We start from the raw sequence: 82,285 nt of genomic DNA, 5'->3' as shown, positions 1-82,285 counted from the left end.
CCGCCGAGGCGGTCCCCATGGCGGCCGGCACGGCCAGCAACGCGCCCGCGGCGGCCATCACCAGCGCGGAGCGAAGTCGAGTCATCAGGTGTCCTTTCCCCCAGTTCGCGACGGCGGCCCGATCCGCCGCCGCACGGCGACGACACTAAGCGTGATCGTGTGAACACGGAGAGCGTCCAAGGCGTATTTCATGCTCCGGGGTGAAATGTGCGCGTCAAACCCGCTCCGGCAGAACGTCCTGATTCATCCGACAGGCTATTCGGCCGTGGCCAACGCCCGTTCCACGCCCGGCTCTTGGGGCCCGAGGAACCGGGGATCCGGCCGGAACGCCGCGTCCAGCGCCGCCTTCCCGGCGGCGAAGATCTCCCGGGCGCCGCCGTAATACCAAGTGGCGTCATGCACCGCGTCCACCCCGACCCCGTACGACTCGACCCCCGCCGCCCGGCACAGCGCCACCGCCCGCCGGATGTGGAAGCCCTGGCTGATCAGCACGGCCTCGTCCACACCGAAGATCTTCTTCGCGCGCACGCAGGAGTCCCATGTGTCGAACCCGGCGTAGTCGCTGACGATCCGCCCGTCGGGCACCCCGTGCCGCGTCAGATACACGCGCATCGCGTCCGGCTCGTCGTAGTCCTCGCGGCTGTTGTCCCCCGTGACGAGCACCACCTCGACCCGCCCCTTCCGGTACAGCTCCGCCGCCGCGTCCAGCCGGTGCGCGAGGTACGGCGAGGGCTCCCCGTCCCACAGCCCCGCCCCGAACACCACGGCCACATCGGTACGGGGCACGTCCGCCGCCGTCCGCAGCCGGTCACCCGCCACCGTGTACATCCAGGTCGCCGGAAGCAGCCCGAGCACACACCCGGCCATCACGGCCTGCACCAGCCGTCGCTGCCCCCGGCGGGTACGCGGCAGCCTCGGTCTGCGGAACTTCGGAGCACGCATCGGACAGGTCCCTCCCCAGGTCGGTCTGACATTCGAGGACGTCCGATCGGCCCGTCCGGTTCACCGCGCGGCACGTGACCAGCTTCACGCGAAACCCCGAATCCCCAGGTCAAGGGCGCTCACACCGGCCATGACCCCCATGGTGAACCGCCGGAAAACACCCGTGACCCCCACGCAACGGGGAGGCAACGTGGTGCCGCGACCATCGGTACATGCCCAGCAAGCTCAGCCTCGTCCCGCCGACCGCGGCCCGCCGCCCGGTCCCGCCCGCCCTCGTCGTCGTGGCGCACGGCAGCCGCGACCCGCGCGCGCTGAGCACGGTCCGCGCCCTCCTCGACCGGGTCCGCGCCCTGCGCCCCGGTCTGCCGGTGCACCTCGGGCACATCGAACTGAACGCCCCCCTGCTCCCCGACACGCTCGCCGCCCTCGGGGACACGGAAGCGGTCCTCGTCCCCCTCCTCCTCAGCCGCGGCTACCACGTCAAGCAGGACATCCCCGAGATAGCCGCGGCGGCCCGGGCCCGCACCCGGTTGGCGGCCCCCCTGGGCCCGCACCCCCTCCTGGTGGACGCCCTCCAGTCCCGTCTGACGGAGGCCGGCTGGGGCCGGACGCCCCGCAGCGGCAGCGCGGTCGTCCTCGCGGCAGCGGGCTCCCGCGACCCGGACGCGAAGAGGGACACCGCCCGCACGGCCCACCTCCTGGCGGCCCGCCTGGGCGTCCCCGTCCTCCCCGCCTACGCCTCGGCCGCGACCCCCACGGTCCACTCGGCCGTCCGCACCCTCCTCGCCAGGGGCCGCCGCCACATAGCCCTCTCCTCCTACTTCACGGCCCCCGGCCGCTTCGCCACGGAGACCACCCAAGCGGCCCCCTGGATCGCGGCATCCCCCCTGGGCACCCACCCGTCCATGGCCGACCTCCTCCTCCACCGCTACGACGAGGCGCTGGCAGCCTCGCCCGCCGTACCGGAACTGGCCTCGGCCTGAGACGTCGGTGTGTACTGGTGTCCTGCCCTGGCGGGGGGCCAGGAGAGGGGCGTGCGAGGGCGCGTCGAGCGGGCGAGGAGAAGCGTGCTGATCGAGACGGTGTTCCGGAGTGAGGACCTGCCGGCGGTGGACCGGTTCGACTGCTGGCGCGAATTAGTCGGCCAGACGCATGCTCCGCTGGAATTGCGCAGTGACCACCGGGCGGATTTCCGGGCTTCACAACGTGTGCTGGACCTCGGTGTCGTACTGGTGTGGCCGACACGTTTCCAGCCGGTGTGCTTCCGGCGGACGCCGAAGCTGATCCGGCAGTCCGATCCCGAGGGACTGCACGTCTCGCTGCCGCTGAGCGGGGCGCTGCGTACGGTCCGGGGCGAGGAGGAGACGGTGTACGGCCCGGACGACCTGTGCGTCGTCGACACCTCGCGACCCGTCGACGTTCATGGGGGTGACGACTCACAACCCCACACCGGGGTGGGAGTGGAGGTCCCCAAAGCGCTGCTGTCGCTGCCCCACCGCACACTCGACCGGGTGGCCGGGCTGCGGCTGTCGGCGAGCGAGGGGTTCGGTTCCCTGCTGGCACAGTTGCTCACCCAATTGGCGGAACGCACTGATTCCTATCGGCCCGCCGACGCGCCACGGCTCGGGGCCGTGGTGGTGGACCTGCTGTCCGCGCTGTTCGCCCACGCCCTCGAAGCGGAGGACTCGCTCTCACCGGAAACGCGCAGGCAGTCCCTCGTCCTCCGTATCCGGGCCTTCGTCCAGCAGCGCCTGCACGACCCGCGGCTGACACCGAGCGCCGTCGCCGCCGCGCACCACATCTCCACCAGCTACCTGCACCGCCTCTTCCAGCAGGAAGGCGAAACGGTCGCGGCCTGGATCCGCGGCCAGCGCCTGGAACGTGCGCGCCGCGCCCTCGCGGATCCCGCGATGAACGCCACCCCCATCCAGACCATCGGCGCCCGCTGCGGCTTCCCCCGCGCATCCGACTTCACCCGCGCTTTCCGCACCGCCTACGGAATCCCGCCCAGGGAGTACCGCCACCAGTGCCTCGCGAGTAGGCGCATCGCCAAGTAAGTGTGCACTCAGCGCTAATGAAACCCATACTGCCGACGCCTATCGTGAAACGCATACGCCAGTGAGCGATGTATCGCGAAAGGAAATCGGATTCAGCATGGTAAGTCGCAACCGAACGGTCATGGGCGTCCTCGCTTCGAGCGCCCTGCTGATTCTGGCGTTCGCTCCTCCAGCGCAGGCGGACGGCTCGGTAAAGACCCTTGCGTGGGGTGATCTGAAAGCGGGTGCCGGGCGTGCGCTCTTCAAGAGCAAGGGTGACCGTCTCACCGTCATCGACTATGCGGACGACGGTCGTAGTGTCTCGGTGTCCATCGGCGGCAAGGATTTTGCGTACTACGATCCGGATGGACTGTCGGGCCGTGAATTCAACCTCGACTTTCCAGAAGGCAAAAAGCTGGTGCTCGGCATCTGCCTGAAACACGGCAATCATTACGAGGACGGTACCTGCACCCGCACCACGGTCAGGGCATAGTCCGACGGTGGAACAGCCGCGCGCGGCACCTCAGATGTGCGGGGGTGTATCGATGCGCGGCTCTGCCGCGCTTACTGTCGTCACATGGACGGCACCGCACAACACCCCCCGGCCTACGACCCGACGTCAGTCGACCGCTGGGCCCAAGAGCCAGACAAACGCCCCGGCCGCACCGCCTTCCAACGCGACCGCGCCCGAGTCCTCCACTCCGCCGCCCTGCGACGCCTCGCCGGCAAAACCCAGGTCGTGACGCCCGGCACCATGGGCCCGGCCTGGGACGCCAGCCCCCGCACCCGCCTCACCCACTCCCTCGAATGCGCCCAGGTCGGCCGAGAGCTCGGCGCGGCCCTCGGCTGCGACCCGGACCTCGTGGAAGCCGCCTGCCTCTCCCATGACCTGGGCCACCCGCCCTTCGGGCACAACGGCGAACAGGCCCTCAACGAGTTCGCGGCCGACTGCGGCGGCTTCGAGGGCAACGCCCAGTCCCTCAGACTCCTCACCCGCATCGAGCCCAAACGGTTCACCCCGGACGGCTCCGTCGGCCTCAACCTCACCCGCGCCACCCTGGACGCCGCCACCAAGTACCCCTGGCCCCGAGGCGCCCACCCCACCGACCCGGACTCCCCGAAGTTCGGTGTCTACGAGGACGACCGCCCCGTCTTCGACTGGCTCCGCAAGGACGCCCCCGGCACCCGCACCTGCTTTGAGGCGCAGGTCATGGACTGGTCCGACGACGTGGCCTACTCGGTGCACGACGTGGAGGACGGCCTGCACGCCGGTCACATCGACCCGAACTGCCTGCACGCCGACCCCGAACGCCAGGACGTCTTCGAGGTCGCCTGCGGCCGCTACGTACCGTCCGACACCGATCCCGCGGAGCTCGCCGAGGCCCTGGACGGGCTCCTCGCCCAGGAGTGGTGGCCGCACGGCTACGACGGCACCGCCGTGGCGCAGGCCCGGCTGAAGGACGCCACCAGCCAGCTCATCGGCCGCTTCTGCCTGGCCGCCGAGGCCGCGACCCGCGCCGCGTACGGCGGCGGACGGCTCACCCGGTACGCCGCCGAGCTGGTCGTGCCGCGCCAGGCCCGTATGGAGTGCGCCGTCCTCAAGGCCGTCGCCGATCTCTACGTCATGCAGCGCGCCGAGCAGGAACGCCTGCGCGCCGACCAGCGGATCGTCGTGGCCGAACTGGCCGAGGCGCTCACCGCCCGCGCCCCGGACGGCCTGGACCCGCAGTTCCGCGCGCTGTTCGACCAGGCGCCGGACGACCGTGCCCGCAAGCGGGTGATCGTCGACCAGATCGCCTCCCTCACCGACACGTCGGCGCGTTCGCTTCACGCCCGTCTGACGGGGCAGGCATGAGACTGACGCGACGCTCGGGACCTGAGCACCCCCGAATGTGACCCTCCGTGGCCTGATCGGGTCACTCCCTCTTCCCGCATCACGCTCCGTGCGGGACGCTCGCAAGTGGCGACACCGGCTGTGTTCACTGGGGAGACACCCCCCAGACCCCCGTAGGAGGCATCAAGTGGTCGACGCGGATCAGACATTCGTCATCGTCGGAGGCGGACTGGCAGGCGCCAAGGCAGCCGAGACGCTCCGCACGGAGGGCTTCACCGGCCGCGTGATACTGATCTGCGACGAACGTGACCACCCCTACGAGCGCCCGCCCCTGTCCAAGGGCTACCTCCTCGGCAAGGAGGAACGCGACAGCGTCTTCGTGCACGAGCCCGCCTGGTACGCGCGCAACGACATCGAGCTGCACCTGGGCCACACCGTCGACGCGATCGACCGCACCGCCAAGACGGTCCGCTTCGGCGAGGACGGCACCGTCGTCCGTTACGACAAGCTGCTCCTGGCGACCGGCGCGGAGCCTCGCCGCCTCGACATCCCGGGCACGGACCTGGCGGGCGTGCACCACCTGCGCCGCCTCGCCCACGCCGAACGGCTCAAACACGTCCTGACCAACCTAGGCCGCGACAACGGCCACCTCGTGATCGCGGGCGCCGGCTGGATCGGCCTGGAGGTCGCGGCGGCGGCCCGCGAGTACGGCGCGGAGGTCACGGTCATCGAGCGCGGGCCGACCCCGCTGCACGGCGTCCTGGGCCCGGAGCTCGGCGGGCTCTTCGCCGAGCTGCACCGAGAACACGGCGTCCGCTTCCACTTCGGCGCCCGGCTCACCGAGATCGTCGGCCAGGACGGCATGGTCCTCGCGGCCCGCACCGACGACGGCGAGGAGCACCCGGCGCACGACGTCCTGGCCGCGATCGGCGCGGCCCCCCGCACCCACCTCGCGGAGGCGGCCGGCCTGGAGATCGCCGACCGTGCCCGGGGCGGCGGCATCGTCGTCGACCAGCGGCTGCGCACCTCCGACCCGGACATCTACGCGGCCGGCGACGTGGCCTCCTTCCACCACGCCCTCTTCGAGACCAGCCTGCGGGTGGAGCACTGGGCCAACGCGCTGAACGGGGGACCGGCTGCCGCCCGCTGCATGCTCGACCGCGGGGTGACGTACGACCGCGTGCCCTACTTCTTCTCCGACCAGTACGACCTGGGCATGGAGTACTCCGGCTGGGCGCCTCCGGGCACCTACGACCAGGTGGTGATCCGCGGGGACGCCGGCAAGCGCGAGTTCATCGCCTTCTGGGTGAAGGAGGGCCGGGTGCTGGCCGGGATGAACGTCAACGTGTGGGACGTCACAGACAAGATCCAGCACCTGATCCGCACCAAGGCCCAGGTGGAAACGGATTCGCTGGCGGACCCGCACGTGCCGCTGGACAGCCTCGCCTCATAGCCCTCAGGGCTGTCAGGACTGTCGGTGGGCCCCCGTAGAATTCACGCGTGGCTGGACGGATCAACGACGAGGACGTGAAGGCGGTACGGGACGCGGTCCCGATCGACGCCGTGGTGTCCGAGTACCTCCAGCTCCGCAACGCGGGCGGCGGAAACCTGAAGGGTCTCTGCCCGTTCCACGACGAGAAGTCACCGTCCTTCCAGGTCAGCCCCAGCAAGGGTCTGTTCCACTGCTTCGGCTGCCAGGAGGGCGGCGACACCATCACGTTCGTGATGAAGATCGACCACCTCTCCTTCTCGGAGGTGGTCGAGCGCCTGGCAGGCCAGGCGGGCATCACCCTGCGCTACGAGGAGGGCGGCTACAACCCCTCCCACCAGCGCGGCGAACGGATCCGCCTGGTCGAGGCCCACAAGATCGCGGCGGAGTGGTACGCGGAACAGCTCGCGACGTCCCCCGAGGCCGACACCGGCCGGGTCTTCCTCGCCGAGCGCGGTTTCGACCAGGCCGCCGCCGTGCACTTCGGCGTCGGCTACAGCCCCCAGGGCTGGGACCACCTCACGCGCTTCCTGCGCGGCAAGGGCTTCACCGACAAGGAGCTCCTCCTCTCCGGGCTCGCCCAAGAGGGCCGCCGCGGCCCCATCGACCGCTTCCGCGGCCGCCTGATGTGGCCTATCCGGGACATCGGCGGCGAGGTCGTCGGCTTCGGCGCCCGCAAGCTCTACGAGGCCGACAACGGCCCCAAGTACCTCAACACGCCCGACACGGCGATCTACAAGAAGTCCCAGGTCCTCTACGGCATCGACCTGGCGAAGAAGGACATCGCGAAGTCCAGCCGCGCGGTGGTGGTCGAGGGCTACACGGACGTCATGGCCTGCCACCTGGCCGGCGTCACCACGGCCATCGCCACCTGCGGCACGGCCTTCGGCGGCGACCACATCAAGATCCTCCGCCGGCTCCTCATGGACAACGGCTCGGCCCGTGTCATCTTCACCTTCGACGGCGACGCGGCCGGCCAGAAGGCGGCCCTGCGCGCGTTCGAGGACGACCAGAAGTTCGCCGCCGAGACGTACATCGCCATCGCCCCGGACGGCATGGACCCCTGCGACCTGCGCCTCGCCAAGGGCGACGAGGCCGTGGCCGACCTGGTCGAACCCCGCACCCCGCTCTTCGAGTTCGCCCTCCGCCAGATCGTCGCCCGCTACGACCTCGACACCCCCGCGGGCCGCGCCGCCGCCCTGGACGAGGCGGCGCCCATCGTCGCCCGCATCAAGAACAGCGGCGCCCAGCACGAGGTCGCCGTCCAGCTCGCCGGCATGCTCGGCATCCTCGACACCCAGTTCGTGGTCAAGCGCGTGGCCCAGCTTGCCCGCTGGGCCCGCGACCGCGGCGGCAAGGGCCCGGCCCCGGACCGGCACCAGCAGGCGTCCCAGCAGTACGCCTCCGCCCAGCCGTCCGCCGGCCCCCGCGGCCCGGCCCTCAACCTCCGCAACCCCGTCTTCGCCACCGAACGCGAACTCCTCAAACTGGCCCTCCAGCGCCCGGAACTCGTCTCCCCGGCCTTCGACGCCTACGGAGCCGACGAGTTCACCGCCCCGCCCTACGCCGCCGTACGCATGGCCATCCTGGACGCGGGCGGCGCCGAACTGGGCGTCGAGGACCCCCAGGACTACCTGGTCAAAGTCCGCGAGGCCGCCCCCGACGACGCGGTCCGCGCGATGGTCACGGAACTGGCCGTCGAGGCGATCATGCTCCGCAGAGCGGTCGACGAGCCCTACGCCGGCGCCCAACTGGTCACCGTCCGCCGCCGCGCCGTAGAACGCCGCATCCGAGACATCACCAGCCAGCTCACCCGCCTCGGCACCCAAGCCGACCCGGCCCAGCTCGCCGCCGTACAGAACGAACTCTGGGTCCTCCAGCAGTACGACCAGACGTTGCGCGCACACGGCGCCGCCGCGCTGTAGACCGGGTCAGGCCCCGGTCCCCTCGAACGTCGGGGTCACGGCCCGCACCAACCGGTCGGCGAACGCCCGCTCGTCGTTCCTGAAGTGCGGATACTCCGTGACGAAGTGGTTCCACTCCACGTACCCGACCGCCTCCACCACGTCCTCCAGAAGGATCTCCTCGCGGTACGGGTACGGCCACTCGCCCGACAGCCGGAACACCTCGTGCAGCAGCTCGCGGCGCAGTGGATGCCGCTCGGCCAGGAGCACGGCGTCGTACAGGTCCTTGCCCTGCGCGTACATGTCGTTGATCACCCACATCAGCTTCCACGCCAGCGACAGCTCCGGCGTCGCCGCCTGCACGATCGCGCCGCCCGGCAGCTCGACCGGCTCGGGCTCCTCGGGCAGCCGCTCGTTGAAGACGAAGTCGAGCTGGACGTGCCCGCCGGGTAGCCCGGGCGCGCCCCAGGGCAGCAGCATCCGACGGCCCGGCACCCGCTCGTAGGTCCAGATGTCCTCGACCACCGCGCCCCGGGCCGAGATGCCGACCTCGCGCCCGCGGGCGTCGGCCAGTGTCTGCGCGGCCTCGGCGATCCCGGTCAGCATCCGGTCCGTACGCCCGTCGTCGATCCGCCAGGCCGGCGGTACGACGACGAAGTCCAGGTCCCCGGGCTCGCGGGCTGTGTCGCCGAACCACACCGACATCAGCACGCTGCCCCGCAGCACCAGCGAGTCCACCCACTCGGAGTCGGCGATCGCGGCCAGCACCAGGTGCAGGGCCTGGCGGCGGGCCGCCCGCCATGCCTTGCCCCGAGCCGGGTCGGCGAAGCGCGGGTCGGTGGCGCGGTAGGCGTTCTGGTAGTGCTTCAGGGCCGGGTCGAAGACCGGGAGCTGCACCACGTCGTCCCCCGGCACCGGCTGGAGCGACTTCGGTAGCTGCTCGGCCCTGCGGGTGGCGTCGTCCAGGGGCTCACGGGGAATCTCCGTGTTCGCCCAGCCGAAGCCCTGCCACGACTGTTTCATTGCGACACCCCCACCGGCTCTCCGAGCCATCCGTCGTCCACCGACACATCACTGTCGTGCAGCACGAACTCACGCTCCACTTGCAGCACTTCGAGGCCGGCGAGCGCAGACAGCAACGCCTCCAACGCCAGCCCGGCGCCCTCCGCGTCCACCCCGTGGCACCGCTGGGTCACGAACCGCTCGTGCCGGGCCGCGTCCCGCACCCGCCGGGCGTTCCACGACAGGTGGGCGCCGTGCGGCAGCACCCGGGCGGCGAGGCCCGCGAGGTCCGTGTCCGGGGCGAGCAGCAGCTTCACATGGTGCTCGAAGTACCGTCCGTCCGCGCACGGCCGGCGCGGCACCTCCGGCGCCCACGGCGACGACTCGATCTTCACCCGCACCGGCTCGAAGCCGTCCGCCCGCAGGCGCGCCGTCACGTCCCGCGCCCGCCGGGACTCCTCGGCGTACGACGCGGAACCGGACAGGGTGAGCATCGGCTGGTCGCGCATCCGGCCCCGGGCCAGCACGATGTGCGTCAGCTTGAGATCTGCCTCTGCCGCCCACCGGCCCAGCCGGTCCGTTGCGCCCGTACCGGAGCAGCGGACCGTCACATGCGTTTCGTACAAGGAAGCGGACACCCGCGGATCGTGCCAGATCAGTGGTGGCAGGGGCACCCGGGTTTCCCGGGAGGGTCACCACGCGGTCACGTCCCGAACGCAAAAAGTCATCGCACGCCCCTCGTGGCGACGATGTGTCTTCCCCCACACTGGGTTGCGGTGCCTGAGTCCTCGGAGCGCGGCCGATCCGTCACCGACGGGTCCCAGACCCCCGCGGTTCCGCTCATCGCGTACGGGACGGAAAGCGGCGAGGCCGTCGACTCCGCCCCCGAAGTACCGCTGCCGCACACCTTGGCAGCGATCATCCTGGAGGTCGCCCCCGTGCAGACCCAGACCCTCACCCAGACCGACGCCGACGCCGGTGACGCGCCGGACGCGGAGGCCGACACCCTCCCCGCGGTGCCGGCACAGAGCCTCGTCGTGCACCACCCCGAGACGGAACCGGAGCCGGAGGAGCCGCCCGCCGAGGCCCTCGAGACGGCCGAGGCTCCCCAAGCCGTCGTGAGGCCGCCGACCCGCACCGAGAGCGGCAGTCCCTCCTCGGACCTGTTCCGCCAGTACCTGCGGGAGATCGGCCGCATCCCGCTGCTGACCGCGGCCGAGGAGGTCGAACTCGCCCGCCGGGTCGAGGCCGGCCTGTTCGCCGAGGACAAGCTGAGCAACACGCCTGATCTGGACAGCCAGTTGGCGCTGGACCTCGACCGGCTCGTCGTCATGGGCAGGATGGCCAAGCGCCGGCTCATCGAGGCGAACCTGCGGCTCGTCGTGTCCGTGGCGAAGAGGTACGTCGGGCGCGGGCTGACCATGCTCGACCTCGTCCAGGAGGGCAACCTCGGCCTCATCCGGGCCGTCGAGAAGTTCGACTACGCCCGCGGCTACAAGTTCTCCACCTACGCCACCTGGTGGATCCGCCAGGCCATGTCCCGCGCCCTGGCCGACCAGGCCCGCACCATCCGGGTCCCCGTCCACGTCGTGGAGCTCATCAACCGGGTCGTACGGGTGCAGCGGCGGATGCTCCAGGAACGGGGGTACGAGCCGACGCCCGAGGAGGTCGCCGCGCACCTGGACCTGGCGCCGGAGCGGGTCAGCGAGGTCCTGCGTCTCGCCCAGGAGCCGGTGTCGTTGCACGCGCCCGTGGGCGAGGAGGACGACGTCGCCCTCGGCGACCTCATAGAGGACGGCGACGCCACCAGCCCCGTGGAGTCGGCCGCGTTCCTCCTCCTCAGGGAGCACCTGGAGGCGGTCCTGTCGACCCTGGGGGAGCGGGAACGCAAGGTCGTCCAGCTCCGCTACGGCCTCGCCGACGGCCGCCCCCGCACGCTGGAGGAGATAGGCCGCATCTTCGGCGTGACGCGGGAGCGGATACGGCAGATCGAGTCCAAGACCCTCAACAAGCTGAGGGACCACGCCTTCGCGGACCAGCTGAGGGGCTATCTGGACTGATGCCGTCCGCAGGCCGGTGGGGGCTGGTCGCGCAGTTCCCCGCGCCCCCAAGCGGGTCGCCCCCGTTGCGGGCATGCGTGCCGCTGGGGGCGGCACGGGTGGGCGCCGCGGCACCCCGCAACGCCGGGCTGCGCGCCCGCCCGAGCCCAGCCCCAGCGCCGAGCAGCGAACTCAGTCCACCTCGGCCACCGCCTGCGCGAACTGCGCCTTGTACAGCCGCGCGTAGGCCCCGTCGGACGCCAGCAACTCCCCGTGCGTCCCCTGCTCCACGATCGCCCCGTCCTCCATCACGAGAATCGCGTCCGCGTCCCGGATCGTCGACAGCCGGTGCGCGATGACGAACGACGTACGCCCGTGCGCCAGCTTCGCCATGGCCTTCTGGATCAGCACCTCGGTCCGGGTGTCGACCGAACTGGTCGCCTCGTCCAGCACCAGGATCACCGGGTCGGACAGGAACGCCCGGGCGATGGTGATGAGCTGCTTCTCGCCCGCGCTGACCCCGGTCCCCTCGTCGTCGATCACCGTGTCGTACCCGTCCGGCAGCGTACGGATGAACCGGTCCGCGTGCGCGGCCCGGGCCGCCTCCTCGATCTCCCCCCGGGTCACCTTCCGGGACGCCCCGTACGCGATGTTCTCCGCGATCGTGCCGCCGAACAGCCAGGTGTCCTGGAGCACCATGCCGATCCCGGCCCGCAGTTCGTCCCGGGACATCCGCGCGATGTCGACCCCGTCGAGGGTGATGCGCCCGCCGGTGACGTCGTAGAACCGCATCAGCAGATTCACGAGCGTCGTCTTGCCGGCCCCCGTCGGGCCGACGATGGCCACCGTCTGCCCGGGCTCGACCTTCAGCGACAGGTCCTCGATCAGCGGCGTGTCAGGGTCGTAGCGGAACGAGACGCGCTCCAGCGCCACCAGCCCGCGCAACTCCTCGGGCCGCACGCCCGGCACCGGATCGGCCCCCTGCTCCTCCGCGTCCAGCAGCTCGAAGACCCGCTCCGCCGAGGCGACACCCGACTGCACCAGGTTCGCCATGGACGCGACCTGCGTCAGCGGCATCGAGAACTGCCGCGAGTACTGGATGAAGGCCTGCACATCACCGATGGACAGCGAGCCCGAGGCCACCCGCAGCCCGCCGACGACCGCGACCAGCACATAGTTGAGGTTCGACACGAACATCATCAGCGGCTGCATGACCCCGCTGTTGAACTGCGCCCTGAACCCGGCCTCGTACAGCGCGTCGTTCTGCTCGGCGAACTGCCTGGCCGACTCCTCCTGCCGCCCGAACACCTTCACCAGGGTGTGCCCGGTGTACATCTCCTCGATGTGCGCGTTCAGCTTGCCCGTCGTACGCCACTGCTGCACGAAGTGCGGCTGCGACCGCTTGCCCACGCGCGTGGCGATGACGAACGACAGCGGCACGGTCACCAGCGCGACCAGCGCCAGGATCCAGGAGACCCAGAACATCATCGCGAGGACACCGATGATGGTCAGCACCGAGTTGATGAGCTGCCCCATCGACTGCTGGAGCGTCTGCCCGATGTTGTCGATGTCGTTCGTCGCCCGGGACAGCACCTCGCCGCGCTGACGCTTGTCGAAGTACGACAGCGGCAGCCGCGACAGCTTCGTCTGCACGTCCTCGCGCATCCGGAACATGGTCCGGTTCACGGCCCGGTTCACCAGCCGCGTCGCCACCGCCATCAGCAGCCCGGCCACCGCGAACACGCCCAGCGCGAGCAGCAGCACATGCCCCACGGCCGTGAAGTCGATGCCCTCGCCCGGGGTGAAGTCGGTGCTGCGCAGCATGTCGGCGACGTCACCGTCCCCGCGCTGCCGCATGGAGTCGAGGACCTGCTCCTTGCTCGCCCCCTCCGGCATGCCCCGTCCGACGATGCCCGCGAAGACCAGGTCCGTCGCCTTGCCGAGGATCTTCGGCCCGACGACGCTGAGGCCGACGCTCAGCACCACGCACAGCAGCAGCACATAGATGGTGAGCCGCTCCGGCCGGAACCGCGCGACCAGGCGTTTGCCCGACCCCTTGAAGTCCAGCGAGCGCTGGTCGGGGCCGCCCCCGGCCATCATCCGCCCCATCGGCCCGGCCATCAGGCAGCCTCCGCTTCCGTGAGCTGGGAGAGCACGATCTCCCGGTAGGTCTCGTTGTCCGCCATCAGCTCGTGGTGCCGGCCGGTGCCGACGACCCGGCCCTCGTCGAGGACGACGATCCGGTCGGCGTCCCGGATGGTCGCCACCCGCTGGGCGACGATCACGACGGTCGCCTCCGCGGTCTCCTGCCCGAGCGCGGCCCGCAGGGCGGCGTCCGTGGCGTAGTCGAGCGCGGAGAAGGAGTCGTCGAAGAGATAGATCTCGGGCCGCTGCACCAGCGTCCGGGCGATCGCGAGCCGCTGCCGCTGACCACCGGAGACATTCGTCCCGCCCTGTGAGATCGGCGCGTCGAGCCCGCCCTCGAGACGCTCGACGAAGTCCTTGCCCTGCGCCACCTCCAGCGCGTGCCACAGCTCCTCGTCGGTGGCGTCCGGATTGCCGTAGCGCAGATTCGTCGCCACCGTGCCCGCGAACAGATACGGCTTCTGCGGCACCAGCCCGACGGTCCGCGCGAGCAGCACCGGATCGATCTCCGCCACCTCGACACCGTCCACGAGCACCTGCCCGTCGGTCGCGTCGAACAGCCGCGGCACCAGCCCGAGCAGCGTGGACTTGCCGCTGCCGGTCGAGCCGATGACGGCGGTCGTCTCGCCCGGCCGGGCGAGCAGGTCCACGGTCCGCAGCACCGGCTCCTCGGCACCCGGATAGCGGAAGCCGGCCTCCCGGATCTCCAGATGCCCGTGCCGGCGCAGCTCCCGTACGGGCGCGGACGGCGGCACGACGCTGGAGGAGGTGTCCAGCACCTCCGAGATGCGCTCGGCGCACACCTCCGCCCGCGGCACCATCATGAACATGAAGGTGGCCATCATCACGGACATGACGATCTGCATCAGATAGGCGAGGAACGCCGTCAGATCGCCGATCTGCATCCCGCCGCTGTCGATGCGGTGCGCGCCGAACCACACCACGGCGATCGACGACAGGTTCACCACCGTCATGACGATCGGGAACATCAGCGCGAGCAGATTGCCCGTGCCCAGCGCGAAGTCCGTGAGATCGGTGTTGGCCTTCCGGAAGCGCTGCTGCTCGTACTCGTCCCGGACGAAGGCGCGGATCACCCGGTTGCCGGTGATCTGCTCGCGCAGCACCCGGTTCACCGTGTCCAGCCGCTCCTGCATCGCCCGGAACAGCGGCCGCAGCCGCCGCACGATCAGCGTCACGCAGATGCCCAGCACCGGCACGACCGCCACCAGCACGCCGGACAGCGGAACGTCCAGGCCGAGCGCCAGCACGATGCCGCCCACGCACATGATCGGCGCCGACACCAGCAGCGTGAACGTCATCAGCGCCAGCATCTGCACCTGCTGGACGTCGTTCGTCGTACGGGTGATCAGCGAAGGCGCCCCGAAGTGACCCAGCTCACGCGAGGAGAACGACTGCACCCGGTCGAACACGGACGCCCGCAGGTCCCGCCCGAGCGCCGAGGCCGTACGGGCGCCGTAGTACACGGCACCGATGTTGCACACGACCTGGACCAGCGAGATGCCGATCATCAGACCGCCGTAGCCCACGATGTAGCCGGTGTCGCCGTTCACGACGCCCTGGTCGATGATGTCCGCGTTCAGCGTGGGCAGGTAGAGCGTGGCGCAGGTCTGCAGGAACTGCAGCAGCACCAGCAGGGTGATGGGTCTCTTGTAGGGCCTGAGGTAGGTCCGCAGGAGTCGTATGAGCACGCTGCTTCTCTCGGAGTGGGCGACAGGGCGGTTGGTTGCCCCTGGCCCCTATCGTCGAACACTCCACCCGCGTTACCTCAACCGAATTAACCCAACAGGGCCTACTGGGCCTCCTACCGAAGCGCCCCGGGATGGGTCTGCTCCCGTACCGCCACGAACTGCTGACGCACCGCCTGGCCCACGGCCAGGTCCTCGCCGGGCTCCAGCACCTGGGCGACCGCGCCCTGCCAGGTCGGCGGGGTCCGCGCGTCGAGCGCGCCCTGTGACACGCCGAGGGCCCAGGCCGCCTGGCGGGCGGCGCCGATCGCGGCGTAGTCCGCCGGCTGCGGCACCACGACCTGCGTCCCGAACAGCGCGGGCGCGGCGGCCTGCACGGCGGGCAGTTCGGCGGCCGACCCGAGCAGGAAGACCCGCCGTACCTCCACGCCCCGGCCCCGCAGCACGTCCAGCGCGTCCGCGAGCCCGCACAGCATGCCCTCGAACGCGGCCCGCGCCAGATGCTCCGCCTTCATCGACTCACGCCGGAGCCCCGCCAGGGTCCCGGCGGTGTGCGGCAGGTTCGGCGTCCGCTCACCCTCCAGATAGGGCAGCAGCACCAGCCCGTGCGACCCCGGCGTGGACTTCATCGCCAGGTCGGACAGGCTCTCCAGATCGGGCAGCCCCAGCAGCTCGGCGGTCCCGCGCAGCGTCCGTACGGCGTTCAGCGTGGTGACGACCGGCAGGTGCATGCCCGTCGCGTCGGCCAGCGCGGTGATCATCCCGGACCCGTCGACCAGCGCCTCGGGGTGTACGGCCATCACGGACCCGGTCGCGCCCAGCGACACGACCGCGTCCCCGAGGCCGATGCCCAGCCCGAACGCCGCCGCCATGGTCTCGCCGGTCCCTACGGAAATCAGCAGCCCCTCCGGCGTCCTGCCCGCCGCGTCCGCCGGGCCGATCACCTCCGGCAGCATCACCTGCTGCCCGAGCGCCAGCTCGACGAGATCGGGCCGGTAGCCGCCGGTCGCCGCCGACCAGTACCCGGTGCCGGACGCCCCGCCCCGGTCGGTGGTTCTTCTGACCGGCCGGCCCAGCAACTGCCACACCAGCCAGTCGTGCGCCTGCAGGAGGATCGCGGTGCGCTGCGCGTTGTCGGGCTCGGTCCGGGCCAGCCAGCGCAGCTTCGTCACCGGCTGCGCGGCCTGCGGCACACAGCCCACCGCCTGCGCCCACGCCTCGCGCCCGCCGAGCGCGTCGACCAGATCGGCCGCCGCGACCTGCGTCCGCTTGTCGCTGCCGACCATCGCCGGCCGCACGGTGTTGCCCTGCGCGTCCAGCGGTACGACGGCGTTCTGCTGCGCCGACACGCCGATGGCCTGCACGCCCTCGAGGAGCCCGCCGCCCGCCGCCTCGCCCAGGGACAGCAGCCAGGCCTGTGGATCGACGTCGGACGGCCGGCCGCCGCCCTCGGGGCTCTCCACCGGATGCTGCGCATATCCCTGCCTGAGCACGGCTCCGGAGTCCGTGTCACAGACGACGATACGAGTGAAATCGGGTGAACTGTCCAACCCGGCGACTATCCCCATGGCCAAAATTCTGCCGTACCGATGCGCTGGCCGGGGCCTTGGGCGCGGTGGGGGTGTGTCGCCGGGCCTCGGATGCGGGCGCGTCGTGGCTGGTCGCGCAGCTCCCCGCCCCCCTCAGGGGGGCGGGTGCGTGCTCGGGCTCTGAAAAGGAACTGTTACGTGTTGCTTGTGCCCCAGTCGTCTTCGCCGCCGTTGTGAGTGGCCCGGTCGCGGAGGTGGCGGACCCGGTCGGCCACCGACTCGGGGACGCGGTCTCCGACCTTGTCGCTCACCACGTGGTACGCCTTGCCCGCGAACTCACGGCCCTGGTGGGCCGCCGACTCGGCGGTGTTGCGGACGGCCGGGTTCTGCGCGAACTGCTGGGCCGTCTTCTTGAGCTGCTCGTAGCGCTCGCGTCCGGCCCTCGTGCCCAGCACGTAACCCAGGACGACTCCGGCGACGAACGTGAGCCGGTAACGCATGGCGGCCACCCTTCCCTTGCGTAGGTCTCCTGTGCGGTGTTGGCGCCCCGCCGGGTACCGATTGGCGGAGCACCCCCCTGCTTGCGCTAATGTATGTGTCGCAGCGAGCGAGCGCCCCCTGGCGGATACCCAGGTAGGTACGTTCGATGCAACGAGGCATTCCTCGGTAGCTCAATTGGCAGAGCAGCCGGCTGTTAACCGGCAGGTTACTGGTTCGAGTCCAGTCGGGGGAGCATGGTGAACGAGGACCCCTCTCAGGGGTCCTTTTTCATGTCTGTTCCGATGTCCTGGGAACCGCGCGGAGCCCGGCGCGGTCCTCATGGTCACGAAGGCCGTGCGAAGCCGACCATCCGAAGCAGGAGATCGTATGAGCGGCTATGCTGCGGCAGACGGCGCGCACACATGTACGCGACACGCCGCTATGGGGCGGTAGCTCAGCCGGTTAGAGCAGCGGACTCATAATCCGTCGGCCGTGGGTTCGAGTCCCACCCGCCCCACCAAGCACCATCGGTGCAGGAACGATCTGACCTGGGGAAAAGTCAGAGCCCTGAGAATACCGTGGCGGCGTTCGCCACGCGGGCGCCACACCGTAGTCCCATACGATTTTTCTCCCGCACGATCAAGAAGTCAGCGCGTCGATGAGCTGCCGGGCGCGTGTCTCCTCGCTGAGGAGGGTCTCGACCAGAGGGCCGGTGCCCGGGTCGTCCGGCGACGCGCAACCGGAGTCGGCCGACCGCACCGCGCGTGGGCGTGCGGCCTCATCGAGGTACTTCTTGACGGGCCGGGCGTCGGCCGTCAGGCGGACGCGGTCACCGGTCAGGGCACTGTGAACCGAGGCGTAGTCGATGCCCAGGCGGGCCAGCCGCTCACCGCCCGCGTATCGGGTGTCGGGGGCGGGGGCGCTCGCTTTCGCCAGATGCGGGTACTGGAGCGCGACCTCGTGGGTGGCCAGAATCGCCAGCAGGACATGCTCGGTGCCCACCGCGCGGTTGCCGAGACGGCGTGCCTGGTCGTAGGTCTCCATACTGACCCACCAGGCAGGCCTCGAAGCCCAGTTGACCCCTGTGAACCTGAGTACCCACCGCTCCAGGAAGGGCCTGTGACGATAGTGGCTACGGCCGAGAAGAACGTCGCGGGTGGTGTGCAGCAGGGGGGCGAGGCTGTCCTGCCGGCTTCCGGATCCGCCGTCGAGTCGGGCGCGTACGGCCTGTGGTGTGACGCGGCATGCGCCCAGCAGTTCCACCGCGCGGTTGTCCTCCTCCTCCAGCAACGCCCGCAGCAGATGAACGGCGGTGAACTTCGCCGCGTCCTCCCGCTGTGCCTGCCCCATCGCCGCGGTCAGCGCCCTGGCCGCGGCACCGGTGAGACGGTTCCGGTCGCCGTCGTCCCCCAGCACGTCCTGCGCGGCAACACTTGCCTCGGCATCGTCGGCACCGCTCCACGCGGCGTCCCGGTCCATTCTGTCCCGCAGTACCGCCATCAGCGCGGTCTTGGTCGCTCCTTCATCGTCGAGTGCCTTGCGCGCCGGCCCCTTGGCCGTAGTGATGCCGGCCAGCAGATGCTCGGTGCCCATCGCTCCCTCGGCGGACCCCCGGGCGCCGCGGGCGGCCCCCAGGATTCCGATGACGTTCCAGTCGGGCTCCTTGATCGCTTCCATGCGGCCTTCCTCTCCCGTTCCGTTCAATGGCCCGCTGTCCTCATGTCTTTGACCCGGATGCCATGTCATCGTGACTGCAGGGCGTCCAGCGCCACGGCCTGTGCGATGGCGAGGCGGCGGTCGAGGTCGGGGGCGGCGATGTCGAGCACGTACCGGTCGCGCAGCCCGAACTTCTTGTCGACCGCCATCAACCGCTTGTCGCCCTCGGTGAAATCGAAGTGGTACGGCCATGCGAACGGCACGAAATCGGTGACCGGAAGAAACTCCCAGACTCGGCGCAGCACGGCCACCGACAGGTTCCGCTCGCGCCCGGTGAGCTCCAGCGTGCCGGGCTGCTCCAGGATCCACGTCGAGCGCAGCAAAGAGGCGACAGCCTTTTCGCGAAACGAGCCGATGGGGTTTCCCTCCTCGTCCCGCACGGTGTAGACGGCACCGATGTCGAGGACTTGGCCGGCCTCGAAGGTGCACAGGACGCGGTTCTTGGACTCGTCGGTGTAGATGGTCACCTGTTCCTTGAGCGCCATCCGTTTCTGCTGAGCGAAGGCGACGACCTCACCCTCCGAGCCGTCGGGACGGGCCACGGTCACCACGTACTGGTTGGCCATGAGGGTCATCTTCTGGAGAACGCTGAACCGATCGTGCGTCTGCAGCTGTGCGTTGTCCACGTGACGACTCCCGCCTTTTCATCTCTTGAGCGGCTCAGTGGTGAACTGCCCGCACCGCTTTTGTTCTGCTGAACCATCGTCACCGCGACGGGCGGCTCGAAGCAGTCCCCGGAAGTCGTGGCTCGCAGCGACCAACGGCGACGGGCGGGGCGCGCGTAACAGCGCCTGGCTCACCTGTGGTTGTCGACTTTCGTCGTTCGCCGTCACGACGCAGGGATGATGCTGTGCTCCCGGGCGCTGACTATCGTCGGCCCGTGGAACTGGACGAAGCACACACCGCCCGCACCGTACGGCCGCTCCGTGTCCGGCTTGCCGCCGCTTCACCCTGGAGCCGCAGAAGGATCGCCGGGGAGATCGTGCTCACCGCCGCCCTCGCCGGGTTCGCGGTGCTGCTCGAAGCGGTGAGGGCCGGTTTCGGTGTGCGAACCCTCGCTGTCGTGGCGGGTATCGCCGTGCTGTCGCTGACCAGGCGCGCGCTGCCGGCGACGGTGCTGGTCGTCTCCGCCTGCGCGGCGGCGGTACTGCCGTCCGCGGTGCCGCTGATGGTCTACGCGAGCTGGTCGGCGGGAAGCCGCATCGTCAGACCCGGGCGCGTGGTCGCCGCGTTCGCTGTCGCGCTCGTCCTCCATACCGTGCTCTCCGCCCACGAGGAGATCAGTGGCTCCGGCCTGTCGCTGCCGGTCACGGGCGCGCTGAGCGCGGCGGCGTTTCTCACGCTGGGGATCGTGCCGGGACTGGTGTCCCGCTACCGGGCGCAACGCCGCTCGCTGCTGGACGCACTGCAGCGGAACAACGCCCAGCTCATGCGCGAGCAGGCGATGGTGGCACGACAGGCGCGCCTGCTGGAGCGAGGCCGCATCGCCCAGGACATGCACGACAGCCTCGGCCACCAACTCGCCCTGATCTCCGTGCACGCGGGCGCCCTGCAGGTTGATCCGGACCTGACCGATCGCCAGCGGGAAGGGGTCCGGATCCTGCGCGACGCCTCCGTGGCCGCGATGGGGGAGCTGCGCGAGGCCGTCGGCATCCTCCACGAGGACCGGGACGACCGGAACCGGCCCGACGGCCACACCGAGCACGCCGGGCACTCTCCGGCCGCGGCCGGCGACGCGGGCGGCGGGCGTCCGCTCTCCCGGGCGGTGGCCTCCGTCGACGGCCTGGTCGCGGCGTCCCAGGCTGCGGGCGCGACCGTGGAACTGCACCGGTCCGGCGCCGCCCGGCCCCTGGCGCCCGCCGCCGACCACGCGGCGTACCGCATAGCCCAGGAGGGCCTGACCAACGCCCACAAGCACGCCCCGGGCGCCCCGATCACCCTCGCCCTGCGCTACGAGCCGGACAGCCTGGTGGTGGAGGTCGCCAACGGGCCCGCGCCGGCCGGGGTGCCGGACGCCCCCGCGGTGGTCAGCGGCGGTCAGGGACTGGCAGGCCTGCGCGAGCGGGCCCGGCTCATCGGCGGCATGGTGCACACCGGCCCCACCGCGGACGGCGGCTTCCGCATCGCGGGGATGCTTCCCTACGGCACCGGGCACGGCGAGCCCGGGCCCCGCCCGGACGAAGCGACCTCCGTCGGCCCGGACGACGACTTTGTGGGACAGCCAGGGGCGGGACCCGCGGGCAACGGTGGAGCGGTCATCAACCGTTCCGCCGACCAACGGGAGTTCGCCGCCATCATGAGCAGCAAGAAGAACGTGGCCATCGGCTGCGCCGTCACCGCCGTGGTCCTCGTCGTGAGCGTGATCACCCTGGGCGTCTGGGGGGTGAGCGCGCTGATGGACGAGCTGGACAAGTCCACGATCCCGGTGAGCGTGTACGAGTCGGTGAAGGACGGCGACCCCGAAGCCGACGTGCAGGCCAAGCTGCCCGACGAGGACTCCTTTCTGACGGCGGATCTGGAGGACCAGGGCCCGCGGATGCCCAAGGGCGCGACCTGCCGCCACTTCGCGTCCGACGACCCCGACGACACCTCGACCATCTTCCGGTTCTGCTTCCGCGACGGAAAGCTGGTCACGAAGCAGACCTTCAAGGACGAGAGCTGATCCGCACGGCCGGGAGATGACCCGGCCCGCGCTGTAGCGCCGTCTGTGCGATGCACCCGACCGGATCAAGGCATGATGGCGAGGCCATGCCATCCGCTTCACGACCGACACCGCCCAGGAGGCCGTGTGATCCGGGTCCTCGTCGCCGACGACGAGCCGCTCATCCGGGCCGGCATCAGGATGATCCTCAACTCGGCCGACGACATCGACGTGGTTGCCGAGGCCGGTGATGGCCGGGAGGCGGTGCAGAACGCCCGCGGCACCGCCGTCGATGTGGCCCTGCTGGACATCCAGATGCCGGTGATGGACGGGCTGACGGCCCTGGCGGAGTTGGGCCGGGCCGCGCCACAGGTACGGGTGCTGATCCTCACCACGTTCGGCGAGCGCGACAACGTACTGCGCGCGCTCGGCCACGGCGGCGCGGGCTTCCTGCTCAAGGACACCGCGCCCGATGAGCTGATCCACGCGGTGCGGGCGGCGGCGGCCGGGAACGCCTATCTCTCGCCGGCGGCCACCCGGCACGTGGCGGACGCCCTCGCCTCCCCCATGGCCACCGCCCGCGCGGAGGAGGCCAGGCGCCGCCTCGACGGGCTGACCGCACGGGAGCGCGACGTCCTCGCCCTGCTGGGCGAGGGCCTGTCCAACGCGGACACGGGCAGGCGGCTGCACATGAGCGAAGCCACCGTGAAGACCTACGTCAGCCGAATCCTGTCCAAGCTCGGGTGCGACAACCGGGTGCAGGCGGCGCTGCTCGCCCGCGACGCCGGACTGCACACGGGCGGGGTATGACCCGGCGGTAGGACGGGCCAGGAGCGCGGCTACGTCATGGATCCGGGCACCCTGTGCGCTTCGACGCCGACTGATACACCGGACGCCTGGACCCGGGCTGCTCCCGCCGCGCCCCGCCGCTGCCGGCGCCTGCTTCGCCGAGGTCGGCCTGTACGGATCGGAGACGCCGTTCGCCGAGTGGGCGACCACCGCTCGGCGAGCCCAGGCTGGTCCGCTCGGGTGATTCCCCGGACCCGTTCACCCTCGCCGCCCGTCCCCACGGGGTACCTCCTGGAGACGGGCTGTCACGCCGCAGCCTCGCTCACCGCACCCCGTCCCGAGGAGGCTCGGACAGACATGTCGGACCCCGCGCGCATCGACGTGCACCAGCACCTGATCCCACCGGACCTCAGCAGAGCGATGGCCGAGCGAGCCGTGGCCCTGGGCTGGCCCGCTCCCGCGTGGGACGTACAGAGCGCGATCGCGGTGATGGACGGCAGGTCGATCGCCACCGGCCTCTTGTCGTTTCCCGCCCCCCTCGCGGCCCCGGACGACCCCGCCGGAGCCCGCGCAGGCGCCCGGAGCGTGAACGAATACACCGCCGAAGTCGTCAAGGACCGGCCCGATCGCTTCGGTCACTTCGCCGTCCTTCCCCTGCCCGACGTGGACGCCGCGCTCGCCGAGGCCGCCCACGCACTGGACGAACTGAACGCCGACGGACTGATCGTCCTGTCCAACGTGCACGGCCGTTACCTCGGCGACCCGGCGTTCGAGCCGCTCTGGGCCGAGCTGGACGCCCGCGCCGCGGTCGTCCTCGTCCACCCCACCGCGCCGCCGGTCGCACCGATCCCCGGCCTGCCCGGCCCTCTGGTGGACTTCCCCTACGACACGGCCCGCACAGCCCTCCACCTGGCCATGAACGGTGTGCCAGGGCGGTACCCCCGGATCAGGACGATCCTCCCCCACGCCGGCGGCTTCCTGCCGTACGCCGCCGACCGCTTCGCGGTCGCCGCCCGGCTCCACCCCGGCTCCACACCCGAGGGCCTGCTGAGCGACCTCCGGCGCTTCTACTTCGACACCGCCATCTCCGCCGGCCCGGCCGCCCTGCCCTCACTGCTCGCCTTCGCCGCACCCGGACACGTCCTGTACGGCAGCGACTTCCCGATGCTTCCCGACGAGTGGGCCACCGGATTCGACAGCGGGCTGGACGAGTACCCGCACTGGGAACCCGAGCAGCTCCACGCCGTCAACCGTGGCAACGCCGAACTCCTCATCCCCCGGCTTGCCCGGGCCTGACACCGCCCTTCACCGTGGGACGGAGCCCTGCCATGCGCAGTGACGTGTTCGAGACCGACGGAGCGTGCCTGTACCACGAAGTGCGCGGCGGCGGGCCCGCCCTGCTGATGATCAGCGGGGCGGGAGGGGACGCCGGGTACTACTCGGGTGTCGCCGAGGAGCTGGCCGACGCCTTCACCGTGATCACCTACGACCGGCGAGGCAACTCCCGCAGCACCGGCCGCTCCGCCGAACCGATGGACCTCGCTCAGCAGGCGGCCGACGCTCGCCGGCTGATCGAGTCGGTGGCGGGCGGACGTGCTCTCGTGTTCGGCAACAGCGGAGGCGCGATCATCGGCCTCACGCTGGCCGCGCTGCACCCGCACGTGCTGACCGGTCTGGTCGCGCACGAGCCACCTGCCGTGAACGTCCTGCCCGACGACGATCCCGACCGCGGCTTCTTCGGCGACGTGGCCGCGCTGTACGCCGAGGGCGGCGCCCCGGCGGCGGGACGCCGGTTCGCGGAGACGACGCGCGGCGAGGGGACGTACCGCTGGCCCGACGACCTCTGGAAGCGGTTCCTGGGGAACCAGGACCACCTGTTCGGCACGGAGTGGCCCGGCTTCGCCGGCTTCCTTCCCGACAGGGCCGCGCTGAAGGCCGCGCCCTTCCCGATCGTGCTCGGCGCGGGCGCCGCCGACCGGGGTACGTACTACGCGCGGCCCTCCGCCGAGATCGCCCGCCGGATCCGTGTGCCGTGGGTGGAGTTCCCCGGCATCCACATGGAGTTCCTGCGCAATCCGGCTATCTTCGCGGCGGCCCTGCGGGCGCTGGCGACACAGATGCTGAGCCACGAGGGCCGGGTGCCCGCGGAGTGGGTGCGGTAGCGGGCGCACGCCGGCCCCCGCCGAGACGGTCCGTGACCGGCTGTCCGGGCGGGCCGGGTCATCCGGCGTGAGGTGACCGCGTGGGCAGCGGCCCCGCGGTGGCCGGAGTCGTGCCGTGGCGGCGTTGGCGGTGGGTGTAGGTGGTGACGGCCTGCCAGAGGTCGCGGCGGTCGGTGTCGGGCCAGAGGCGGGGGGTGAAGTGCAGTTCGGCGTAGGCCGTGTGCCAGGGCAGGAAGTTGGAGACGCGGTGTTCGCCGCCCGTGCGCCAGAGCAGGTCCACGTCCGGCAGGTCCGGGCGGGGCAGGTGCCGTGCGAAGTCGTCCTCGGTGATCAGGTCCGGGTCCAGGTGGCCGGCCCGGGTACGGCGGGCCAGGGCGGCGGCCGTTCGGGTGATCTCGTCCCGGCCGCCGTAGTCGATGCACATCGTCAGCGTCAGACCCGAGCGGGTGCGGGTGGTGCGCTCCCGTAGGTGGAGGAGGTCGACCAGGTCGGGCGGCAGGCGGCCCGCGCGGCCGTGCCAGCCCATCCGGACGTCGAGGTCGCGGAAGGGGTCGTCGACCAGTTCACTGCGCAGGAGGTCGAGGATCGCGTCGACCTCTTCGGTATCGCGGTGCCAGTTCTCGGTGGAGAAGGTGTAGAGGGTCAGGTGCCGCAGGCCGATGTCCAGGGCGCCGTGGACCACCTCGCGGACGGCGGTGGCGCCGGCTCGGTGACCCTCGTGCCGGGGCAGGCCCCGCTGCTGGGCCCAGCGGCCGTTGCCGTCCATGATCACGGCGACGTGGGTGGGCAGGTGGGTGGGTGCGATCTCCGGTGGTCGCTCGCCGCTGGGGTGGGGTGGCGGAGGGCGGAAGGCCGTGTGGGCCGGGCGGGCGAGGGTGGGGCGGCTGCCGTGGGCGGGCTGGTGCGCGGGCGGCACCGTCAGGGGGGTCAGGCTCCAGGCCAGGGCCGCGCGGGCCCGGGCGGGGGCGAGGATCCGGGCGCGGGTGAGGGGCGCGGGCCGGGGCCGGGCCTGGAGCAGGGCCGGCCCGGCGGTGTCGATGGCGTCGAGCTGGGCGCGCAGCAGGGCCGCCATCGTGTGCAGGACGGTGGCGGGCCCGGGGTGCATACCGCGGCTGAGGCCCTCCTGGGTCACCCACCGGCGGGCCAGGCCGGTCAGGTGCGTGATCAGGGCGGATACGGCGGGGCTCCAGCGCCGGTGCGCCAGGTCGGCGGCGGACGCGGGGTGCTGGTCGAGGACCTCGCCGGGCAGCAGGAGGTCGCCCTGGGCGAGGTCGGCGGACAGGTCGGTGAGGATGTCCGTGAGCCGGACGCCGTCGAGGAACTCCTCGTAGGTCTCCCGGGTGTCCAGCCGGAGCGCCACGGGTACGCCGGCCCGGTCGAAGAGGGTGCGGACCTGGCCGAACCAGGGCAGCAGGTTGTCCCGGCCCCAGGTGCGCCACTCGGTCCAGTCGGTGAAGTGCCTGCCCTGGGTGTCGTCCCGCACCTGGGTCATGGCGGCGTGCAGTTCCGACAGGTCCAGGCGCCAGCGGGCCGCGGTGTGCACGAGGGCGTGGCGGATGGGGTCCGGGCTGGTGCCGGCGGGCAGTTCGCGGTGCAGGGCGGTGATCCACTCCTCGACCCGGGCGGCCCGTTCGGCGGCGGGTGCGGTGCGGTCGTCGCCGAGGTCGTCGAGGGCGTTGGCGGCCGCCCACAGGGCGTGCAGCGCCGGGCGCAGTGGTGCGGGCACCAACTGGATCAGGGCGTACTCCGCGGGGTCCTGCCGCCTGGTCCGGAGCCGGCACAGTCGGTAGGCCGCCCGTAGTGCCGGGTCGTCGCCGATCACCGTTCGTGCGGTGGTCGTGCGTCGGTCTGCCGGGGCTGGGGTCGCGGGAGGCACATCGCTGACAACGAGAGCGGTACGTCCAGGTATTGCGCTGATCAAGTGGGTCCGGCGACTCCGGGGGAGGGCCCGGGCCGGCGGCTCAGCTGTGGGGGCGGCGGGCGAGGGCCTTGTTCAGGGCCTCGCGGAGTTCGGGGGGCGGAGGAGGGCCGTCGGATTCCGCGCTGGCCGTGACCGCGGCGGCCACGTCGCGGAGCTTGGTGTTGGAGAGCTGGGACGTTTCCCGGAGGATGTGCCAGGCCTGGTCGGAGGTGCAGCCGTGGGTGGCCATGAGGATGCCGCGGGCCTGGTCGATGACCGGGCGGGAGGCGATGGCCTGGCGGAGCTGCTCGACCTCCGACTGGAGGACGTGCAGGCGCTCCGCGCGTTCCACGGCGACCGCCGAGGAGGCGGCCGGGGCGGGGTCGTGCGCCGCGGTGCGCAGCGGATCCGTGGTGTCCAGGCCCGCCAGCTCCAGGATCCGGCGCGGCTGGCCGTTCCAGTTCGTGGTCGTGACCGTCGTCGCACGCGCCAGGCCGTAGTCGCCCAGGACGTCAAGGAACTGCAGTCCGGCCGTGTCCATGAAATGCACGCCGCGCATGTCCAGGTCGACCCGGGTGATCGTGGCCGGCAGCTCGGCCAGGGTTCTGGCCAGGACGTCCGCGCAGCCGTGAACGAGCTCACCACGCGGGGTGAACTCGGCACGGTCCGCGTCGACGCGGCCACTGATGACCAGGGTGTTCAGCCCTCCTGTGAGGTGTGGTGATGCCGCTGACGTCATGTCACCGCCTTGTTGGTCCTCGTCGGTCGTCATCGGTCCCAGCCGGACTGCGCAACGGTCACGTCGCCCCCCCGGTGGACGTCGGTGTGAGGTGCGCCTGCCCCCCTTACCGCGTACTACACACGTTTCAGGGGAATGAGCTTTTCCCGGACGGGTACGAGCGCTGTGGACCAGAGCGTGGGGAGAGGGGCTTGAACACTCGATATCAGGTGCCGGCCGCCGGGCCCCGCGTGCCGGGCCTGGCGGTGTTTCCGCTGGCCGGGAGGCAGGGGGTCCGGGCGGCGGGAGAAGTCGGCCTGACGACCCGTGCGATCTGGGAAGGTGTACTGGAGCAGGCCGTTCGCGAGGATGAGGATGTCTACTACCTGGAGCTGTCCGACGTGACGTTCGTCGACGTCGCCGGCGCCGGTGCGCTCGCGGCCGCGGCCGGGCAGCTCCGGGACGGCCGCAGGTTCGTCGTGCGCCGGCCGCCGCCCGCCCTGCGACGGACGCTGGATCTGCTCTGGCCCGACCAGGCGGGGATCGAGGTGTCGACGTCATGACCACTGCCGTCACCGAGCCCTTCGGCCCCCTCGACCCCTTCGTGCACCCCGCGCTCTTCTACCGGGACGAGCAGGAGTACCTCGACGTCACCGTGCCCTTCGTGCGCGACGGCCTGGCGGCCGGCGAGCCCGTGGCGGTCGCGGTGCCCGGCAAGAACCTCGCGCTGATCCGGGACGCCCTGGGCGAGGCCGCGGGCGCCGTGAAGTTCCTGGACATGCGGGAGGCCGGGCGCAACCCGGGTCGGATCATCCCGGGCGTGCTACGCGCGTTCGCCGACGCCCAGCCGTCCGGGCGCCGGGTGCGGATCATCGGCGAGCCCATCTGGGCCGGGCGCTCCGCCACCGAGTACCCCGCCTGCGTCCAGCACGAGGCGCTCATCAACGCGGCCTTCCGGGGCCGTACGGCGACCATCCTGTGTCCCTACGACGTCGAGCAGCTTCCCGAGCATGTCCTCGCCGACGCGTACGCCACCCACCCCACGGTCATCCCCTCCGGCTCCCGGGCGGAGCAGAACAGCGAGGCGTACGCCCCCTGGGCCGTCGTCGACCGCTACAACGAGCCGCTGCCGCCCGTCCCGGACGCGCTGACGTTCCCCTTCGACTCCGACTCGCTCTCCCCGGCCCGGCACGTGGCCGTCGGTGAGGCGGCGCGGCTCGGTCTCACCGGCGTCAAGCTGGACGACCTGGCCCTGGCCACGGCCGAGCTCACCACGAACAGCGTGGTGCACGGCGGTGGCTCGGGTGTGCTGCGGATGTGGACCGAGGACGGGTACGTGGTGTGCGAGGTGCGCGACGAGGGACGGCTCGCGGACGTCCTGGCCGGGCGCCGGCCCGTCCCTCGCGACCAGCGCGGGGGGCGCGGGGTCCTGCTGGTCAACCTGATCGCCGACCTGGTGCGGGTGCACCGGAGCGACGGCGGGACGACGGTGCGCTGCTGGTTCGCCCGCTGAGGGCCTCGCCCCCGGGGCGGATCAGGCCCCCAGCGGATCCAGGGCCAGCGGTTCGATCTTGCCCTCCAGCATGGCGCCGAGGCCCTGTACGGCGCACACGTCCGGGCGCTCGGCGATGCGCACGGGCATGCCGGTCGCCTCGCGCAGCATCTGGTCCAGGCCCGGCAGCAGGGCGCTGCCGCCGACCATCATGATCCCCCGGTCGGCGAGGTCGGCGACCAGGTCGGGCGGGCAGTCCCGGAGCACCTTTCCGATGCCGTCGAGGATGGCGGTGAGCGGCGTCTGGATGGCGTCCCGTACGGCGGCGGTGTCGACCTGGACCGAGCGGGCCAGGCCCGTGGCGACGTCCCGGCCGTGGATCTCCGTCGAGACCGGGCCGTGCGGGGTGAGGCCATTGCCGGACAGGGCGAGCTGCAACGGCCGTACCGACTGGCTCGGCAGCATCAGCTCGTGCTCGTGACGCAGGTGCTGCACGATCGCGTGGTCGACGGCCTCGCCGCCCACCGGGATGCGCTCGGCGGTGACGATCGCGCCCAGGGACAGCACGGCCACCTGCGTGGCCGCCGCCCCGCACACCATGATCATCGTGGCCTCGGGCTGCTCCACGGGCAGTCCGCAGCCGACGGCGGCGGCGATCAGCGTGTCGACCAGTTCAACACGGCGGGCCCCGAGACCGACCAGTGTCTCGATCGCGGCGCGCTGGGCCAGCGGGTCGGCGTCGTGCGGGGTGCAGGCCGCGGCGCGCAGGATGGGCTTGCGGCGCAGGCTGCGGCGCATCTTGTCGCCGAGCAGGTGCCGCAGCATGCGCTGGGCCATCTCGATGTCCACGACCGTGCCGCCGGAGACCGGCCGTACCACCCGGATGTAGTGCGGCGTACGGCCCGTCATCTTCTCGGCGAGCTCGCCGACCGCGATCAGCGCGCCGGTGCGGGTGTTCACGGCTGCGGCGGACGGCTGGTCGACGACGAGCCCGGCGCCCTTGACGTAGACGCGTGTGCGGGCCGCACCCAGGTCGACGGCGAAGTGGCAGCGGCGCAACTGCTCCAGACTGGCGGTCATGGCAGGTCCTCCCGAGAGCACAGACCGTGGAGGGCCGCCAGACGGCGGGCCTCCCTCGCCATCGTGCGCGGCAGGGGACGGGGCCGCCTTTCCAAGGGGGCCGGGCGGGGTGCCGCCGAACGGGGGGTTCGGCGCGGCTAGGTCTGGAGCGAGCGGGCGGCTTCCAGCAGGGGGGCCAGGGAGGTGACGGTGGCTTCGCAGCCCGCCTCGCGGAGTTGCCGGCCGGTGGTGGTGTTGCGGGCGAGGCCGATGAAGCGCAGGCCGGCCTGCTGGGCGGCGGTGAGTTCGGCGACCGTGGAGCCGATGAGTACGCCGGTCGCGGCGGCACCGCCGGAGGAGTGCATCGCGCGCAGGAGGCAGTCGGGGTGCGGGGTCAGCAGGGCGAGGTCCTTGCCGCGGCCGTGGACGCCGGCCAGCGGGAGGCCGTAGGGCTCCAGGTAGCGGTGGACGGCCGGTGCGCCGACGTCGGTGACCACGCTGACGCGGCGTCCGCAGTCGTGCAGGGCGCGGACCAGCGGCACACAGTTGTGCGTGGTCGGCGCGGCGGGGAGCGCCAGCAGTTCGAGTTCGTCCAGGCGGTCCCGGAGCAGCGGGCCGAGCCGGTCGTGGGCGAACGCCCGCAGGACGTCCAGCGGATGGACGAACGTCTCCCGCCCCGCCGCGACCGCGGTGTCCCGCGGGTCGCGGTGCTCGGCGACCAGGGCGAGCAGGTCGAGGGCGGCCTCGCGCGCGGTGGTCGCGGAGAACAGGCGGGCCACGGGACCGTCGAAGCCGAGCAGCACGGTCTCGGCGTCGCCGAGGAGACCGGACAGCGGGCGCGCGGGCGGGGCCGGGTCCTGTGGTCCGGGCAGGGCCGCCCCTTCCGGGGCCAGCTGCACCGACGCCGTCACCGACAGCCCCGGCACGGGCCACCGGCGCAGCCCGGCGTTGACCGCGCGCTGGGCCGCGCCCGCCCGGCGCAGCGGATGCCGTCGGGTGATCCGGGCCGCCTCCTCCAGCAGATGGTCGAGCAGCGGCTCGGACACCCGGGCGACCTCACAGCGGACGAAGGCGACCGGGTCGTCCACGTGCCAGGACAGCTCGACCGCCGCGGCGAAGGCGCCCTTGCCGGAGCTCGGCAGGGAGACCCGGTGGTGGGACTGGTGCGTGGTGAGGTCCACCTCGTAGTAGGTGACATGCCGCGGCGGCCCGTCGCCGTGCGGCTGGGCGGGGTTGAGGAGGGTGAGCGGGCCGTCCGGCTGGGTGTGGACGACGGCCGTGCGGCCCGGGGCCGGTATGCCGAGCCGGCGCAGATCGTGTGTGATGAAGGGCCCCCGCACCAGGTCGCGGTCCTCGGGTTCGGGGGCCGTGGAGGGGGACAGCGGGCAGTACCAGGCGACGGGCGGGGTGTCCGTGGCGCCGCCCTGGTAGAGGGGCTGGAAGCGCTGGGGCCCCTGCGCCGCCGAGCTGCTGGCGAACTGCTCGTACACGGCCGGGGAGACGACCACCTGGAGGTCGGCGGGCACAGGCGCCGCCACCGGCGGCGGGGTGGGCCGGTCCCAGAACGTCACGGTGAGGGGCGGCGGGTCCACGAGGCCGGTCAGGACCTCGGGGAGCCAGCGCACCACCGCGACCAGCACGGGGAGGACGTAGGTGCCGGGCTCGGTGTGGACCACGTAGCCGTTGCCGCGGACCCGGACATCGACCTGGTGGGTGGCGAGGGCGCCGCGGGAGAGCATCTCGTGCACCGCGTACTCGAGGGTGATGCGTGCCTCGGGGTGGCCGGTGAGGTCGTCGGCCTCGAAGAGGATGGTGGGGCCGGCGCCCTCTTCGGACGCCGTCCGCTCCAGGTCGGCCAGCGTGGTCTCGAGGTCCAGCCTGAGGGCGCGCAGACGGTCCCGGGTGGTGGCGGCGGCGGGGCCGGGGACGCCGTCGAGGGGGTCGCCGTACCAGAGGTCGAGGACGCGGCGGAGTTCGGCGGGGCCGCGCATCGTTTCGCCGAGGAGATCCTCGCAATGGAGCGCGTCGACATAGACGTCCGGCAGGTGCACGGCGTACGCGCGCGAAAAGGAGACGAGCCCACCGGGGGGCAGCACGGGCCGCACCTCCGCCGCCAGGCGCTCGAGGCGGTCGGCGGCCTCGTTCTCCGGCAGCGGCTCCTCCCACAGTCCTGCGGCCAGCTCGGTGTGGGTCAGGCGGCGTCCGTGGTCGAGGAGCAGCATGCACAGCAGTGCCTGGGCGTGCGGTGAGGGAGGCTCGATGGGGTCCGTGCCGTCGCTGATGCGCAGCGGACCGAGCAGGGTGACGTGGCGCGGCGGCAGCCATGGGGCGGTCGCGGGCAGGCGTGCGGCGTGGGCGGCGGCTTCGGGCAGCCGGTGCCTGTCGATCAGGTCGAGCAGGCGCCCGTGCCCGGCGGGAACCGACATGCCCGCGCTCAACTGCTTGAGCAGCCACCGGAACTCGGCGACGTCCGATTCCGGGTCCTTGCCCCGGGACTCCTCGCCCAGGGCGAACCGGCTCAGCAGCACGGTGCCGTCGGGCCGCAGCAGCAGACCGGCGGGCCCGCGCTCCCCGCGCACCAGACCGTGCTCGTGGAGGGCCTTGAGGCCGGCCATGCCCTGGCACACCAGACGGGCGAAGGTCCGGAAGGTGATACCCGACAGCACCTCGGACAGCGACAGGCCGTCCACGAACTCCGTCACCAGGTACGGCGCGTCGTCCTCCACCCCGAAGTCGAGCACCCGCACCACATGCGGATCGTCGATCCCGGCCACCGCGCGCGCCTGCCTCAGGAACCGCTCGTGCGAAGCGGGCTGGTCGCGGTACCGGCGGACCACCACCTGCTGGTCGGTGCGGACGTCCACGGCGATCGCCATCCGTCCGTTCCACTCGCGCCGCCCGGCCAGCCGGTACCGCCCCGCGAACAACGGCTCCGGCGCCCCTTCCCCGCCCAGTCGCCGCACCGTCTCCTCGCTCACCGTCGCGAACGCGGGCCCCGAGCCGTTCTGTCCGCCGTCCGTCTCGGCCCGGAACTCCCCGGCCGCGAGCCCCGCCCGCTCGTCGATCAGACCGCCGACCCGTTCGAGGAACTCCCGGGTCCGTCCCCGAGCCGTACGGGGCAGCGAACGCAGCAGCAACTCCCTCACTCCGGGCCGGAATTCGTAGGAGCCGGGCGGGCCCGGGGCCGCCGCGAGCATGCCGCTGAGGATCACCTCGGCGAGGTGCTGGGGGTGCGGGTCGCGGTCCACGGTGCGCTGGACGAGGCGCATCACCGGCACCGAGGGGACCGCCAGCGCGAGATGCCCGGCGAGGCGGAAGGCCTCCGGGGACGCGGTCGCGCGGAAGCGCAGCACCAGGTCCTCCGGGGACGCCGAGGCGAGGTCGGGGACCGGTTCGGCGGGTGGTGCGGGGGCGGGCGGCAGCCAGGCCGCCGCGCCCGGGGTGCGGGCGCCGCCCGGGTCGGAGACCAGGGCCGCCCAGTGGGCGAGCCAGGGGGCGCCCGGTTCCAGGACCGGCAGGGGCAGGGCCTGGTCGGGGGGCGGCGTGGCTTCGTAGGGGGCGAAGGCGAGTGTCGCCGAGGGCGCCGCCGTGGACGGGGCGGTCAGCAGGCCCGGTTCGGCGGGGAGTGCCGTGGTGGGCCAGAGGTGTTCCGGCAGGGGCTGGACCACGGCGAGCGGCATGTGACGGGCCCACTGGCGCAGGGTGCGGTACCAGCGGTCGCCCGCCTCGCCAGGGCGCCACTGCGGGCCCATGCAGTCACTGATGACGAGGGTGACCGTACGGCCGTCGTCGAGGACGGGGACCTGGCGGGCCCGGCCGTCGGGCGTGGCCGGATGCAGGGTGACGGTACGGAAGATGCCCGACTGGGCGAGGGCCGTGTGCAGTTCGCTCACCAGGGGGCGCCAGACCGGCATGGTGGGGCCCGTGTCGTGCACGAGGTTCAGCCGCAGCCAGCGGTCGGGGGCCGGGCGCAGCACCGGGAGCCACACGTCGGGGTGGGCGCCGAGCCGCGCGATCCGGTCGGCCGTCGCCCGTTCGTCGAGCACCCGCAGGTGCGGGGAGGGCACCTTGCGCTGCAGCGGGCGCAGGGCGCGCTGGAGTGCGAGGGGGTGGGGCAGCATCGGGGGCGCGGGGGCGAGAAGGGGGGAACCGCCGCCGACCGCGTCCCCCTCGGCGTGGCCCGGGGAGCGCGGGGCCGGCAGACGCAGAGGGACACGGTCGGGTGCGGGCGCCGGGGCCTTCGGTGGTGGCTCGGAGGAACGTGGTGGTACGGGGTCGGCCGGGGGGTCGCCCTCGGGCGTGGGGGCCTCGGCTGTCTCGTCGGGCGTGGCGGGGCCGACGGGCCGGGACTCCTGCGCGGACGGCTCGTCCGCCTCCAGCCGGCCCGCCAGCCACAGCAGTTCCGCGAGCTCCCGGGGCGTCGGCGACGCACCCGCGGCGGACAGCGCCGCGGCCAGGCGGGCGACGGGGGACTGCCCGGCTCCGTGATCAGAAGCCATCGCCGTCGGCCGTCGCGCTGAGGTACGGCATCAGCTGCTCGGCGAGGTCGTCGCGGGACTCGGCGTCCAGGCCGGAGACTCCCGTGAGGTAGAGGGCGTTCAGGAGCTGGTCGGTGGCCAGTTCGCCGCCGCTGGCCCGCTCCAGGAAGCGGGTGATCAGACGGTCCGCGGCGGCGTCCGGGGTGTCGAGGTGGGCGCGGACGATGTCGGTGAGCTGGTCGCGGTCGGGGCGGCGCAGCTTCAGCCGGACGCAGCGGCGCAGGAAGGCGGGCGGGAACTCGCGTTCGCCGTTGCTGGTCAGGACGACGAAGGGGAAGGCACGGCAGCGGACCCGGCCGCGGTGGACGGCGACCGGGGTGTCCGTGCCGTCGGCGAGGACCTGGGCCGCCGTGTCGTCCGAGTGGCGGGCGGCGCGGACCAGTTCGGGGATCTCGTACTGGCCCTCCTCCAGGACGTTCAGCAGGTCGTTGGGAAGGTCGAGGTCGCTCTTGTCGACCTCGTCGACGAGCAGGGCCCGGGGCCGGTCGTAGGGGAGCAGGGCCGTGCCGAGCGGGCCGAGGCGCAGATGGTCCTCGACGTCGCCGGCGGCCGGCCGGTCCTGCCGCTCCCGGTCCTGCCGCTCCCGGTCCTGCCGCTCCCGGGCCGCGTACAGCCGGGACAGCGGGTCGTACTGGTAGAGGCCGTCGGCCAGAGAGCTGCGACTGGTGATGTTCCAGCGCAGCACCGGGCCGAGGCGCAGCTCGCGCGCCACCGCGTACGCCAGTGAGGACTTGCCGGTGCCGGGCGGGCCGGTGACGAGCAGGGGGCGGCGCAGGCAGAGCGCGGCGTTGACGAGCCGGACGCTCTCCGGGGTGGCCACGTACGACTTGGCCCGGTGCACGCGGTCGGGCGAGACGGCCGTCGCGTCGTCGGTGTCGTCGGGCGGCGGCAGGGCGGGCCCGCCGTCGAAGGCGCGCCAGGGCGGTGGGACGGGGAGGTGGTCGATGCCGTCGTGCGGCTCGTTCCTGCCGGTGTAGACCGACCAGTGCGGCATGGGGGGTGGTCTCCGCTCTCCGTTTTCGTGCTGGTGTTTCTCAAGGCGCCCCGGACCGCGTCCGGGTGGGTCAGGACACCGGCGACCCCGCGTGCGCGGCGGCGACCGCGTGCGGGTCGGTGAAGACGCGCGGGTCGTCCCACAGCAACTGGATGCCGTGCGCCCAGTGGTCCTCCTCCGCGTCGGCCTCCTCGCGCAGGGCCAGGATGTGGCGCGGGAGTTCGGCGGGCGGTACGGCCGCCACACAGGCGTCGAGCGCGTCGAGGAAGGCCTTGCCGGTGCAGCCGTCCGCTCCGGCGCACTCCTCCTGCCCGGAGTCGCAGCCGCCGCGCGACCACACGATGACCGGGGCGGGCGCGGTGAGCGAGGTGTCGAAGTGCGGTCGGGTACGGGGGGCGGCCGGGGCGGTGCCGAATCCGGCGAGGCAGGCGTCGGGCCGCCGCATCCGCATCCGCAGCCGTCCGGGCTCCTCCGGGCCGCCGCACTCCACGCGGTGCATCCGCGCGCCCGGCAGGGAGTCCAGGCGCTTCCACGCCCGGGTCAGGACATGCCGGGTGCTGGCCTTGCGCCGGGCGTGGTCGGTGACGACCAGCGGGTAGACGCAGCCGAGCGGGGTCGCGTCGTCGGGGGCGCTCTCCCAGAGGTCGACGGGCCAGTCCAGCCAGTCCCGGGGCAGCGCGAACGCGACGAGTTCGTCGGCGCCGGGCGTCAGATACCGGAAGGCCGCCTCGATCCGGTCCCGCACATAGGCGTGCAGCCGGTGCTGTTCGACCGTGCCGGAGTCCACCGGGTGCCGTCGACCCTCGCTGTACGCGGACACCTCGACACGGACCAGGCCGTCGCCCGCTCCACTGTGCCCGAGCTCGACGAGGATGGGCGACCAGTCGGGCGCCGACGGCTCCACGGCCGGGGTGTGCAGCAGGGCTTCGAGCCGGTCGGCGAACCGGGACACGGTCCGTGCGGCGCCCGGGCCGTCGAGTTCGCACAGCACGAACAGGGCCGCCGACCACAGCGAGTCGAACCCTTCCTCGGGCGGCGGCGGGTCGAAGGGGTCGGCGGCCGCGGTGTAGAGCCGGGCGGGGTCGCAGTCCACGCCCGCCCGGGCCGCCTTCTCGACCAGGGCGCGCAGCCGGGCCCGGTCGGCGCCGGTGTGGTCGGAGGTGGGGACGAGGCTCTGCAGGTCCGGCCAGTAGCGGGCCATGACCTGGGTGGGCATCATCCGGCCGTTGCGCACGTCCCGGTTGCCGGCCGCGGCCGTGACCATGCCGACGACCTCGCCGGTGTCGGCCAGGGTGACGGCCGCTCCGCTGAAGCCGGGGGCCAGGGCCTGTCCTCCCAGGTGCCAGGCCTCGAGCTGGAGCCACTCCCGTTTGATCAACTGCGGTGCGGTGACGCGGTACTCGGCGAGGGTGCCCTCGTCGAAGCCGGCCGGGAAGCCGTAGACGACGAGCTTGCGGGGGCTCGTGCCGTGGGCGGCGTCGACGGGCGCGAGCGCGGCCGGGGCGATGGGCATCTCCCGGTCCAGTTCCAGCACGGCGAGATCACCGAGGTCGGTGCCGGCGCCGGTCCAGCCGCCGTGGGCGACGACCCGGGCGGGCACGGCCGGAAAGCCGGGCCGCTCCGTGAAGGTCACCGTCAGGCCCTCGCCGTCCTGCACGACATGGGCGCAGGTCAGCACCGTGCCGGGGGTGACCAGGAAGCCCGCTCCGGCCACCTGGCCGCGTAATTCGATCCGGGCGTGCCACTCGGCGCTGTTCAGGGTGGTCTCCAGGGCGCTGCCCAAGGCGCTGTTCATGAGGCGGCGCCGGCCTCCCGAGCACCGGACCCCTGCGCACCGGCCTCCGGAGCGGACGCGGCCCAGGACAGCTTGACCACCAGATGGCCCTCGGCGGTGCCCTTGGCGATGAACGCGCCCGCCTCGGCGGACAGTTTCACCCCGAACTCGATCTCCACGCCGTCGGGCTTCAGCGAGCCGTCCCGGAAGACGCGCAGCGCGGACTCGGCGGCGGCGCGCACCCCGTCCAGTGCGCCCTCGAAGGTGCGGGTCGCCTGGACCGTCCCGTCGCCGCGGGAGACCAGGCGGGAGCCGGACCGCTCCTCCACCCCCTCGACCGCGACCACGGCACCGTCACCGGTCCTGAATTCGACCAACCCGTCCACGGCACCCCCGTCGTCCCACTGCACTGAGCATTTCCATTGTTACGGAAGGTACTTGATGTTGCGTGGGGCATCCACCGGACTCACGGACCGACCGGACTCACGGACCGACCGGACTCACGGACCGACCGGGCTCATGGACCGACCGTCCCGCGGATCACCCCCAGCTCCACCAGATCCTGCGGCCGGATGCGGAGCTGGTCCGCCGTCGGCTCCACCTCGCGCGGCGGCCGCTTGAGGATGGCCGCCGCGAGCTCCGGGGCGATCACCGAGAAGTAACTGTCGGGAGTGGCCCAGGTGTTGCCGGGCGCGGCCAAGGCCAGCGCGCCGCCGGAGCCGCCCTCGCCGATCACCAGCGTCGTCACCGGCGTACGGGCGCCCGCCACCGCCACGAACAGGTCGGCGATCGCCGCGCCCGCGCCCTGCCGCTCCGCCTCCGCGTCGTTGGCGGCGCCCGGGGTGTCGACGAGGGTCAGCACCGGGATGCCGAGCCGGTCCGCGAGCCGGATCAGCCGGGCGGCGGTGCGGTAGCCGGCGGGACGGGTCGCGGTCCCGGTCTGCGCCGCGTACGCGACCGTACGGCCCTCGTGCTCACCGAAGCCGCACAGCATCCCGTCCGGGTCGGTGCCGCCGCAGCGGTCGCCGCTGATCGCGACCCGATGGGTGAAGTAGGCGTCCAGATAGGCGGCGGCGCGCGGACGCCGGGGCGAGCGGGCCCGCCGGACGGCGTCCCAGCCCGTGCCGGGCAGGCCCGCGCTGTCGCCGAGCGGTTCCGGCGCCGGGGCGGGCGTACCGGACCGGGACGTCAGCAGCGGCAGCCACCGCCCCAGCGCCTCGCGCAGCTCCTCCGGCCGTACGACCGCGTCCACCGCCCCCGCCGCCGCCTGCGCCTCGGCCGTGTACGCCGCCGGGTCCGCGTCCGCCGGCCGCACCCGGGAACCGGCGAAGCCGACCTGCGCCCCGGGCAGTGCGAGGACCACGTCCGCGCCCGCGCCGAGGGTGGCCCAGCCGCCCCCGGTCGTCGGGTCGCGCACCACGGCGACCTGGGCAAGACCGGCCTCCCTGGTGAGCGCCGACTGCCGGGCCACCCGCTGGAGCTGGGTCAGCGCGAGCATGCCCTCCTGCATCCGGCTGCCGCCGGTGGCGACCAGCGGCACGACCGGGAGGCGGTGCGTACGGGCGTACGTGTACGCCGCCTCCAGCAGGTCGCCGGTGCGCTGCCCCAGGGAGCCGCCGAGGAAGCCGAACTCGAACGCGATCAGCACGGCCCGGGCACCGCCGATCCGGGCGGTGCCGCAGACCACGGACTCCTGCTCGCCGGTGCGTTCGGCGGCACGGGCGCGGGAGGCGTCGTAGCCCGGCCACGCGAGCGGGCCGTCAGGCCTGGGGTCCCTTATGGATGCGGGGAGTTCGGCGAAGGTGGAGTCGTCGGCGACGAGGGCGACGATCTCGCGGGCCGAGTGCCGGTCACTCATGGGTCAGCGCCCGCTTCATGATCTTCCCCATGTCGTTGCGGGGCAGCGCGTTCAGGTGGTGGACGACCCGTGGGCGCTTGTGCGGTGCGAGGCGCTCGGCCACATGATCGGCCAACTCGGCCAGGGCGGGCGGTGACTGGGGATCAGCGGGCACGATCCACGCCACGATCCGCTCGCCCAGGTCGGGGTCCGGCTCCCCGGTGACCGCGGCCTCCCGCACCCCCGGGTGTTCGAGGAGCGCGTTCTCGATCTCGCCGGCCCCGATCTTGTAACCGCCGCTCTTGATCAGGTCGGTGGCCTTGCGGCCGACGATCCGGACATAGCCGTCGGGGTCGCGCACCGCCATGTCGCCGGTGCGGAACCAGCCGTCGGCGGTGAAGGCGGCGGCGGTGGCGTCGGGCCGGTTGAGGTACTCGGTGAACAGGTTCGGGCCGCGCACCTGGATCTCGCCGACGGTCTCCCCGTCGTACGCGCCGACCTCCGAGCCGTCCTCCTCGACCAGCCGCAGCTCCACGCCCGGCAGCGGCACGCCGACCGTGCCCGGGCGGGCCTCGCCGTCGGCACGGACGCTGGTGTTCATCAGCGTCTCCGTCATGCCGTAGCGCTCGATCACCCGCCGCCCGGTCGCCGTCGCGATCCGCCCGTGGTCGTGCACGGGCAGCGCGGCCGAACCGGAGACCAGCAGCCGCGCCCCGGTCAGCGCCTTCACCAGCTCCGGGTCGCTGGTCACCGCCTCCGCGATCCGGTGGTACATCGTCGGCACGCCGAACAGCATGGTCGCGCCGCCGGTCAGCTCGCGGGCCACGCCCTGGGTGCTGAACCGGCCCAGGTGCCGGACCGAACCGCCGCGCCGCAGCGGGCCGAGCGTGCCCAGGACCAGGCCGTGCACGTGGAACAGCGGCAGTCCGTGGACGAGGACGTCGTCGCCGCTCCACTGCCAGGCGTCGGCCAGCGCGTCCAGGGTCGAGGAGATCGCCCGGCGCGGGATGACGGCGCCCTTGGGCGGGCCGGTGGTGCCGGAGGTGTAGACGATCAGGGCCGGGTCGGCGTCGTCGGCGTGCTCCTCGGGGACGGGGCCCGTGCCGTGCACGTCCACGTCGAGGCGGGGCAGCTCGTGTACGGGGGAGGGGAGTTGGTCCTCCGGAGCCGTGAGCAGCAGGTCGGGGGCGCTGTCCGACAGGATGTGCCCGAGCTCCTTCCCGCCCGACTTGGGGTTGAGGGGGACGGCGGGGACGCCGGCCAGCAGGGCGGCGACGACGGCGACGGCGGTCTCCATCGTGGGCGTCGCCCAGACGGCGACCCGCCTGGCCTCGCCGATGCGTCCGGTGAGTGCGCCGGCCGCCGCGGCGAGTTCTCCGTACGTCAGTGAGCGCGCGCCGAACCGGAGAGCGGGCCGGTCGGCCGGGGCCTCGGTCAGGGCCGGGAAGAGAGGGGTCACGCGTCCATCTCCTTAGCTGTTGTGCCTGTCTGTCTGTTCCTGGGACATCGGCCGCCGGCCGGCTATCCCCAGCCGGGGACGACCATCACCAGCCACGCCGCCGCCGGGACGACCGCCACCACGATTCCTCCGTACACCATCAGCTGCCGGAAGAAACGCTCGCGGTCGACGTCCGGCGCGGCGGCCAGGACCAGGGCGCCGTTCGTGGAGAACGGGCTGACGTCCACGACGGTCGCCGATACGGCGAGTGCGGCCACCATGCCGATCGCGCCGATCTCGCCTCGCTCCAGGAAGGGGACGGCCAGGGGGATCAGCGCGCCCATGATTCCCACGGAGGAGGCGAAGGCGGAGACCAGCGCGCCGATGTAGCAGAGCAGGAGGGCGGCGAGGAGGGGGACTCCGATGCCGCCGACTCCCTCGCCGGCCCAGGTGATGGTGCCCATTTCGTCCAGGACGCCTACGTAGGTGAGTACGCCGCAGATGAGGAGGACGGTGGGCCAGGCGATCTGGCCTGTGGCCTTGCGGCTGTCTTCGGGCCACAGCGTGCTGAGGATCACTGCGAGGGTGATGGCGGTCAGGCCGGCGTCCAGGTCGAAGACGAGGACGGCGACGACCAGGGCGAGGAGGGAGGTGAGGGTGGCTGTGCGGGACGGGGTGAGGGTGGTTTCTTCGAGGGGCAGGGTGGGGGTGGCCGGGGCGGGACTGCCGTCGTCATCGCCGCTTTCGTCCACCGCGCCCTGCGCCCATAGCTTCAGCCCCCCGCACACGACGAACACCACCCCGGCGATCACCAGGTTCGCCGTCAGCGACGCCAGGAAGAGGACGAGTTCGTTGCCGGGGAGCTTCTCGCGTTCTACGAGGCCGTTGACGATCGAGCCGTAGATGCTGATCGGGGAGAAGCCGCCGGCCTGGGCGCCGTGTACGACCATCGCGCCCATCAGCAGCGGGCTGATCCTGTAGCGCGTGGCGAAGCTCAGTGCGATCGGGGCGACGATCGCGACCGCGGCCGGGCTGACCGCGCCGATCGCCGTGAGCGCGCCGGTCAGCGCGAACATCACCCAGGGGATGAGCGCCACCCGCCCCCGCACGAGCCGGACGGCGGCGTGCACCAGCCAGTCGGTGGTGCCGTTGGCGCGGGCGATCGCGAAGAGGTACGTGACGCCGACCAGGACGACGAAGAGGTCACCGGGGAAGCCGGCGAAGATGCCGTCCGCGTCGAGGTCGGCGACGAGCCCGCCGACCCCGAAGGCCGCGGCGAAGGCGAGCGCGCCCATGTTGACGGAACGGGTGGTGGCGATGACGAACACCACGACGAGGACGAGGATCGAGATGAGTTCGGGGGACATACGGGCTCCCGTCGTTGGGCCCCGGAGCGGCTGGGAGCACCTGGGAATGGTCGAGTGGCTGAGCCACTTGAGGTGCGTTGGCTGAAAGCGTGGGTGCGGCCCGGGCGCCCGTCAAGGGGTCGCGCGACAATTGGTTCAGCCACTCGGCCACCGGGCAGGCCGGTGTTACGCTCCCGGCGAGAGGGGGACTCCGTGACCGACGCCCTGCGCCCCATGACGAAACAGCGCCTCTACGAACAGGTGCTGGAGCGGCTGCGCCAGTACGTCGCCGAGGGCGGGCTGCGCGCCGGCGACCGGCTGCCGCCCGAGCGTGATCTCGCGCAGCGGCTCGGGGTCAGCCGGGCCTCGGTGAAGCAGGCGATCGTGGTGCTGGAGGTCCAGGGCCTGGTGGAGGCCCGGCACGGGGGCGGTACGTACCTCGTGCGGGACAGTCTCGACACCGAGCCCGTCGAGCGGATGGTCGAACGCCGCAGGCGCCTCCCGGATGTCCTGGAGGCCCGGGAGGCGCTGGAGACGAAGCTCGCCGAACTGGCGGCCGAGCGGCGCACGGAGGACGACCTGGCGGCGATGCGCTCGGCACTCGCGCACATGGCCGAGGAGATCGAGGCGGACGGTCACGGCGTGGAGGGCGACCGTCTGTTCCACGCGGCCGTGACGGCGGCGGCCCACAGCAGTCTGCTCGCCGAGTTCATGCGCTCCATCGCCGAGCAGATCGCCGAGAGCCGCACCGAGTCGCTCCGCCAGCCCGGCCGCCCGTCCCGCTCCCTCTCCCAGCACCAGGCCATCCTCGACGCGATCGCCGCGGAACAGCCCCGCCAGGCGGCCACGGCCATGCGCCGACATGTCCGCACGGTGGCGAAGGTGCGGCTGCTGGACTGGGAGCCGGGCGAGGAGGAGTAGCGGCGGCCGGGGCGATTCGCTCGGCGAAGAAGCCGTCACGGCCCGTGGTTCTACGCCGTCCGGGTCAGGCCGCCCGCTCCACCACGTCCGCCACCACACAGCTCACGTTGTCCGGGCCGCCGGCCTTGTTCGCCGCTCCGACCAGGGCCTTGACCGTCTCGTCCGGGCTGGTCCGCGAGGTGAGCAGGTCGTGTACGCGGTCCTCGGGGACGACACTCGACAGGCCGTCCGAGCACAGCAGGTAGCGGTCGCCCGGCTGGGCGTCGTGCAGACGGAGGTCCGGGATCACCGTCGCCCCGTCGCCCGTCAGGGCCTTCAGGAGGAAGGCGCGCTGCGGGTGGGAGACGGCCTCCTCGGCCGTCAGACGTCCCTCGTCGATCATCGACTGGACGACCGTGTGGTCGTGGGTGATGAGGAACAGTTCGCCGTCGCGCAGCAGATAGGCGCGGGAGTCGCCGATGTGCACCAGGGCCAGCCGCGAGCCCGTCCACAGCAGGGCGGTCAGGGTCGTGCCGATGTCTTCGGCGCCGTCGGCCACGTCCTGGACGGCCTGGGCCGCGCCCCGTACCGCGTCCTCCAGGAGGTTGAGGACCCCGCCGGCCGGGACCTCGTCCGTTTCCAGGGAGCGCAGTGCCTCCACGGCGGCGCTGCTCGCGGGCGCGCCGGCCGGTCCGAAGCCGTCGGCGACGGCGAGCAGCCGGGTGCCCGCGTACGCGGTGTCCTGGTTGGCGGGGCGGACGCGTCCGGCGTCCGAGTGGGCGGAGTAACGCAGTTCCAGCATGGCGGTGTCCTTTCCTGGCTCTTGCGAGTCCGTCGTCAGGTGATCGACCAGGAACGCGGCGAGGTCCCGCCGTACCGCCGTCTCCGCCTCGACCCGTGCCCAGTAGGCGCGGATCTCGCGGGCGGCGGCCGTCGAGTCGAGCGCGCACAGCCGGCCCACCCGGCGGATCTCGGCCAGCGGCATGCCCAGCCGCCGCAGCCACGCCACCAGCCGGGCCTGCTCCAACTGGGCCACCGCGTAGTACCGGTATCCGGTGTCCGGGTCCACCCGGGCGGGCCGCAGCAGGTCCAGCTCGTCGTACAGGCGCAGTGCCTTCGGCGAGAGCCGGCACGCCTTCGCGAACGCGCCGATCGTCAGCATGTCCATGCGTCCCCCCGCCTTCCTCGCGCTCGTCACGCTCGTCGCGCTCCTTGGTTCCGCCACCGATGCTGGGGCTTCACCAAAGGTGAAGGTCAAACGGGGTGTCGCGGTTCCTTCGAGGATTGTTAGCCTGCGCCGGACCGGGTTTCGATCGTTCGTGCGAGCATTCGTACGAGAATGGAGTCGCTGTGGCTCGCACCCCGCGCATCGCGCTCGTCACCTACGACCCCGGCGGCGACGTGAGCAAGGACCAGGACCTGCCGGTGCTGGCGGACGCGCTGCGGGAGGCCGGGGCCGAGACCGACGTCGTGCACTGGGACGCCCCTGACGTGGACTGGGCCGGGTTCGACCTCGTCGTCATACGGTCCACCTGGGACTACAGCTGGCGGGCCGAGGAGTTCACGGCGTGGGCCGAGCGCTGCGGGAAGGCGACGCGGCTCGCCAACCCCGTGGACATCGTGCGATGGAACGCCGACAAGAGGTACCTGGGCCGGCTCGCGGAGGCCGGGGTGCCGGCCGTGCCCACCCGCTACTTCGCGCCCGGCGACCCCGTCGACCTGCCCGACGACCACGAGTACGTCGTGAAGCCCACCTCCGGCGCCGGCGCCCGGTACGCCGCCCGCTACCCGGCCGGAGAGCGGGACGCCGCCCTGCGCCAGGTCGAGCGGATGCACGCCGAGGGCTTCACCGTCATGCTCCAGCCCTATCTGACCAGCATCGACACGCACGGCGAGCGGGCCATGCAGTTCTACGGCGGACGTCTGCTGCACGCCAGCCGCAAGGGCGCCGTCCTCGCGCCGGGCACCCCGTACGACGCCGACAAGATCGCCCACCCGGATCTTCAGCCCTGGGATCCGACCCCCGCCGAAGTGGCCGTCGCCGAGCGGGCCCTGGCCGCCGTGCCCCTGCCCGGTGATCAGGAGCTGCTGTACGCGCGCGTGGACCTCGTCACCGGGCCGGACGGGGAGCCGTGCGTCATGGAACTGGAGCTGATCGAGCCGAATCTGTTCCTGTGGCTGCACCCGGAGTCCGTGCCGAGGGTGGTGGAGGCGGTTCTCGCCGCCGCCGGCTGATCGCGACGACGCGTGGGGCATACGTCCCACAGTGAGGCTTTTGGTGTACTGGTAGGGCCATGCCCTCCGAGCGACGGTCCTGGGCACCGCTGCTGGCGGTGTGTGCCGGGTACTTCATGGTGATCCTGGACGTGACCGTCATCAACGTCGCCGTGCCGGTGATCGGGCGGGAGCTGTCGGCCTCGCTGACCGGCATCCAGTGGATCACCGACGGGTACACCCTGGTCTTCGCCGGGTTCCTGCTGACGGGCGGTGCGCTGGGGGACCGGCTGGGCAACCGGCGGGTGTTCTGCACGGGCGTGGCGGTGTTCACCGTGTCCTCGGCCGCGTGCGCGCTGGCGCCGAGCGCCCCGTTCCTGGTGGTGGCCCGGCTGGTGGAGGGGCTCGGGGCGGCGCTGATCGTGCCCGGTTCCCTGGCACTCCTCCAGCAGGCCTATCCCGAGCAGGCCGTACGCTCGCGGGCCTTCGGGCTGTGGGGCTCGATGGCGGGCATCGCGGCCTCCGCCGGGCCGCTGCTGGGCGGGCTGCTCGTCTCCACGGCGGGCTGGCGCTGGGTGTTCCTCATCAATCTGCCGGTCGGCGCGGCCTGCCTGGCGCTGACCCTGCGGCGCGTCGGCCGCTCGCCCCGGCGCGCCGACCGGCCCCTGGACTGGCCGGCGCAGTGCGCGGTCGTGGCGGCGGTGGCCCTGCTGACGGCGGCGCTCAACGAGGCCGGACGCCGCGGCTGGTCCGACCCGGCCGTGCTCGCCGGGCTGGGCCTGGCCGTACTGGCCGCCGCGGCCTTCGCGCTGCGCGAGCGGCTGGCCCGCTCCCCGGTGCTGCCCCTCGGCCTGCTGCGCTCCCGCGCCATGAGCGGCGGAGCCGTCATCGGCCTGCTGTTCAACTTCGGTTTCTACGGCATGGTGTTCACCGCCAGCCTGGAATTCCAGCACCAGCGCGGCTACAGCGCCCTCGGCACCGGGCTCGCGCTGTTCCCGGCGGTGGCGATGACCATGTTCGCCTCCGTCCTGTCCGGCCGGCTGACCCGCCGCACCGGCGACCGTCCGCTGGTCGTCTCCGGCATGCTCCTGGCCGCACTCGGGCTGGCCGGCTGGGCCGCGGCGGGCGCCGACCCCGCCTACGCGCTGCTGGTGCTGCCGATGATGGCCGCGGGATTCGGCACGTCCTTCGCCCTCACCGGCTCGACCGCCACCGTGATGGGCGCCGCCCCCGAGGCGTACTCGGGGGCCGCCTCCGCCCTGTTCAACACCACCCGCCAGGTCGGCAGCGCCACCGGCGTGGCCCTCGGCGGCAGCCTGCTCGCCTCGGCCACCGACTACGGCACCGGCATCCGGACCAGCATGTTCATCGGGGCGCTGGCCTATCTGGCCGCGGCGGCCCTCGCCTGGCGGTGCGTGCCCGCGAAGGCCGCGCGGTCCGACCGTCCCTAGGACTCACGTCTGCGCTCTCGAGGGTCATGTATCCGGGCGAACTACTGGCCAATATCCCCCACTTGGCCCAATCTCGCGATGTACGGTCGTCGCCGACGCCGTCGAGCCGCACGCTGGAGTGGGCATGGGGAGCAGCTTTCGCTACTGGGCCGAGCGCATCGTGCTGGGCCTCACGGCCACCGTCGGCATCGCCGTGACCCTGGCCGACCAGGTGGACCTGCTCGACGGTCTGGCCGGCGACACCGTTCCGAAGCTCACGCTGCTCATCCTCAGCACGGTCACGCTGTTCCTGCTGTTCGAGATCGACCGGCTGAAGGCGCTCGACAACATCAGCACCCAGTTGTCCAAGCTGGACATCGACGCCCTCGCGCGCGACCTCAAGCACGATCACTACGGCGGTGTGGTGCGGGTGCACCGGCGCTTCCCCGAGGAGACCTTCGAGGGGTTCCTGAACGGCGCGGACCGCGAGGTCACCATCCTCCAGACGTGGATCCCCAACGTGCACCGGTTCGAGTCGGCGCTGAAGCAGGCCATCGTCGACCGCCGGGTCCGGGTGCGGGTCCTGCTGCTGCACCCCTCCTCGCCGGTCGCCGACCTGCGCAACGAGGCGTTGCGCGGCCTGCGGGACCCCGCCCTGGAGGAGGACGTCCAGGCGGGCGTCGCCCGCTGTCTGTCGACCCTCGCCGCCCTCTTCCAGAGCGTGCGCGACGACGACCGGGCACGGTTGCAGGTGCGGGTCTACCAGGCGTTGCCGTCGATCGCCGTCTACAAGGCCGACGAGCACTACCTGGTCAGCTCCTTCCTGCACGGCCGACTGGCCATCGATTCCACCCAGTTGGAGATCGAGGGCGGCGGCACCGTGATGGGCGGGGAGATCCAGCAGGAGCTGGACACGTTGTGGCGCATCGGCCGTGACGTGGACCTGGACGACTGGCGCAGGTCGGTCGACACGACCCAGTGACCCGTGGAAGGGGTACGCACATGAGAGACCTGGACGAGTTCGAGGACGCCCTGATCGAGCGGTTCCGGCAGCACCCCGTGCTGGCCGGCACCGCGAGCCTCCCGGACGCCGACTTCGCCGCCCTGCTGCTCCAGCGGCGCTTCGTGTCCCTGGCCTTCACGCCCTCGTACGACCTGGCGATCGACCTGCTCCGCGACGAGGCGGGGCTGCGGATCGCCCGGGCCATCCTGCGCGAGGAGTACCCGGACGGCCGCGGCCACACCCCGTCCCACCGCGAGGACATGAAGGAGGACCTGCTCCAACTGGGCATCACCCGCGAGGAGCTGGTCGCCTCGCGGCCGACGGAGGCCACCCGGCGGGCCGTCGAGGACGCCTTCGCGCTGATCGCCGACGTGGGCGGGAGCGACGACGCCGATCTGCGGCTGCTCACCTTCCTGCGGTTCTGGGGCGAGGTCCTGGTGTCCGTCGAGTACGAGCACCTGTGGCAGCGCATGGCCCCGGTGCTGGCGGGCGACGGCGGGCGCAACCGCTCCCGCTTCTACTACCCGCACTACGTCCACGACGCCAAGGCCCACCCCCTCACCGCCGTCTCCCTGCTGTCGGCCACGCACTCCGACCGCCTGGCCACCCGGATCAGCGAACTCCTCGCGCGGGGGCGGAACTCCGACGCCTTCAGGGAGACCGAGGAGCGGGCCCTGCACCTCAAGACCGCCTTCTACGACCAGTTCCTCCCGGCTCTCGACCGGGCCGGAGCCCCTCAGTCCTGACCGCCGGTGACGGCCACCCGCTGGAGCAGGCCCCACGTGAACTCCGCGACGGCCTCCCGCCGCACCCCCGCTCCGTCCGGCGCCGTGAACGCCAGACCCCATCGGGTCGGTGCCGTGCCCTCCAGAGGACGGGCCGGGGCGAAGGCGCGGGCCGCCTCGTCGACCGTGCAGGACCAGGGGGCGAGATCGTCGAGGGTACTCAGCTCGGGGCCCTCGGCGCCCGGCGCGCGGACCAGCCACTCGTTCCACACGGCGCCGTTCGGGGCGGTCAGGACCTCGAAGCGCAGGGCGGGCCAGAGCGGCACGGGCCACAGCCACGCCTCGCAGTCCAGATCGCCGATGCGGCGGGCGGTACGGGACTCCGCCGCACCGAGGACCGACCGGTAGCGGGACAGGGGTGGGCGGGAGCGCGGGGAGCGGAGCATCGCCTGCCAGCGCTTGTTCGCCTCGCGCATGTCCGCGAGGGAGACTCCCAGCTCGTGCCGGGCGTCCTCCACCAGGCCGGGATTGTGGTCGGCCATGCGGCGCAGCAGTACAAGCTGGAAATCGAGCGGGGTGAAGGGGCTAGCGGGGCGCTTTCCGGAGGACATGGGAACCATCGTCGCCCACCGGGGCCGAACCGGGGCGGCGGCCGTCGGGCAGGAACAGCACCGAGTTGACGTAGCGCGGGCCCCTGAGCAGAGGGGAGGGCAGGACGCGGCGGAGCAGGCCGTGGGAGACGACGTAGGAGGCGTCGGCCTGGTGGTCCTCCAACGGGAACTCGGCCAGCGGCACCCAGGTGTCGCCCGGCAGCACCCAGCCGTCGTAGCCCAGCAGGGCCAGATAGGTCACCACCGGGGCGATCGGCTGGATGCGGGACTCCAGCTCCACGAACAGGGCCGGGCGGTCGCGGGCCAGCAGACCCGTCGCCCCGCGCAGGACCGCCGGCTCGTTGCCGTCCACGTCGATCTTGATGAAGCCGACGTCGCGCAGCCCCAGTTCGTCCAGCGTGACGCAGGGGACGTCCAGCGCCCGGCCGTGGATGTCACGGCGGACCAGCGAGGACACGCCCCGGTCGCCCGAGTCGTCCGACGGCAGCCACAGACGGGCGAGGCCCGGGCGGTCCGAGGCCGCCGCACGGACCACCCGTACGTTCGGCGGGCCGGCGGCGGCCAGCAGCCGGGCCAGATGGGGCACCGGCTCGATCGTCACGACCTGCTCGGCGCGGCCGGAGAGGCGGTGCGTCCAGGGGCCGTACCAGCCGCCGACATCCACCGCCGTACCGCAGCCCGGCGGGCACAGCTCGGCGAGCCGGGCCAGTTCCGGTTCGAACCGGGGATAGAGGGCCCGGGCCGTCGCGGCCACCAGACGGGTGGGCAGGAGGGGAGCGAGGCGGGCTGCCAGGCTGGTCACGGTGCCATCCTCTTGAGGAGTTCCTCGTGCTCGTCGTCCGGCACCTGTTCCCCGGACGAGGGCAGTAGCTGCGGAATGCCGTCGAGGATCGGATAGCGGCGGCGCAGCCGCGGGTTGTACAGGGACTCCTCCTGCTCGGCCTCCTCGGCCAGCAGATGCAGCGGGCCCTTGTCGAGCGGGCACGCCAGGATCTTCAGCAGTGGGTCGTCGGGCTTCATGGGGATGCCAACTCCTTGGCTGGGGCGGGCTCTTGGGGAGCGGAGTCGTGTTTGGGCATGGTCAGCAGTACGGCGACGGCCAGGGTCGTGCCCGCCACCCGCAGCGTGAGCCGCAGCGGCTCGTCCGGCAACGCCTCGCCGAACGACAGCGTGCCGAGCACCGCCGTGAACAGGCAGGTCACGGTCGTGCACACCGGCACGATCAGCGAGGCCCGGCAGCGCTGCAGCGCCGCCTGCGACATCACCAGGCCGAACACACCGGTGAACAGCAGCAGATACGGATACGGGGAGGCCAGCAGATCCAGGACCGCGCCGCCGATCCCGCTGGTCGTCAGCTGGCTCGACACACCCTTGATGGCCAGCGAGCTGACGCCGTACAGCAGGCCCACCGCCACGCCGTACTCGACGCCGGTCGTCGGGCGCCGGTGCCGGTTGCGGGCGCGCCGCTCGGCGGAGCCGTACAGCCACACCCCGGCCGCCAGCGACGGCACGCACACCAGCAGGATCAGCGGGTAGGGCGCCTCCTGGCTGACGGAGTCCGAGCCCTCGCGCAGGGACAGCACCACCATCAGCAGCGCGAGCAGGATCGCGCCCAGGGCGTACCGCTCCCGGCCGGTCGTCTCCTCGCCGAGCAGCCGGGCCGACAGCAGCACGAGCAGCACCAGGCCGGAGACGAAGATGCCCTGCGCGGCGGCGATCGGCAGCGTCCGGTACACCGCGAGCTGGGCGCCGAACCCGGCCGCGAGCGAAAGCGAACCGCCGATCCACAGCGGGCTGCCGAGCACCAGGCGCAGCAGCCGGGCGGGCTGCCGGATCGTCACTTCCGGCAGGGCGGCGAGCGCGCGTTTCTCCAGGACGAATCCGGTGCTGTACAGGACGTTCGCCAGCAGGGCCGCGGCCACTCCCCACCACATGGGCTACGTCCTCCTGGCGTGCAGCAGCAGGATCGACGCCAGCCGCGGCCGGGCGCAGGCGAGCCGGTCGAGCGGCCGCAGCGGTCGGGGTACGCCGTGGAAGGGAGCGCCTTCGAGCCCTACGACCGTGAATCCGGACGCGGCGACGAACTCCCTGAGCGCGCGGGCGGTGTAGAGGCGCAGGTGTCCCACGACCTCCTTCCCCGGGCGGCCGTGGATGCCGCGCAGACTGACCTCCGAGAAGACCGGCTGCACACCGGCGAGCAGCAGGGCGCGGTTGTACCAGGCGGCCAGGTTCGGGGTGGACAGCATGAGATGCCCGCCGGGCCGCAGGACCCTGCGGATCTCGTCGAGCGCGGCGTCCGGGTCGACGAGGTGCTCGATCACCTCGCTGAACAGCACCGCGTCGGCCGCCTCGGAGGCGAACGGCAGCCCACCGCCGGTGAGTTCACCGCGGATCGCGTACGGGATGCGGGTGCGGGCGCGTCTGAGGGCGTCCTGGGACCAGTCGACGCCGATGACGCGGTGGCCGGGCAGGAGGGGCGCGGCGGTGGCGGCGGCGGTGCCGTCGCCGCAGCCGATGTCGAGGACGGTGCGGGTGCCTTCGGCGGCCGGGCCGAGGGCCCGGGCCAGCATGCGGGCCTGGCGGAGGCTGCGGGGGGTGCCGGAGGCGACGGGCACGGCGGGGTTCTCGTAGAAGTCGCGCAGGTCGCGGGGCGGGGATCCGGGGGTGGTGGTCGTCGTGGTCGTCGGCGTCACGGGGTCACCTCCGTGGTGTGCAGATAGTGCTCGAAGAGGTCGCGGAGGTGGGCGCCGTCGCCGTGGCTGAGCAGGGCCCGGGACCAGCGCAGGGCCAGGTGCAGACGGCCGGCGGTGGAGGCGGTGGTGACGGTGAGGCCGCGCGGCATCCGGGCCGGGGCCGAGAACCAGACCGCGTGCGCGCGGCCCGCCTCCTCGCCGAAGTCCAGCGGGTACGGGATGCGGCCGATGTTGCTGAGCAGGGTCGTCGACGTCCAGGGCGCGGCGGCCCTGCGAAGGCCGCGGGTGAGGGCGGCGCGGGCGGCGACCGGGGCCCAGGGGGTGGTGAGGAGCGCGGCCCCGTGGCCCAGTTGGGGGCGGGGCAGGGCTTTCAGCGCGCGGGTCCGCTCCGCGGTCCGGCGGAGCAGGGTGGGCATCTCGGCCTTCAGCTCCCCTGGCGCGAACGGTACTTCGACCAGACGGGTGCCGTTGCCGATGGGCATGGTGGTGTCGCGGGGGCGGTCGTCCACGGGCATGGTGATGCGCAGGGGGCGGGGGCGGGCGCCGTGTTCCCGGTTCCAGTGGGCGATGGTCAGGGCCGTGGTGACCATGAGCTGGTCGTTGACGGTGTAGGGCGAGCCCTTGGGGCGGTGCGGGAGGGGGAGTTCGGTGACGAGCATGCCGTTGCCCGGGGAGGGGTCGGGGGTGCCTTGCGCCACCCGGGCGGGGGGTGACCAGTTGGTCGGCGTGTCCGGGGGCTCTTGTGCGGGCTCCGCGGGGCGGGTCGGGGGCGCGGCGGGGTTGTTGTCCCTGCCGCCGTAGAGCTCCGCGGCGGTGGCGAGTATGCGGAGGCAGGCCGGGCCGTCGAGGGCGGTGTGGTTGATGGTGAGGAAGAGGACGGTGCCTTGGGTTGTGCCGGCGTCGGGGCCGGGGTCGGGTTGGGGCGCTCGCCCGCGCCGGCGGGGTGCCGCTGCGCCCACCCGTGCCGCCCCAGCGGCACGATCGCCCGCAGCTAAGCCGACTGCTTCGAGTCGGATCGGCGGCGACATCGACAGGGGTGGTGCCTCCGCAAGCGCCCTCGTCCTGGCGTCCTGCAAGGCCCGCGGGCCCGACGGGGTGAAGGTCACCACCTCCGTGTCCGGCTCGCGCGTCAGCTCCCATTCGTAGCGGCGGCGGAACCACGGCCCCCTCGCCTCCCGCATCAGGATCCGGGGATGCCGGTGCAGGGCCTCCGTGAAGGCCTTGCGCAGGCGGGGCTCGTCGAGAGGGCCGGGGAGGTGGACCTCGATGTGGACCGTTTCCGGTTCCTCCTCCTGGAGGCAGTGCCGGGACACCTCGTCCACCACCGGGAACGGGATGCGGATCGGAGGGGTCATACGGGCTCGGTCCTCTCCGGGGCGGGCTCGCGCAGACTCACCAGACCCGCGAACAGGCCGATCAGCGCCAGCAGTTGGGCCACATGCCCGAACGCGCCCGTACCCGACCCCACCGGCTCCCCGGCCCCGATCGCGGCAGCGACCCCCGCTCCCGCCAGCGCCACGAACGCGATCGGCACCAGCAGGGCGTGCCGCCGCGAGGCCAGCAGCGCCAGCACCGGGACCAGCAGCGCGAACCAGCCCGCGATCACCGCTCCGACCAGCGTCAGCGCCACCGCGCCGAGCCACAGCCCCGGCAGTGGCGGGACCGGCTGAGGCGCGTCGGGGTTGGGGGCGCGGCGGCGCCACAGGGCGAGGCCCAGCAGCACCGCGATGCCGGCCCCGCTGCCGATCAGCCCGGCGTCGTACGTGGTGGCCGGTTCGTACGACAGCTTGACCGCGCCGCCCGCCCCGGCCGGGACCCGCCAGCCCTGCTGCCAGCCGTCCAGCCGCACCGGGGTCAGCTCCTTGCCGTTCAGGGTGGCCTTCCAGCCGTCGTTGAAGTTCTCGTACGTCGTGAGGTACGAGGCCGCGCCCGAGCCGACCGTCACCTCGCGCCGGTCGCCCAGCCAGTCCCGGACCCCCAGTTCACGCCCGGCCGCCGCGGCCTCGGGAATCGTTCCGCGGGTCAGGGTCACGTCCGTGAGCGCGAGCGGGCCCGCGTCACCGCCCTCCAGCCGGTGCTCGCCGGAGGGGAGCCGCACCTCCGAGTCGCCCCGGCCCTCCTGGCAGAGCGTCACCTCGACGCCCCGCCGCTCCACCAGATCCCGCACCGTTCCCTTCACGCCCGTCTGGTACAGCTCGCCGTCCAGCGCCACGTCCGGCCCCTTCCCGCACGGCAGGGAGAACTTCCGGGTGCCGTCCGGCTGCGGGGTGCGGTACTGGTCGAGGGCCGGGAGGTATGCCTCCGTCAGGCCCACCGGGAGGCGCAGGTCCTCGTCGGCGACCGGGTTGTGCAGGGTCAGCGGGGCGGTCTCGGTGACCGTGATGTCGAGCCGGTCCGTGGTGATCGGCGGGAAGCGGACCCAGCCGTTCTCGTCGACTCCGGCGATCGTCGCGCCGTCCGGTGAGCTGATGTGCACCTGGGAGGCACGGGTGGACAGGCCGCCCGCGGGAGCCAGGACGAGTTCGCCCACCGCCTGCTTGCCCTCCCAGCTCAGGTGGATCGCCGGCCGGTCGCCCGCGATCCAGGCCGTCGTCAGGTCGCCGTCGGTGAGGTTGCGCGCCGTCAGGCCCGCGCCGAGGCTCGCCGTGGAGTCGGCGGTGGCGACGATCCTGGTCTGCTGTTCGGGCGCGACCTCGTAGAGCAGCCGGTCGAGTTCCTCGCCCGGCACCGGCACCGCGCTCGCCTTCACCTCGTACGTCCCGGCGGCCGGTGTCGTGAAGCGGCGGTGCAGGCCGGCCTCCGTGCCGACCGCGGACAGGCCGGTCGGGTCGGAGGCGCGGTGCAGGGAGACCAGGGTGGCGGGAGCGGTGGCGTTGTCCGCGTCCGTCGGCAGCTTCAGCAGCCGGGTCACCTGCACGTCCGGCAGGTCGATCTCGGAGAAGCCCGCCCCCGTCAGACCGGCCCGGCGCTCCACCGAGTCCACGATCGTCAGCTTCATCCACCGGCTCGTGCCCTCGGGCGCCTTGATCCGCTGCGTCTTGCCGTTCGGCTGGAGGAAGCTGGTCTTCGAGCCCTTCTCGGTCTCCACCCGTACCTTCGTCGCCGCCGCCCGCACGCTCTCCTGCGGCAACGGCGTGACCTTGAAGGAGGACGGCATGTCGTAGGGGCCGGTGAAGCCGACGCGCAGCCACTGCCCGTCCGGTGTGTCCGGCGCGCCCTCCGCCCACGCGGTGTCCGGGTTGCCGTCGAAGGCGTTCACCGGGTCGTACTGCGGCAGGTGGAAGAGCCAGTTGCCGTACGAGGACGCCGTCACCGAGTCGGCGCCGCGCAGTTCGGCCACGGTCTGGTGGTCGGTCCCCTCGGCGGGCAGGATCTGGCGCGGCCGCTCGCCCGGGTCCTGCTGGGCGTCGGGAGCGTTGCGCTCGTCCTGTGTGTACGTGTACGACGTACCGGCGTTGACCAGGCCGAACCGGGTGTCGGCGCGCCGCATCCCGTCGCCCACCACCTGCACGGCGGGGGTGCCGAGCCCGGGATGGTTGTCGCCGGTCAGGACGGCCGCCCGTCCGCGCAGCCGGGACGCCAGCGGCAGCAGCGCCTCCGGGCCGCCGGACACCACGGCCGTGTCGGAGACCGGGGTGAGCCCGGCCTGCCCGGGCCGGATCACGTCGTCCCCGGCCGGCCGGTAGATCTCCACCGCCCGCTGCCGCGGATACAGGCCCTCGACCTGGAGCGGGGCGTCCTGCGCGATCCGCCCGCCGGTCATCACAGGACCGAGCCCCGTCACCCGCTCGTACCCGGACTGCTCCAGCGTCCGCTTGACCGTCGAGGTCGGCACCGCGCCGATCTGATCGGGATCGAGATCGTTGCGTACGACGACGTAGTACAGCCCGGCCCGGCTCAAGTAGTCGGCGAGACCGGGGACTTCGCCTCCCGTCAGCAGCGCCTGCTCGACGGCGTCCATCGCGCGCCGATTGCCGGGCGTGCCGAACGGAACGTAGTCGCGCTGCGCCCAGCGCGACTCGGCGAGCACGTCGAGCGGCTGGTCGATGGGGGAGCCCCAGGTGTACATGCCGTGCGCGGTCGCCGGGACGACCAGGGCACGGGAGTCGGGGGAGTACTTCTCCAGCCAGTCGGCCGTGGCCTGCCAGTAGGTCGGGAGCTTCTGGAAGGAACCCGCGTTGAGGATCGAGCCGTTGAGATACGGCAGCAGCAGCCCCGGCAGGATCAGCACCGCGGCGATCAGCGGGGCGAGACGCCGGCCGCGCACCGGGCGGGCCCCGCGCGGCTCCGAGGCCACACCCACCAGGTGGACCAGGCCCAGCACGAGCGCCAGCGCCAGCCCCGCCTGGAACTTGTAGATGTTCCGGAACGGCGACAGCCACCCGTCCAGCCAGCCCTGCACGACCCCGTGGAACGGCGCCCCGAACGCCCCGCCGTACCCGGCGAGCAGTACCAGCGCCGCCACGAGCACGGTCAGCACGAGCCACCGCCGCTCGGGCAGGTCCCGCCGGGCGAGTCCGGCGAGCCCCAGCCCGGCCGCCAGCGCCGAGCACACGATCACGACGACCGACGAGGCCACGGCCCACCCCGCGGGCAGCCACGCCTCACCGAAGTGCAGATAGGCGACCCAGTTGCCGGCGCCGCGCAGCGCCTCGGTCGCCGACATGGTGTCCGTCGTGGTCCGCGCGGTCTCGATGTACGGCAGGAAGTTCTCGCCGTAGACCCCGAGCAGCAGCAGCGGCACCCACCACCAGGCCGTCACGACGATCACGGCCGGGGCCCACCAGGCGATCAGCTTGCGCTGCCGGGGCCCGGGCGGCCGGGAGAGCAGATAGAGCCCGACCGGCAGCAGCGAGGCCAGGGTCGCCGAGGCGTTCACCCCGCCCATGAACGGCACGAGCAGCGCCGACCGCAGAGCGGCGACCCGGGCGGCGTACCGCTCGTTCGTCAGCGGCAGCAGCACCCACGGCAGGAACGCGCCGGGCAGCGCGGCGGCCGACGTCGACCCGATGACCGTGGTGAACACCGGCCACAGCGCATACGCCAGGGCCCCCAGCAGCCGGGAGGTGCCACTGCCCACCCGCAGCCGCTCGGCCAGCCGCAACGCACCCCAGAAGGCGACGGACACGACGACCGACATCCACAGCCGCTCCGCCAGCCACACCGGTAGCTGTACGAGGTCGCACAGCCAGTAGAACGGCAGCATCGGCCAGAGATAGCCGACGTACTGGTCCTGGATCCCGCCGAACCCGGCCCGGTCGTGCCACAACTGGCCCAGATCGGCGAGGAACTGCCCCGGATCGACGGTGACGCCCAGCTTGGTGTCGAAGGTCTGCCGCCCGGGTTGCACCACCAGGAACAACACGAACATCACGGCCCAGAAACCCAGCAGCCAGCGCCGCGACCGCGGGCCCTCGGGGGGACCCGCCGCGGTCGCGGTGGTAGGAACGGCTGCCGGGGGAGGAGCCTGGACCGTGGTTGTCATGTAGGACACCGCCGCAGAATGAGGAGGAGGTTCCAGGTGGCGAACTCGCGGATCCCGGGCGCCTTGACGACGGTCTCCGCGAGGAAGGGCCAGTAGCGGGAGCGCGCCGAGACGACCGTGACGTCGTCGCGGGCACGCACCTGCCGCAGGGTGGAGCCGATGTGCACCGCGAACAGGTTCTCGCCGAGCGTGTGCTTGGCGGGCCGGCCGGTCCGCCGCAGGTAGCGGGCGCGGGCCCGCTCGGCACCGAGGTAGTGCCACGGGGCCCACTCGTGCCCGCCCCACGGCGACAGCCAGTTGGTGAACGACACATAGATCAGCCCGCCCGGGCGCGTCACCCGGGCCAGCTCACTGAGAAAGGTCTCCGGATCGGCCACGTGCTCCAGCACGTTGGAGGAGAAGGTGACGTCCGCGATGCCGTCCCGCAGGGGCAGCAGATACCCGTCGGCGACCACCGCGCCGTCGGGCGGCTTCTCACCCAACTCGGCCATGTCCGGCTCGAACAGATAGGCATGGGCACCGCGACGCCGGAACTCCTCGGTGAAGTAGCCACTGCCCCCGCCGACGTCCAGGACGGTACGCCCGGCGACGGGCCCGTCGTAGGCCTCGACCTGATCGACGGCGTCACGGGCGAGCAGCGAGTAGCAGAATTCGGGATCGTCCTGCTCGTGGAGGAAGGCACGGAACAGGGCAAGAGATCTTCGAAACGAGGGGTCTTTCAACGTAGTCAAGGGGCGCGGGGCTGAGACATGTGCGGCTCCGCCGCGTGGGCGCGACCAGCCACGACGCACCGTAAGCCGCCTCACGGCCCCCAGCCCCTCACCGCCTCCGCGGCCACCACCCGGAACTGGCGCACCGTACGGTCCCACCGGTACGAAGCGGCCCGGTCCCGCGCCGCCTTCCCCATCAACTCCCGCTCCCGCCCGGCCAGGGCCAGCGCACACCATGCCGCGGCGAACGACGACTCACCCTGTGCGAGAACCCCGGTCTCACCGTCCACGACGGAGTCCTTGAGCCCGGGCACATCGAAGGCCACACTCGGGGTCTCCCGGGCCGCGGCCTCCGTGACGACCAGGCCCCACCCCTCCACGGCGGAGGGATGCAGCAACAACCAGGCCGCACACAGCAGCCGGTGCTTCTCGGCCTCGGAGACATACCCGGTGAACTCCACACCGGGCCCGGCGAGCCGCTCCAGCCTCTCGCGCTCCGGCCCGTCCCCGACGATCACCAACCGCCCGCCGGTCACCGGCCGCACCCGCTCCCACAACCGCAGCAGCAGATCGATCCGCTTGTACTCGACGAGCCGCCCGACGGCGACGAACAACGGCTCGGCCGAGCGCTCGGCTCTCGGCCCCGGCTCCTCGACACCGTTGTGCACGACCCGGATACGGTCCCGCTCGACCCCGATCGCCCGCAGCGCGTGGGCCGTCGAGGAGGACACGGCGACCATCAGGCTTCCTTGCTGCGCGCCGGTCAGCGCCCAGTGTTCGAGTCTTCGGCCGATCCGCGCCGCCGGGGCCAGCGGCCCGCCGAAGCGCATCTTCCACAGATCCGTGTGGACGTGGTTGACCAGACACAGCGTGGGACCGCGATGCCACAGGGGCGCCAGATACGGCATGCCGTTGCACACCTCGACCAGCAGATCGCAGTCGCCGATCTGGCGGGCGAAGGCGGAACGGGCGCGCAGATAGTGCCCGTACGGGCCGCCCGCCGACACGACCCGGTAGTCACGGAAGGCAGCGGGGCCTCCGCACAGCAGGGTCACCTGGTGGCCCAGCCGGGTCAGCCCGTCGGCGAGCTTGTCCACCAGCAGCTCGGAGCCGCCGGCGGAGGGGTTGTCCAGATCACGATGGGCGAGGAAGACGATCCGGCGCGGATGTGGGGGGAGCGCCGGAAGGGGTCGCTGCGCGCTGAGGGACGCGCGCAGCGGGGACGGTACGTGCTGGGGCATGGGTGCTCCAACTCGTCTCGGGGTGCGGAACTCAACGTGGGAAAACGTGGGGGGTTCGTTCCGAACGGGAGTCTGGAAGGGGAGTCTTGAAGAGGTCGGCCTGTGGGGGGCCTGAGCTCTTCCTGGGAGGGGAGTGTGGACGGGATGTGCTGGGGTGGGGTTGGACAGTTTTCGCCCGGACGATCGCCAGGGCTACTCACCGGCGTGACAATTTCGGGCTTTGTTAGAGCTGACGTCACATCACATCGTGAGGGTGGGCTGGGGTGTATCGGGCGTTTCGGACGGAACAGGCTGCTCCGGCTCCTTCCGCCCACGCGCCACGAGAACACCACCCATCACCGCGAGCACAAAACCGGTCACGGCCGCCCCGATCGGCAACGTCACGCCGACCAGCCGCAGTTGGCCGCTGTCCCGCTTCGCCTGCCGCACCGCTTCCTTCTGCGTCGCGGTGGTGAAGGAGACCTTCCGGCTGTCCAGCAGTACCGCCGCGTCCTTCTTCCCGCCCGGCGCCCGCAGGGTCCGCCTGGGCCCGGTCTGCGCGTAGATCACCCGGCCGGTGGCCTGGTCGACGACCAGCTCGAACCCGTGGTTGGAGTACCACTCCTCGGCCAGCACCTGCGGCCGGTCCCGCTGGTCGACGATGCTGCCGGGCACCATCCGTGTGCCGGTCCTGGTCGGCGGCACCGAGCCGGTGAACTTGTAGCCCGTGTAGCCCTGGATCTTCTCGGTGCCCCGGTAGCGCAGGACGACCGTGTCGCCGAGGGTGTTGTCCCACCACTGGTACGAGCGTTTCTGCACGTCGAAGGGGAACTTCAGATAGGCCTCGCCCTCGATGTACGGCTTCTCCCCGCAGCAGTGCACCGGCCGGGTGGTCTCGCGGTCCATCACCCAGCGGTGCGGCGTGAAGTCCAGCGCGTCGTGCGGATCGGCGGCCGGCAGCGACTTGTCCGTGTCGACCGTGGTGATCACGTCCCAGACGGCCTTGCCGCTGCGCTCGCTGTCCTCGACATTGCCCCGGACCCGCTGGGTCACGGTGATCTTCCGGTCGGGCACCGTCTCGATCCGGTCAGTGTCGAAGACGCTGCCCCGGCCGGTGTAGACGGCGGTCGTGTCGATGTCGATCGGATTCACCGCGGCACGCGGCTGCACATACCAGGCGAGCAGGGGCGCCAGCACCAGCAGGAACGTGCCGAGACCCAGCAGGACCAGGGAAAACGGAGAGGTTGTACGGCGCATCCGGGCACTCCAGTGGCTTGGGACGGCTCGACGTACGAGAGGGCCGACACGGCGGAGGAATCAGCGCGTGCGGTTGGGCCGGGAACCGTAGGCGGCTCTTGACGGGGTGTCAATGCTTGTCGAGACTGGGCGCGACAGGCAGGGACGGGACGCCGGGGTGGGGAAACCTCCGGATGATCTCCGGACGAATCCGGACAGAGAGGCTGACCCTGCGATGTCCAGACTGCTCGCTGCCGCGCTGACCGTCGCGCTCGCCGCCGCCCTTGCCGTGGGCGCCGCGCTGGGCGTGGTCGCGCTGCTCCAGGCCACACCCGACCAGCCGAACACCCCCCTGATCACGTACGAGCAAGCGGGCCAGGGGAGTTGACGGTGACAGCCGCCCGCACCGGAACCGTCACCACACGCTCGGCCTGGCACGACGTACCGCGCTTCCAGGTGCGCCGGTTCGCGGCGATCGCCATGGCCGAGGCGCCCGCGCTCGCCGAGGAGATCCTGGGCGAGATCCAGCGCGAGTATCCCCATCTGCCCTTCGTCCTCGACGACTCCGGCGAGCCCATGGCCCTGGTCGGCATCCGCCGCGCCATCGAGGTCTTCGTGCAGCACCTGGAGCACTCGGAGGGCCGGCCCACCGTCCCGCCCGGCGTCTTCCAGGACTTCGGCCGCGGCGAGGGCCTGAACGGCCGCTCGCTCGACTCCCTCCAGGCCATCTACCGCATGGGCGTACGCCTGGCCTGGCGCCGCTTCGCCGACATCGGCCAGCGTGTGGAGATCCCGCCGCCGGCGATGTACGAACTCGTCGACGCCGGCTACGAGTACCTCGACGGCCTCGTCGACCAGTCCGTACGCGGCTACGCCGAGGCGGCGGCCCGCCAGGCCGGTGAACGCCTGCGCCTGCAGCGCCGATTAATGGAACTGCTCCTCGCCGAGCACCACCGCGGCGACCCCGCCGAGGCCCTCACCGAACGGGCCGCCCGGATCGGCTGGCCCCTGCCGGCCAAGGTCGCCGTCGGCGTCCTGCTGCGCCCCGCCCGGGAGGCCATGGCGCCCGCGGTCGACCAGGGGGTGCTGCTCGACATGGAGTACGAGCAGCCCCGCATGGTCGTGCCCGACCCGGGCGCGGCGGGCCGCCCCGAGCTGCTGCACCGGGCCCTGGCCGGCTGGTCCGGCGCGATCGGCCCGCCCGTACCGCTCGCCGACGCGGCGAAGTCGCTGCGCTGGGCCGAGGCGGCGGTACGCCTGATGGAACGGGAGCTGCTCCCCATGGGCGAGGTCCTCTACTGCACCGAGCACACCGAGGCGCTGGTCCTCCTCCAGCCGGAGGAACTCATCGACGACCTGGCCCTCCGCTGCCTGGCCCCCCTGACCCACTGCGGCCCCACCCACGGCCGCCGCCTCGCGGAAACGCTCCTGGCCTGGCTGGAGACCAGAGGCGGAGCCCCGGAGGTCGCGACCCGCCTCGGCGTCCACCCCCAGACGGTCCGCTACCGCCTCCGCCAGATCCGTGAACTCTGGGGCGACGAGATCGACAACCCCGACCGCCGCTTCGAACTGGAGCTGGTGCTGCGGGCACAGCGGCTGAGGGGGGAGCTGGGGGCGGTACGGGGGCGGCGATGAGCCTCCGGCGGCGTATTCGGTGATCACCGACGTGCCCTGGTGGGCTCGTCGGTTTCCGCCCGCTCTGCCTCTGCCCATTGCCCGGCCAAACCTCTATGGCTAGCCTGTGTTCGTCATGCCGATCGCCTGTTGAAATCTCGAACACAGGCGCCTGAGACACATAGGGAGGGGCCGGTCGTGGGACGACTCGTACCAGCCGTGACCCGGGCTCTCGACATTCTCGAGCTCTTCCTCGACGGGGACGGGACGCTGTCCGCCCCCGACATCGTGCGCAAGCTGCAGCTGCCGCGTACCACCGTGCACGAGCTGGTGACCACGCTCGCCGCCCGGAAGTACATCGTGCAGGTGCCCGGCCAGCCGGGACGCTACCGGCTCGGCGTACGGCCGTACCAGCTCGGCGCACGTTACGCCGAGCAGCTCGACCTCGCCGCCGAGGGGCAGCTCGTCGCCCGGTCCGTCGCCGAGACCTGCGACGAGACGGTACACGTGGCGATCCTCGAGGACACGGACGTCATCTACATCGCCAAGGTCGACTCCACGCACGCCGTGCGGATGGTGTCGGCGGCCGGCCGCCGGCTGCCCGCCCACTGCACCTCCGTCGGCAAGATGCTGCTGGCCTCCCTTCCCGATCAGGAGCTCGCCACGCGGATCCCCGACAACGCGGCGCTGGTCGCGATGACCCCCAACAGCATCACCGACCCGGCCGCCCTGCGCGAGGCCCTGACCGAGATCCGTGAGCGGGGCCTCGCCGTGGAGAGCCGCGAGTCCAACCCGGACGTGAGCTGCGTGGCCGCGCCGGTCCGCGACCGCACCGGCCAGGTCGTCGCCGCCCTGTCGATCTCCGTGCCCATGATCCGCTGGAGCGAGGAGCGCCGCACCGAGCTGGAGCAGCTCGCCGCGAAGGGCGCCGCCGAGCTGTCCGAGCACCTCGGCCACCGGAGCGTGGCATGACGACGAAGCCGTACGAGGTCGCCGTACGGGCCGAGGCCGAGCTCGGCGAGGGCCCGACCTGGGACGCGGCGGCCGGCCGTCTGATCTGGATCGACATCCTCGGCTCCCGGGTGCACACCTACGACCCGGCCACCGGCCGCCGCACGGTCCGCCGCACCGAACAGCACGTGGGCGCGGTCAAGCCGCGCGCCGGCGGCGGGCTGGTGCTGAACCTGCGCGACGGGATCGGCCTCCTCGGTCCCGAGGGTGGCCCCGACGGCGGGTTCCGCTGGCTGCACCACGAGCCCGTGCCCGGCCGTCGCGCCAACGACGCCGCCGTGGCGCCCGACGGCACGCTCTGGGCCGGCACCATGCGCTACGACGAGGCACCGGGCGGCGGCACGCTGTCCCGCGTCGGCGGTGACGGCACGGTCGACGTCGTCCTGGACGACGTGGCCGTCAGCAACGGCACGGGGTGGAGCCCCGACGGGCGGCTCCTGTACTACATCGACTCCCCGACCCGGCGGGTCGACGTCTTCGACTACGCGGACGGGCGGGTGTCCGGCCGCCGGACCCTCGCCGAGATCGAGGACGGCGCGGGCTTTCCCGACGGGCTGACGGTCGACGCCGACGGTTGTGTGTGGGTGGCGCTGTGGCAGGGCTCGGCAGTACGCCGGTACACGCCGGACGGTGAGCTGGACCGGGTGATCGAGCTGCCGGTGCCGTTGGTGACGGCGTGCGCGTTCGGCGGGGCCGGGCTGAGCGACCTGTACATCACGACGGCTCGCGTGGGACTGACGGAGCCGCCCGCACTGGCGGGGTCGGTGTTCGTGGTGCCGGGGGCGGGCAAGGGCGTGGCACAGCCCGCGTTCGCCGGCTAGGGCTCCAGCCCGGCCGCTTTCCGCTCCGCGGCCGTCAACGGCGGGCCACTCAACGACGGCTTGAGCGGCCCCACCACCGCCGCCGCCCATACCGACGGAGTCAGCAGCACCCCCGCCCCCCGCTCCAGCGACGTCACGTCGGTCACCCGGCGTGCGATACGCCCGTTGCCCGTCGCCGTGTACATCAGCCGGTCCACGTACGCGGTCACGAGCCGGTCCCGGAGGGTGGGGCCCTGCTCCGTCGCGCCCGGGTAGAAGACGTCCTGGCCGATGGCCAGGTCCCAGGCCGCGCCGACCGGGCGGGAGGCGGCCTTCTGGATCCGCCGGGACAGCCCGGGCGCGGCCCAGCCGTGCCGCCGTACCGTGTCCCGCAGCAGCAGGGCACTCTGCGCGGCGACCGCAAGGCCGTGCCCGTAGACCGGGTTGAACGCGGCGAGCGCGTCACCGAGCACGGCGAAGTTCTCCGGCCACGCCGGCATCCGCTCGTAGAAGTGCCGGCGGTTGACGGTGGTGCGGGTGAAGGACACGTCGGACAGTGGCTCGGCCTGTTCGAGCAGGTCGCCGATCAGCGGGTGCCGCAGGTCCTCACGGGCGAAGCGGACGAAGTCGCCGTTCTCCCGGGACGGCCGGCCGCCGCGCGTGCCGCACAGGGTGACGATCCACCGGCCCTCCTCGATGGGCAGCAGGAAGCCCGCCCGGCCGGGCCCGCCGTCCCGCCGGTCGGGCTGGACGTTGACGACCGGGAAGCCGTCGCGGGCCGCGGCGGGGGCCAGGTAGAGGCGGCTGGCGTACGCCAGACCCGCGTCGACCTCACGCCGCTCCGCCAGGGGCAGGCCGAGGGCGGCCAGCCACTGGGCGGCCTGGGAGCCGCGCCCCGAGGCGTCGACGACCAGGTCCGCCTCGAGGGTCCGCTCGGGGCCGTCGTGGGGCCGGATCCGCACGCCCGTGACCGCGGCGTCCGTGCCGGTCAGGCCCACCGCCTCCGCGCGCTCGACGACCTCGATCCGCTCGTCGGCCAGGACCCGCGCGCGGACCGTCGCGTCCAGCAGGTCCCGGCCGGCCAGGATCACATGGTGGGACTCGGGCCAGCGCCGGAACCAGCCCCGGGTGCCCAGGGCGACGATGTCCGTCGTGACCGGCCGCCGGTTCGACCCGGCCTCCCGGAGCGCCCCGGTGATCCCGGGCAGCAGTTCCTCCATGGCCCGCACCCCGCCCGACCAGAGCATGTGGGCGTGCCGTGCCTGCGGCAGTCCCTTGCGGGGTCCGGGAGCGGCGGGCAGCGCGTCGCGCTCCACGACGACGACCCGGTCGGCGACATCGGCCAGCGTGCGTGCCGCGAGCATGCCGGAGTGGGATCCCCCCAGGACGACGGCGGTTCTGGCGGGGGTGGAGCTGTCAGTCATGCGCGGGCGTTCTCTCTCCCGGGGGCGGCCGCGCGCGAGCGTACCGCCTCGATGTGGTCGCGGTGACGCAGGGCTCGGGACACGGCCTGGATCTCCCGCAGCAGGTAGGTGGTGTCGGGGCCGGAGGGGGAGGCGGCGCTGTCGCTCCGCGGGGCCCCTTCCCGGGCGGCGACGGCGTCCAGGATCGTGACGGCGGCGGCCAGCGCCTTCGCCCGGCCGGGCTCGAAGTCGAGCCCCAGGGCCGCGTCGTACGACCGTTCCCGCAGCTCCTCGTCGAGGTGCCGGGAGAGCTGGAGGAGCACGTCGCGGATGTACGTCTCGCGGCGGATCAGGCGCAGTTCGCCGGTGGCGCGCGGGGCGAAGGGGGCGCCGCCCCCGTTGACGTTGCGCAGCAGCAGGTAGAGGGGGCGTAGCTGCCAGTGGGCGAGCCGGATGCGCCACCGTTCGTGCAGGTACTGGCCGCCGTGCGGAATGATGAAGCCGGTGGCGACCATGGTGGCCGACAGACAGGCGGCCGAGGGGGCCAGGTAGGTGCTCAGCCAGTCCAGATCGTTGCCGGTCAACCGGGCGATGACGGCGGTGAGTTTGGCGGCGTCGAAGAGCAGGTTCGTCGCGTAGCCGACGCCGAGGAACCTCAGGCCCCAGCGCAGCCAGGCGTCGAGGCCGTCGGTGCGGACCCAGTTCCAGATCAGCCGGGCCGTGATCGAGCAGGCCACGGTGTGCGCGAGGAGATAGAGCAGGATCTCCTCGCGCATGAAGGGCGTGGTGGCGTAGTACGTGTCCAGGTCCTGGCGGCGTTCCACGGGGACGTCGGCGAGCCAGAAGAGCACCCACAGGGCGACGACCACACCCGCGTAGGCGAAGACGACCCACCGGGCGGCGCGGCGCGTCGAGGCCGAGCGGTCGGACAGGCCGTTGCGCCAGGCGACGATCAGCAGCAGCCAGGACGCGCACAGCGCGGTGAGCAGCGAGTACACCAGCGGCGCCGCGATGTTCGGCACGCCGGTGACGCGGTTGGTCCAGCCGATGACGGCCGGGGACGCGAAGACGAACACGGCACAGGCGAACAGCAGCAGCCCGCCGACCGCGCGCAGCATGGGGTCCCGCCACATCTTCACCAGGCTGGGCAGCTTGATGACCAGGGCGATGGTCAGCGCCCCGATCGGCAGCCAGAAGGAGACGGAGAAGCCGTCGAGGACGTCCCGGGCGTACGTCATCGCGCGCTGCCTCCGCGTCCCCGGTAGCCCATCGACCGCCGCACCGGATCGAGGGCGGCGTCCGCGCCCGGCCCGCCCGCGAAGGAACCGCTCGCGAAGGAACCGTCCGCGACGGAACCGCTCGCGAAGGTGCGGAAGGCCGTGGCCAGCCGGTGCCCGAACTCGTCGGCCTCCGCCTCGTCCCGCTCGCGCGAACCGTCGCGGGCGGCCACGGCCAGTGCCGCGGATGTCCAGCCGGGCTCGCGGTCCATGGCCCGGACGGCCGCCGTACCCGCGACATGGTGATGTCCGTGCCCCGCGTGCAGATGCCACAGCTCATGCCCGAGGATGACCAGTTGCTGCACGGCCTCGGCCCGCTCCTCGACGATGACGAGGTCGAAGTCCTGGAACTCGACCCACAGCCCGGTCACTTCGATCTCGTCGGGAAAGCGCTCGAAACGCAGCTCGACGGGACGCCCTCCGCGCCGCTCGCTCATCTCCTCGCACAGCGCCCGGCACAACGACCGTACGTCGGTGGGGGACTGCTCTCTCGCCCGGACCCCGGCGACGAGCCCGGCGGCCAGACCGCGCATGGCGGAGCCACGTCGCGAGCGCCTGAACGCGGCAGTGACTCGGGCCGCCCTCATCCGCGCGCCCGCGATGTCCATCGCTCCCCCTTCTCACCGCCGGCCGACGGCTTGGCAGCGGTCCGAGACTACGCGCCCGAAAGTGTTCACGTCATGCGATCCGGCGCCCGTAGTTCAACGGAGAACGACCGTTCTTGCGCGGAACGTCGTGTCCAGAGTCCGGCCGGGCCATTGACGCGCAAGCGCTTCGATTTTACGGTCCCGTTCGAAGTAACGAGCATCTTTCGAAATACCGAACACGCCGAACACGCCGAACACGCACGCCGAGCACATGCCGAACGCCGGACACCGACAGTAAGGACAGGGAATGGGACGACCTGGCCTGAATCGCAGGCAGCTACTGGGCGGGCTGGGAGGACTCTTCGCCGCGGGCAGCTTCGGCTTCGCCGCACTCGGCACCGGAGCCGACGCACTCGCCTCCGACGCGAACACCCGCGTCCGGTACTGGAACCTCTTCAGCGGCGGCGACGGCTCCAACATGATCGCCATGCTGGACGCCTTCCGTAAGGCCAACCCGGACATCGCCGTGAAGGACTCCACGCTCCAGTGGGGCAGCCCCTTCTACACCAAGCTCGCCATGGCCGCCGCGGGCAACCGCGCACCCGACCTCGGCGTCATGCACCTGGGCCGGGTCACCGGCTTCTCGCCCGGCCGCTTCCTGGACCCCTGGGACGTCGGACTGCTCGCCCAGTACGGCGTACGGGAGGAGGACTTCAACCCCGCGCTGTGGAAGCGCGCCGTCATCGACGGCAAGCTCTACGCCCTCCCGCTCGACATCCACGTCCAGCTCTGCTTCTACCGCAAGGACGTGCTGAAGAAGGCGGGGCTGCTCGGCGACGACGGCCGGATCGTGCCGGTCACCTCCCCCGACGAGTGGTTCGACGTCCTCAAGGAGGCCAGGAAGGCCACCAAGAAGGGCCTCCAGACCATCGGACTGTGGGCCAACGACCAGAACTTCCAGTGGTGGTTCTTCGTCGCCTTCTACACCCAGCTCGGCGGCACCTGGTTCAACGCCGCCGACACCGAGGTCACCTTCGACACCGACAAGGCCACCCAGGTCCTGGAGTTCCTGCGCCGCCACACCGCCGACGGATACGCCGATCCGGGCATGGGCTCCGTCGGCGCCGAACAGTTCATCAACGGCGCGCCCTTCGCCTGGGAGGGCAACTGGTCGGTCCCGGTGTACTCCGGAGCGAAGCTCGACTACGGCGCGACCCCGCTGCCGCCCGTCTTCGGCAAGCAGGCCACCCACGCCGAGTCGCACGCCTTCGTCCTGCCGCACCAGTCCGACCGCGGCGGCCCCACCAACGAGGCCGCCCACCGCCTCGCCGCCTACGTCGTCCGGCACGCCCGGCAGTGGGCGGCCGGCGGCCACATCCCCGCCTACACGCCCACCCTGTCCACGGCCGCGTACAAGGAGCTGAACCCGCAGAGCGAGTACGTGTCGGCCATGGACCACCAGGCCACCGAACCGAAGGTGTGGTTCGCGGGCTCCACCGGCATCCTCGCCCAGCGCGTCGGCCCGATCGTCGTCTCCGCCACGGTGGGCTCCGCCGAGCCGGAGACCGCCGCCCGCCGGATGAACAGCGCGCTCACCCGACTGCTCGCCATGAAGAACCCCATGGACGGCCACACCGCCGCAGAGGGAGGTGCGGCCGCATGACGGCGACCAGCGCCCAGAGCATCGCCGCACCCGCACGCGTGAAGACCGCCGCCGCCAGCGCCCGCCTCCGGCGCGGCCAGGGCTTCCAGCACGGCGGCTGGTTCGTCGCCCCGTTCCTGGTGCTCTTCGCCCTGTTCGTGATCTGGCCGCTGCTGCGCGGCGTCTACCTCAGCTTCACGGACGCCAACATCTCCGGCGAAGGCGCGAGCTTCATCGGCCTCGACAACTACCGAGAGGCCCTGAACGACCCGCTGATGTGGGACTCCCTCGGCCACAGCGCGTACTTCACGCTCCTGGTCGTCCCCTGCATCACGGTCCTCGCCTTCCTCCTCGCGATGCTCGCCCACCACATCGAACGCGGCAAGTGGCTGTGGCGCCTGTGCTTCTTCGCCCCGTTCCTGCTGCCCTCCACCGTCGCGGCCAACCTGTGGCAGTGGCTGTTCAACCCCGGCACCGGAATGATCAACCACGTCTTCGGCATCGAGACGCCCTGGCTGACCGACAAGTCCTACGCGATGCTCGCCATCGTCATCCAGACCCTGTGGTGGACGGTCGGCTTCAGCTTCCTGCTCTACCTCGCCGCACTCCAGGGCATCCCCGGCCACCTCTACGAGGCCGCCAAACTGGACGGCGCGAACGCCTGGCACCGCATGGTCCACATCACCCTGCCGATGCTGCGCAACATCACCGGGCTCGTCATCGCCCTGCAGATCCTGGCCTCGCTCCAGGTCTTCGACCAGGCCGTCGTGATGATGGACTTCCTCCCCGGGCCCGAGGGATCGACGCGCACCTTCGTCCAGTACACCCTCGAAGAGGGCTTCACCAGCTACCGCGTGGGCTACGCCTCCGCGATCTCCGTCATCTTCTTCGTGATCATCGCGGCCGTCGCCCTCGCCCGGATGTGGCTGCTGCGCAACCGTGAGGAGGCCGCCCGATGAGCACAGCCGCGCACCCCCGCAAGCCGTGGACGCCCAGCCAGATCGTGCTCACCCTCCTCGGCACCGCCGTCTCCGCCGTCTTCCTGGCCCCCTTCGCCTGGGGCCTGTTCACCTCGCTCAAGTCGGAGACCGAGGCGGTGGAGGTCCCCCCGCACTGGCTCCCGAGAGACTGGACGGGCCAGGCCTGGAAGGCCCTCTTCGAGACCGGCAACATCACCAACTGGTTCGTGAACTCCCTGGTCGTCTCGGTCTGCGTGACGTCCGTCGTCCTGCTGGTGAGCGCACTCGCCGGATACGGCTTCGCCCGCACCGAGTTCCGCGGCAAGAAGGCCCTGATGGGCCTGGTCATGGCGGGCCTGATGATCTCCCCGGCGGTCCTCGGCGTGCCGCTGTTCACCACCGTCCAGCAGATGGGCATGGTGGACACCTACTGGGGCATGATCCTGCCGCAGTGCGCCCCCGCCGCGATGGTCTACATCCTCTACAAGTTCTTCCAGGGCATCCCGCGCGAACTGGAGGAGGCCGCGTTCATCGACGGCGCGGGCCGCTGGCGGGTCTTCTTCACCATCGTCCTCCCGCTCTCCCGCCCGTCCCTCGCGGCGGTCGGCATCTTCACCTTCATCGCCTCGTGGAACAACTTCCTCTGGCCGTACATGGTGACCAACAACCCCGACCTGATGACCATGCCGAACGGCATCGCGACCGTCATGAACTCCTACGGCATCCAATGGGCCCAACTCATGGCCGGCGGCCTGATGGCGGGCCTGCCCCTGATCATCGTCTTCGTCTTCTTCCAGAGGCAGATAGTGGCGGGCGTCGCACATACAGGCTTGGCAGGCCAGTAGATAAGCGCCCCTTCAGGGGCGCGGGGCTGTGCTTAATTTGCGGCTCCGCCGCGTGGGCGCGACCAGCCACGACATAGCCGCAGACGAAACTGAACCTCGAAAGGCAAGCATGCAAACCGCCCGCTTCACCCTCAACCCCGCCTTCACCATCGGCGAAGTAAACCCCCGCCTCTTCGGCAGCTTCGTGGAACACCTCGGCCGCTGCGTCTACACCGGCATCTTCGAACCCGACCACCCCACAGCCGACGAAGCCGGCCTCCGCCAGGACGTCCTGGACCTCGTCAAGGAACTCGGCGTCACCACCATCCGCTACCCCGGCGGCAACTTCGTCTCCGGCTACAAGTGGGAGGACTCGGTCGGCCCCGCCGAGGAACGCCCCCGCCGCCTCGACCTCGCCTGGCGCTCCACCGAGACGAACCGCTTCGGCCTCTCCGAGTACATCGCCTTCCTGAAGAAGGTCGGCCCGCAGGCCGAGCCCATGATGGCCCTCAACCTCGGCACCCGGGGCGTCGCCGAGGCCCTCGAACTCCAGGAGTACGCCAACCACCCGGCCGGCACGGCCCTGTCCGACCTCCGTGCCGCGCACGGCGACAAGGACCCCTTCGGCATCAAGCTGTGGTGCCTGGGCAACGAGATGGACGGCCCCTGGCAGACCGGCCACAAGACCGCCCAGGAGTACGGCCGGATCGCCGCCGAGACCGCCCGCGCGATGCGCCAGATCGACCCGGGCGTCGAACTCGTCGCCTGCGGCTCCTCCAGCCAGTCCATGCCGACCTTCGCCGCGTGGGAGGCGACGGTCCTGGAGGAGACGTACGACCTCGTCGACCACATCTCCCTGCACGCCTACTACCAGCCCGAGGACGGCGACGTCGACTCCTTCCTGGCCTCCGCCGTCGACATGGAGTCCTTCATCGAGAACGTGGTCGCCACCTGCGATCACGTGGGCGCCAGGCTGAAGTCCGAGAAGAAGATCAACCTCTCCTTCGACGAGTGGAACGTCTGGTACATCTCGGAGTGGCACGAGATCGAGAACTCCGGCGCGCGGGACTGGGCGGAGGCCCCCCGCCTCCTGGAGGACAACTACAGCGTCATGGACGCGGTCGTCTTCGGCTCGCTCCTCATCGGCCTGCTCCGGCACGCCGACCGCGTCACGGTCGCCTGCCTCGCCCAGCTCGTCAACGTCATCGCGCCGATCATGACCGAGCCGGGCGGCCCGGCCTGGCGGCAGACCACGTTCTTCCCGTTCGCGCAGGCGAGCCGGTACGGCCGCGGCCAGGTCCTCGACGTCCGCGTCGACTCACCGACGTACGAGACGAAGAAGTACGGCGAGGCCGACCTGCTGCACGCCACCGCCGTACGCGCCGAGGACGGCACGGTCACCGTGTTCGCCGTCAACCGCAGCCGCACCGAGGCGCTGCCGCTCGAGGTCGCCCTGAGCGGGCTCGGCCTGTCGTCGGTCGTCGAGCACAGCGCCCTCGCGGACGCCGACCCCGACGCCCGCAACACCCTCGACGACCCCGAGCGGGTCACCCCGCACGCGGTCGAGGGCACGGCTCTCCAGGACGGCACGCTGAGCACCGTCCTGGAGCCGCTGTCGTGGAACGTGATCCGGCTGGCGTGACGACCGGACGGGCGGATCAGCGTTCGATCCGGAGCTGGGCGGCCGAGGACGCCGAGGTCGACGTCGTGCCGACCGCCCAGTAGCCGCCCGCTGAACCCGGCACGGAGGCAAGGGCGTTCATGACGACGGGGGTCGTGGCCACCGGCCCCCGTTCACTCACCCAGGCCGTGCCGTCCCAGCGCAGGTAGTGGGCCCGGGTCTGGTCCCAGAAGTCCCACCCGGCGATACGGTCCGGCTGTCCCTGCGCGTCGGCGACGATCCCGTTGAGCATGCCGACGCCGAACGGCTTGGTGACGCTCTCCCAGGTGCTGCCGTCCCCGTGCAGGAGAAGCACCCCCGGGGGTTTGCCGACCGGGCCGCCGACGCCGTAGTCGTACCCGACGAGCCACAGGTCGTCGTCCGCCACCGGCAGCAGCCCGGTGATGCTCGCGCGGATGCCCTGGTAGGCGGGCAGTTCGCTCCAGGCGGAGCCGTCCCAGCGGGCGACGATCCCGACGCCGTACAACCACACGTCACCGGCCTGGGTGAGCTGGACACCCGAAGGCGTGGCTGCGGTCGCGCTCGGGGGCGCGGGCAGCCAGGTCCAGGTGCCACCGTCCCGGTGCAGGAGCACTTGGCCGTCCGAGGTACGCCCGGAGAACCAGGCTCCGCCACCCGGGTCGACCGCGACACCGGTGAGGGAGGTGCCGGACTGGCCCCGGCCGGGGAAGTCGCTCTCCCGCCAGGTTCCTCCGTCCCACGCGAGCAGATGCGTGACCCCGGCCGTGTCGGTGCCGATCGCCCACGCCGAGCCGGCGCACGTACCGGCCACGGAGTGCAGGTAGCCGCGGAAGCCCAGGTGGCCGAGGCCGGTCCGCGCCCATGCCGTGCCGTCCCACACGAGGGCCAGCGGCGAGCCGAGCGTGCTTCCGCCGCGGCCCTCCTCGCCCACGGCCCACGCCAGGCCGTCCCGGGCGGCGGCGACATCCCGCAACTGGGCGGCCGCTGTGCCCGCCGGTGTCGGCACGGCCTGCCACGCATGAGGTGCGCCGGTGTCCCGGGCGATCGCGGCCGGGGCGAGTCCGAGACCCACCCCGGCACCGACTAATCCGCTGATGAAACGCCGTCTTCGCACGAGGTTCCCCTCCCGGTCGAAAGCCCTTGAAAGGCCAAACGGTGAACCAGCGTGCCGCAGAAGGCAATGCACGAGAACGGCTCGATCCGGTCACGCCGGTCGCTCCGGTCACACGGGCTTGACCGGCACTCCTCCCGCCGCCGCGCCCAGCAGGGTCAGCCGTACATCCTTGGGGCCCGAAGGTGTGCTGCCGTCCGACAGCACCGCCAGCGCCAGTGTGTTGGCCCCACGTGTGCGGAGGATCCCGTTCGGCAGCACAAAGGTGTGCTGCGGCCCTACGTCGTTGATGTACTGGCCCATGTTCCAGCCGTTGAGGAAGAGCTGAACGCGGTAGGCCCGGCCCGGGTCGTCGTCGAGGACGAGCCCGATCGAGGCGTCGACACCCGGGTCGACGTCCAGCCGGAAGTCCGTCCGGTACCAGGTGACGCCCTGCCGCCGGTCGGCCCGGGGCAGCTCGGCGTCCTTCCAGTCCTCGTCCTCATGCTCGGGCAGATGCCAGCCCTCGCGCTCCCCGTGCAGCCCGCCGTTGTTCATCGGGCCACGCACGGGGTCGGGCGTGGACGCGCCCTGGACACGCCACTTCACCTCGGGGGAGGCGCCCTCGAAGGTGACGGCGGTCAGGCCGCGCGCCGCCTTGTGCGTGTCGAGCGCCTTGCCGTCCATGTCGTGCGGCATGGGCCGGACGAGCACGGACAGCACATGCCGGTCGCGCTCTCCGTCCCGCGCCTCACGGAACCCCTCCCGCAGCTTCTCCGGCAGGGCGAAGGTGGCTTTCGCCGTCCACGTCCCCTGCCGGGCCCGGCTCTTGTCCGGTACGGGCATCCGGTGGGTGCCCAGCGGCTCGCCGTCCAGCCAGGCCATGAGCAGGCCCTGCGTGCCCGTGCTGTAGGCGAGGGAGACGGACTCGATGCCGTTCTCGTCGTTCCACTCGCCCCGGTACCAGACGTCGCCGTAGTGGAAGCCGTAGTCGTCGGCGAACAGGACGGGCTGCCCGTCGGGGACGGGCGTCGTGCTGAAGGAGGTCGTCTTGTCGGCCGCGGTCCAGCCGGAGTCGTCGAATCCGGGCTCGGCTTCCGGGTTCTCGGTCCGCCGCCGCCAGTCGTCGAGTGCGGGCAGGGTCGGCCGCGTCACGCCGGGGAGCGGCCGCAGTGCCAGCAGGCTGCCGGAGGCGCTGATCCGGACGGGCACCGGGCGCCCGTTCCAGGTGACGTGGGTGATCCCGCGCGGCCCCCACACCTCGAGGCCGGTCGTGCCGGTCGTGTCGCCGGTGAGGTGGGCCGTGGAGCCGCGCAGGGTCGCCGACCGCAGCAGGGCGGGGCCGTAGACGAGGAGCGCGCCGGAGGGTGTCTCGTACGGCCACAGCCGCAGGGCGGTCGCGTCGTCGGCGAACAGCACCAGCATCGGCGTGTCCACGCCGTCGCCCTCGACCCGCACCCGGCTCAGCCCGCCGGCGCCGAGCGGAGCGGTGATGTTCAGCTTGTTGAGGTTCCAGGACCATGCGGGCTCCGCGTCCAGCCGCATGGGTGTCGGCTCGTCGGGGCATTCCAGCACGACCTGCGCGAGGTCGCCCCGCCGGCCCGCGAACACGGCGATGTCCAGCCGTCCGGCGGTCAGGCTCAGCATCGGCTGCACGGTGGCGTGCACCAGCGTCCGCTTCCCGAGCTTCAGATCGGCGGCGATCAGCTTGGCGTCCCGCGCCGGGACCATGACCGGCACGTCGATCCCGGCGTCCGGCAGCGTCACCGAGACCGCCTCGGCGGAGTCGTTGCGCAGGACGTAGAAGTGGGCGCCGGTGTCGGGATTGGTCAGGGGATAGACCTTGATCCGCTTGTCGGTGGCGCGCACGGCCTTCGCCCGGTTCAGCTTGGCGAGGTCGGGCAGGTGGCGCACCGACTGCCCGATCTGGTGCATCGAGGCGAGCTTGGGGGTGGCGTTGCGGGCCTCGTCGAAGGCAGCGCCGTAGTCGTACGACGTGTAGACGGCCGGCGCGGGCAGCCAGCCCCAGGAGGTACCGCCGAACGTCATGTAGACGTTGTGCAGCGTGATGCCGTTGGCGAGGTTGGTCAGGTAGAAGCGCCGCTCGTACGCCGCGTCCCGGGTCCGGCGCGACTCGGCGTACCCCTTCCCGCCGAACCAGGACCCGCCCCACGGGTCGAACCAGCCCCCGCCGAACTCGGGCACGAACCCGGGCGTGCGCGGACTGGCCGTGGCCCCGCCCTTCGCCCCGCCGGAGCCGAAGTGCCCCCAGTCGGGCGGCACCTGCTCCGGCTCCGGATACCCGTCGAACCCGTACAGCCAGCGCCCCTTCTCACCGCCGGTGCCGAACGACCCGGGCGCCCAGTGGCCGTTGCGGCCCTTGTCGTTGTGGAACAGCGGTACGTCGATGCCGTCGGCGCGGACCTTCTCGTACAGGTACGACATGTAGGCGCGCCCGGCCGGCTCGTCGACGTGCGCGTCGTACTCGTTCTCGATCTGGTACAGCAGGACCGTGCCCGTACCCCGGGTGAACAGGCGCTTCGCGACGATGGCGTTGACCGCGGTCAGCCACTCGTCGACATACTTCAGATACGTCGGATCGGAGGTCCGGGCCGTGCCCTCGGTGGCGGTCAGCCAGCCGGGGAAGCCGCCGGCGTCGACCTCCGCGTTGATGTACGGGCCGGGCCGCAGGATCACGTAGAGGCCGGTCTCGGCGGCCGTCCGCAGGAACAGGTCCAGATCGCGCACCCCGGTGAAGTCGTACCGGCCGGGAGCGGCGGAATGGCAGTTCCATGCGACGTACACGCTGACGGCGTTGTAGCCATGGGCACGCATCTTCTCCAGCACGTCCCGCCACAGGGACGGGCTCGGCAGCCGGAAGGGGTGCATCTCGCCCGACCAGAGCACCAGGCGGCGGTCGTCGACCAGCAGCGAGTACCGGTCGAAGCCGATCCGGTGCCGCTTGCCGTCCGCGCTCGGCACCGGCGGCGGCGGGCCGGTGGGCGCGGTCCGTGCCGTATGGGCGGAGGTCGGCGACCCGCTGCCGGTCAGCGCGAAGCCGAGCGCCGCCGTGCCGGCGAGAGCGTGGAAGGTACGCCTGCTGAGCTCCAAGGGAGCGCCTCCTGTTGTGCTGCCGTGCCGTGCGTGGTGCTTGCGTGTGCGTGGTGCTTACGTGGTGCCTGTGCGGTGCTGTGCGTCATTGTCCACAGGCCGACCGCGACAATGGTCCTATGAGGATCTCGGCACGTGCGGACTACGCGGTACGAGCGGTCGTGGAGCTGGCCGCCCGGCAGGAAGAAGGGCCCGTCAAGGCGGAGGCCGTCGCCACCGCGCAGGACATCCCCCACAAGTTCCTGGAGGGGATCCTCGGCGATCTGCGGCGTGGGGGTGTCGTCGACAGCCGGCGGGGCGGGGGCGGCGGCTACCGGCTGGCCCGGGAGGCCTCGGAGATCACGGTCGCCGACGTGATCCGTGCCGTGGACGGACCGATCGTCTCGGTGCGCGGCGAGCGGCCGACCGGCCTCGCCTACAGCGGCACCGCCGAGCCGCTGCTGCCGCTGTGGATCGCCCTGCGGGCCAATGTGCGCAGGATCCTGGAGGGCGTGACGGTCGCCGACCTCGCGGCCGGCGCGCTGCCCGAGCAGGTGGAGCGGCTGGCGGCGGAACCGGCGGCCTGGGAGAACCCCTGACGGGCCGCGTCCGCGGGTGGTCCGGTGGGCGAGTCCCTGGGTGATCCTCATCGCGTCCTCGGGGTGGCCTCGGTCTGACGCACTGGTACCGCACCTTATGCGTCCGCCGACGCCCGGTGCGAAATCCCGCCACTGTGAATGGCCGGAGTGCGACCTGGCCGACCTCTCCGGCCCTGCGTACGATGCGACCGCTCCCGACCTTCACAGCTCCTTCATGGAATGGTCACAGGCCGGGGGTGCATGCGCGGTCGCCTGCTCTGATCTTGACATGCGCATGCCCACTTCATGATCCACCCCCCACGAACCGATGGGAGAACCATGGCCGGTGGCCTGCTCCTGAGCGGCGCGGTAGCCGCGCTCCTCACCAGCGCACTCCCCGCAACATCCCCGTCCTCCGGGTTCGACGACCCGCCCCCGGACAAGATCATCATCCAGGTCGCCACGGTGAACGGCTCCGGCTGTCCGCAGGGCACGGCAGCGGTCGCCGTCTCCGAGGACAACACCGCCTTCACGGTGACCTACAGCGACTACCTCGCCCAGGCAGGCGGGAACTCCGACCCGACCGCGTTCCGCAGGAACTGCCAGCTCAACCTGAAGGTCCACGTCCCCGGCGGCTTCACCTACGCCATCGCGAGCGCGGACTACCGAGGCTTCGCCGCCCTCCAGCGCGGCGCGAGCGCGTCCCAGAGAGCCTCGTACTACTTCCAGGGCTCGCCCAGCACGGTGTACAAGAACCACCCCTTCAGCGGCCCCCTCAACGACAACTGGCAGGCCACCGACGAGACGGACTGGGCCCAACTGGTCTACGCACCCTGCGGAGTCCAGCGCAACTTCAACATCAACACCGAACTCCGGGTCAACGCCGGCACCCAGTCGGCCGACAAGGTCAGCTTCATGACGATGGACTCCACGGACGGGGACATCAGCACGGTGTACCACCTGGCGTGGAAGGAGTGCCCGTAGTTCTGACGGGCTGAACGGGGGCGGCCCGCCCGCGGGGGTGGGCCGCGCTCGACCACCGACCCTCTCCTGCTTTTTCAGCGCTCTGCGAGCGCCGCCGCGGTGGCTTTCACGAAGGCCTCCGGGTTGTCCAGCATGATGTTGTGGCCGCAGTCGGGAATCGCGACGACGGACACCCCCGACTCGGTGAGGGCGTCCGCGCCCGGGAGCGGACCGTCGGCCTCGGGGAGCAGGAAGGCGCGCGGGATCCTCAGATCGAGCAGGAGTTCCCGCATGGTGGGGACGGAACCGCGGATGAGATGCAACGCGCTGCGGTGCAGGGCCTCCCGGCCGGCCAGCCGCATGGTGGACCACCAGTGCGCACCGACCCGGTCGCGGACCTCCTCCCAGCCCCCGCCCCGCGCGAACTCCTCCTCGGTGTAGAAGGCGATACCGCTGCTGCCGGATGACCCGGGCGCACGCCGGATGGGATCGAGGTTGGCGTCGATCAGGACCAGCCGGGAGACCAGGCGGGGGTGGCGGGCGGCCAGGACGATGGCCACGGAGCCGCCCATGCTGTGCGCGATCAGCTCCGCGCCCTCGACGCCGGCCTGGGTCAGGGCGGCGGCGAGGGCGTCGGCGTGTGATTCCAGGGTGTAGTCGAAGGTGGTCGGCCGGTCGCTGATGCCGTGCCCCAGCAGGTCGATCAACAGCGAGCGGCGTCCGGCCAGCCGGGGATCGACCGCGACCTCCGTGAAGTAGGCGGGCGATGTGGCGCCCAGCCCGTGCACGTAGACGCGTGGCGGCTCCTGCCCCGGCAGCTCGACCCAGCGGATGTGATCGCCCTCGGGCGTTACGGCGACGCTGCGCACGGTGTGTTCTCCTGCGGTCACGAATCGGTGGAGAGACGAGCGTAGCCAGCGGTCGAGATGGAAGGTTCTGGGGTCATGGAGTTCTTCTGCTATCACCGTGATCGGGTCGGCTCCCTGCGACTGCGTGAGGAACTGGGGGAGGCGCACTGGGCCTATATGGACCAGTACGAGGCCGAGTTGATCGCCCGTGGCCCGACCTTCGCGAATGACGGCGAGACGCCCACCGGCAGCGTCCACATCGTCGACCTCCCCGATCCCGCCGCGGCCCGGGCCTTCGCCTTCGACGAGCCCAACTACCAGGCCGGGGCGTACCGGGACGTACTGCTCCGCCGCTGGCGCAACCTGCTGGACCGCACCATGTGGGACTTCCCCGGCGGCCCGACGGCCGGCAACCGCTACCTCGTACTCGGCGTCGGCCCGGACCAGGCCACCGACCTCGAAGTACCTTCCGCGGCGGCCCGGAACGACCTGATCGCGTACGGGCCGCTGCTGTCGGACGACGGTGAGGTGTGGGTGGGTACGGCGGCGCTGGTGAGGGCCTCGGATGCGGACGCCGCGCGGGGGGTCCTGGCGGAGGGGCGGTATGCGGATGTCGAGGTGTGGGCTTGGGAGTTCGGGGGGCGGCGGTGACGGGCGGGGCCCGATGACCTGAGAATGCTCTCCGTCCACGGACGTGAGTTCGCCGCTCCATTCGGGATGTACCGAGCTATTCGGGATCTACCGAGGTAACGATCACTCCGCTGATCTGGGGTTCCTTCGCTGGTTGGCGTTGAAGCGCGCTTTCTTCTGACGATTCCCGCACGTGTTCATGTCGCACCATTTGCGAGTGCGGCTTTGGCTGGTGTCGAAGAAGGCGGCTCGGCAGGTCGGTGATCCGCACAAGGCCAATTTTCCGTCTCGTTCGCCTGCGATGATGCTGATCGCGTCGGCGGCGATCACGCTGAGGGCATCTTCCACGCAGGAAGCCGAGCCGAGCCGCCATCGCCGCTTGCCCTCGGGCGTCAGGATCGCCGCGGCCCGACCCTGAGCGCTGCGGTCATTGATGACCTGGACAGCGGACGCGGGGAGAGCGTCCTGGATCGCGGCCGCTGTCGCGGCGGCGTGAATCGACTCCCTCAGTTCCCGGGCGAGGTCGAGCTGGGCAGTGGTGCAGGAGTCCACGGCGAGGCCGTTCACCGCCAGCCAGTCGATGAGTCGCTGCGGCGTGGGAATGCGCTCCACGGCGTTGCCGCGACGCTCCGACAGAGTCCCCGTGAAGCTGGTCGCCAGCACGCTGCCGAGGCGGAAGTCAGGGAATCCAGCACGCATGGAACCACCTTAGCCGGTTGCGGCGTGACTCTGGGGCCTGCTAGAACCGTCTTAGCCGGTTCCACGATGGCCAGGAGGTCTCATGCCCCGTCCGACCAGCGACGTGCAAGCATTTGAAGCCCATGCAAGGGACGCCGACCTCGACGATCTGCGCGCGCGACTGGCCGCGGCGCGACTACCGGAGGCCGAGACGGTCCACCGCGCCGCGCCCGACCCTCGCCGATGGGAGCAGGGCGTTCCTCTCGCCGACCTCGTCGAGGTCGTGGACTACTGGCGCACCGGGTACGACTGGCGGTCGTTCGAAGAGCGCCTCAACCGGATCGGCCAGTTCCGCACGACCATTGATGATCTGGGAATCCACTTCCTGCACCGCCGATCCGCGCGCGCAGATGCCACTCCTCTGATCTTGACGCACGGCTGGCCGGACAGCATTGCGCGGTTCATCGACGTAGTGGACGAGCTGGCAGATCCGAAAGATGCGGACGCGCCGGCGTTCCACGTCGTGGTCCCGTCGCTCCCGGGCTTCGGTTACAGCGACAAGCCGGCCACCACCGGGTGGGGAACCGAAAAGATCGCGGCCGCATGGGTGGAACTGATGGGCAGGCTCGGCTACAGCGAGTTCGCAGCCCACGGCGGCGACTGGGGAGGCAACATCACCACGGTTCTCGCCGGCAGGTTCCCGGCGCACGTTCTCGGCATCCACACGACGTTCGCGGAGGGACCGCCCGGGTTGACGACGGACGGGCTGACGGCGGTCGAGCGCAAGTGGACCGAGCAAACCCGCGATTTCTGGCGCCACCGCGCGGCATACGCGAAGCAGCAGGCGACCCGACCGCAGACCATCGGCTACTCGCTCGTCGACTCACCGGTCGGGCTTCTCGCCTGGATCCTCGACAAGTTCGCCGAGTGGTCAGACACCGAGGACAGCCCGTTCGAGACGATTTCCAGGGACAGCGTTCTTGACAACGTCACCCTGTACTGGCTGACGCGGAGCGGCGCATCGTCGGCCCGCATCTACTACGAAAGCCACAACTCGCTGGATCCCGAACTTCGGGTCGACGTCCCGTCGGCAATCACCATGTATCCCCGCGACGTCGAGAAGTGTCCGCGCCCCTGGGCACAGGAGCGGTACCGGCAAATCGTCCGATGGGGGTCGCCCGAAAACGGGGGACATTTCCCGTCGCTGGAGGTTCCCGGGTATTTCGTCAAAGATCTGCGAGAGGGCCTCGCGGCAGTGCTGGCCGCCCATCGGTGAACGCGGCTCGGCGACCCGGCACTCGATCACCGCCCGATCATCGCCCGATCACCGCCTGATCCGACTCAAGGCGTTGCGACAGGGGCCGCCCGTTGGGCGAGCGGCCCCTGCGATGCCTGCTCGGTGTCAGCCCTGTTCCACGCCCAACGTCAGCGTGCCCGCGTAGCCCGACGATGTCGTGCTGCCCAGGGGTGTGAGGGTGAGGAGGCCTGAGGCTGCGCCTCCCTCGTCGTAGATGGAGTCCTGGGCCAGGGTGGTTCGGGGGACCGTGTTGATCGCGTACTGGGAGAGGGCCGCGACCCTGGTCGTGATGGTTTCGCTGAAGAAGAGCTGGCCGGTGTGGAGTTCCTCGCCGCCGGTGAAGGAGCCGTCGGGGGTCAGGGTGACGTCCGTGTGGACCTTGATGTGGATGTGCACGCAGCGGCCCCGGTACCAGCCCGGGTAGACCGAGGTGATCTTCGCGACGCCGTTCGAGTCGGTGAGGACGCCGCCGCGCAGGAACGTGCCGTTGTCCGGCTCGTCATGGCCGTTGTTGCCCACGAAGCCGGAGTACTCGCCGAGCGCGTCCGAGTGCCAGATCTCGACCAGGGCGTTCTTGAGCGGGACGCAGGTGTCGTCGTCCACGACCGTGAGCGTCAGGTTCAGGGGGATGCCCGTCTTGTCCTCGCTGATGTCCGAGCGGACGAACTGTCCGTCGAGGTAGTACGGGCCTTCGGTCATCTCCTTCGTGAGGGTGCAAACGGCCGTGGCGGCGACGGGAGCGGTGGTCGTCGCGTCAGGTGTGGCGGTGTCCCTCGCTGCGGCCGCGCCGACTGCCAGGGTGGCGGCGGTGGCGCCGGTGGCGAGCAGCACGGTACGGCGGCCGATGGGGGTGCGTGCCGATGAGTTGGTGCCCGAGTTCTTGTCTGTCATGAACACGGCAGATTAGGAGGGGAGGCTGTTGGTGAGCTGTGAGTTCGGCAAAGTGATGTGCAGTCAAGTGCGTTGTCGGACAGGGGGTTTGCGAGGTGCTGGTGGGGCCGCCCGCTTCTTGGTCAGTGTCGTGCTTCCGCGAGCCGAGTAAAGGGCGCTACGCGTCGCCTTCGGCGATCGACCTTCGGCCGCCCCTTGACTCGGCTCCCTCCAGCACGGGAGAGAAGCGAGCGGGCGGCCGGGGAGGAACGGGTGGCCAGGGGCGTCGGCCCCTTCGGTGGGTCGTGTGGTTGCCCGGGGTTGAGGGGCGCGTCAGCGGGGTGGCGGCACGCCGCGCGGGCTTAGCGGCCACCGGCCGTGGGTGTTCGGGCACGCCGGGTGGGGCGGGGGCGGCTTGAGGACGGCGATTGGAGCATTCGGGTCGCCAGTGAGGAGCGATGCCCAGGTCAGGTGCCCTTGGGAGGGAGGCGGGCATGCCCAAACGCTCCAATGGCAGGCGGCGCCCCTGCGAACCGGGTCATGGGCCAGGCAGGCCGGCGTTCGCCGCACTACCCACCGCCGGTGGCCGCAGCCCGCCCGGCGTGCCGCCACTCCGCCGGCGCGTCCCGCATCGCCGAGTGGCCATGGAGTCGCCCGAAGGGCCCGATTGCCCTGGCCACCCGCCTTTCCGGGCCGCTCGCTCGCTTCTCTCCCGTGCTGGAGGGAGCCGAGTCAAGGGGCGGCC

General features: G+C 71.9%; 68 protein-coding genes and 2 tRNA genes. 32 read left to right on the top strand and 38 right to left on the bottom strand.

Features of this window, described 5'->3' with window-relative positions; all coding sequences use genetic code 11:
- Positions 1-255: 255 nt before the first annotated feature.
- The gene (locus ACFTZL_RS00350; RefSeq protein WP_382576330.1) at positions 256-942 is read right to left on the bottom strand and encodes a vancomycin high temperature exclusion protein; all 687 of its coding nucleotides are present in this window, start codon (positions 940-942) and stop codon (positions 256-258) included.
- Between the two features lie 212 nt (positions 943-1,154).
- Between ACFTZL_RS00350 and ACFTZL_RS00345 the strand changes: the two genes are divergently transcribed.
- From ACFTZL_RS00345 to dnaG, 6 genes are all read left to right on the top strand, one after another.
- A complete protein-coding gene (locus ACFTZL_RS00345; RefSeq protein WP_382576327.1) occupies positions 1,155-1,925 on the top strand; it encodes a sirohydrochlorin chelatase in 771 nt (256 codons plus the stop codon).
- Between the two features lie 51 nt (positions 1,926-1,976).
- Positions 1,977-2,999, top strand: a complete 1,023-nt coding sequence (locus tag ACFTZL_RS00340; RefSeq protein ID WP_382576325.1) for an AraC family transcriptional regulator — start codon at positions 1,977-1,979, stop codon at positions 2,997-2,999.
- 121 nt (positions 3,000-3,120) lie between these two features.
- The gene (locus tag ACFTZL_RS00335; RefSeq protein WP_382576323.1) at positions 3,121-3,471 is read left to right on the top strand and encodes a hypothetical protein; all 351 of its coding nucleotides are present in this window, start codon (positions 3,121-3,123) and stop codon (positions 3,469-3,471) included.
- Between the two features lie 84 nt (positions 3,472-3,555).
- Positions 3,556-4,833: a deoxyguanosinetriphosphate triphosphohydrolase gene (locus ACFTZL_RS00330; RefSeq protein ID WP_382576321.1), complete on the top strand. Its 1,278-nt coding sequence runs from the start codon at positions 3,556-3,558 to the stop codon at positions 4,831-4,833.
- A gap of 166 nt (positions 4,834-4,999) precedes the next feature.
- Complete coding sequence (locus tag ACFTZL_RS00325) at positions 5,000-6,265, top strand: NAD(P)/FAD-dependent oxidoreductase (RefSeq protein ID WP_382576319.1); 1,266 nt, start codon at positions 5,000-5,002, stop codon at positions 6,263-6,265.
- Positions 6,266-6,312: 47 nt separating this feature from the next.
- Positions 6,313-8,226 carry a DNA primase gene (gene dnaG / locus ACFTZL_RS00320; RefSeq protein ID WP_382576316.1) on the top strand — a complete coding sequence of 638 codons (1,914 nt, stop codon included), beginning with the start codon at positions 6,313-6,315 and terminating at the stop codon, positions 8,224-8,226.
- A gap of 6 nt (positions 8,227-8,232) precedes the next feature.
- On the opposite strand, the gene ACFTZL_RS00315 is transcribed toward dnaG, so the two are convergent.
- Both ACFTZL_RS00315 and ACFTZL_RS00310 read right to left on the bottom strand, forming a co-directional pair.
- A complete protein-coding gene (locus tag ACFTZL_RS00315; RefSeq protein WP_382576313.1) occupies positions 8,233-9,228 on the bottom strand; it encodes a nucleotidyl transferase AbiEii/AbiGii toxin family protein in 996 nt (331 codons plus the stop codon).
- The gene (locus ACFTZL_RS00310; RefSeq protein ID WP_382576310.1) at positions 9,225-9,845 is read right to left on the bottom strand and encodes a hypothetical protein; all 621 of its coding nucleotides are present in this window, start codon (positions 9,843-9,845) and stop codon (positions 9,225-9,227) included. The genes ACFTZL_RS00315 and ACFTZL_RS00310 overlap by 4 nt, the downstream gene beginning before the upstream one ends.
- A 138-nt stretch (positions 9,846-9,983) precedes the next feature.
- On the opposite strand from ACFTZL_RS00310, the gene ACFTZL_RS00305 reads away from it, so the two are divergent.
- Positions 9,984-11,267, top strand: coding sequence for an RNA polymerase sigma factor (locus ACFTZL_RS00305; protein ID WP_382576307.1), 1,284 nt, complete (start codon positions 9,984-9,986; stop codon positions 11,265-11,267).
- Between the two features lie 171 nt (positions 11,268-11,438).
- Here the strand turns inward: ACFTZL_RS00305 and ACFTZL_RS00300 are convergent, their stop codons facing one another.
- The 4 genes from ACFTZL_RS00300 to ACFTZL_RS00285 form a co-directional block, all read right to left on the bottom strand.
- On the bottom strand, positions 11,439-13,367 hold the full coding sequence (locus ACFTZL_RS00300) for an ABC transporter ATP-binding protein (protein WP_382576304.1): 1,929 nt from the start codon (positions 13,365-13,367) through the stop codon (positions 11,439-11,441).
- Positions 13,367-15,100 carry an ABC transporter ATP-binding protein gene (locus tag ACFTZL_RS00295; protein WP_382576301.1) on the bottom strand — a complete coding sequence of 578 codons (1,734 nt, stop codon included), beginning with the start codon at positions 15,098-15,100 and terminating at the stop codon, positions 13,367-13,369. The genes ACFTZL_RS00300 and ACFTZL_RS00295 overlap by 1 nt, the downstream gene beginning before the upstream one ends.
- Positions 15,101-15,213: 113 nt before the next feature.
- Positions 15,214-16,665, bottom strand: a complete 1,452-nt coding sequence (locus ACFTZL_RS00290; RefSeq protein ID WP_382576298.1) for an FGGY-family carbohydrate kinase — start codon at positions 16,663-16,665, stop codon at positions 15,214-15,216.
- A gap of 155 nt (positions 16,666-16,820) precedes the next feature.
- Positions 16,821-17,126: a YtxH domain-containing protein gene (locus ACFTZL_RS00285; RefSeq protein ID WP_189725003.1), complete on the bottom strand. Its 306-nt coding sequence runs from the start codon at positions 17,124-17,126 to the stop codon at positions 16,821-16,823.
- Between the two features lie 160 nt (positions 17,127-17,286).
- Between ACFTZL_RS00285 and ACFTZL_RS00280 the strand changes: the two genes are divergently transcribed.
- Positions 17,287-17,359: transfer RNA gene (locus tag ACFTZL_RS00280), tRNA-Asn, on the top strand.
- Positions 17,360-17,549: 190 nt separating this feature from the next.
- Positions 17,550-17,626: transfer RNA gene (locus ACFTZL_RS00275), tRNA-Ile, on the top strand.
- A 119-nt stretch (positions 17,627-17,745) separates the two neighbouring features.
- Here the strand turns inward: ACFTZL_RS00275 and ACFTZL_RS00270 are convergent.
- Positions 17,746-18,783: a Clp protease N-terminal domain-containing protein gene (locus tag ACFTZL_RS00270; RefSeq protein WP_382576295.1), complete on the bottom strand. Its 1,038-nt coding sequence runs from the start codon at positions 18,781-18,783 to the stop codon at positions 17,746-17,748.
- Positions 18,784-18,848: 65 nt separating this feature from the next.
- Positions 18,849-19,448, bottom strand: coding sequence for a hypothetical protein (locus ACFTZL_RS00265; RefSeq protein ID WP_382576292.1), 600 nt, complete (start codon positions 19,446-19,448; stop codon positions 18,849-18,851).
- A 260-nt stretch (positions 19,449-19,708) separates the two neighbouring features.
- On the opposite strand from ACFTZL_RS00265, the gene ACFTZL_RS00260 reads away from it, so the two are divergent.
- The 4 genes from ACFTZL_RS00260 to ACFTZL_RS00245 all read left to right on the top strand — a co-directional run bounded on the left by ACFTZL_RS00260 (position 19,709) and on the right by ACFTZL_RS00245 (position 24,414).
- Positions 19,709-21,484, top strand: coding sequence for a sensor histidine kinase (locus tag ACFTZL_RS00260; protein WP_382576338.1), 1,776 nt, complete (start codon positions 19,709-19,711; stop codon positions 21,482-21,484).
- 126 nt (positions 21,485-21,610) lie between these two features.
- Positions 21,611-22,273 carry a response regulator gene (locus ACFTZL_RS00255; protein WP_382576289.1) on the top strand — a complete coding sequence of 221 codons (663 nt, stop codon included), beginning with the start codon at positions 21,611-21,613 and terminating at the stop codon, positions 22,271-22,273.
- 336 nt (positions 22,274-22,609) lie between these two features.
- On the top strand, positions 22,610-23,548 hold the full coding sequence (locus ACFTZL_RS00250) for an amidohydrolase family protein (RefSeq protein ID WP_382576288.1): 939 nt from the start codon (positions 22,610-22,612) through the stop codon (positions 23,546-23,548).
- A 32-nt stretch (positions 23,549-23,580) separates the two neighbouring features.
- On the top strand, positions 23,581-24,414 hold the full coding sequence (locus tag ACFTZL_RS00245) for an alpha/beta fold hydrolase (RefSeq protein WP_382576285.1): 834 nt from the start codon (positions 23,581-23,583) through the stop codon (positions 24,412-24,414).
- A 58-nt stretch (positions 24,415-24,472) separates the two neighbouring features.
- Here the strand turns inward: ACFTZL_RS00245 and uppS are convergent, their stop codons facing one another.
- On the bottom strand, positions 24,473-26,236 hold the full coding sequence (uppS, locus tag ACFTZL_RS00240) for a polyprenyl diphosphate synthase (protein ID WP_382576282.1): 1,764 nt from the start codon (positions 26,234-26,236) through the stop codon (positions 24,473-24,475).
- 139 nt (positions 26,237-26,375) lie between these two features.
- Complete coding sequence (locus ACFTZL_RS00235; protein WP_382576279.1) at positions 26,376-27,053, bottom strand: ANTAR domain-containing protein; 678 nt, start codon at positions 27,051-27,053, stop codon at positions 26,376-26,378.
- A gap of 191 nt (positions 27,054-27,244) precedes the next feature.
- On the opposite strand from ACFTZL_RS00235, the gene ACFTZL_RS00230 reads away from it, so the two are divergent.
- Entirely contained in the window at positions 27,245-27,595 is a 351-nt protein-coding gene (locus ACFTZL_RS00230) for an STAS domain-containing protein (RefSeq protein ID WP_184592308.1), read from the top strand.
- On the top strand, positions 27,592-28,545 hold the full coding sequence (locus ACFTZL_RS00225) for an anti-sigma factor RsbA family regulatory protein (RefSeq protein ID WP_382576277.1): 954 nt from the start codon (positions 27,592-27,594) through the stop codon (positions 28,543-28,545). The genes ACFTZL_RS00230 and ACFTZL_RS00225 overlap by 4 nt, the downstream gene beginning before the upstream one ends.
- A 21-nt stretch (positions 28,546-28,566) precedes the next feature.
- Here the strand turns inward: ACFTZL_RS00225 and ACFTZL_RS00220 are convergent, their stop codons facing one another.
- The 8 genes from ACFTZL_RS00220 to ACFTZL_RS00185 all read right to left on the bottom strand — a co-directional run bounded on the left by ACFTZL_RS00220 (position 28,567) and on the right by ACFTZL_RS00185 (position 41,531).
- Entirely contained in the window at positions 28,567-29,604 is a 1,038-nt protein-coding gene (locus ACFTZL_RS00220) for a rod shape-determining protein (RefSeq protein WP_382576274.1), read from the bottom strand.
- 137 nt (positions 29,605-29,741) lie between these two features.
- A complete protein-coding gene (locus ACFTZL_RS00215) occupies positions 29,742-34,082 on the bottom strand; it encodes an SAV_2336 N-terminal domain-related protein (protein WP_382576271.1) in 4,341 nt (1,446 codons plus the stop codon).
- Positions 34,072-35,115 (bottom strand): AAA family ATPase, encoded by a 1,044-nt coding sequence (locus ACFTZL_RS00210; RefSeq protein ID WP_382576270.1) that lies wholly within the window; start codon positions 35,113-35,115, stop codon positions 34,072-34,074. The genes ACFTZL_RS00215 and ACFTZL_RS00210 overlap by 11 nt, the downstream gene beginning before the upstream one ends.
- 70 nt (positions 35,116-35,185) lie before the next feature.
- Positions 35,186-36,910 (bottom strand): trypsin-like peptidase domain-containing protein, encoded by a 1,725-nt coding sequence (locus tag ACFTZL_RS00205; RefSeq protein WP_382576268.1) that lies wholly within the window; start codon positions 36,908-36,910, stop codon positions 35,186-35,188.
- A complete protein-coding gene (locus tag ACFTZL_RS00200; RefSeq protein WP_382576335.1) occupies positions 36,907-37,275 on the bottom strand; it encodes a CU044_2847 family protein in 369 nt (122 codons plus the stop codon). Before ACFTZL_RS00200 ends, ACFTZL_RS00205 begins: the two co-directional genes overlap by 4 nt.
- A gap of 131 nt (positions 37,276-37,406) precedes the next feature.
- On the bottom strand, positions 37,407-38,747 hold the full coding sequence (locus ACFTZL_RS00195) for a carboxyl transferase domain-containing protein (RefSeq protein ID WP_382576265.1): 1,341 nt from the start codon (positions 38,745-38,747) through the stop codon (positions 37,407-37,409).
- The gene (locus tag ACFTZL_RS00190) at positions 38,740-40,185 is read right to left on the bottom strand and encodes an acyl-CoA synthetase (protein ID WP_382576264.1); all 1,446 of its coding nucleotides are present in this window, start codon (positions 40,183-40,185) and stop codon (positions 38,740-38,742) included. Before ACFTZL_RS00190 ends, ACFTZL_RS00195 begins: the two co-directional genes overlap by 8 nt.
- Positions 40,186-40,247: 62 nt before the next feature.
- A complete protein-coding gene (locus ACFTZL_RS00185) occupies positions 40,248-41,531 on the bottom strand; it encodes an SLC13 family permease (protein ID WP_382576261.1) in 1,284 nt (427 codons plus the stop codon).
- Between the two features lie 192 nt (positions 41,532-41,723).
- Here ACFTZL_RS00185 and ACFTZL_RS00180 point away from each other — a divergent pair, with 192 nt between their 5' ends.
- Positions 41,724-42,431: a FadR/GntR family transcriptional regulator gene (locus ACFTZL_RS00180; RefSeq protein WP_189724988.1), complete on the top strand. Its 708-nt coding sequence runs from the start codon at positions 41,724-41,726 to the stop codon at positions 42,429-42,431.
- 64 nt (positions 42,432-42,495) lie between these two features.
- Here the strand turns inward: ACFTZL_RS00180 and ACFTZL_RS00175 are convergent, their stop codons facing one another.
- Positions 42,496-43,578, bottom strand: coding sequence for a MerR family transcriptional regulator (locus ACFTZL_RS00175; protein ID WP_382576334.1), 1,083 nt, complete (start codon positions 43,576-43,578; stop codon positions 42,496-42,498).
- A gap of 182 nt (positions 43,579-43,760) precedes the next feature.
- Between ACFTZL_RS00175 and ACFTZL_RS00170 the strand changes: the two genes are divergently transcribed.
- The 4 genes from ACFTZL_RS00170 (at position 43,761) to ACFTZL_RS00155 (ending at position 47,803) form a co-directional block, all read left to right on the top strand.
- Entirely contained in the window at positions 43,761-44,645 is an 885-nt protein-coding gene (locus tag ACFTZL_RS00170; protein ID WP_382576257.1) for a RimK family alpha-L-glutamate ligase, read from the top strand.
- A gap of 59 nt (positions 44,646-44,704) precedes the next feature.
- A complete protein-coding gene (locus ACFTZL_RS00165; protein ID WP_382576255.1) occupies positions 44,705-46,075 on the top strand; it encodes an MFS transporter in 1,371 nt (456 codons plus the stop codon).
- 124 nt (positions 46,076-46,199) lie between these two features.
- On the top strand, positions 46,200-47,036 hold the full coding sequence (locus ACFTZL_RS00160) for a hypothetical protein (RefSeq protein ID WP_382576253.1): 837 nt from the start codon (positions 46,200-46,202) through the stop codon (positions 47,034-47,036).
- Between the two features lie 20 nt (positions 47,037-47,056).
- Positions 47,057-47,803 (top strand): hypothetical protein, encoded by a 747-nt coding sequence (locus ACFTZL_RS00155; protein WP_382576250.1) that lies wholly within the window; start codon positions 47,057-47,059, stop codon positions 47,801-47,803.
- Here ACFTZL_RS00155 and ACFTZL_RS00150 read toward each other — a convergent pair.
- The 10 genes from ACFTZL_RS00150 to ACFTZL_RS00105 all read right to left on the bottom strand — a co-directional run bounded on the left by ACFTZL_RS00150 (position 47,794) and on the right by ACFTZL_RS00105 (position 59,758).
- Positions 47,794-48,402: a hypothetical protein gene (locus ACFTZL_RS00150; protein WP_382576248.1), complete on the bottom strand. Its 609-nt coding sequence runs from the start codon at positions 48,400-48,402 to the stop codon at positions 47,794-47,796. The genes ACFTZL_RS00155 and ACFTZL_RS00150 overlap by 10 nt on opposite strands.
- Positions 48,368-49,195, bottom strand: coding sequence for an FkbM family methyltransferase (locus tag ACFTZL_RS00145; protein WP_382576245.1), 828 nt, complete (start codon positions 49,193-49,195; stop codon positions 48,368-48,370). Before ACFTZL_RS00145 ends, ACFTZL_RS00150 begins: the two co-directional genes overlap by 35 nt.
- Positions 49,192-49,413 carry a Trm112 family protein gene (locus ACFTZL_RS00140; RefSeq protein WP_382576243.1) on the bottom strand — a complete coding sequence of 74 codons (222 nt, stop codon included), beginning with the start codon at positions 49,411-49,413 and terminating at the stop codon, positions 49,192-49,194. Before ACFTZL_RS00140 ends, ACFTZL_RS00145 begins: the two co-directional genes overlap by 4 nt.
- On the bottom strand, positions 49,410-50,315 hold the full coding sequence (locus tag ACFTZL_RS00135; RefSeq protein WP_382576331.1) for a hypothetical protein: 906 nt from the start codon (positions 50,313-50,315) through the stop codon (positions 49,410-49,412). Before ACFTZL_RS00135 ends, ACFTZL_RS00140 begins: the two co-directional genes overlap by 4 nt.
- Before the next feature lie 15 nt (positions 50,316-50,330).
- The gene (locus ACFTZL_RS00130; RefSeq protein ID WP_382576240.1) at positions 50,331-51,086 is read right to left on the bottom strand and encodes a methyltransferase domain-containing protein; all 756 of its coding nucleotides are present in this window, start codon (positions 51,084-51,086) and stop codon (positions 50,331-50,333) included.
- Positions 51,083-52,441 carry a condensation protein gene (locus ACFTZL_RS00125; protein ID WP_382576237.1) on the bottom strand — a complete coding sequence of 453 codons (1,359 nt, stop codon included), beginning with the start codon at positions 52,439-52,441 and terminating at the stop codon, positions 51,083-51,085. Before ACFTZL_RS00125 ends, ACFTZL_RS00130 begins: the two co-directional genes overlap by 4 nt.
- Positions 52,438-56,571 (bottom strand): alpha-(1->3)-arabinofuranosyltransferase family protein, encoded by a 4,134-nt coding sequence (locus ACFTZL_RS00120; protein ID WP_382576234.1) that lies wholly within the window; start codon positions 56,569-56,571, stop codon positions 52,438-52,440. The genes ACFTZL_RS00125 and ACFTZL_RS00120 overlap by 4 nt, the downstream gene beginning before the upstream one ends.
- Positions 56,568-57,302, bottom strand: a complete 735-nt coding sequence (locus ACFTZL_RS00115; protein WP_382576231.1) for a class I SAM-dependent methyltransferase — start codon at positions 57,300-57,302, stop codon at positions 56,568-56,570. Before ACFTZL_RS00115 ends, ACFTZL_RS00120 begins: the two co-directional genes overlap by 4 nt.
- Before the next feature lie 71 nt (positions 57,303-57,373).
- Positions 57,374-58,522, bottom strand: coding sequence for a glycosyltransferase family 4 protein (locus ACFTZL_RS00110; RefSeq protein WP_382576228.1), 1,149 nt, complete (start codon positions 58,520-58,522; stop codon positions 57,374-57,376).
- Positions 58,523-58,762: 240 nt separating this feature from the next.
- Positions 58,763-59,758 (bottom strand): DUF3068 domain-containing protein, encoded by a 996-nt coding sequence (locus ACFTZL_RS00105; RefSeq protein WP_382576225.1) that lies wholly within the window; start codon positions 59,756-59,758, stop codon positions 58,763-58,765.
- Positions 59,759-59,972: 214 nt separating this feature from the next.
- On the opposite strand from ACFTZL_RS00105, the gene ACFTZL_RS00100 reads away from it, so the two are divergent.
- The 4 genes from ACFTZL_RS00100 (at position 59,973) to ACFTZL_RS00085 (ending at position 63,183) form a co-directional block, all read left to right on the top strand.
- Positions 59,973-60,125, top strand: coding sequence for a hypothetical protein (locus ACFTZL_RS00100; protein WP_215121635.1), 153 nt, complete (start codon positions 59,973-59,975; stop codon positions 60,123-60,125).
- A gap of 2 nt (positions 60,126-60,127) precedes the next feature.
- On the top strand, positions 60,128-61,372 hold the full coding sequence (locus tag ACFTZL_RS00095) for a PucR family transcriptional regulator (RefSeq protein ID WP_382576222.1): 1,245 nt from the start codon (positions 60,128-60,130) through the stop codon (positions 61,370-61,372).
- 177 nt (positions 61,373-61,549) lie between these two features.
- Positions 61,550-62,323 (top strand): IclR family transcriptional regulator, encoded by a 774-nt coding sequence (locus ACFTZL_RS00090; protein WP_382576219.1) that lies wholly within the window; start codon positions 61,550-61,552, stop codon positions 62,321-62,323.
- Complete coding sequence (locus ACFTZL_RS00085; RefSeq protein WP_382576216.1) at positions 62,320-63,183, top strand: SMP-30/gluconolactonase/LRE family protein; 864 nt, start codon at positions 62,320-62,322, stop codon at positions 63,181-63,183. The genes ACFTZL_RS00090 and ACFTZL_RS00085 overlap by 4 nt, the downstream gene beginning before the upstream one ends.
- Here ACFTZL_RS00085 and ACFTZL_RS00080 read toward each other — a convergent pair.
- The 3 genes from ACFTZL_RS00080 to ACFTZL_RS00070 are packed head-to-tail and all read right to left on the bottom strand — an operon-like array spanning position 63,180 to position 66,450.
- Positions 63,180-64,586 carry an NAD(P)/FAD-dependent oxidoreductase gene (locus ACFTZL_RS00080; RefSeq protein WP_382576214.1) on the bottom strand — a complete coding sequence of 469 codons (1,407 nt, stop codon included), beginning with the start codon at positions 64,584-64,586 and terminating at the stop codon, positions 63,180-63,182. The two genes, ACFTZL_RS00085 and ACFTZL_RS00080, sit on opposite strands and share 4 nt — an antisense overlap.
- Positions 64,583-65,803 (bottom strand): MAB_1171c family putative transporter, encoded by a 1,221-nt coding sequence (locus ACFTZL_RS00075; RefSeq protein ID WP_382576211.1) that lies wholly within the window; start codon positions 65,801-65,803, stop codon positions 64,583-64,585. Before ACFTZL_RS00075 ends, ACFTZL_RS00080 begins: the two co-directional genes overlap by 4 nt.
- Positions 65,800-66,450 (bottom strand): toxin-antitoxin system, toxin component family protein, encoded by a 651-nt coding sequence (locus ACFTZL_RS00070; protein WP_382576209.1) that lies wholly within the window; start codon positions 66,448-66,450, stop codon positions 65,800-65,802. Before ACFTZL_RS00070 ends, ACFTZL_RS00075 begins: the two co-directional genes overlap by 4 nt.
- Positions 66,451-66,736: 286 nt before the next feature.
- Between ACFTZL_RS00070 and ACFTZL_RS00065 the strand changes: the two genes are divergently transcribed.
- The 4 genes from ACFTZL_RS00065 to ACFTZL_RS00050 all read left to right on the top strand — a co-directional run bounded on the left by ACFTZL_RS00065 (position 66,737) and on the right by ACFTZL_RS00050 (position 71,496).
- Positions 66,737-68,092, top strand: coding sequence for an extracellular solute-binding protein (locus ACFTZL_RS00065; RefSeq protein ID WP_382576206.1), 1,356 nt, complete (start codon positions 66,737-66,739; stop codon positions 68,090-68,092).
- Positions 68,089-69,030 carry a carbohydrate ABC transporter permease gene (locus ACFTZL_RS00060; RefSeq protein WP_382576203.1) on the top strand — a complete coding sequence of 314 codons (942 nt, stop codon included), beginning with the start codon at positions 68,089-68,091 and terminating at the stop codon, positions 69,028-69,030. Before ACFTZL_RS00065 ends, ACFTZL_RS00060 begins: the two co-directional genes overlap by 4 nt.
- The gene (locus ACFTZL_RS00055; protein ID WP_382576201.1) at positions 69,027-69,875 is read left to right on the top strand and encodes a carbohydrate ABC transporter permease; all 849 of its coding nucleotides are present in this window, start codon (positions 69,027-69,029) and stop codon (positions 69,873-69,875) included. Before ACFTZL_RS00060 ends, ACFTZL_RS00055 begins: the two co-directional genes overlap by 4 nt.
- Before the next feature lie 109 nt (positions 69,876-69,984).
- Positions 69,985-71,496: an alpha-N-arabinofuranosidase gene (locus ACFTZL_RS00050; protein WP_382576198.1), complete on the top strand. Its 1,512-nt coding sequence runs from the start codon at positions 69,985-69,987 to the stop codon at positions 71,494-71,496.
- Positions 71,497-71,512: 16 nt separating this feature from the next.
- On the opposite strand, the gene ACFTZL_RS00045 is transcribed toward ACFTZL_RS00050, so the two are convergent.
- Both ACFTZL_RS00045 and ACFTZL_RS00040 read right to left on the bottom strand, forming a co-directional pair.
- Positions 71,513-72,568 carry a hypothetical protein gene (locus ACFTZL_RS00045; protein WP_382576196.1) on the bottom strand — a complete coding sequence of 352 codons (1,056 nt, stop codon included), beginning with the start codon at positions 72,566-72,568 and terminating at the stop codon, positions 71,513-71,515.
- A gap of 150 nt (positions 72,569-72,718) precedes the next feature.
- Positions 72,719-75,697 (bottom strand): beta-galactosidase, encoded by a 2,979-nt coding sequence (locus tag ACFTZL_RS00040; protein ID WP_382576194.1) that lies wholly within the window; start codon positions 75,695-75,697, stop codon positions 72,719-72,721.
- 119 nt (positions 75,698-75,816) lie between these two features.
- On the opposite strand from ACFTZL_RS00040, the gene ACFTZL_RS00035 reads away from it, so the two are divergent.
- Positions 75,817-76,275, top strand: a complete 459-nt coding sequence (locus ACFTZL_RS00035) for an Rrf2 family transcriptional regulator (RefSeq protein WP_184592257.1) — start codon at positions 75,817-75,819, stop codon at positions 76,273-76,275.
- 318 nt (positions 76,276-76,593) lie between these two features.
- Positions 76,594-77,238 (top strand): DUF4360 domain-containing protein, encoded by a 645-nt coding sequence (locus ACFTZL_RS00030; protein ID WP_382576192.1) that lies wholly within the window; start codon positions 76,594-76,596, stop codon positions 77,236-77,238.
- Between the two features lie 74 nt (positions 77,239-77,312).
- On the opposite strand, the gene ACFTZL_RS00025 is transcribed toward ACFTZL_RS00030, so the two are convergent.
- The gene (locus ACFTZL_RS00025; protein WP_382576189.1) at positions 77,313-78,086 is read right to left on the bottom strand and encodes an alpha/beta fold hydrolase; all 774 of its coding nucleotides are present in this window, start codon (positions 78,084-78,086) and stop codon (positions 77,313-77,315) included.
- 75 nt (positions 78,087-78,161) lie between these two features.
- Here ACFTZL_RS00025 and ACFTZL_RS00020 point away from each other — a divergent pair, with 75 nt between their 5' ends.
- Entirely contained in the window at positions 78,162-78,716 is a 555-nt protein-coding gene (locus ACFTZL_RS00020) for a YciI family protein (protein ID WP_382576186.1), read from the top strand.
- Positions 78,717-78,818: 102 nt separating this feature from the next.
- Here ACFTZL_RS00020 and ACFTZL_RS00015 read toward each other — a convergent pair whose 3' ends face one another.
- Positions 78,819-79,394, bottom strand: a complete 576-nt coding sequence (locus ACFTZL_RS00015; RefSeq protein ID WP_382576184.1) for a CGNR zinc finger domain-containing protein — start codon at positions 79,392-79,394, stop codon at positions 78,819-78,821.
- An 82-nt stretch (positions 79,395-79,476) separates the two neighbouring features.
- On the opposite strand from ACFTZL_RS00015, the gene ACFTZL_RS00010 reads away from it, so the two are divergent.
- Positions 79,477-80,649, top strand: coding sequence for an epoxide hydrolase family protein (locus ACFTZL_RS00010; RefSeq protein WP_382576182.1), 1,173 nt, complete (start codon positions 79,477-79,479; stop codon positions 80,647-80,649).
- Between the two features lie 126 nt (positions 80,650-80,775).
- Here the strand turns inward: ACFTZL_RS00010 and ACFTZL_RS00005 are convergent, their stop codons facing one another.
- Positions 80,776-81,561: an intradiol ring-cleavage dioxygenase gene (locus tag ACFTZL_RS00005; RefSeq protein ID WP_382576179.1), complete on the bottom strand. Its 786-nt coding sequence runs from the start codon at positions 81,559-81,561 to the stop codon at positions 80,776-80,778.
- Positions 81,562-82,285 lie beyond the last annotated feature (724 nt).

This window comes from Streptomyces sp. NPDC056948 (assembly GCF_042674225.1).
Classification (GTDB): Bacteria; Actinomycetota; Actinomycetes; order Streptomycetales; family Streptomycetaceae; genus Streptomyces; species Streptomyces purpurascens.
This window is presented reverse-complemented; position numbering and strand designations above follow the sequence as displayed.

Bases quoted from the DNA above. Each gene is read 5' to 3' on its own strand.
- ACFTZL_RS00195 (WP_382576265.1), bottom strand. From the start codon at position 38,747: ATGAGTGACCGGCACTCGGCCCGCGAGATCGTCGCCCTCGTCGCCGAC.
- ACFTZL_RS00270 (WP_382576295.1), bottom strand. From the start codon at position 18,783: ATGGAAGCGATCAAGGAGCCCGACTGGAACGTCATCGGAATCCTGGGG.
- ACFTZL_RS00010 (WP_382576182.1), top strand. From the start codon at position 79,477: ATGCCCCGTCCGACCAGCGACGTGCAAGCATTTGAAGCCCATGCAAGG.
- ACFTZL_RS00105 (WP_382576225.1), bottom strand. From the start codon at position 59,758: ATGCGCCGTACAACCTCTCCGTTTTCCCTGGTCCTGCTGGGTCTCGGC.
- ACFTZL_RS00215 (WP_382576271.1), bottom strand. From the start codon at position 34,082: ATGGCTTCTGATCACGGAGCCGGGCAGTCCCCCGTCGCCCGCCTGGCC.
- ACFTZL_RS00175 (WP_382576334.1), bottom strand. From the start codon at position 43,578: ATGGACATGCTGACGATCGGCGCGTTCGCGAAGGCGTGCCGGCTCTCG.
- ACFTZL_RS00315 (WP_382576313.1), bottom strand. From the start codon at position 9,228: ATGAAACAGTCGTGGCAGGGCTTCGGCTGGGCGAACACGGAGATTCCC.
- ACFTZL_RS00005 (WP_382576179.1), bottom strand. From the start codon at position 81,561: ATGACAGACAAGAACTCGGGCACCAACTCATCGGCACGCACCCCCATC.
- ACFTZL_RS00300 (WP_382576304.1), bottom strand. From the start codon at position 13,367: ATGGCCGGGCCGATGGGGCGGATGATGGCCGGGGGCGGCCCCGACCAG.
- ACFTZL_RS00235 (WP_382576279.1), bottom strand. From the start codon at position 27,053: ATGACGTCAGCGGCATCACCACACCTCACAGGAGGGCTGAACACCCTG.
- ACFTZL_RS00125 (WP_382576237.1), bottom strand. From the start codon at position 52,441: ATGACCCCTCCGATCCGCATCCCGTTCCCGGTGGTGGACGAGGTGTCC.
- ACFTZL_RS00225 (WP_382576277.1), top strand. From the start codon at position 27,592: ATGACCACTGCCGTCACCGAGCCCTTCGGCCCCCTCGACCCCTTCGTG.
- ACFTZL_RS00080 (WP_382576214.1), bottom strand. From the start codon at position 64,586: ATGACTGACAGCTCCACCCCCGCCAGAACCGCCGTCGTCCTGGGGGGA.
- ACFTZL_RS00165 (WP_382576255.1), top strand. From the start codon at position 44,705: ATGCCCTCCGAGCGACGGTCCTGGGCACCGCTGCTGGCGGTGTGTGCC.
- ACFTZL_RS00345 (WP_382576327.1), top strand. From the start codon at position 1,155: ATGCCCAGCAAGCTCAGCCTCGTCCCGCCGACCGCGGCCCGCCGCCCG.
- ACFTZL_RS00285 (WP_189725003.1), bottom strand. From the start codon at position 17,126: ATGCGTTACCGGCTCACGTTCGTCGCCGGAGTCGTCCTGGGTTACGTG.
- ACFTZL_RS00055 (WP_382576201.1), top strand. From the start codon at position 69,027: ATGAGCACAGCCGCGCACCCCCGCAAGCCGTGGACGCCCAGCCAGATC.
- ACFTZL_RS00155 (WP_382576250.1), top strand. From the start codon at position 47,057: ATGAGAGACCTGGACGAGTTCGAGGACGCCCTGATCGAGCGGTTCCGG.
- ACFTZL_RS00070 (WP_382576209.1), bottom strand. From the start codon at position 66,450: ATGGACATCGCGGGCGCGCGGATGAGGGCGGCCCGAGTCACTGCCGCG.
- ACFTZL_RS00075 (WP_382576211.1), bottom strand. From the start codon at position 65,803: ATGACGTACGCCCGGGACGTCCTCGACGGCTTCTCCGTCTCCTTCTGG.
- ACFTZL_RS00065 (WP_382576206.1), top strand. From the start codon at position 66,737: ATGGGACGACCTGGCCTGAATCGCAGGCAGCTACTGGGCGGGCTGGGA.
- ACFTZL_RS00330 (WP_382576321.1), top strand. From the start codon at position 3,556: ATGGACGGCACCGCACAACACCCCCCGGCCTACGACCCGACGTCAGTC.
- ACFTZL_RS00020 (WP_382576186.1), top strand. From the start codon at position 78,162: ATGGAGTTCTTCTGCTATCACCGTGATCGGGTCGGCTCCCTGCGACTG.
- ACFTZL_RS00060 (WP_382576203.1), top strand. From the start codon at position 68,089: ATGACGGCGACCAGCGCCCAGAGCATCGCCGCACCCGCACGCGTGAAG.
- ACFTZL_RS00160 (WP_382576253.1), top strand. From the start codon at position 46,200: ATGGGGAGCAGCTTTCGCTACTGGGCCGAGCGCATCGTGCTGGGCCTC.
- ACFTZL_RS00250 (WP_382576288.1), top strand. From the start codon at position 22,610: ATGTCGGACCCCGCGCGCATCGACGTGCACCAGCACCTGATCCCACCG.
- ACFTZL_RS00245 (WP_382576285.1), top strand. From the start codon at position 23,581: ATGCGCAGTGACGTGTTCGAGACCGACGGAGCGTGCCTGTACCACGAA.
- ACFTZL_RS00140 (WP_382576243.1), bottom strand. From the start codon at position 49,413: ATGAAGCCCGACGACCCACTGCTGAAGATCCTGGCGTGCCCGCTCGAC.
- ACFTZL_RS00035 (WP_184592257.1), top strand. From the start codon at position 75,817: ATGAGGATCTCGGCACGTGCGGACTACGCGGTACGAGCGGTCGTGGAG.
- ACFTZL_RS00015 (WP_382576184.1), bottom strand. From the start codon at position 79,394: ATGCGTGCTGGATTCCCTGACTTCCGCCTCGGCAGCGTGCTGGCGACC.
- ACFTZL_RS00290 (WP_382576298.1), bottom strand. From the start codon at position 16,665: ATGGGGATAGTCGCCGGGTTGGACAGTTCACCCGATTTCACTCGTATC.
- ACFTZL_RS00205 (WP_382576268.1), bottom strand. From the start codon at position 36,910: ATGAACAGCGCCTTGGGCAGCGCCCTGGAGACCACCCTGAACAGCGCC.
- ACFTZL_RS00110 (WP_382576228.1), bottom strand. From the start codon at position 58,522: ATGCCCCAGCACGTACCGTCCCCGCTGCGCGCGTCCCTCAGCGCGCAG.
- ACFTZL_RS00220 (WP_382576274.1), bottom strand. From the start codon at position 29,604: ATGACCGCCAGTCTGGAGCAGTTGCGCCGCTGCCACTTCGCCGTCGAC.
- ACFTZL_RS00150 (WP_382576248.1), bottom strand. From the start codon at position 48,402: ATGGTTCCCATGTCCTCCGGAAAGCGCCCCGCTAGCCCCTTCACCCCG.
- ACFTZL_RS00185 (WP_382576261.1), bottom strand. From the start codon at position 41,531: ATGTCCCCCGAACTCATCTCGATCCTCGTCCTCGTCGTGGTGTTCGTC.
- ACFTZL_RS00030 (WP_382576192.1), top strand. From the start codon at position 76,594: ATGGCCGGTGGCCTGCTCCTGAGCGGCGCGGTAGCCGCGCTCCTCACC.
- ACFTZL_RS00210 (WP_382576270.1), bottom strand. From the start codon at position 35,115: ATGCCGCACTGGTCGGTCTACACCGGCAGGAACGAGCCGCACGACGGC.
- ACFTZL_RS00120 (WP_382576234.1), bottom strand. From the start codon at position 56,571: ATGACAACCACGGTCCAGGCTCCTCCCCCGGCAGCCGTTCCTACCACC.
- ACFTZL_RS00335 (WP_382576323.1), top strand. From the start codon at position 3,121: ATGGGCGTCCTCGCTTCGAGCGCCCTGCTGATTCTGGCGTTCGCTCCT.
- ACFTZL_RS00100 (WP_215121635.1), top strand. From the start codon at position 59,973: ATGTCCAGACTGCTCGCTGCCGCGCTGACCGTCGCGCTCGCCGCCGCC.
- ACFTZL_RS00350 (WP_382576330.1), bottom strand. From the start codon at position 942: ATGCGTGCTCCGAAGTTCCGCAGACCGAGGCTGCCGCGTACCCGCCGG.
- ACFTZL_RS00050 (WP_382576198.1), top strand. From the start codon at position 69,985: ATGCAAACCGCCCGCTTCACCCTCAACCCCGCCTTCACCATCGGCGAA.
- ACFTZL_RS00085 (WP_382576216.1), top strand. From the start codon at position 62,320: ATGACGACGAAGCCGTACGAGGTCGCCGTACGGGCCGAGGCCGAGCTC.